97 protein-coding genes, 1 tRNA gene and 4 pseudogenes (2 of these 102 running past the window's edge) are annotated in these 114,717 nt (G+C 62.7%); 61 read left to right on the forward strand and 41 right to left on the reverse strand.

What is annotated here, in order from left to right; genetic code table 11:
* A protein-coding gene (gene wecB / locus FGL94_RS02775) for a non-hydrolyzing UDP-N-acetylglucosamine 2-epimerase (protein WP_144920718.1) crosses the window boundary here: on the forward strand, positions 1-774 show its 3' portion. 327 nt of this gene lie to the left of the window's left edge; the window shows 774 of its 1,101 coding nt (coding positions 328-1,101); its start codon lies off the left edge, out of view; it ends in the stop codon at positions 772-774.
* Positions 771-2,057: a nucleotide sugar dehydrogenase gene (locus FGL94_RS02780; RefSeq protein ID WP_144920720.1), complete on the forward strand. Its 1,287-nt coding sequence runs from the start codon at positions 771-773 to the stop codon at positions 2,055-2,057. Before wecB ends, FGL94_RS02780 begins: the two co-directional genes overlap by 4 nt.
* A 27-nt stretch (positions 2,058-2,084) precedes the next feature.
* On the opposite strand, the gene FGL94_RS02785 is transcribed toward FGL94_RS02780, so the two are convergent.
* Both FGL94_RS02785 and FGL94_RS02790 read right to left on the reverse strand, forming a co-directional pair.
* Positions 2,085-2,330, reverse strand: coding sequence for a HalOD1 output domain-containing protein (locus FGL94_RS02785; RefSeq protein WP_144920722.1), 246 nt, complete (start codon positions 2,328-2,330; stop codon positions 2,085-2,087).
* 185 nt (positions 2,331-2,515) lie between these two features.
* Complete coding sequence (locus tag FGL94_RS02790) at positions 2,516-5,020, reverse strand: bacterio-opsin activator domain-containing protein (protein ID WP_144920724.1); 2,505 nt, start codon at positions 5,018-5,020, stop codon at positions 2,516-2,518.
* A gap of 276 nt (positions 5,021-5,296) precedes the next feature.
* Between FGL94_RS02790 and FGL94_RS02795 the strand changes: the two genes are divergently transcribed.
* The 3 genes from FGL94_RS02795 to FGL94_RS02805 all read left to right on the forward strand — a co-directional run bounded on the left by FGL94_RS02795 (position 5,297) and on the right by FGL94_RS02805 (position 8,176).
* Positions 5,297-6,325: a hypothetical protein gene (locus tag FGL94_RS02795; RefSeq protein ID WP_241659116.1), complete on the forward strand. Its 1,029-nt coding sequence runs from the start codon at positions 5,297-5,299 to the stop codon at positions 6,323-6,325.
* A gap of 563 nt (positions 6,326-6,888) precedes the next feature.
* Positions 6,889-7,149 (forward strand): HalOD1 output domain-containing protein, encoded by a 261-nt coding sequence (locus tag FGL94_RS02800; protein WP_144920726.1) that lies wholly within the window; start codon positions 6,889-6,891, stop codon positions 7,147-7,149.
* A gap of 223 nt (positions 7,150-7,372) precedes the next feature.
* Positions 7,373-8,176, forward strand: a complete 804-nt coding sequence (locus tag FGL94_RS02805; RefSeq protein WP_144920728.1) for a YihY/virulence factor BrkB family protein — start codon at positions 7,373-7,375, stop codon at positions 8,174-8,176.
* Between the two features lie 81 nt (positions 8,177-8,257).
* Here the strand turns inward: FGL94_RS02805 and FGL94_RS02810 are convergent, their stop codons facing one another.
* A complete protein-coding gene (locus FGL94_RS02810; RefSeq protein WP_241659117.1) occupies positions 8,258-8,434 on the reverse strand; it encodes a DUF7511 domain-containing protein in 177 nt (58 codons plus the stop codon).
* Between the two features lie 270 nt (positions 8,435-8,704).
* Between FGL94_RS02810 and glmU the strand changes: the two genes are divergently transcribed.
* The 4 genes from glmU (at position 8,705) to FGL94_RS02830 (ending at position 13,829) form a co-directional block, all read left to right on the forward strand.
* The gene (gene glmU, locus FGL94_RS02815; RefSeq protein ID WP_144920730.1) at positions 8,705-9,919 is read left to right on the forward strand and encodes a bifunctional sugar-1-phosphate nucleotidylyltransferase/acetyltransferase; all 1,215 of its coding nucleotides are present in this window, start codon (positions 8,705-8,707) and stop codon (positions 9,917-9,919) included.
* 44 nt (positions 9,920-9,963) lie between these two features.
* Positions 9,964-11,139, forward strand: a complete 1,176-nt coding sequence (locus FGL94_RS02820) for a sugar phosphate nucleotidyltransferase (protein WP_144920732.1) — start codon at positions 9,964-9,966, stop codon at positions 11,137-11,139.
* A 2-nt stretch (positions 11,140-11,141) separates the two neighbouring features.
* Complete coding sequence (gene glmS, locus FGL94_RS02825; protein WP_144920734.1) at positions 11,142-13,016, forward strand: glutamine--fructose-6-phosphate transaminase (isomerizing); 1,875 nt, start codon at positions 11,142-11,144, stop codon at positions 13,014-13,016.
* 183 nt (positions 13,017-13,199) lie between these two features.
* Entirely contained in the window at positions 13,200-13,829 is a 630-nt protein-coding gene (locus FGL94_RS02830; protein WP_144920736.1) for a class I SAM-dependent methyltransferase, read from the forward strand.
* A gap of 148 nt (positions 13,830-13,977) precedes the next feature.
* On the opposite strand, the gene FGL94_RS02835 is transcribed toward FGL94_RS02830, so the two are convergent.
* From FGL94_RS02835 to FGL94_RS18765, 4 genes and pseudogenes are all read right to left on the reverse strand, one after another.
* Entirely contained in the window at positions 13,978-14,799 is an 822-nt protein-coding gene (locus FGL94_RS02835) for an SWIM zinc finger family protein (protein ID WP_144920738.1), read from the reverse strand.
* 460 nt (positions 14,800-15,259) lie between these two features.
* Positions 15,260-16,456: an orc1/cdc6 family replication initiation protein gene (locus tag FGL94_RS02840; RefSeq protein WP_144920740.1), complete on the reverse strand. Its 1,197-nt coding sequence runs from the start codon at positions 16,454-16,456 to the stop codon at positions 15,260-15,262.
* A gap of 308 nt (positions 16,457-16,764) precedes the next feature.
* Positions 16,765-17,057 (reverse strand): annotated as a pseudogene (locus tag FGL94_RS02845) (UTP--glucose-1-phosphate uridylyltransferase); the annotation flags it as partial.
* Between the two features lie 53 nt (positions 17,058-17,110).
* Complete coding sequence (locus tag FGL94_RS18765) at positions 17,111-17,236, reverse strand: hypothetical protein (protein ID WP_277752602.1); 126 nt, start codon at positions 17,234-17,236, stop codon at positions 17,111-17,113.
* 85 nt (positions 17,237-17,321) lie between these two features.
* Here FGL94_RS18765 and FGL94_RS02850 point away from each other — a divergent pair, with 85 nt between their 5' ends.
* The 4 genes from FGL94_RS02850 (at position 17,322) to FGL94_RS02865 (ending at position 21,395) form a co-directional block, all read left to right on the forward strand.
* The gene (locus FGL94_RS02850) at positions 17,322-18,167 is read left to right on the forward strand and encodes a TrmB family transcriptional regulator (protein ID WP_144920742.1); all 846 of its coding nucleotides are present in this window, start codon (positions 17,322-17,324) and stop codon (positions 18,165-18,167) included.
* A gap of 81 nt (positions 18,168-18,248) precedes the next feature.
* Positions 18,249-19,397, forward strand: a complete 1,149-nt coding sequence (locus FGL94_RS02855) for an NAD-dependent epimerase/dehydratase family protein (protein ID WP_144920744.1) — start codon at positions 18,249-18,251, stop codon at positions 19,395-19,397.
* Positions 19,390-20,367 carry an NAD-dependent epimerase/dehydratase family protein gene (locus tag FGL94_RS02860; protein ID WP_144920746.1) on the forward strand — a complete coding sequence of 326 codons (978 nt, stop codon included), beginning with the start codon at positions 19,390-19,392 and terminating at the stop codon, positions 20,365-20,367. Before FGL94_RS02855 ends, FGL94_RS02860 begins: the two co-directional genes overlap by 8 nt.
* Positions 20,364-21,395 carry an NAD-dependent epimerase/dehydratase family protein gene (locus FGL94_RS02865; RefSeq protein WP_144920747.1) on the forward strand — a complete coding sequence of 344 codons (1,032 nt, stop codon included), beginning with the start codon at positions 20,364-20,366 and terminating at the stop codon, positions 21,393-21,395. Before FGL94_RS02860 ends, FGL94_RS02865 begins: the two co-directional genes overlap by 4 nt.
* 5 nt (positions 21,396-21,400) lie before the next feature.
* Here FGL94_RS02865 and FGL94_RS02870 read toward each other — a convergent pair.
* The 3 genes and pseudogenes from FGL94_RS02870 to FGL94_RS02880 all read right to left on the reverse strand — a co-directional run.
* A pseudogene (locus FGL94_RS02870) lies at positions 21,401-21,547 on the reverse strand (IS6 family transposase); the annotation flags it as partial.
* 58 nt (positions 21,548-21,605) lie between these two features.
* The gene (locus FGL94_RS02875; protein ID WP_186313320.1) at positions 21,606-23,471 is read right to left on the reverse strand and encodes a Rieske 2Fe-2S domain-containing protein; all 1,866 of its coding nucleotides are present in this window, start codon (positions 23,469-23,471) and stop codon (positions 21,606-21,608) included.
* A gap of 490 nt (positions 23,472-23,961) precedes the next feature.
* A complete protein-coding gene (locus tag FGL94_RS02880; RefSeq protein ID WP_144920751.1) occupies positions 23,962-25,311 on the reverse strand; it encodes a sulfatase-like hydrolase/transferase in 1,350 nt (449 codons plus the stop codon).
* 156 nt (positions 25,312-25,467) lie between these two features.
* On the opposite strand from FGL94_RS02880, the gene FGL94_RS02885 reads away from it, so the two are divergent.
* Entirely contained in the window at positions 25,468-26,898 is a 1,431-nt protein-coding gene (locus FGL94_RS02885) for an oligosaccharide flippase family protein (protein ID WP_144921420.1), read from the forward strand.
* Positions 26,899-26,924: 26 nt separating this feature from the next.
* Here the strand turns inward: FGL94_RS02885 and FGL94_RS02890 are convergent, their stop codons facing one another.
* From FGL94_RS02890 to FGL94_RS18140, 3 genes are read right to left on the reverse strand one after another with little or no spacing between them, the layout of a single operon-like run.
* Positions 26,925-27,674 (reverse strand): hypothetical protein, encoded by a 750-nt coding sequence (locus tag FGL94_RS02890; protein WP_144920753.1) that lies wholly within the window; start codon positions 27,672-27,674, stop codon positions 26,925-26,927.
* Positions 27,604-28,242: an IS6 family transposase gene (locus tag FGL94_RS02895; protein WP_144920755.1), complete on the reverse strand. Its 639-nt coding sequence runs from the start codon at positions 28,240-28,242 to the stop codon at positions 27,604-27,606. Before FGL94_RS02895 ends, FGL94_RS02890 begins: the two co-directional genes overlap by 71 nt.
* Positions 28,243-28,271: 29 nt before the next feature.
* Entirely contained in the window at positions 28,272-28,448 is a 177-nt protein-coding gene (locus FGL94_RS18140; RefSeq protein WP_186313321.1) for a hypothetical protein, read from the reverse strand.
* Between the two features lie 339 nt (positions 28,449-28,787).
* On the opposite strand from FGL94_RS18140, the pseudogene FGL94_RS02900 reads away from it, so the two are divergent.
* Positions 28,788-29,038, forward strand: a pseudogene (locus tag FGL94_RS02900) (ISH3 family transposase); the annotation flags it as partial.
* A 130-nt stretch (positions 29,039-29,168) separates the two neighbouring features.
* Here FGL94_RS02900 and FGL94_RS02905 read toward each other — a convergent pair.
* Entirely contained in the window at positions 29,169-30,170 is a 1,002-nt protein-coding gene (locus tag FGL94_RS02905) for a glycosyltransferase (RefSeq protein WP_144920757.1), read from the reverse strand.
* 264 nt (positions 30,171-30,434) lie between these two features.
* Between FGL94_RS02905 and FGL94_RS02910 the strand changes: the two genes are divergently transcribed.
* Positions 30,435-31,154 carry an alkaline phosphatase family protein gene (locus FGL94_RS02910; RefSeq protein ID WP_144920759.1) on the forward strand — a complete coding sequence of 240 codons (720 nt, stop codon included), beginning with the start codon at positions 30,435-30,437 and terminating at the stop codon, positions 31,152-31,154.
* Between the two features lie 24 nt (positions 31,155-31,178).
* Here the strand turns inward: FGL94_RS02910 and FGL94_RS02915 are convergent, their stop codons facing one another.
* Genes FGL94_RS02915 through neuC form a run of 3 tightly spaced genes read right to left on the reverse strand, consistent with a single transcriptional unit; the run spans position 31,179 to position 34,064 of the window.
* On the reverse strand, positions 31,179-32,201 hold the full coding sequence (locus tag FGL94_RS02915) for an N-acetylneuraminate synthase family protein (RefSeq protein WP_144920761.1): 1,023 nt from the start codon (positions 32,199-32,201) through the stop codon (positions 31,179-31,181).
* The gene (locus tag FGL94_RS02920; RefSeq protein ID WP_144920763.1) at positions 32,198-32,893 is read right to left on the reverse strand and encodes an acylneuraminate cytidylyltransferase family protein; all 696 of its coding nucleotides are present in this window, start codon (positions 32,891-32,893) and stop codon (positions 32,198-32,200) included. The genes FGL94_RS02915 and FGL94_RS02920 overlap by 4 nt, the downstream gene beginning before the upstream one ends.
* 1 nt (position 32,894) lies before the next feature.
* On the reverse strand, positions 32,895-34,064 hold the full coding sequence (gene neuC, locus FGL94_RS02925) for a UDP-N-acetylglucosamine 2-epimerase (protein WP_144920765.1): 1,170 nt from the start codon (positions 34,062-34,064) through the stop codon (positions 32,895-32,897).
* 85 nt (positions 34,065-34,149) lie between these two features.
* Between neuC and FGL94_RS02930 the strand changes: the two genes are divergently transcribed.
* Positions 34,150-35,967, forward strand: a complete 1,818-nt coding sequence (locus tag FGL94_RS02930) for a CDP-glycerol glycerophosphotransferase family protein (protein WP_144920767.1) — start codon at positions 34,150-34,152, stop codon at positions 35,965-35,967.
* 136 nt (positions 35,968-36,103) lie between these two features.
* Here the strand turns inward: FGL94_RS02930 and aglG are convergent, their stop codons facing one another.
* Positions 36,104-37,027, reverse strand: a complete 924-nt coding sequence (aglG, locus tag FGL94_RS02935; RefSeq protein ID WP_144920769.1) for a glucosyl-dolichyl phosphate glucuronosyltransferase — start codon at positions 37,025-37,027, stop codon at positions 36,104-36,106.
* A gap of 97 nt (positions 37,028-37,124) precedes the next feature.
* Here aglG and FGL94_RS02940 point away from each other — a divergent pair, with 97 nt between their 5' ends.
* From FGL94_RS02940 to FGL94_RS02955, 4 genes are all read left to right on the forward strand, one after another.
* Positions 37,125-40,259: an oligosaccharyl transferase, archaeosortase A system-associated gene (locus FGL94_RS02940; protein ID WP_144920771.1), complete on the forward strand. Its 3,135-nt coding sequence runs from the start codon at positions 37,125-37,127 to the stop codon at positions 40,257-40,259.
* 6 nt (positions 40,260-40,265) lie between these two features.
* Positions 40,266-41,210, forward strand: coding sequence for a DUF368 domain-containing protein (locus FGL94_RS02945; protein ID WP_144920773.1), 945 nt, complete (start codon positions 40,266-40,268; stop codon positions 41,208-41,210).
* Between the two features lie 91 nt (positions 41,211-41,301).
* Entirely contained in the window at positions 41,302-42,486 is a 1,185-nt protein-coding gene (locus tag FGL94_RS02950; protein ID WP_144920775.1) for a CapA family protein, read from the forward strand.
* A 59-nt stretch (positions 42,487-42,545) separates the two neighbouring features.
* The gene (locus FGL94_RS02955; protein ID WP_144920777.1) at positions 42,546-43,565 is read left to right on the forward strand and encodes an NADP-dependent oxidoreductase; all 1,020 of its coding nucleotides are present in this window, start codon (positions 42,546-42,548) and stop codon (positions 43,563-43,565) included.
* Between the two features lie 31 nt (positions 43,566-43,596).
* On the opposite strand, the gene FGL94_RS02960 is transcribed toward FGL94_RS02955, so the two are convergent.
* The 4 genes from FGL94_RS02960 to FGL94_RS02975 form a co-directional block, all read right to left on the reverse strand.
* Positions 43,597-44,193, reverse strand: coding sequence for an NADPH-dependent FMN reductase (locus FGL94_RS02960; protein WP_144920779.1), 597 nt, complete (start codon positions 44,191-44,193; stop codon positions 43,597-43,599).
* A complete protein-coding gene (sfnG, locus tag FGL94_RS02965) occupies positions 44,194-45,342 on the reverse strand; it encodes a dimethylsulfone monooxygenase SfnG (RefSeq protein WP_144920781.1) in 1,149 nt (382 codons plus the stop codon).
* Between the two features lie 315 nt (positions 45,343-45,657).
* Positions 45,658-45,742 (reverse strand) — tRNA-Leu (locus tag FGL94_RS02970).
* A gap of 466 nt (positions 45,743-46,208) precedes the next feature.
* Positions 46,209-46,907 carry an endonuclease III domain-containing protein gene (locus tag FGL94_RS02975; protein ID WP_144920783.1) on the reverse strand — a complete coding sequence of 233 codons (699 nt, stop codon included), beginning with the start codon at positions 46,905-46,907 and terminating at the stop codon, positions 46,209-46,211.
* Positions 46,908-47,017: 110 nt separating this feature from the next.
* Between FGL94_RS02975 and FGL94_RS02980 the strand changes: the two genes are divergently transcribed.
* Complete coding sequence (locus tag FGL94_RS02980; protein WP_095636185.1) at positions 47,018-47,326, forward strand: cyclin; 309 nt, start codon at positions 47,018-47,020, stop codon at positions 47,324-47,326.
* 45 nt (positions 47,327-47,371) lie between these two features.
* On the opposite strand, the gene FGL94_RS02985 is transcribed toward FGL94_RS02980, so the two are convergent.
* The 6 genes from FGL94_RS02985 to lonB all read right to left on the reverse strand — a co-directional run bounded on the left by FGL94_RS02985 (position 47,372) and on the right by lonB (position 53,339).
* Positions 47,372-48,016 (reverse strand): fibrillarin-like rRNA/tRNA 2'-O-methyltransferase, encoded by a 645-nt coding sequence (locus FGL94_RS02985; protein ID WP_144920785.1) that lies wholly within the window; start codon positions 48,014-48,016, stop codon positions 47,372-47,374.
* Positions 48,013-48,951, reverse strand: coding sequence for an NOP5/NOP56 family protein (locus FGL94_RS02990; RefSeq protein ID WP_144920787.1), 939 nt, complete (start codon positions 48,949-48,951; stop codon positions 48,013-48,015). Before FGL94_RS02990 ends, FGL94_RS02985 begins: the two co-directional genes overlap by 4 nt.
* Positions 48,952-49,035: 84 nt before the next feature.
* The gene (locus FGL94_RS02995; protein ID WP_144920789.1) at positions 49,036-49,290 is read right to left on the reverse strand and encodes a glycine zipper domain-containing protein; all 255 of its coding nucleotides are present in this window, start codon (positions 49,288-49,290) and stop codon (positions 49,036-49,038) included.
* A gap of 68 nt (positions 49,291-49,358) precedes the next feature.
* Entirely contained in the window at positions 49,359-50,141 is a 783-nt protein-coding gene (locus FGL94_RS03000) for a CBS pair associated ParBc domain-containing protein (RefSeq protein WP_144920791.1), read from the reverse strand.
* A 46-nt stretch (positions 50,142-50,187) separates the two neighbouring features.
* Positions 50,188-51,030 carry a CPBP family intramembrane glutamic endopeptidase gene (locus tag FGL94_RS03005; RefSeq protein WP_144920793.1) on the reverse strand — a complete coding sequence of 281 codons (843 nt, stop codon included), beginning with the start codon at positions 51,028-51,030 and terminating at the stop codon, positions 50,188-50,190.
* A 23-nt stretch (positions 51,031-51,053) separates the two neighbouring features.
* Positions 51,054-53,339 (reverse strand): ATP-dependent protease LonB, encoded by a 2,286-nt coding sequence (lonB, locus tag FGL94_RS03010; protein ID WP_144920795.1) that lies wholly within the window; start codon positions 53,337-53,339, stop codon positions 51,054-51,056.
* Between the two features lie 169 nt (positions 53,340-53,508).
* Here lonB and FGL94_RS03015 point away from each other — a divergent pair, with 169 nt between their 5' ends.
* Positions 53,509-54,039, forward strand: coding sequence for a nicotinamide-nucleotide adenylyltransferase (locus FGL94_RS03015; protein ID WP_144920797.1), 531 nt, complete (start codon positions 53,509-53,511; stop codon positions 54,037-54,039).
* Between the two features lie 85 nt (positions 54,040-54,124).
* Positions 54,125-55,006, forward strand: a complete 882-nt coding sequence (locus FGL94_RS03020) for an SAM hydrolase/SAM-dependent halogenase family protein (protein WP_144920799.1) — start codon at positions 54,125-54,127, stop codon at positions 55,004-55,006.
* 46 nt (positions 55,007-55,052) lie between these two features.
* Here FGL94_RS03020 and FGL94_RS03025 read toward each other — a convergent pair whose 3' ends face one another.
* Entirely contained in the window at positions 55,053-56,186 is a 1,134-nt protein-coding gene (locus tag FGL94_RS03025) for an FG-GAP repeat domain-containing protein (protein WP_144920801.1), read from the reverse strand.
* 216 nt (positions 56,187-56,402) lie between these two features.
* Here FGL94_RS03025 and FGL94_RS03030 point away from each other — a divergent pair, with 216 nt between their 5' ends.
* The 6 genes from FGL94_RS03030 to FGL94_RS03055 all read left to right on the forward strand — a co-directional run bounded on the left by FGL94_RS03030 (position 56,403) and on the right by FGL94_RS03055 (position 65,002).
* Positions 56,403-57,491: a glycosyltransferase gene (locus tag FGL94_RS03030; RefSeq protein ID WP_144920803.1), complete on the forward strand. Its 1,089-nt coding sequence runs from the start codon at positions 56,403-56,405 to the stop codon at positions 57,489-57,491.
* A 498-nt stretch (positions 57,492-57,989) separates the two neighbouring features.
* Positions 57,990-58,937, forward strand: coding sequence for a DUF1616 domain-containing protein (locus tag FGL94_RS03035; protein ID WP_144920805.1), 948 nt, complete (start codon positions 57,990-57,992; stop codon positions 58,935-58,937).
* 322 nt (positions 58,938-59,259) lie between these two features.
* Positions 59,260-60,363 carry a DUF354 domain-containing protein gene (locus FGL94_RS03040; protein WP_144920807.1) on the forward strand — a complete coding sequence of 368 codons (1,104 nt, stop codon included), beginning with the start codon at positions 59,260-59,262 and terminating at the stop codon, positions 60,361-60,363.
* A gap of 283 nt (positions 60,364-60,646) precedes the next feature.
* Complete coding sequence (locus FGL94_RS03045) at positions 60,647-61,882, forward strand: hypothetical protein (RefSeq protein ID WP_144920809.1); 1,236 nt, start codon at positions 60,647-60,649, stop codon at positions 61,880-61,882.
* Between the two features lie 88 nt (positions 61,883-61,970).
* Positions 61,971-63,860: a hypothetical protein gene (locus tag FGL94_RS03050; protein ID WP_144920811.1), complete on the forward strand. Its 1,890-nt coding sequence runs from the start codon at positions 61,971-61,973 to the stop codon at positions 63,858-63,860.
* On the forward strand, positions 63,857-65,002 hold the full coding sequence (locus FGL94_RS03055; protein ID WP_144920813.1) for a glycosyl hydrolase: 1,146 nt from the start codon (positions 63,857-63,859) through the stop codon (positions 65,000-65,002). Before FGL94_RS03050 ends, FGL94_RS03055 begins: the two co-directional genes overlap by 4 nt.
* A 40-nt stretch (positions 65,003-65,042) precedes the next feature.
* Here the strand turns inward: FGL94_RS03055 and FGL94_RS03060 are convergent, their stop codons facing one another.
* Positions 65,043-66,641 carry a hypothetical protein gene (locus FGL94_RS03060; RefSeq protein WP_144920815.1) on the reverse strand — a complete coding sequence of 533 codons (1,599 nt, stop codon included), beginning with the start codon at positions 66,639-66,641 and terminating at the stop codon, positions 65,043-65,045.
* Positions 66,642-66,739: 98 nt separating this feature from the next.
* Between FGL94_RS03060 and FGL94_RS03065 the strand changes: the two genes are divergently transcribed.
* Both FGL94_RS03065 and FGL94_RS03070 read left to right on the forward strand, forming a co-directional pair.
* Positions 66,740-67,720 (forward strand): glycosyltransferase family 2 protein, encoded by a 981-nt coding sequence (locus tag FGL94_RS03065; protein WP_144920817.1) that lies wholly within the window; start codon positions 66,740-66,742, stop codon positions 67,718-67,720.
* Positions 67,721-67,791: 71 nt separating this feature from the next.
* Positions 67,792-69,657, forward strand: a complete 1,866-nt coding sequence (locus tag FGL94_RS03070; protein WP_144920819.1) for an asparagine synthase-related protein — start codon at positions 67,792-67,794, stop codon at positions 69,655-69,657.
* A 30-nt stretch (positions 69,658-69,687) separates the two neighbouring features.
* On the opposite strand, the gene FGL94_RS03075 is transcribed toward FGL94_RS03070, so the two are convergent.
* On the reverse strand, positions 69,688-72,435 hold the full coding sequence (locus FGL94_RS03075) for a hypothetical protein (protein WP_144920821.1): 2,748 nt from the start codon (positions 72,433-72,435) through the stop codon (positions 69,688-69,690).
* A 389-nt stretch (positions 72,436-72,824) separates the two neighbouring features.
* On the opposite strand from FGL94_RS03075, the gene FGL94_RS03080 reads away from it, so the two are divergent.
* Positions 72,825-73,991, forward strand: a complete 1,167-nt coding sequence (locus tag FGL94_RS03080) for a glycosyltransferase family 4 protein (protein WP_144920823.1) — start codon at positions 72,825-72,827, stop codon at positions 73,989-73,991.
* A gap of 49 nt (positions 73,992-74,040) precedes the next feature.
* Entirely contained in the window at positions 74,041-75,402 is a 1,362-nt protein-coding gene (locus FGL94_RS03085; RefSeq protein ID WP_144920825.1) for a sulfatase, read from the forward strand.
* Positions 75,403-75,459: 57 nt separating this feature from the next.
* Here FGL94_RS03085 and FGL94_RS03090 read toward each other — a convergent pair whose 3' ends face one another.
* Positions 75,460-76,473 carry a lysylphosphatidylglycerol synthase transmembrane domain-containing protein gene (locus tag FGL94_RS03090; protein WP_144920827.1) on the reverse strand — a complete coding sequence of 338 codons (1,014 nt, stop codon included), beginning with the start codon at positions 76,471-76,473 and terminating at the stop codon, positions 75,460-75,462.
* Between the two features lie 190 nt (positions 76,474-76,663).
* Between FGL94_RS03090 and FGL94_RS03095 the strand changes: the two genes are divergently transcribed.
* The 5 genes from FGL94_RS03095 (at position 76,664) to FGL94_RS03115 (ending at position 81,645) form a co-directional block, all read left to right on the forward strand.
* The gene (locus FGL94_RS03095; protein ID WP_144920829.1) at positions 76,664-77,533 is read left to right on the forward strand and encodes a hypothetical protein; all 870 of its coding nucleotides are present in this window, start codon (positions 76,664-76,666) and stop codon (positions 77,531-77,533) included.
* Between the two features lie 37 nt (positions 77,534-77,570).
* Complete coding sequence (locus FGL94_RS03100) at positions 77,571-78,566, forward strand: glycosyltransferase family 4 protein (RefSeq protein ID WP_144920831.1); 996 nt, start codon at positions 77,571-77,573, stop codon at positions 78,564-78,566.
* 98 nt (positions 78,567-78,664) lie between these two features.
* Complete coding sequence (gene proC / locus FGL94_RS03105) at positions 78,665-79,441, forward strand: pyrroline-5-carboxylate reductase (protein ID WP_144920833.1); 777 nt, start codon at positions 78,665-78,667, stop codon at positions 79,439-79,441.
* Complete coding sequence (gene proB / locus FGL94_RS03110) at positions 79,431-80,315, forward strand: glutamate 5-kinase (protein WP_144920835.1); 885 nt, start codon at positions 79,431-79,433, stop codon at positions 80,313-80,315. The genes proC and proB overlap by 11 nt, the downstream gene beginning before the upstream one ends.
* Positions 80,308-81,645: a glutamate-5-semialdehyde dehydrogenase gene (locus tag FGL94_RS03115; RefSeq protein WP_144920837.1), complete on the forward strand. Its 1,338-nt coding sequence runs from the start codon at positions 80,308-80,310 to the stop codon at positions 81,643-81,645. Before proB ends, FGL94_RS03115 begins: the two co-directional genes overlap by 8 nt.
* A gap of 272 nt (positions 81,646-81,917) precedes the next feature.
* On the opposite strand, the gene FGL94_RS03120 is transcribed toward FGL94_RS03115, so the two are convergent.
* Complete coding sequence (locus tag FGL94_RS03120) at positions 81,918-83,816, reverse strand: transposase (RefSeq protein WP_206664907.1); 1,899 nt, start codon at positions 83,814-83,816, stop codon at positions 81,918-81,920.
* 840 nt (positions 83,817-84,656) lie between these two features.
* On the opposite strand from FGL94_RS03120, the gene FGL94_RS03125 reads away from it, so the two are divergent.
* The 6 genes from FGL94_RS03125 (at position 84,657) to FGL94_RS03150 (ending at position 90,969) form a co-directional block, all read left to right on the forward strand.
* Positions 84,657-85,085, forward strand: a complete 429-nt coding sequence (locus FGL94_RS03125) for a hypothetical protein (RefSeq protein WP_144920839.1) — start codon at positions 84,657-84,659, stop codon at positions 85,083-85,085.
* A gap of 268 nt (positions 85,086-85,353) precedes the next feature.
* Positions 85,354-86,187: an MBL fold metallo-hydrolase gene (locus FGL94_RS03130; RefSeq protein ID WP_144920841.1), complete on the forward strand. Its 834-nt coding sequence runs from the start codon at positions 85,354-85,356 to the stop codon at positions 86,185-86,187.
* A 108-nt stretch (positions 86,188-86,295) separates the two neighbouring features.
* Positions 86,296-87,891 (forward strand): hypothetical protein, encoded by a 1,596-nt coding sequence (locus FGL94_RS03135; protein WP_144920843.1) that lies wholly within the window; start codon positions 86,296-86,298, stop codon positions 87,889-87,891.
* Between the two features lie 86 nt (positions 87,892-87,977).
* Positions 87,978-88,883 carry a hypothetical protein gene (locus FGL94_RS03140; RefSeq protein ID WP_144920845.1) on the forward strand — a complete coding sequence of 302 codons (906 nt, stop codon included), beginning with the start codon at positions 87,978-87,980 and terminating at the stop codon, positions 88,881-88,883.
* Positions 88,884-89,561: 678 nt separating this feature from the next.
* The gene (locus tag FGL94_RS03145; RefSeq protein ID WP_144920847.1) at positions 89,562-89,942 is read left to right on the forward strand and encodes a DUF5805 domain-containing protein; all 381 of its coding nucleotides are present in this window, start codon (positions 89,562-89,564) and stop codon (positions 89,940-89,942) included.
* Entirely contained in the window at positions 89,935-90,969 is a 1,035-nt protein-coding gene (locus tag FGL94_RS03150; RefSeq protein ID WP_144920849.1) for a tyrosine-type recombinase/integrase, read from the forward strand. Before FGL94_RS03145 ends, FGL94_RS03150 begins: the two co-directional genes overlap by 8 nt.
* 162 nt (positions 90,970-91,131) lie before the next feature.
* Here FGL94_RS03150 and FGL94_RS03155 read toward each other — a convergent pair whose 3' ends face one another.
* The gene (locus FGL94_RS03155) at positions 91,132-91,560 is read right to left on the reverse strand and encodes a universal stress protein (protein ID WP_144920851.1); all 429 of its coding nucleotides are present in this window, start codon (positions 91,558-91,560) and stop codon (positions 91,132-91,134) included.
* A 138-nt stretch (positions 91,561-91,698) separates the two neighbouring features.
* On the opposite strand from FGL94_RS03155, the gene FGL94_RS03160 reads away from it, so the two are divergent.
* Entirely contained in the window at positions 91,699-92,799 is a 1,101-nt protein-coding gene (locus tag FGL94_RS03160) for a radical SAM protein (protein WP_144920853.1), read from the forward strand.
* A 76-nt stretch (positions 92,800-92,875) separates the two neighbouring features.
* Here FGL94_RS03160 and FGL94_RS03165 read toward each other — a convergent pair whose 3' ends face one another.
* Positions 92,876-95,035, reverse strand: coding sequence for a PAS domain S-box protein (locus FGL94_RS03165; RefSeq protein WP_144920855.1), 2,160 nt, complete (start codon positions 95,033-95,035; stop codon positions 92,876-92,878).
* Positions 95,036-95,516: 481 nt separating this feature from the next.
* On the opposite strand from FGL94_RS03165, the gene FGL94_RS03170 reads away from it, so the two are divergent.
* Entirely contained in the window at positions 95,517-95,939 is a 423-nt protein-coding gene (locus tag FGL94_RS03170; RefSeq protein WP_144920857.1) for a type IV pilin, read from the forward strand.
* Between the two features lie 425 nt (positions 95,940-96,364).
* On the forward strand, positions 96,365-96,778 hold the full coding sequence (locus FGL94_RS03175) for a type IV pilin (RefSeq protein ID WP_144920859.1): 414 nt from the start codon (positions 96,365-96,367) through the stop codon (positions 96,776-96,778).
* Between the two features lie 16 nt (positions 96,779-96,794).
* On the opposite strand, the gene FGL94_RS19025 is transcribed toward FGL94_RS03175, so the two are convergent.
* A complete protein-coding gene (locus FGL94_RS19025) occupies positions 96,795-96,950 on the reverse strand; it encodes a DUF7386 family protein (RefSeq protein ID WP_449405025.1) in 156 nt (51 codons plus the stop codon).
* A 52-nt stretch (positions 96,951-97,002) separates the two neighbouring features.
* Here FGL94_RS19025 and FGL94_RS03180 point away from each other — a divergent pair, with 52 nt between their 5' ends.
* The 3 genes from FGL94_RS03180 (at position 97,003) to queC (ending at position 99,042) form a co-directional block, all read left to right on the forward strand.
* Entirely contained in the window at positions 97,003-97,464 is a 462-nt protein-coding gene (locus FGL94_RS03180; protein ID WP_144920861.1) for a 6-pyruvoyl trahydropterin synthase family protein, read from the forward strand.
* Positions 97,464-98,240, forward strand: a complete 777-nt coding sequence (locus tag FGL94_RS03185) for a 7-carboxy-7-deazaguanine synthase QueE (RefSeq protein WP_144920863.1) — start codon at positions 97,464-97,466, stop codon at positions 98,238-98,240. The genes FGL94_RS03180 and FGL94_RS03185 overlap by 1 nt, the downstream gene beginning before the upstream one ends.
* 112 nt (positions 98,241-98,352) lie before the next feature.
* Positions 98,353-99,042: a 7-cyano-7-deazaguanine synthase QueC gene (gene queC, locus FGL94_RS03190; RefSeq protein ID WP_144920865.1), complete on the forward strand. Its 690-nt coding sequence runs from the start codon at positions 98,353-98,355 to the stop codon at positions 99,040-99,042.
* A gap of 146 nt (positions 99,043-99,188) precedes the next feature.
* On the opposite strand, the gene FGL94_RS03195 is transcribed toward queC, so the two are convergent.
* A complete protein-coding gene (locus FGL94_RS03195; RefSeq protein WP_144920867.1) occupies positions 99,189-100,433 on the reverse strand; it encodes an RNA-guided endonuclease InsQ/TnpB family protein in 1,245 nt (414 codons plus the stop codon).
* Positions 100,434-100,593: 160 nt separating this feature from the next.
* Between FGL94_RS03195 and FGL94_RS03200 the strand changes: the two are divergent.
* Together FGL94_RS03200 and FGL94_RS03205 are read left to right on the forward strand one after the other, a co-directional pair.
* A pseudogene (locus FGL94_RS03200) lies at positions 100,594-100,680 on the forward strand (cold-shock protein); the annotation flags it as partial.
* Between the two features lie 352 nt (positions 100,681-101,032).
* Positions 101,033-101,227 carry a ribbon-helix-helix domain-containing protein gene (locus FGL94_RS03205; RefSeq protein WP_144921424.1) on the forward strand — a complete coding sequence of 65 codons (195 nt, stop codon included), beginning with the start codon at positions 101,033-101,035 and terminating at the stop codon, positions 101,225-101,227.
* Between the two features lie 168 nt (positions 101,228-101,395).
* Here FGL94_RS03205 and FGL94_RS18865 read toward each other — a convergent pair whose 3' ends face one another.
* Positions 101,396-101,803: a UPF0058 family protein gene (locus tag FGL94_RS18865; RefSeq protein ID WP_321168801.1), complete on the reverse strand. Its 408-nt coding sequence runs from the start codon at positions 101,801-101,803 to the stop codon at positions 101,396-101,398.
* Between the two features lie 160 nt (positions 101,804-101,963).
* Between FGL94_RS18865 and FGL94_RS03215 the strand changes: the two genes are divergently transcribed.
* From FGL94_RS03215 to FGL94_RS03240, 5 genes are all read left to right on the forward strand, one after another.
* Positions 101,964-102,776, forward strand: a complete 813-nt coding sequence (locus FGL94_RS03215; protein ID WP_144920871.1) for a helix-turn-helix transcriptional regulator — start codon at positions 101,964-101,966, stop codon at positions 102,774-102,776.
* 379 nt (positions 102,777-103,155) lie between these two features.
* Entirely contained in the window at positions 103,156-103,761 is a 606-nt protein-coding gene (locus FGL94_RS03220; protein WP_144920873.1) for an OsmC family protein, read from the forward strand.
* A gap of 13 nt (positions 103,762-103,774) precedes the next feature.
* Positions 103,775-104,542 carry a methyltransferase domain-containing protein gene (locus FGL94_RS03225; RefSeq protein WP_144920875.1) on the forward strand — a complete coding sequence of 256 codons (768 nt, stop codon included), beginning with the start codon at positions 103,775-103,777 and terminating at the stop codon, positions 104,540-104,542.
* Positions 104,543-104,547: 5 nt separating this feature from the next.
* A complete protein-coding gene (locus tag FGL94_RS03230) occupies positions 104,548-105,045 on the forward strand; it encodes a hypothetical protein (protein ID WP_144920876.1) in 498 nt (165 codons plus the stop codon).
* Between the two features lie 364 nt (positions 105,046-105,409).
* Entirely contained in the window at positions 105,410-106,159 is a 750-nt protein-coding gene (locus FGL94_RS03240; protein ID WP_241659118.1) for a CbiX/SirB N-terminal domain-containing protein, read from the forward strand.
* Between the two features lie 76 nt (positions 106,160-106,235).
* Here FGL94_RS03240 and FGL94_RS03245 read toward each other — a convergent pair whose 3' ends face one another.
* Genes FGL94_RS03245 through cobN form a run of 3 tightly spaced genes read right to left on the reverse strand, consistent with a single transcriptional unit; the run spans position 106,236 to position 111,644 of the window.
* The gene (locus FGL94_RS03245; protein WP_144920880.1) at positions 106,236-107,018 is read right to left on the reverse strand and encodes a cobalt-precorrin-7 (C(5))-methyltransferase; all 783 of its coding nucleotides are present in this window, start codon (positions 107,016-107,018) and stop codon (positions 106,236-106,238) included.
* Positions 107,015-107,719 carry a precorrin-8X methylmutase gene (locus FGL94_RS03250; RefSeq protein WP_144920882.1) on the reverse strand — a complete coding sequence of 235 codons (705 nt, stop codon included), beginning with the start codon at positions 107,717-107,719 and terminating at the stop codon, positions 107,015-107,017. Before FGL94_RS03250 ends, FGL94_RS03245 begins: the two co-directional genes overlap by 4 nt.
* On the reverse strand, positions 107,709-111,644 hold the full coding sequence (gene cobN / locus FGL94_RS03255) for a cobaltochelatase subunit CobN (protein ID WP_144920884.1): 3,936 nt from the start codon (positions 111,642-111,644) through the stop codon (positions 107,709-107,711). Before cobN ends, FGL94_RS03250 begins: the two co-directional genes overlap by 11 nt.
* Positions 111,645-111,677: 33 nt before the next feature.
* On the opposite strand from cobN, the gene FGL94_RS03260 reads away from it, so the two are divergent.
* The 3 genes in view from FGL94_RS03260 to FGL94_RS03270 are tightly spaced (at most 56 nt apart) and all read left to right on the forward strand, a layout consistent with a single transcriptional unit that may run on beyond the window.
* Positions 111,678-113,903 (forward strand): VWA domain-containing protein, encoded by a 2,226-nt coding sequence (locus FGL94_RS03260; protein WP_144920886.1) that lies wholly within the window; start codon positions 111,678-111,680, stop codon positions 113,901-113,903.
* Positions 113,904-113,959: 56 nt separating this feature from the next.
* On the forward strand, positions 113,960-114,148 hold the full coding sequence (locus FGL94_RS03265; RefSeq protein WP_144920888.1) for a CbtB domain-containing protein: 189 nt from the start codon (positions 113,960-113,962) through the stop codon (positions 114,146-114,148).
* On the forward strand, positions 114,148-114,717 hold the 5' portion of the coding sequence (locus FGL94_RS03270) for a CbtA family protein (protein ID WP_144920890.1). 153 nt of this gene lie beyond the right edge of the window; only the first 570 of its 723 coding nucleotides appear in the window; the start codon lies at positions 114,148-114,150; its stop codon lies beyond the right edge, outside the window. Before FGL94_RS03265 ends, FGL94_RS03270 begins: the two co-directional genes overlap by 1 nt.

Consider the following 114,717-nt stretch of genomic DNA (forward strand, 5'->3'; position numbering starts at 1 on the left):
ATGGACACCGAACTGGGCCACGTCGAGGCGGGACTCCGGAGCTTCGACCGAGAGATGCCCGAGGAGACGAACCGGGTACTCGCCGACCACGTCGCGGACTACCACTTCGCGCCGACCGACCGCAGCAAGGGGTACCTCCTCCGCGAGGGGATCTCCGCGTTCCGGATCACCGTTACGGGAAACACCGTGGTCGACGCGATCGAGCGGAACCTCGACATCGCCCGCGAGAAGAGCACGGCCGTCGCGGACCTGGGTCTCGACGGCTCGCGGTTCTTCCTGATGACGGCCCACAGAGCGGAGAACGTCGACGACGAAGAGCGGTTCAGAGGCCTCCTCGCGGGTGCCCAGCGTGCCGGCGACGCCCACGACGTCGACGTGATCTACCCGATGCATCCCCGGTCCCGGAGCCGCGTCGAGGAGTTCGGCATCGACCTCCCGCCGCGCGTCCGGGCGGTGGAGCCGCTGGAGTACCTCGACTTCCTGCGGGCGGCGTCGTCGGCCGACCTCATTCTGACCGACTCCGGCGGGGTCCAAGAGGAGGCCTGTATCCTCGGCGTCCCCTGCGTGACGATGCGGGACAACACCGAGCGCTCCGAGACCGTCGACGTGGGAGCGAACCGACTCAGCTCCTGTGACCCGGAGCGGATCGAGCGGAGCGTCGCGGAGATGCTCGGCGCGGACGACTGGGAGAACCCGTTCGGTGACGGCGACGCCGCCGAGCGGATCCTGCGGGCGCTTCCGTTGGACGCCCGATCGAAGGAGGTGCCGCAATGAGCACCGTCTGCGTCCACGGGCTGGGGTACATCGGGCTGCCGACGGCCGCGATGCTCGCCAACTCGGGCCACGACGTCCGCGGCTACGACGTCGACGAGGGTCTCGTCGCGACCCTCCGCGGCGGCGACGTCAGCCTGAACGAACCGGGCCTCTCCGAGTTCGTCTCGCGCGCGCTCGACGGCGGCGGCCTGACGGTCGTCGACGAGGTGCGGCCCGCGGAGTACCACCTCGTCTGCGTCCCGACGCCGTTCGACGAGGCCGAGCGGCGGGCCGATCTGGAGTACATCCGGGCCGCGTCGAGGGCTATCCGCCCCGTCCTCCGCGAGGGGGACACGGTCATCCTCGAGTCGACGGTCCCGCCGGGAACGACCGCCTCGCAGATGCGACCGATCTTAGAGGAGTCGGGGCTGAGCGCGGACGATGAGTTCGGGCTGGCCCACTGCCCGGAGACGGTCCTCCCCGGCAACATCATCGCGGAGCTCCGGGCGAACGACCGCATCGTCGGCGGGATGACCGACGAGGCCACGGCGGCGTCGGTGGCGCTGTACGAGTCGTTCGTCGACGGGGAGATCCGGACGACCGACGGGCCGACGACCGCCGAGTTCGTCAAGCTCATTCAGAACACGTTCCGAGACGTGAACGTCGGATTGGCGAACGAGATCGCCCGGCTCGCCCACGATTACGGGATCGACTCCCGCGAGGCGATCGAGATGGCGAACGGTCACCCGCGGGTGAACCTCCTCCGGCCCGGGCCGGGCGTCGGCGGCCACTGCCTCCCGATCGACCCGTGGTTCCTCGGAGACGGCTCCGATAACCTCGACCTGATCGCGGCCGCGCGGCGGGTGAACGACGGGATGGTCGGATTCGTCGTCGAGCTCCTCGAAGAGCTGCTGCCGGAGCTCGACGGGAAGCGCGTCGCCGTGTTCGGCGCTGCGTACAAAGGAAACGTCGACGACACCCGAATGAGCCCGGGGCTCAAACTCGCCCGCGAGCTCCAGCACGGATCGAAACAGCTGAAGCCGGCGACGGACGGGGGAGCCGGTCGCGTCGAGGTCGCGGTCCACGATCCGTACGTCGAGGACCCGACGCTGAATCTCGAAGACGCGACCACGGCCGTGACGGGCGCACACGCGCTCGTGATCACGACCGATCACGACGAGTTCGAGGAGTTGGATCCGAACCGGTTAGCGGAGCGAATGGCGGAATCGAACGTGGTCGACACGAAGGGGATACTGGACGCCGATCGGTGGCGCCAAGCGGGGTTCTCGGTCCGACGGGTCTGAGCCCGTCGCTATCGGTGTGGTCGCGATTTACTCCGGGTATGTCGCTCGTACGGTCTCGTCGCCGGTGACGGTCACGAAACAGCCGGCCATCCGAAACGAAACGGACAGGTCGATGTGATCGGACGTCCACGCCTGATCGGCGAGCCGTGCCAGAGACTCGACGTCGACGATGTCCTGAAGCCGGTGGTCTATCTCGTGTGGCTCGACGCCGCGTTCGTCGGCTACCGTCTTTACGATGCGCCAGCAGAGGTCATCGGCCGTATCGAGTTCCATGTGTGCCCGTTTGTTCGAAACGGCCACGCGGGCATCGACGTTACTTCAACGAGTGTAGCATGTCAACTGGTCCGGTACTACATACGTAGTGTCGGTCCGAGACGGACGAGAGTCCGGGGAAAGCGGATACGCAGGCGACGCGGCCGGATCGCGGAATCCGTTTCCCGCCGTCGGGCGAACTTCGATCAGGTCTCCCCGTTCGGCTGTCCCTCGAACAGGGCCGAAAAGAGCTTCCGCTCGGTCGTTCGGAGGTGCCTGTTGAACGTCGGCTGCGTGATCCCCATCGCGGACGCGACCTCCTCGCCCGTGTTCGTCCGCGGCCACTCGAAGTAGCCCGCCAGGTGTGCGGTCCGCGCCGCCTCGCGTTGCCTGTCAGTGAGCCGGTCGAGGACCGCAGACGACTCGACGGACTCCGGTTCGGTCCGCTCTGCGTCCCGGCGAGAGAGCAGTTCGACCGCGTCGTACCGGTCGCCGAGAGCCTCCACGAACGACCGGACGTCTGCGGTCCGCGGGAGCGTGACCGCGACGTCGATACCGGACGGTGTCGCGAGGAGACGCTCGACGGTCGCTCCGTGAGTCGCCAGTCGATCGACGACGGTCTGTTCGCTGACCGAGAGCTCCGCTTGCGAACCCGACTCACCGTCGGGTCGTCGGACCGAATCGACGCCGGGGACCGTCGAGAGATCCGACTCGGGGTCGACGTCGGAGTCGACGTACACCAGGGACCGATCGCCCCCCTGTGGCACCGTTCCGTCGACTCGCATCGGCTCCGAGAGCGCGGACGCGATCCGGACGAGAAGCGCGTCCGGAGCGTCGACGTGTACCTCGAGTTCGACGGCCGACTCGCTCCGAAGCGACCGTCTCGTTTCGATGCTGTTGATGGCGTCGGCGACGGTGTTCCCGAGTTCCACGAGCAGCTCGCCGAACTCGGCGTCGAACGCTCCGCTCCGATCGGCGTACACCGAGAGGACCCCGTACTCGAGGTCGTTGTACGCCAGCGGAACGGCGATGACGGAGCGGTATCCGTACACGAGCGCACGCTCTCGCCAGGGAGACTCGTGCAGCCGCTTCGAGACGTCGGGAACGGCGACCACCTCCGCGGTGTCGAGCGCGCGGCGGGTCGGCTCGTTCCGGAACTCGGACGAGTCGTCTCGACCGTTAGCGGCGGTAAAGCGGAGGTCGTCGAGGTATCCCTCGTCTCTCCCGCCTCGAGCGATCGGTTCGAGGTCACCGCCCGTGAGATACGTCTCTCCGAACCAGGCGAACTGGACCGGGTCGGCGTCGACGAGCAGTTCACAGACGGCATCGCCGACCTCCTGAAGCGTGTCGGCGTCGACGAGCGCCGCGTTGACGCGTCGGATCAGGTCGTTGAGGTCGTGGAGCCGCCGGAGCGTCTGGTTCCGTTCCGTGAGGGCGTCGCTCTGATGCGAGAGCTCCGCCTCGCGCTCCACGCGCCCGAGCGCCGCGACCGCGTTGGCCGCCAACAGCTCCACCGATTCCTTGGCGTTACTCACCTCCGGATCGCCCGAGACCTCGACGTAGAGGAGTCCGTACTCATCGAGGGTCGCGTATAACGTCCGAGCGGGAGACGTCGAGTCCCCCTCGACTCGTTCGACGACGCGACCGCTCGGGCGCATCGTATCGTCGTCGTCCGGTTCCGCGAAGTCGTCCCTGTCGTCCGGGATTTTCACTCCGTCTTCTCCCGTCAGGAACTCCTCCCAAACGGTGCTTCCCGGGCCGCGCGGCTCGGGGAGGTCACCCGACGCGACGACCGGTTCGAGCACGGATTCGACTTCGTCGAACGAATACACGACGAGCGTCGCATCCGGCCAGACCGCCGCGGCGACGTCGATGATCGTCTCGTAGACCGCCCGGTCCGTGTCCGCTCGGAGGAGTCGACGGGCCGACCGATTCAGCTCGCGGAGCGTCCGCTCGCTCCGGAGACGGTCGGTTAAGTCCCTGATAATACCGACGCGCTGTTGGCGACCGCTCGCGAACTCGACGGTCGAGAACTGCGTCTCGATCGGGAGGTCCTCGCCGTCGGCCGTCCGGATCGTCGACTCGATGACGCCGATATCCGAGCCCTCTCCGCGGAGTCGCTCGATGATCGTGTCGGCCATCGAGATAGTTTCGGAGTTGGCCAGCATCGACGCGTGAGAGCCGACGAGCTCTTCGCGGCTGTAGCCCGTCATCGCCGTCACCGCGTCGTTGACCATGGTGATGACGAACGCTTCGTCGAGGACGAACACGCCGTCGTCGAGGGTCTCGAGGATCCGACTCGAGCGCTGGAGCTCCCGCCGCATCGAGACGCGCTCGCTGACGTCTCGGACGGCCAGCGCGACCGCGTCCTCGACGGGGATCACCGTTATCTCGAACGACCCGCCCCGGTCGAGGGCGACTTCGAAATCCGCGATATCGCCGGTGCGGAACGCCTCCTCGACGGCGGTAGCGATCTCCGCTCCCGTCGGTGGGGCGATCCGGCTCACGTCGTACTCCGAGGGGTCCCCGTCGATACCGAGCAGATCGGTGACCGCCTCGTTCCAAGCGATCACGGTCGAAGCGCTGTCGACGACGAGCAACCCCGCGTGCGTCCGGTCGAGAAACTCCGCGATCTGCCGAAACGACTCGGTTCCCACGGGTCCGAAATCAGTCAGATCTGTTTCCCCCTCATCAGATCCGTCGTTAGACACACCCGATAACGTGCGGCAGTGCTGATAAACACCCCAATATGCTCTCGAATTTATATATTGAGTTGACAGAACCCGGTTTCGGCGCCGATAATATCATATTTAATTTTTACTTATCGAGTAGAAACCACACAGTAGGGCTGAAACCGCCGATATAGAGGTTTTAAAAATACCATTTAAAATATGAGAGTATCCATGATATTCACAGAATATCTCTTTAATTAACTCATCGGTATCTTGAACCAAACAGTTAAGGCGGTTATTCATATATTAACGGCTATGGCACACAAGCCTCTGGGGGAGACCGCCGTGCAGATGCCGGCCGAGACGCCGAGTCGGAACGACTACGAGCGGACGATCGCCGACGTCGACCTTCCGCCGACGGTACAGACGTTCGCGGAGCGGTACGATCGGGTCCTCGGCGAACGCGACGTGTTCCTCTGGAAATGGATCCATAACCTCTTCGACGAGTTCACGCTGTCGTCGGTCCCCGCCGGCGCGAAAGAGGAGGTGTTCGAATCGAAGACGCTCCTGACGATCCTCGTTACGGTCCTCGACGATCTCGCCGAGCGGAACGGCGAGAGAGCGACGTTCGACGTCGCGCGTCGGATCCCGTTTCGGACGGCTTCGACCGCTGACTCGGCGCAGTCGGACAGCGAGCCGACTCGGGACGACGTCGACGCGGCCGTGATCGATTTCCTCGCCGATCTCTGGACCGAGATCGAGACCTCGATCGCGGCCGCACCGCGGTACGACGAGTTCGTTGACGTCTTCGAGTACGACTTCCGCCAGACGTGTAACGCCATGGAGTACTCCCGGCTCTTGAACCACAACATGTCGATGGCGAACCGGACGGAGGCGGAACGGTACGACGCGTATAACATGACCGTGTTCCCTTACGCGTGTATCGATCTCATGCACTCCCCGTCGTTCGACCGCGGGGAGCTCGGTGCGCTCCGGAGCCTCCTCTGTGAGCTCCAACAGATGGCCCGAATCGGCAACTGGATCACGACGTGGGAACGAGAGCTGGCGGAAGGAGACGTCAGTTCCGGCGTGGTCGTCTGCGCGCTTCGTCGAGGAGTTATCACTCCCGAAGAGGTGACCGGCACCGACGAGACTGACGTCGAGCGCCTCGTCGAGCGGATCAGAACGAACGGGATCGAGTCCGAGTTCGTCCGGGAGTGGGAGATCCGCAATCAGACCGTTCGGAAACGGACCGCGGAGATCCGCAGCGTCGACTGCGAAGCCGTCGTCGACGGGATCCGTACGGTCATGAACCACCACCTCGCGAGTGAAGGGAGCAAGTGAAGGGAGCGGGTGACCAGGTCGGACGGGCGGACGCCGCGGGTCGAGACCGCGATTTTGCGTCACTGATCTCGCGTTACTGACCGCAATTTCGAGTTACCGATACGGCTCACACACGCGCAGGACCCCGGTTTCGAAGTCGACCGTCGGCTCCATCCGGTCGCGGCGACGAGGGCGTCGGCCACGTGGTCGGCGAACTGCGCGATCACGTTGGCGTACTCGCCTCGTGCGCCTCGGCGCCTCCGTATCCCCGATTCCGCGCTCCGGGAACACGTACGCTTCCCCGTTCTTGGCTCCTGTGACCATCCCGATCTGTTCCCTCCTCGGAGCTGACGACCCGTTTTCCCTCGCCGTCGTCGAATACCTTCGTTCGCTCCATCGCGCGTTCTCGGTCAGGACTCTGGAGTCCGGTGTGAAGGGCCGATTCACCGAATATCATTTTTATTGAATGTCTTTTCCATCGGATTCCAACAGAGCTATTTTTATTCATGGCCAATCGCGAACACTGTGGGACGGTACACGAGTCGAATCAAGGGCCCCTCCGACTGGATCGAACGGTCGCCAACATGACCGATGATCACCTCGTCAGCAGACGATACGACTGGGACGACGTTCCCCCGATAGTCGGCGTCGTCGAGGCACTGAGCGACGCCGACGACACCGAGCCGAACGGGATTCCGACGCTGGCCGAGACGGTCGACCCCGAACCGCTCAACGTCCTCTGCGCGAGCGCGTCTACCCAGCCCCCGGTGACGGTCTCGTTCGTCCACGCGGGTTACGACGTGACCGTTCGCAGCGACGGGTTCGTCGCCGTCGACACCGTGTGACGGTCCCGCCCGAACGCGCGATCGCGGCGGCGTAGAGGGGAGCGCCCGTCGGCCCGCGAATCCGGACGGCCGACAGCGGGAGCCGACGTGAGACGACGGGATCCACCGTCCACCCCCGCTGCCGGTTTCGTTATCGACCGACTACTCGATCGGCCGGCAGTGATCACCGCGTCCGTTCGACTACGTCCCGACTAACGATACTCCTCGCACGTCTCGAGCGACCGTGCGACGCGACGCAACGTCCGTCATCGAGGCCGTCCGTTCGATCGTCGTGCTCGGCCGGTCGATCGTCGCGGTCGGTCGCGAGAGCGAGCTGTCGTTTCTGGCCGGCGGTATCGCGTTCTTCGCGTTCTTCTCCGTCGTGCCGGCCCTCGTTCTCGCTGTCGCGATCGGCTCCGCGGTCGGGGGCGAACGGTTCGCCGCGGGCGTGCTCGCGCTGTTCGAGTCGTACCTCTCACCGGAGGGGGCAACGGTGGTCAGCGCGGCGCTGACCGACCAGTCGGGTATCGCGGGCGCTACGGTGGTCGGGACCCTCGCGCTCGCCTGGAGCGCCCTCAAGGTGTTCCGGGCGATCGACCTCGCGTTCGACCGGATATACGGCTCGGAGGAAGTGACGCCGCTCGGGAGACAGCTCCTCAACGCGACGACGGTGATGACGACGATCGCGGTCGGAATCGCCCTGCTCGTTGGCGCGCAGTTGGTCCTCGGGCTCCCGGCCGTCGAACGGTTCGTTCCGTCGAGAGCGGTCGGCGTCGCAGTGCTCTTCCTCGGGCTACTGGTCGCGTTGCTGCCGGTCTACTACGTCTTACCGCCCCGACGCGTGTCGCTGCGAGAGGTCCTGCCCGGAACCGTTACCGCCGTCGTTGGGCTGGTCGTCTTGGAGACCCTGTTCCACCTGTACTCGACGGTCGCCGGCCAGTACCGGGCGTACGGCTTCCTCGGGATCGTGCTGCTGTTCCTCCTGTGGCTCTACTTCGGCGCGCTCGCGGTTCTGTTCGGTGCGGTCGTCAACGTCGTCGTCGAATAGGTCGCTCGGCGAGGCGTCCGCCGAGCAAAAGCGGGAGCCGCGATGGCCGCCGCCGTCAGCGACAGGACGCGATCGCGACCGTCAGCGACAGGACGCGATCGCGAAGTAGTACCCGGACTCGGCCGTGATCCACTCCGTCAGCTGCCTGTCCTCGTCGGGGTCCTCCGGGTGAAGCGTGCACTCGTCGGAGCGGTCGTCGTACCGAACGATCGTCGCGCGGATCGACGGTTCGTGGTGCTCGGGTTCCCCAGTCGGCATCATCTGTATCCGTGGTTGGCACTCGGGGGGGCATCGTAATGTCATTAATAACCCGGGTACTCCAGCTATCGGCGCCGTACCCGTGGCGTCGAGACTGGCTCTGTCTCGTGGACATCTCCCCTGTCGCGTCGGAACCAAGTGATCGCGATTACCCTCGTCGCCGGACGACCGACTGGATGTCCGTCTCGACGGTCCGCGCGTTCTGAAGACCCTCGATCGGGCCGGCGACGACCGCAGCCGATAAATCCCACCCCGACGTCGACCCCGGACATGTACGGAGTCGTGCTCGCGGCCGGCCGCGGGACTCGCATGCGGCCGCTGACGGACCGTCGCCCGAAACCCCTCCTGCCGGTCGGTGACCGGTCGCTGCTCGAACGGGTGTTCGACACCGCTACCGATGTCGTCGACGAGTTCGTCGTCGTCACCGGCTACCGCGGCGAGGCGATTCGCGAGAGTATCGGCGAGTCGTACCGAGGCCACCCGATCCGCTACGTCGAACAAACGGAGGCGTTGGGGACGGCCCACGCCGTGGCGCAGGCCGAACCCGTCGTCGACGACGACTTCCTCGTGCTCAACGGCGACGTGGTCGTGGACGCGTCGCTCCCACGGGCGCTCGCCGAGGCCGACGGGACGGCGGTCGCCGCGACCGAGGTCACGGACCCCCGGGCGTACGGCGTGCTCTCGACGGCCGCCGACGGCTCGCTCGCGGGGATCGTCGAGAAGCCCGACGACCCGCCGACGAGCCTCGCGAACGTCGGCTGCTACGCGTTCGATCCCGATGTCTTCGAGTACATCGACGGGACCCCCGAGAGCGAGCGCGGCGAGTACGAGATCACGACGACGATCGAGCTCCTACTCGACGACGGCCACCGGATCGACGTGGCGCCCTACGAGGGCACGTGGCTCGACGTCGGCCGGCCGTGGGAGCTGCTGGAAGCCAACGAGCTGGCGCTCGCGGAGCTGGACGACTCGGACGACGCCGTCGCCGGCACGGTCGAAGAGGGCGTTCACCTGCACGGTCCGGTCGTCGTCGAGGAGGGGGCGCAGGTACGATCTGGTGCCTACGTCGAGGGGCCTGCGCTGATCCGCGAGGGCGCGGAGGTGGGCCCGAACGCGTACGTCCGGGGATCGACCGTGGTAGGGCCCGGCGTCCACGTCGGCCACTCGGTCGAGGTGAAGAACTCGGTGCTCATGGCCGACGCGTCGGTCGGACACCTCTCGTACGTCGGCGACTCCGTTTTGGGACGCGGCGCGAACTTCGGCGCCGGCACGAACGTCGCCAACCTCCGCCACGACGACGCGAACGTTCGGCTGACTGTCAAGGGCGACCGCGTCGACACCGGCCGGCGGAAGCTCGGCGCGATCGTCGGCGACGGCGCGAAGACGGGGATTAATACGTCGCTAAACGCCGGCGTCAAACTGGGTGCGGGCGAGACGACCAATCCCGGCGAGGTGCTGACGCGCGATCGGCTCTCGGATCGCTGACCTACCGCGAGCGATTTAAACCGCGGGCGGGCGACGGTTGCGACATGAGCGACGACCCCGTGACCGCGGTGATCCTCGCTGCGGGCGAGGGACGGCGGTTAGAACCGCTGACGAACCGACGGCCGAAGCCGATGGTCCCCGTGGCGAACCGACCGCTGTTGGAACACGTCGTCGAGGCCGTCACCGCGGCCGGAATCGACCGGGTCGCACTCGTCGTCGGGTACAGACAGGAGCGCATCCGGAACCACTTCGGCGACGGCGACGACTGGGACGTGACGATCGAGTACGTCGAACAGTCGACGCAACTGGGGACCGGCCACGCCGTGTTGCAGGCCGAGCCCGTCGTCGACGGCCCGTTCGTGGTCCTCAACGGCGATCGGATCGTCGACGCCGCGGTCGTCTCGCGGGTCCGCGACCTCGCGCGCGACGGCGACCACCCGGCGATGGTGGTCACGACCGCGGAACACCCGCGCGAATATGGCGTGGTGAGTCTCGACGACGATCGCGTGACGGGGATCGACGAGAAGCCCGAAGGGCCGGTCGAGACGAATCGGATCAACGCCGGCGTCTACGCCTTCTCGCCGGCCGTGTTCGACGCGATCCGCGAGACGCACGCGACGGGGGAACTGGCGATCACGGCGACGCTCAACGAGCTCGCGGCGGACGGCGACCTGACCGCGGTCGGGTACGACGGCCGCTGGCTCGACGTGTCGAACCTCTGGGACCTGTTGGAAGTCAACGCCGGGCTGATCGGCGAGTCCCCGGAGTCGGCATCTGCGCCCCCGACCCTCCGCGAGTCGGTGACCGTCGCCGACGACGTGGCGCTCGCGGGCAACGTCCGAATCGGACCGAACGTCACGGTCGGGGGGAGCACCGCGATCGGGAGCAACGCGACGGTCGAGGCGGGGGCAGTCGTCGAGAATTCGGTGATCCTCCCCGACGCCGTGATCGGTGCCGGGGCCGTCGTCCGCGACGCGATCGTCGCCGGCAACGCGCGAATCGGGCCGAACGCCACGATCGCTGGCGGTCCCGCGACCGTCGTCGTGGGCGACGCGGTCCATCGCGACGTGGAACTCGGCGGCGTCGTGGGCGACAACGCGTCGATCGGCGGCGGCGCGACGCTCGCCGACGGCGCCGTGGTCGGCGACGGCGTACGGGCCGACGCGGGAGTCGTGATCGACGGGCGCGTTGAGTCCGGCGCGGTCGTCCGGAGGGGGTAACTATGTGTGGGATCATCGGCTACATCGGCGAGATACACGCGACTGACGGTGGCGTAACCGGTGAGGCGGCGGACGACGACACGCCCGGAAGCGTCGGCGAGATCGTCCACCGCGGCCTGAAAAACCTGGAGTACCGCGGGTACGACTCCGCGGGCGTCGCGCTCGTGGGCGCGGCCAGCGGGCTCACCGTCGCGAAGCGGTCGGGCGAGGTCGGCGCGCTGTCGGTGCCGGACGTGCCCGACGCGACGCTCGGCGTCGGCCACACGCGCTGGAGCACGCACGGGCCGCCGACCGACGCCAACGCGCACCCGCACACGGACTGCGTCGGGGACGTGGCGGTCGTCCACAACGGGATCGTCGAAAACTACGAGGCGCTCAAACGGGAGCTGTCCGACCACGAGTTCACGAGCGAGACGGACACCGAGGTCATCCCGCACCTGATCGAAGAGGAGCTGACAGGTGTCGACGGCGACGGGGACGCCGACCTGCTGGCCGCGGTCCGGCGCGTCGAGGACCGGCTGGAGGGGAGCTACGCGATCTGCGCGGTCCGCGAGGGCGACGACCGGATCGTCGTCGCGCGCCGCGGGAGCCCGCTCGTGTTGGGCCGCGGCGAGGACGCGGCGTTCGTCGCCAGCGACGTGACCGCCTTCTTGGAGCACACCCGCGACGTGACCTACCTCGAAGACGGTGACGTGGCGGCGCTCTCGCCCGACGGCGTCGAGATTTTTGCTAGCGGGGAGCCGGTCGAACGCGAGACCGAGACCGTGACGTGGGAGGCCGACGCCGCCGAGAAGGGCGGGTACGAACACTACATGCGCAAGGAGATCCACGAACAGCCCGAGTCGCTCCGGCAGACCCTCGCCGGGAGGCTCGACGTGGACGGCGGCGACGTGGATCTGGACGTGTCGTTCCCGCCGGGCTTTCTCGCGGATCTCGAGGAGATCCGGATCGTCGCCTGCGGGACCTCCTACTACGCGGGTCGGTACGCCGCGCAGCTGTTCGAGGAACTCGCGGGAGTGCGCGCGACCGTCGAGATCGCCAGCGAGTACGAGTTCGGCGCGGGCCGCACCCCGGACCGGACGCTGGTCGTCGCCGTGACCCAGAGCGGTGAGACGGCCGACACGCTCGGGGCGGTCCGACGCGCGAACGCCGCGGGCGCGCGGACGTTCGCGGTGACGAACACCCTCGGAAGCACGGTGACGCGGGAGGTCGACGGCACCGCGTTCATCCGGGCCGGCCCGGAGATCGGCGTGGCCGCGACGAAGACGTTCGCCTCGCAGGTTGCGACGCTCGCGATGCTCGCGGTCGCCGTGGGCCGCGACCGGGGGGCCTTGGCGGCCGCCGACGCGCGCTCCGTGTTGGAGGACCTGCAGGGGCTGCCGGGCGCGGTCCAACAGGTGCTCGACGAGGAGAAACAGGTACGGGAGGCCGCTCGGGAGTACCGGGACAGCGAGGCGTTCTTCTTCGTCGGGCGCGCGCTGGGGGTGCCCGTGGCGCTGGAAGGCGCGTTGAAGCTCAAGGAAATTTCGTACGACCACGCCGAGGGGTTCGCCGCGGGGGAGCTGAAGCACGGGCCCCTTGCGCTGGTGACGCCCGACACGCCCGTACTGGCCGTGTTGACAGATGGTGCTCGGGCCGACGAGACGATGAACAACGTCACCGAGGCTCAGACGCGCGGAGCGCCGGCGCTCGGATGTGTGTCCGCCGGTGAGGAATTCGGGACGCTGGACGTGTCGTTCGAGGTGCCCGACGTGGGCGTCGTCGAGCCCTTGGTGGCGAACGTCTACCTGCAGCTGTTCGCGTACCACGTCGCTAACGAGAAGGGGCGGTCGATCGACAAGCCGCGGAATCTGGCGAAGAGCGTGACGGTGGAGTAGCGCTACGTAGCGAGCGCGACGGGTCGGATCTGGGGCTGGATCCAACCCGCCGCTAGTCGGTCGCGAGGCTGTACTCACGGGGAGACAAGGCGGAAGTCAACGACTGCAGTCGTGGGTCACTGACCCTTCGAGAGCGGCGAACGCGTTCGACGGCGTTTTACATCTTTGCCCGAGTCGTGAGACGTGGATCCTGATACCGTCCGAAACACGTGGACAAATCGGGCGGGCGAATACTCGCCAGCGTACTACGCGCATTACGGTCCGAACGAGACGAGTACGGTGATCCGCGAGACCCTCAGTGAACACCTTCACCGTGACGCGACGGTTCTCGAACTCGGGTGCGGGTCCGGCCGGCATCTCGCGCACCTCGCCGACCACGGCTTCGAGAATCTCTCGGGCGTCGACATCAACCCCGAGGCGTTCGACACGATGCGAGAGACCTATCCCGCACTCGCCGCCGACGGGACGTTTCACTGCGGCTCGATAGAGGACGTCGTCGAGGAGTTCGACGACGGACAGTTCGACGCGGTGTACTCGGTCGAAACGCTACAGCACCTCCATCCCGACGTCGAGTGGGTCTTCGCGGAAGTGGCTCGGATCACCGACACCCTCCTCGTCACGGCCGAGATCGAGAGGCCGATACGCGACTCCGCGCCGTCCGACCCGGACGTGAACTACGTCGACAGCGACACTCCCCTGTACTACCGAGACTGGAGCCGCATCTTCACCTCGCTGGGTCTCGTCGAGGTCGATGTCGTTCGTGGCGACAGAGACACCACGCGGACCTTTCGCGTCCCCGAAGGGGCTTTTTAAGAGGGACGTGCTGGACGCGTACGAAAGCGAGGATCGGCCATCTCCGTTTGCGGGATGGCCGATGAGGAGTTGGACGTCATGCATGCGGCGTTCCCGCGCGACGAGTCACGGAATCCGAAGCCGATCGCGTTGACCGTGTCGAACTCGTTCAGCTGTCTGATCCATCTGCCAGCTCTCCCCGTAGTTCGGTCGCCGCACGCTCGAACTGGTCCGCGAGATACTGCGTTCCCGACTCCACCCGCTCCTCGAGGAAGGCGACGGCGTCTGTGGCTCCGTCGGCCTTGCGCCCTGCGGCCGCGGCGCAGTCGACGTATCCGTCGAGCGCTCGCGCGAACGCCTGTGAGAAGTGGTCGTACGCGCCGTCGACGCGCTCCATGTTGTCGTCGAGCGACTCGACGAGCGCCCGATACACCGCGGCCGCCGACGCCTCCCGGCCCTGCTCGCGGTACTCGGTCGCGAGATCGAACCACTCCGAGAAGTCGATCGGCTCGAAGACGACGTAGTACTCGGGGTTCGTCTCCTCGAACCGCCGATCGATAGCGGCGCGCAGCTCGTCGACAGAGCGCGTCGAGGGTTCGCCGAACCGGGCGAAGAACCGCTCGCGGAGGTCAGCGTCGGTCGCCAACGTCTCACGGAGGAACGCTCGTAGATCGCCGGGGTCCGCGGCGTCGAGCGCGGCGTCGAGCCGGTCGCCCTCGTCCGGCGGGACATCGTCGAGACAGCGGAGCAACACGGCGACGACGTGCTTGCACGCTCCCGGTCCGTCGTACGGACACTCGCACCACGGGTCGAACCCGTCGGCGGCGAGGTCGACGCGAACGTCGTACTGGCGACTGCCGCTCACGACGGCGGTTACGGCGGCGTCGACGCGGTGTATCTCACGGATACGGCCCTCGGCGAGATAGTTCTCTCCGCGCTCGAAAACCGCGTCCGTGCAGGTCTCTCGAACTGTGCCCTCGGTCACATCCATGATCGGGAGTCGTGTTCCGTCGCCACTCGGAAAAATTTGCGTTTGGATCGGTAGCAGCCATCAGGATCAGCGTCGTTGCGGATCTTCGGGACGCGGGCAGTGACTCGATGACCGACACGACGTGTACAGCGGTGCGACCGCTTGCGCACAGCACGTTCCGGTCCTGACGACGAACGTCGATCACTTCGAGCGTCTCGAGAACGTGTGGGTGATCTCCGGATCGAGATCGGGTGGTACTCGTAGTACCGACGGCCACCTTTGTCGTGATGTAAGCCTGCTTGCCAGCGACTCTGCGGCTCTCGGACACCCCTCGTTTCGTCTGTTCTCGTTTCTGGAGTCCGTAGGCTCCTTTTCGTCAGATACACCCCTCGTTTCGTCTGTTCTTCTTCAGCTAGAGGCGGCTACCGTTTCTCGGCCTTCGACACCCCTCGTTTCGTCTGTTCCTCCGTTTAAACGCTGGCTACGGTTGGTTCTCGATCGACTCACGCGTCTCTAAGATTATTTCGGGGTCCAACGCGAGCTCGTACCGATAGTGGACACCGCCCGCACGCCCCTCATTCTGTTCAGTGCGGTCGAGAAATCCGAGCATCGTGAGATCCGCGAGATGGTTCTGGATGCTCTTTAGCGTGGTCAGTGGATCGTGACCCCAGTTTCGTGCGACGCGTTCGTACACCGCCTGGATCTCTTTTGACCGTGCGGGAATGTCCCCGTCGACCTCGATTCGTGCGAGCGACTCTAAGATGAGTTGTCCGTGCATGGTCTGGTCGCGCAACTTGTCTTGGACACGACCTCGCTGGACACGCGTCGCAGCCACTTCGATATGGTCGTCGGTGATCGCCGTCGCTCCCTGTTCTTCGGCGACATCGCCGCCCTCGCGGAGGAGGTCGATCGCCTGTCGTGCGCTCCCGGTGTCTTTCGCGGCCTTTGCCGCTGCGAGTCTAATCGCGGAGTCCTCACATGCACCGTCAAGGAGGGCCTTCTCGGCTCTGGCAGTGAGGATCGACTGGAGTTCGTCTGCGTCGTACGGCGAAAAGGCGAGTTCCTTCTCCATCAGCGTGTCCTTGACTTTCGGGCTCAGCGACGAGCGAAACGTGTAGTTGTTACTGATCCCGATCACGCCGACGCGTGCTGCATCGAGATGGCCGTTCGCTCGCGCACGAGGGAGTTCGTACAGTAGTGAATCTGGGTCAGAAAGGTGATCGATCTCGTCGAGAATGAACAGAAATGTGCCGCCACGTGTCTCCATTTCATCGTACAGCGTTTCGAGAGCGTGTGACGTTGAAAGGCCGGTTTCCGGAAACGTCTCTCCGTCATCTCCGCGGATACTATTTATAAGCGATCGAACCGTTCTGTACACGCTGTCGTCGTTACAGTTTCGGAAGTGAACGTGGAGTTCCTCGGCTTCATCCCGCCGCTTCACTTCAGTCTGGAGGGCACTCATCATGTACTCCGTGACGGCCGTCTTTCCGACACCGGTTTTTCCATAAATGAACACGTTTGCGGGATTTCGGCCGAAAAGCACGTCTTTGAGTGCCGATCGATATGCGTCAATTTCGTCGTCTCGTTCGACAATAACGTCCGGCCGATACTCCTCCGAGAGAATGGATTTGTCCTCAAAGAGGGTCTCAGTCATCTCGGTAAAGAGATCTTCAGACATCGTTGGTATTCCGTGTAACACTACTTGCTGACTTAAAATTGGCGTTCGTCTGTTTACTTTGTTTCGTTTGTTTCTTCGTTATAGCCGGCGGGTGGATCAGCACCCGAACTCCGTGACACAGAACAGACGAAATGAGGGGTGTGATCGATACTACTCGTGGAGTGCCTATCGTTCGCTACTCGTAGAGTGCCCATCGTTCTACCAGAAGAACAGACGAAACGAGGGGTGTCTGCCCAACAGACTCCCATCCTCGCTACTAGCGTGAACAGACGAAACGAGGGGTGTGTATCGCTGCGGCGGCCGACCGATCAGGCGTCGACCGCGGCTTCGTCTACTTCCGCTTCCGCGTCGTCGTCCTCCTCGGGCAGCTCGTCGAGGCGCTCTTCGGCGCGGTCGCGGTCTTCGGGATAGCCCACGTCGATGCGCCAGCCGTCGAGCCGGATCGCGTCGATGGTGCGGCCAGACTGGATGAGCAGATCGATCGCGTCGGGGAGTTCGTACTCGCCGCGGTCAGAGGGTTGGACGAGGTGACACGCGTGGAAGATCGCGGCGTGAACGTGTCGAAGCCGGTCATCACGAGGTTGCTCGGTGGGTCGGCGAAAAGCTCGATGAGCTCGGTAGTGATTCCGGACGCCGCCGACGCTCGTATCGTGGCTAGTCTCCAGAGGGCTCTTCGTCGCGTCCGTCCGAGAGGTGTTCCCAGATTTCTGTACAGCCCGCTCCGTCGGGAATGTCCGCGAGGTGAGCGTCGTCTTCGTCGGAGGACGTTTGGTTACTCATCTTCTGAGTAACTCTCTAGAGCGATACAATATAACTGTTCCGACGCACCAGTACGTACTTACGGAGGCGGCGACGACGGGCGGGCATGTCCGATTCCGGCGACGGTTTCCTTTCGTTGCTCGATCTCACGGAGTACGAGGCCGCGGCACTGGAGGAACTACTGCTTTTGGGCCGGACGACGGCACCCGATCTCGCCGAGGCGACCGGCATCCCGAAAGCCAGGATCTACGGCGTGCTCGATTCGTTGTCAGAGGCGGGGTACGTGAAAGTCATTCCGGGCCGACCGAAACGATATCAGCCGCACGACCCGTCAGAGATCGCTGAGCGGGCCGTCGCGAATAGACGGCACGCGTACGAGCGGTTCCGCGAGGACGTCGAGGCGGTCGAAGAGTCGTTCGTGGACGCGTACGCGCCGGTTCGAGACAGGGGTGTCGACGACCTCAGCCCGACCGAAGACCTGTTCCACGTCGTCGACGTCGGCGAACCGAGCGAGCGCGAGACGCGCCGTCTTTTTGATGAGGCCGAGAAGTCCGTACACGTCCTCACGAAGAGCTTCGGGTATATCGACGCCGTGAAGCCGGCCATGCGCGACGCTATCGAGCGCGGCGTCGACATCGACGCACTGCTGCTCGCGCCCGAACACCTCTCGGCGGAGAACGAGCGGCGACAAGGTGAGATCCGGAATCTTCTTGCAGCGGAGTTCCCCTCCGTATCCGTCCGTATCAGCGATCGAGTGCTTCCGTGGCGCGGAACATTCGTCGATCCGAGTCTCGAGTACGACGGCGGCCAAGGCCTACTGATGGTCGAACAGGAGGAAATTCCGAACCACCACCGCCAGGCAGCGGTCACCGAGAACCCCTCGTTCGTGGCCGGGCTCTGGCAGTACTTCGATCTCCTCTGGCGACACGAGAGCCGTTCCGAAACGCAATAAACAAGCGCGCTCCGGCTCATGAGATATCCCGCGCGCTAATCAGAAAGCCTTTAGTCTAAGTTACTCGATGTCCGAGTAACGATGACTGTCCTACTTACCGGTGCAGACGGGTACCTCGGGTGGCCGACCGCGCTTCGACTGGCGGACCGCCTCGACGAACGGATCGTCTGTGTCGACAACTTCGCGCGGCGCGATTGGGTCGCCGAATCCGGCAGCGTGTCGGCGACGCGAATCGACGATCCGGAGGGACGGTTCGACGCGATCGAGAACCTCAGCCTCGTCGAGGGCGACCTCGCCGACCGCGACTTCGTGCTCCAGCTGTTGGAGACGCACGAGCCGGACACCGTGCTGCACGCGGCCGCACAGCCGAGCGCGCCCTACTCGTCGATCAACGGCGAGCGCGCGCTGTACACTCAGCGGAACAACGTCTCGATGAATCTCAACCTACTCCACGGGCTCCACGAAGCGGGCCTCCACGACACGCACTTCATCGAGACGACGACGACGGGGATCTACGGCGCGCCGCACTTCCCGATCCCGGAAGGCGGGCTGGAGGTCGAACGGAAGGGCGGTAACGACGAGGTCCCGTTCCCGGCGATGGGCGGGAGCTGGTACCACCAGACGAAGTCGTTCGACGCGGCGAACATGCGGCTCGCGGAGTCGCAGTTCGAGTTCCCGATGAGCGAGGTTCGGACCGCGATCGTCTACGGGACCGAGACCGATGAGACCCAAGCTCACGACAGCCCGACGCGGTTCGACTTCGACTACTACTTCGGCACGGTCGTCAATCGCTTCTGTGCGCAGGCCGTGGCGGGCTACCCGATCACCGTCTACGGCAAGGGCGAACAGCGCAAGCCGATGGTGAGTTTAGAAGACACCGTCGAGAGCCTCGTGCGGCTCGTCGAAGAGGGCCACTCCGGCGACGACGGGATCGACATTTATAATCAGGTCACCCGACCGGTCGCCATCGTCGAGCTGGCAGAGACGATCGCCGAGGTCGGCGACGAGTTCGACCTCGACGCCGAGGTGAAACACTACGAGAACCCGCGCAACGAGGACGAGGAACACAAAATGGAAATGGAGAACGATCGGTTCCTCGATCTGGTCGGCGGCCAGCGACAGGAGCTGGAAGCCGGGATCCGCGACGTGCTCGGGACGCTCGTCGAGGAGCAGGATCGGATCGCGGCCCACGAGGACCGATTCCTACCCGGCGTGCTGACCGATGAGTGAGCGGTCGGAAGGCGAGACGAGCGTCCTCGTCACCGGCGGCTGCGGCTACATCGGGAGCGCGCTGATTCCGCAACTGCTGGCCGACGAACGCGTCGGCGACGTAGTCGTTCTCGACTCCCTGTCGTCGGGGTCGCCAGCGAACCTCGCGGGAAGCATCCGCGACGATCTCCGGTTCCGCCGCGGCGACGTGCGAGAGTACGGCGTCGTCGAGAACGCCACCCGCGGCGTCGACGCCGTGATCCACCTCGCGGCGATCACCGGAGCGGCGTCGACGCACGACCGGAAGGCCGAGACGTTCGCGGTGAACCGCGACGGGACCGAGAACGTGCTCACGGCCGCGGGGAAGTTCGACGTCGAGAACGTCGTCGTCGCCTCGTCGTGTAACAACTACGGGCGCGCCGCGAGTACGGACATCGACGAGGCGACGACGCAGAACCCGCTGAACCCCTACGCCGAGTCGAAGGTCGCCTCTGAGGAACTGCTGGCGGAGGCCGTCGAGAAATACGATCTCGACGGGACTGCGCTGCGGATGAGCACGAACTACGGCTGGTCGCCCGGGGTCCGGTTCAACCTCGTGGTGAACCACTTCGTGTTCCGCGGGCTCACCGATCGGCCCCTGACGGTCTACGGCGACGGGTCGAACTGGCGACCGTTCATCCACGTGCGCGACGCCGCACGGGCGTACGCGGCGGCGGCGCTGGAGCCCGACTCGTGGCCCGAGCGCGTGTACAACGTCGGGTCGAACGACGGGAACTACCGGATCAGCGAGATCGCGGAGATCGTCCGCGAGGAGCTGGACCGCGAGCTGGACGTGACCTACCTCGAGGACGAACAGCCCGGCCCCTCCTACCACGTGAATTTCGATCGGCTGGCCGCAACCGGCTTCGAGACGGAGTGGACGCTCCGAGAGGGGATCCGAGACATCGCCGACGAGCTTCGCGGAGACGCGCGCGAAGAGGTGACCGCATGACGGACCACAAACCCGATAGCGAGACCGACACCGAGGCGACGACGGAACCTCACGACGAGGAGTCGACCCCGACGATCGCGGTCACCGGCGCGGCCGGATACATCGGCAGTCGGGTCGTCGTCGAGCTGCGCGAGGCGCATCCCGACTGGGAGCTGATCGCGCTCGACAACGGGTACCGCGCGCAGGTCGACGCGATCGGCGACGTCGAGATCGAGCACGTCGACATCCGGAATCGCAACCGGCTGGAGGACGCGCTCGACGGCGCCGACGTGGTCTGTCACCTCGCAGCGATAAGCGGGGTCGACGACTGCGAGGAGAACGCCGACCTCGCCTACGAGGTGAACGTCACGGGGACGAACAACGTGGCGTGGTTCTGTCGGAAGACGGGCGCCGCGTTAGCCTTCCCGTTCAGCATGGCGGTGTTGGGAGACCCGCAGTCGTTCCCCATCACGGCCGATCAGGCGCGCGACCCGTTGAACTGGTACGGGCGGACGAAGTTGTTGGGTGAGCGCGCGGTCGAGACGTTCGCGGACGGCGCGTTCCCGGCACACTGCTTCCTGAAGTCGAACCTCTACGGCGAGCACGTCGTCGACGGGACGGAGGTGAGCAAGCCGACCGTGATCAACTTCTTCGTCGATCGAGCGCTGTCGGGGGAGACGCTGACCGTCTACGAACCCGGGACGCAGGCGCGCAACTTCGTCCACGTGAAGGACGTGGCGCGGGTGTACGTCCGAAGCGCGGAGCGGCTGTTGGAGCAGTTAGACCGGGGAGAGACTGGGACCGGGACGTACGAAATTGCTAGTGACGAAGATATGAGCGTGATGGAAGTCGCGGAGATCGTTCGGGAGGCGGCGCTAGAGGAGCGCGGGATCGACGTGGACGTGGAGTTAGTCGAGAATCCGCGGAGTGGAGAGACGATGGTTGAGGAGTTCGGGGTGGATATTTCCGCGGTGTCAGACGGGTTAAACTGGGCTCCACAGGAGAGCATAAATGAGTCAGTTCAGCAATTACTGACCCTCGACACCTAGCCACTCATTACTGAAACAGAATCCGAAAGTGATCGTCCAGCCAAATGATGTCGGATTCCGAACTTCATCGCCGGCTCAAGTCTCGCCTCTCGCACCAGGAAATCTAACTCGATCCAACCACTATCGCCGCTAAGACGGTCGAAACGGAGCATAAAACACTCGATCTTTTAACCGACTCATCCTTCGACCCTATCTCAAAACCGCCTCCATTTAGCGCGAGGAGTCAATAGCCTGTTCAACATTGGCGACGAGTGATTCTACTTGCTGCTGGCTCAATCCGTGGATTCGAGCCGCTTCGAGAATATCCTCGCCAATCGCGTTCGGACAGCCAGAACAGAACAGACCATACTCATCGAGAATGTCCTGAACGTCCTGGCGTTCGATGAGATCGGCCACCGATTCACCGGATAGGCCGGTCTCGATATCGTATCCTTCGGTAACGTTGTACACGTCGGCGCGGGCTTCCCACGGAGCATGAAGGAGTCTCCAGAACGCCAGGTTGTATTCGTCAGGTGACCGGCTAAACGTCGCCCAGTAGCCGATGCGGATTTCATCCCACGAGAGATCGTTTCGGATGACGTATTGGACTAGTCGACCAGGACACTCCATGATGACATGGGTCTGTGAATCGACCTCTGAATGCGATACCAAAGAGTCGGTCGGCTTGTACGATATTTGACCGTCGGAAAATGAGATTAATGCTGTGAGCTGCCTTCCGTCGCCACTAAGCCCTATTGACAACGCATGGTTGCCGATCTTTGAAGCGAGTGTCGAGCCTTGGAGTGACTCAAAATACGCTGCGAGTTCCTCATGTGTTATTACGAATTCCTCGTCGATGAATCGACTACGAGACTCGTAGGCCGCCTCGACGATACGCTCAGTCGTCTTGGTGGTGAAGAACGACTCCCGTTCCGGACGTCGAGAGATTTCCTCTGTGCGCCCTGTCCATTTCTCCCCAGGAATCAGGTCCAGTACGTTGACGGAGTAGTCTCCAAGTCGTGTTATGACATCGCGTGGCCGATTTCGCTGGATTTGTGCTCGATAATCTGCGTGTGACGGCGGCACCAGTTCGAAGAATTTTGCGAATGGGAGAAAGTAGTTCGGATCGAACATTTCGACGAGTTGTTCGCACTTGTCAAGTTGACCCTCGTTTCGGTTGTGGATCATCTGTTCTGTCTCTGCCTCGGAGAGGTGATCCCACATGATGGGATAATCAGATGCACCGAACGAAAACCCGGAGGCAATGAGGTCAACCGAGTTGACCTCGTTATACACGTTCCAGTTTACGCCTGCGTCGTTGACGTTCAATATGCGGAATCCACCACAGTTGAGCAGTAGGATACTGTCGTTCCATGTGCTCTCGGATTCGAAACAGACTGCCTCGAGGTTATCGGCGAGTTCGTACGCGGAGCCAGTTGGCAGGCTGTGAACGTTCGTCAATCCAACGTCCTCTAGTCGGGAGGCCAGGCGTTGATAATTCAATTCAGGTACATAGACGGGTATGTCGGCGTCGAATTTTTCAAGCGTAGGTGGATGGAGGTGGTCAGAGTGTTCATGTGTTATCCAGAGTGCGTCGATGTCATTCGCCAGCGTCTCAACGTCATGGGTTGGCGGCGGGTACTGCGTCCATCCGCCAAGGAAGGCGTGGCCGTCGATCCAGGGATCCATAAGCAGCGAGAAGTCGCCGTATTCGACGAGTAGCGCTGCGTGGGAGACAAGTGTGATGTTCGGCAGTTCGTCCGTTATGTCAACCGAAAACCCACCGAATGACGGGGTTCTGTCTGGGAGGTCCGCGTAAAGATTGCCATCTGATTCGTAGACGGGATAGGATGTAACAGACTCCCCGGGAATATTCAAGCTATCACCTGTCTCGGGATCGAATTTCCACCCGTGCTGATGGCAGGTGAGACACTCCTCACTCCCAGGCTCAATCGTTCCGCCCTGATGTGGACACACCGCATCAAGCAGTTGAGGGTCACCATTGGGAGTTTTGGTGAGAATGTATGGGTCTCCATCGAACTCAACAGGAGAAGGAGTAGATTCGAGCCGAGACGCCGGACCAATGCGAAAGCGCATAAACTTCATGATCATGTATTTACACATATATGTTATGTTTCTCTGTATCATGTCTATTTGATTGATCCTCGCAGATACAGTCGAAAGCTGAATGAATCTCGATACAAACAGACGCCAACCTGTTCTATATTCAAGAGAATTAGCTTTAATGGTTTCTCAGTGGGCAATAAGAGACGATCAATCACCTGTATCTGCTCTATCTGAATGGCGGCGTTATTGAGACTGTGAGTGAGTTGACTACTATCTGTGCTGCTCTGTTGAATCCGATGACCGCGCGGGGACCACGATCTCTGAATGCGCGTTTATCTCGCTCTTTATTGTCAATGAATTGTAACGAAATACCCAGTGATCTGTATCCTCTCGCTCTCTGCCAAGATTCCATCTCTGAATTCTCTCGGCAGCGGTCCTGAACCGAGTAGAGAGTAACCCGATTCCGACGCGTTCTGCGGATTCAACAGAACAATTACGTGAATAATAGATGCGGATCAAGTTACGCGTAGCCGAGGTCGCGGAGGTGTTGCTCAACGTTTTTTGAAACGTCTTCGGAGACATCGGTTGACTTCACGTCAACGAGCGACTTTTTAAGTGAAGCGAGCACCGATTCACCATCTTCATCCGGCGCACCCGCAATCCGGAACCCATCGGAATCTGGCGTCTGAAATTGATATCCGTTTCGGGTGACGACACCAGAAAGGCATTGGTCAAGCGAATCGATCAGGTTTGTTGGAACTCCCTCACGCTCCATTCGTTCCCTTGACCGAGAGACAAGGCCGTGATATTGCGTTAGCCTTGGATCATTAAGAGTGTCGTCAAAGAGGGAAACACCGCGCGTTCCCGATGGCCTATCGACACTCGCAAAATCGAGAACGGTCTGGAACACATCGATGAGCGACACTGGGTTCTCGGTCTCTTTTACCCGGGTAGCGGCGTCACCAGACACAACGATCGGAACATGGCAGAGCTCCGTCTGAAGGCCTACAAGGTGCTGGTACACGCCCTGTTCGCCGAATGCCTCACCGTGGTCGCTGAGAGTAACTATCATATCCATCGTCTCGGTAAGCTCGTCGAAGATTTGCTCGTAGATGTGAGAGAGATAGCGCACCTCGTCTTCGTAGGCTTGCCTGACATCATCGAGTGGTCGATCGTAGCCATCAAGCGCTGTTCTGACGCCATCCGTATCGACTGGGTCGGTCGTTGCCCACCCCCCGGGCGCTTCGTAAGGGCCATGCGCCTCCATGAGATTGAGAAACACGAACTCTCCTGACGTGTCGAAGGAAGAGGAACGAATCCATTCTATTGCTTCGCCGCCGCCCATGTCTCCATAACGGCCAATTCCGGCATCCTCCAGCTTGAGATTGAGTCCAGCCTTGAGCGACGGAAGTGTCTTGCAGTCACGCGCGAAGCACGCAGAAATCGCCTTCAGGTATCGCAACGGCCCGTCACCGTCGACGGTCTCAATGAATTGCTTCCAGTCAAGGATGTCTGTTTCAAAGCCCGGGATGTGGGAGGGGCCACTGAGTTCGTCGAACCCCCGGTTCCAATTAAACGCAGGCGTGATGTTCGTGTTGCAAGAAAAACCTCGGACGTGATAGCCTGATTCCGAGAGTAGCTCCGGGAGCGTCGGCGTGTCACAATCGAACATTCGACTCGCGAACGTCATGTTCACCTCACTGGAGTAGTAGCCAGTAAAAAGTGAGGCGTGTGCGGGGATAGTACCATGCGATGTCGACCATGCATTTCCGTACCTTTGTCCGTTGAGCCAGTCGAAATTATCGTCGAACGAGTCCTTTCGAAGCGTGTCGAGAACCACAACTGCAATATTAGGCTTGTCACAACTCATAGTACCATACACTAGATGGATAAACGACGTGCTTAGTTGTGTAGATTTCGCTCCTTTCCAGCGGTGCTCCTCCAGGGACACCGATCGTAGTGAGTGGAGTTATATGTCGACAGTTTCCAGCTAATCATGCAACACCTACTACGAGCCATCTCAACAATGAGAATCGGACAGACCTCTATCATCGTTTTCGTATCGAAATTGCTGAGTTCAGCACTCGGGTTCATCGCGACATTATATTTCGCCCGTGAGCTTGGTGCAGAGATTCTCGGATACTTCGCAACTACAATTGCTCTTGTTTCCTGGCTAAAACTCACTGGCGATCTCGGAGTCTCTAACGCGGTCAGAAAGCGGATCAGCGAGGGCGACGACATCTCGGAATACGCCACCGCGGGAACGATTACAATAATCACATTTGCTGTGGTGATTTCCGTAGCGGTGCTTCTCCTCAATGGACTCATAGAGTCGTACGTTGGCCGTCCAGTTGCGGTCTTCGTCGTTCTTCTCTTATGTGCTCAGCTGCTAAAGTCAATGATCGTTTCTCTACTGGAAGGTGATCAGATGGTTCATATCTCCGGTATTCTTGAGCCACTTCAAACCGGATCGCGGGCTGCTATTCAGATTGGGCTAGTAATTGTCGGCCTCGGACTATCAGGCATGTTTATCGGCCAAGCAGCCGGTTGGATACTGGCCAGTGTCGTAGGGATTTTGTATGTTTCTACATCACCCACTCTGCCAAGCCGCTACCATTTCAAACGCCTCTATGACTACGCAAAATACTCTTGGCTTGGGGCACTAGAATCTCGATCCTTCCGTAACATGGATATATTGCTCTTGGGAGTATTCACCTCACCGGCACTAGTTGGAGTTTATTCAGTCTCTTGGAGTCTAGCAACATTTCTTACAATCTTCGGTGGTGCTGTTCGATCAGCCCTATTCCCCGAGATTAGCCGATCAGATGCTAAAGGAGATAGGCAGCAAGTTGCAGCATACCTTACTGACGGGCTCTCGTTTGGTGGACTACTCATCATCCCGGGTTTCGTCGGTGCCATAGTTCTCGGTGACAGAATCCTACAAATTTACGGGCAAGAATTTACGCAGGGTGTCTCAGTCTTCGGATTCTTAGTTCTTGCCTGTCTCCTCCACGGCTATCAACGCCAACTGCTTAATGGTCTGAGTGCCATCGATCGCCCCGATCTTTCGTTCCGAGTCAATCTCGTATTTATTGTCGCTAATACAATAGGTAATACCATCCTCATCGTCTGGATTGGGTGGGTCGGAGCAGCAATTGCCAGTGTCATATCAACTGCACTCGGGGTGGTATTTGGATATCGAACGCTCCAAAGTCAACTCAGCTTCATCACTCCCTGGAAAGCAATCGGAGAACAAATTTTCGCAGCTGGAGTTATGGGAATTTGTGTGTATTTGCTCCGACTCCTAATCGAGTCCTCGACTATCGGCGTACAAAATATTGCGGTAGTTCTGTTCATTATATCAGTTGGTGCCGGGATCTACTTTCTCACTCTGTTCATAATATCGATGAATTTCCGACGGGTTATACAGTCGAATCTCCCGTCTCAGCTATCGTAAATTTCCCCGTGGTAGACGACTCTTCGTCATTCGTCCCGATATCCCAACACAGCGAGCTTTTCCTTCATCTTTTCTGTCGCCTCATGGTACGCTTCAGTACTACCATCGTCTGTGACATCCCGCCGGGAACCATTCTTAATCACTCCCCATGGCATTTTGGTCAGTGATTCTGTCCGAAGTCCTCGCGGATGCCCATATAATTTGATAGGAATTGGCCAAATCCGATCTCCAAGCATATTCCCGTGGTCGGATGTAATCACTGTCCAGCCGGAGAGGTCATTCGCTAGTGCTCTAGCTGCTTCAAATCCCCACTCAAGATTGTTCTGGTAGCCGTTCCACGCCTTGTCTCGGGTCACTTCTCCTGCCTCAAGAGCTTCCCATACGGTGTCTGGACTAGAGTCGTTGTCATGAATTGTGGTTCCTTCCTTGAGCACGTTTTCAGGGTTCCAATCTTGGAACACAAGTTCGGGTGTTCGTGGGAACGGAATATGTGGCTGAATGAAATGGATGATCAGACGTTTATCTGGATATTCGTCATGAATCTCCCGCGCTGCGTCTGCGACTTCGGCTGGTGGGACAGTTTGTTGTTCTTTATCGAAGCGATCGCGCCAAAGTTCTTCGAGGTGGTGGAACTGATTTGGAACAACTTTCGAGGTAACCGGGTTCGCGGTGATATAAACCGTATCACCGAACTCCTCGGTCGCGTTAAGTTTGGCGTGAATTGTGGTAGACTGCGAGGGCTTCGAGCCAATTTTGAGCTGTCTCGAACGCGACATTGCTGAAACTATTCGCAAACGATGATGTTCGTCGTTCTATTTCCCAAAAGACACGTTCGATAGCATTCCGATTTCCATGTCGAATGACTTGAAATCGATAGCCGTCTTCAGCGAGGACTGAGCCGAGATAGTCTGCGTCATCGACGAGAAATTCGACGTTGTTGAGCTGATAGCGCCGGTGTAGCTCGGTGAGAAACCATCGCGTCGTCTGTTTGTTTGCGGTCGGATAGAGACTTACGTGAAGGATCTCGTTCGTCTGTGGATCAACCGCGCCGTACAGCCAGAACTTCTGGCCGTGGAGGCGGATCATCTTTTCATCAACCGCGAGTTGATCCTCGGAGACGGTCGAGATCGGCTGTAGATCGGCTTTATGAACCCAGTGATGGATAGCGACGTGACTGCGATCGATCCCAAACCTTTCGAGATGCTTACTTACCTCGCGTAGTGACATACCGGCCAAATGACAGCGGATCCCTACTTCAATCACCCAGCGCGGCGTTCGATCTCGCTCCACAAACGACAAGTCGATCCAGGCGATACGTTCGCTGAGGCGGTCGAATTCTGTCATAGACACTCAGAACTCGTCCGCCTCATCCTCTAACTTAACGCGACCAACTCCTCATCGATGAAATTGTTGTAGGTCCATTCGTCGGTCTTACTGCCTCGGCTCCAAACATGCCGATATTCGTCAAATTGGCCGGTATCAATTGTCTCTTCGAAGAGATCGAGACGACATGCGTCAAGAATGATGAGATTATCCCACTCCTCATCCATGACACGATTCCGATCAGAGTCTGAGGTAAGTTTCTGATGTACAGGTGCAATGATCCGCGCGGTAATACGATTTCTCCACCACATACTCCGATGATAATTCTCTGCAATCTCAGAAGCAGCGTAGGATATTTTATCTAGCATCGTCTACTGAAATGTTCTCTCTACCACTCTTATTAGTTCTGCGGGTTCAAATCACGTGTTTCTGTGTTAATGGTATTTGAATAAAGATGTGGGATGAGGAAGAGCAATCATCAACTGGTTTATATCAGAAATCGTCGGACTCAACAGTAGTAGCGACCGCTTTGAGTTAGGTTTGTAGAGCGAGAGTCGGTACCCGCACAAGCGATAGTGACGAAAACGATGCTGGATGGGACAGATCGTTTTCTGCGTGTCGTGGTGAGTCTGCTGTTACAGAACGTCTAGCGTTACCTGTACTACGAATACGTGGTGAGGCCCCGCTGAGGCAGGCGTGGCCTCTGGTGGTGATCTTACAAGGAGTTTATCAATATGATTCGCCGGGCAGCGTGGACGGTCCTCGCGGTTCGGGTCGTCCCTGTGACCGGCCTCTTCACAACCAGTTCCACCGGTAATTATTAACCGAGAAACCGGTATAGAGAGTGATCGCATCGTCGCGTCAACGACCGATCGCCGCCGACAGCTACTCGCCAGTCCCTCGGTTGAATTATAGCGGTCACCGCGATCAACGAGAGAAGTATGGCTTCAGACCTGCTCAGTGTGGACGTATTGTGAGTCTGTGGATATATTCCGATACCGCACCCAACTGTTCTTGATAACTCTCCCAACATACAGCGCCAAATTTTGTACTCTTCGAGGCATATATGTTAGCACGATTAGCAACAGAATCATTACGGTAAATCCTAGTTCAATTGCGTTCTTTCCCTCTGTTTGAGCAGCATCGTTATCATCATATCTAATATGTTCTAATAATAGACTCATATGTATCTCACGCTTTTGTTGTTCAGTCAACTGTTGATACAACTGATCCAGATCTCCATCACGGAATGCAGATCGTTGTTCCTCAGTAACTTCCCCAGTAGCTCGTAACCGGGCAAATTGGCCGTAAAGTAGCACCTCTCGGAGAGCCGAACCATAGATGCTAGAATCCCGCATCCTGAGTCTGTAGAGTGGCTCGTTGACATTTCCAATAGAATAATTCTCAGCAATCCGTAGCCAAAGGTCATAGTCCTCAGTATATCGAAAGTCCTCATCGTAACCACCAACACATTCTACAACACGTTTACGTATCAGTACAGAACCGTGAATGAACCGGTTGCCAGCCAGTAACTGGTCGCGAGTCACGGACTCCAATACGTGACGTTGAGAACGCCGTCCGTCAGCATACTCTAAGATTGCGCCCGTCCCGAGAAGAGCCAGAGACTCGTTCTCTTGTAAAACTTCGATTTGTCGTTCAAATCGCTTCGGGTGAGATCGATCGTCTGCGTCTTGGCGGGCGATATACACCCCGTTTGCCTCACGAATCCCACGATTCAACGCAGATGGGAGTCCAGATTTGTTTCTTTCAATTAGTGTAATATCGAGTCGATCTTCTGAGGTAATAATATCTACTGTACCATCAGTAGATCCATCATCTACGACCACCACTTCGAAATCACGAAACGTTTGTTCCGCAAGTCCATCCAACGCATCCTGTATGGCATTCGCTTCATTATAGGTGGGAAGAACGACACTAATCTCTGGCATTTTGCAGGGCGTTATACGTCGTATCAACCATGGGGTTATAACTATGAATGTTCTATGAGAGTTCGGCCAAGAATGTCCTTATCTGATTTCGTCGATAAATCGCAGGATTGGTACGCTCGAGCTGGACTCAGAGCAGTTCCACAAATTGGGTTGGATCTTGCTCATAGCGCGATCTCACGAGTCACCTCTCCGTTTATTTCTGGTGAGTCTGTGTACCAACGAGAGTGGGATATTCTCGTTGTCTTAGACGCTTGTCGAGTCGACATGTACGAAGATGTAGTGGGTGAGTGTGATTCCGTCTGGTCTGTTGGTGGGGCATCCCCTGAATGGCTCACAAATACGTTTGAGTCGAGAGACAATTCAGATACGGCATATATCACGGGGAACCCATTCTCTCGAGAATACCATGCTTCCCAGTTTGGCATGCTTGATGAAGTTTGGCAGTATGGGTGGGATGATCAGTTAGGAACAGTCCCTCCAGAACCCATTACGGACCGTGGGATTAGCGTGGCTCGAGAGCAGGCGTATGAACGAGTTATCCTTCACTATATGCAGCCACACTATCCGTTTATCGCCGAAGAGGACACTATCGGGTATATCGACCGGTCAGCGTTTGGCGGTGTGGGTGAAGACACAAACGAGGATATCTGGACAAGTATTAAGCTAGGTGAAACAACAGATATTGAGAAAATTCGGAGTGCATATTGGGACAATCTACGGTATGTATTTGACTATGTCGAGTTACTAATGGAAAATGTCGATGGAACAGTTGTGGTCACTGCAGATCACGGAAACGCCTTAGGAGAGTTTGGCATTTGGGGTCATCCAGTTGGTACCCCAGTCCCGGAAGTTCGTCGAGTTCCGTGGGACGTTTATTATTGTAATGATTCGAGAGAGTACTCGCCTAAAGAATGGGACACACGACAATCAACAACTGATGTGAAACAGCGGCTTGCGGACTTAGGCTATGTTAACGAACGGTAAAGTGCTAAGGTCAGTACGACGGGTCTATTCGAGATCGGTTCGGTCAATAATGCTATCTGCTTCAATCTGTGTTGTTGTTGTTTTACCAAGGATCTCGAAAAATTCGGATGCGGGGATTCCGGTACCGGGCCGTTTCGTTGTAATATTGGATTCAGTCAATTCAGCACCCTGAGGAATGACTGTTTTTGAAACAATACTGTGCCTCGCCCACTCCGCGATTCCAGCTTCCGTTTCAGTCGGTGGTACACGGTTTCCACGTGTCTCAACGACAACATTGGCATACTCAACAAGCTCACCGAGTTCGTCCGGTTCGATCGATACCTCCTGATCACCGCCGGGCAAGCGGCGATCAATCGTGAAGTGTTTCTCAATGATATCGGCTCCTTGAGCAAGGGCAACAACTGACGCTTCAATTCCTTGAGTATGGTCTGAAAAGCCAATTGGCGCGTTCAGAGCATCCTTCATTTCCTGTATCGCTCCCAAATTGACGTTCTCAATAGGGGTAGGATATTCGGACACACAATAGAAGAACGCAACGCGGTCGGTGTATTGACTGATGAACTCAGCTGCATCCTCAATTGCAGACATAGAGTGCATGCCAGTCGAGACAAGGAGTGGCTTTCCGGTTTTCGCCGCAATTTTGAGTATATGGTAGTTTGTTACTTCTCCAGATCCAATTTTGTACGCGGGAGTGTCAATCTCATCAAGAAGTTTCACAGCCTCCGGCGAGAATGGAGTTGATAAGAAATCAATTCCTTTACTTTGGCAATACTGCTGTAGTGTTCGGTGTTCTTCGATACTCAATGCCTGTTCAGACATCCGCTCATAGAGATCCTCCATATCGAGACTCTCCATTCCTGGAGCAGACATCTCCGCTTCGGGAATATGGGTTTGGAACTTGATCGCATCTGCACCTGCTGCTGCTGCCTCTTCAATAAATACCTTCGCGAGGTCTATCCGCCCAAGATAGTTCACTCCCGCCTCTGCGATGATGTACGGGCCAGTTGAGTCAGCAAAGATACCCTCGATTGAGTTGGTGTCGCTCATTTCGTCTTTTCCTGCTCGTTGAGACGAGGAATAAGTTTCCGTACTAGCCAAAGATCGAAATGAGTGTCAACGTCAACAGACCGCTTCTCCGGCATAGTATAGAGCACTGTTTTTCCCGCTTGAAGACTCTCCGTAGCTAGAAATGCTGGGCTTGCCGTGATATAGATGGCCCCATTTTCCACATACTCTGGGGATTTATCCTGTCGGCGCTTCCGGTCATCGTTATAATTTTTTCGAACGGCTCCATCTGGGTGCTTCTCCCAGCGGTAACTATGATCCTCATAAACGGAGACCAACGAAGTCCCGTTAGACTCTTCGAATGTCATAATCGCGTTCTCGATATCATCCGCTGTTCGAAGTGGTGAGGTTGGCTGAAGAAGAACAACGTGAGTCCACTTATCGGCAGATTCGTGTTCTAAGGCATGTCTAATGACTGGTTCTGTTGGCGCCTCATCAGTCGCGAGCTCATCTGGGCGGAGATATGGAACCGTAGCCCCACACTCTACTGCTGTATCAGCGATCTCTTGGCTGTCCGTACTGACGACAACATCGTCAATACTTTCTGATTGCTGCGCAGCCTCGATTGAATGTGCTATGAGTGGTCTTCCAGCAACATCCACGATGTTTTTATTTTCGATACCCTTTGACCCACCTCTCGCAGGGATAAGGGCTACATACGATCTGTCGCACATACTATAGATTTAACTGCTCTGGCTTCATTGGCTGTTTCATTGTCAGGTCGGTCTGGCTGATAATTTCCTTCATTTTTTCACCTGTATTTCCATTTCCATAGAGGGTTGACCTCTCATATGGACCAACAGAGAGTTGCTGCTCAATACCTTTTTTAATATCCTCTGTATTACAGTCCACATCGAGGACGTTTGGCCCCCGCTCACGCATCTGTTGGCGGCCGCCAATATTCACTGTCGGCTTCCCTAGATACGAACATTCTCTGATCCCAACACTTGAGTTCCCAACCATACATGCTGAATTGCTCACAAGCGTCAGATAATCATCAGGATGCATATTAATGTAGAACCGGACATCGTCTGGAGATCGCTGATCTCGGTATTCACGGATCGCCTTCGAAACCTGATTCGTGCCAGCGTCCATGTTTGGCCAAAACCAGAACGCTTGTACATCAAGATCATCCACTGCGTTGATTAGCTCCCATGTCCGGTCATATTCGCTCATATACTCTGTTGCGACTGGATGATACTGAACGACGAGATAATCCTCATCTATATCAATCTGGGCTCCGACACCTGCGTAGTCTTCCTGTGGATCGTATCGATTGTCATCATTTTGTTCAATATCCTCAACAAGATCGATCGAGGGACAGCCAGTAAGAAACACCCGATCAGTTTCCTCACCTAACCCCTCAACAACATCTACACTTTTTTCTGTGGATACAAAGTGGTAATCCGCCATCTTCGTCGTCGCGTGGCGCACCTTTTCATCAATGGATCCAGTAATTTCTCCACCTTGTGTGTGAATGACCGGGATATTCAGATACGACGCAGCCAGAGTAACAGACATCGTTTCGTACCTATCTGCGATAGTGATCACTCCGTCTGGATCAAGTTCATCAAGTACGGAGGTAAATTCGATCATTCCAAGACCAGTTGTTTTCGCAGAGGCGACAGGTGTTCCCCCCTCCAATACGTTGTATAGCTCGCGCTCTATCTCGAGCCCGTCTTCACGCAACAACTCAGACAAAGTACCATATTTTCGGATCATAGATGCACCGGCAACGATGATGTCTAACTGAGTATCTGGGTCACTATCTAGCGCATGGAGAAGCGTGCCTGTGCGGGCGTAATTTCCTCTGCTAGTCAAGCAGATCGCAACGTGTGTCGACATACCGCTGGACAGCACCGTCATACCTAAATACGCTTCGAACCGTCTAAGCCAACAACACCATTACAATAGACACATTCTTTTTAAAATGAAAATAATTCTAACAGATCATTCTGATATTCCATCCAGACAGTTGGTAGGTGCGTCCCGTATTGTCACGTTCAACAATGAAGCGTACAACCAGATCGATACGGGAACAGTGGTGATGGGCTCGGACTATCAGCCTAATAATATCGCGACAGACGAAGAGTTTGATAAGCTCCGTGAATGGCTTGCCGATCAATTCATTTATGATGGAATTGACATTGGGCCGCTTATCCAAAATACGTTTATTGATCTGTTTGGGTACGAGCTTATCAGGCAAACTAAAACAATTAAAAATATTCTCCAAACGGAGCAACCAACAGAGGTAGTAGTTTACTCTAACCCGGTTCCTGTTTATGAATGGATCCCCCTCGGATCCGGGGAAATAATACCCGGTGTCCCTGAAGCCGTAGCTACTGCTGAAAATATTGAGGTTCAGGAGTACACGAAATCAATAACAGCAAGTCGTATTAAAGATCGAACTTTTAGATCAATTGGTCCGAGTGTTCTTCGACCACTTGATTGGGGGTCTGAGTTCATCTCACGAATGCGGGGTAACAGGCCATCACACGATTCGGATCTTGTTTTATTCGTGTTTACAAAAAACAATATCAATGTCGTTGAACCAGTCGTCGACGCGCTTGATGACCGTGTGAACACCACGGTAGTTACACATGCACATGGTTTTACGAATACTGGACAAGATATCTCAACCTCTTTGTCCAACTTGAATGTGCCAGTTGTCCCGTTAGCGAAGTATAGTTCACTCACATCGTACAAGGAGGAAATTAAAATAGTGAGACAATTGGCGAGGAACCCAGACTCTGCTCAACCATTTTCTGACCAGAAGCCACACAGTATCAGCGGAGTCAACCTCACACCCGCACTACAATCCCGCGGATGGCTGTATGCTGCCCTTCAATATCCCAGAGTCGCCCGGTATGTTCATATGATGCAGAATATGCTCAGAGCTGAACAACCACAGTCAGTTCTTCTGAAAAATGACGGACCCCTCCCGACACGAACAGTGGCAACGGCTGCAGAAAATAAAGGCGTTCCGACACTATTGGTCCAACACGGTGTAGATCTCCCGTCTCGGAGATATGTCCCTGTTTCAGATCAGATCGCTGTCTGGGGTGAACGGTGGCAAGAAGTGATGGAGAGGAAGGGCGTTGAGCGTGAGCGAATCAAGATTACTGGTGCACCACAATTTGACCATTTAGCTCGCTATTCTGCGAAAGATCAATCTCAAATCCGTGAGCAACTCTCTGTCTCTATTGACTGTGGAACATTTACTGTGCTTCTCGCTTCCCAACCCTTTGATGATACGATACGTTCCAATTTAGTCCAAACGGCTATCGGGGCAGTTCGTGACCTACCGAACGTGGAATTACTTCTTCGTCCGCACCCGAGAGAGGATACAGAACTTCACAAAAAAGCAGCTTCGGATATTCCAAATGTCCAAGTCGTTGAGAGTGATGATATTCATGATTTATTGTTTGCATCCGATGTTGTTTTAGCGCTCCGGTCGACAGTAGTGCTTGAAGCAAGCTTATTGAATCGACCAGTTGTGATTCTTGATGTTTCAGCTGAAAAGCCACCAATCGAAGAGTTTTCGGAGCAAAATGGATTTACCGAGGTTACGAATCGAGCCGAAGCGCGAGAATGTATTGAAGAAATGAAAGATAGCCCCAAAAGTGTAGCACGTTATACTAACCAACAGCCTAGATTTGGGAGAGAATACGCTCTCAACGAAGATGGAGGTGCAGCCGGTCGAGTTGCTAGAATCATACAAAATCTGATTGTATCCAAATCAAACTAGCTATTACTGCAGACCCTTGTTTGCCAGCAGATTGTATTATCTCTACTCTTGTTATATTTATATTAAGATATATGAGATCTATCAAAAACAATCAATCGAGAACCAACAACGGGGTGTCTGACACCTCCAATCACAATTATGTCGAATAGCGAACGATCCCAAAGATATACCCCAATCCCACAGACGCGGTTAATAAACAGAGTACAAAAAATTGTAATAAGCTCACCATTGGGAATGATCCCACGATGTTGCGGAGTCGCCTCGGAGCAGACTCCGTCAAAAGCATCTGAATGAATTCATCTTCTTCACCACTCTCGTCGTCGACGAACGACTCCATCGCCCGCTTCGAGTACCCCTGCCAGAACGCGCGGTCGACCAGCCACCGGAACTCCGTCCGGTACTCGAACACCTTGTGGGCTACCTCGGCCTCCGGGTCGTACCACACTCCCCGCCCATACTCCTCTCGCATCCGTGCGCACAGCTCCGTCTCCCCGCCCTGCAGATTCGCGTCGCCTTTCCGCCCCCCAATATCGGTATCGAACCCGCCTAACTCCGCGAACACGTCCGCCCGGAACGAGATGTTCGATCCGAACGTGTTCCGCACCTCGCCCGGCCCGTCGGCGAATCCGCGATGCGTCACGCCGATCAGCCAGTAGAACTCTTCGGGGAGGAACGACGGCTTCCCTGCGACCCACTCGGGCGTCATCTTCCCGCCGGCCGCGATCGCGTCCTCCTCTTCGTACGCCCGGACCAGCCGTTCGACCCACCCCTCGTCGGCGATCGCGTCGTCGTCGATGAACGCGACGACATCGCCAGACGCGATCTCGGCCCCGCGATTCCGACTCTCCAAGAGCCCGACGTTCTCGTCGTTGCACTCGATCACGATATCGTCGCGGTCGCCGTACTCATCCACGACGCGCTCGTACACCTCGGGCGTCCCGTCGACGATCACGACGAGCTCGACATCGTCGTGCGTCTGCGCGAGGACACTGTCGGCGGCCTCGCGGAAGTGATCGTACATGTCGAGCGTGTACGTACAGAGGACGACGGAGACCTTCACGGAGGCATACTCCCCGACCGGAGCGCTTAGACCTTCCGCCTCCGGTTGCTGGCTTTATCACAAGCCTTATGCGCGTTTTGCCAGTCGTTTTCACGTAATGAGTGACTCGAACGATCCACCGGCGGCGTCGGATCGGTCCCCCGCTGACCTCCTCGCACGGTGGTACCACGTCCCGGTTCTTCTCGGTGCACTGGCCTTCATGCTGTGGACCCGCCTCCAGTCGTACGGGAACTTCGTCCAGAACGGCCAGGTGTACTTCCGCGGCAACGACCCGTGGTACCATCTCCGCGAAACGATGTACATCATGGAGAACTACCCGAACCGGATGCCGTTCGACGTGTGGACCGGGTTCCCGATCGGGAATCAGGCCGGCCAGTTCGGCACCCTCTGGGACCACATCATGGCGGTCGGTATCTGGATCGCCCGCCCGATCATGGGCGGCGCCGAAGAGGTCATGCTCGTTATGGCGCCCATCGCTGGCGCCCTCGTCGCGATCCCGACCTACTTCATCGCGCGTCGGTTCGTCGACCGTTTCGCGGCTCTCGGCGCGGTCATCGTGCTCGCGCTCCTCCCGGGGACCTTCTTCAGTTACAGTCTCGTCGGGTTCCCGGACCACAGCGCGGCCGAGGTCCTCTTCCAGAGTTTCGCCGTCCTCGCGTTCCTCGTCGCCTTCGCGGTCGCCGAGCGTGAGGCACCGGTCTGGGAGCTCGTCGTCGACCGCGACTGGACCGCCCTCAGGCGTCCCGCTGCGTACGCGGCGGCCGCGGGCGTCGCGCTCGGCCTTTATATATGGACGTGGCAGCCCGGCATTCTGATGGTCGGGTTTACCGGAATCTTCCTCGCGGTCAAGATCCCCAGCGATGTGTTCCACGGGAAGAGCCCGGAACCCACCGCCTTCGCGGGCGCGGTATCGATGATCGTCGCCGGCCTGATGCAGGTCATCCCGCTCGACACGTTCTCGTTCGCGGTGAGCGAGTACTCGTTCCTCCAGATCGTCCTCCCGCTCGTCGTCGCGCTCGGCGCGGTCTTCCTCGCGTGGCTCGCCCGTCAGTGGGAGTCGCGCGACCTCGACGCCACGACGTACCCGCCGGCCGTCGGCGGTCTCATCCTCGCCTCTGCCGGCATCGTCTGGCTCGCGGTCCCCTCTCTGTGGTCAACGCTCACGGGGAGTCTCCTCAACACCGTCGGCTTCTCGGCCAGCGCCGGCGCTCGCACCATCGGCGAGGCCCAACCCCCCCTCCAAGACGCCTCCTTCGCCGACTTCGTCCTCTCGCAGTACGGTCTCGCCTTCTTCCTCGCCCTCATAGCCGTCCTCTACATCGTCGCGCGTCCCCTCTATCGCTCCGACGACACGAACCACACGCTGTACATCCCGGCCGCACTTGCCGTGGTCGGCTCCGTCTACGCGGTCCCCCAACTGTACGACGCCGTCGGCGGCGTCGTCGGCGTGAGCTGGCAGGTGATCGGGCTCGCCATCGCCGCGGCCTTGCTCGTCGGCGCGACGTTCCTCGTCGAGTACGACTCGGAGGAGCTCTACTTCGTCGTGTGGGCGGCGTTCATCGGGAGCGCCGCGTTCACGCAGGTTCGCTTCAACTACTACCTCGCGGTGATCGTCGCGGTCGGCGCGGCGTACTTCGTCCAGGTGGCGGTCAACTTCCTCCGGCTTCACACGCTCGACGACGCCCGCGACATCGAGGGATGGCAGGTGATGGGGACGCTCGTCCTCGTCGTCGTCCTGATCGTCCCGCTGGTCGCGATGGCGACGCCGGTGTGGGCCGCGGGCGCGAACACCGGCCCCGGCAGCGTCACGCAGTGGGACGGAAGCCTCCAGTGGATGAACGACGAGACGCCCACGCCGGGCGAACTCGAAGGCGCCGACAACCCCATGGAGCTGTACGGCACCTACGAGCGCCCCGCCGACGGCGACTTCGAGTACCCGGAGGGCGCCTACGGCGTGCAATCGTGGTGGGACTACGGTCACTGGATTACCACGCGCGCCGAGCGCATCCCGAACGCGAACCCGTTCCAGCAGAACGCGGGCGCCGCCGCTGACTACCTGCTCGCACCCAGCGAGGAGGCGTCTCGCGAGGTACTCGCCAGCCAGAGCACCGAAGGCGAGAACACTCGCTACGTGATGGTCGACTGGCAGATGGCCTCGCCGAACTCCAAGTTCGGCGCGCCCGTCACGTTCTACTCGGGCAACGAGACCCGATCGGACTTCAACCGCGTCCTCTACCAGCAGACGGAGCAGGGCGGGTTCCAGACGGTGATGCAGGTGAACACCCAACGGTATCACGAGAGCCAGATGATCCGCCTGTACGAGCACTACGGCAGCGCGGTCGACCCCGAGCCGGTCGTCGTCGACTGGGAGACGCAGAGCGCCCAGACCGCGAGCGGCGAGCAGGTGGAGGTCGACACGCTCCCGAGCGATCCGAGGGCGACGATCCGACAGTTCGACAACGTCTCGGCCGCCCGCGCGTACGTGGAGGAAGACGGGAGCGCCCAGCTCGGCGGGATCGGCAACCTCCCGTCGGAGCGCGTCGAAGCCTTAGAGCACCACCGGCTGGTCCACGCGTCGCAGTCGCAGGGACAGTCGCCCTCGGCGCGACAGGTGCAGATCCTCCAGCAGCTCGGCGTCGACGTCCAGAACGTTCTCGGCGAGTCGGTCCTGCAGGCGTTCCAAGACGACTTCGTGAAGACGTTCGAACGCGTGCCGGGCGCGACGATCGAGGGCTCGGGCGCCGAGCCCGGACAGGAGGTCGAAGCGACCGTCGAACTCGAAAAGCCCACCGGCCAGACGTTCGAGTACACCCAGTACGCCGAGGCGGACGAGAACGGGAACTTCGAGCTGACGGTCCCGTACTCGACGACGGGCTACGACGAGTTCGGCCCCGACAACGGCTACACGAACACGAGCGTCCGCGCGGCCGGTCCGTACAACGTCACCACTGAGGCGACCACCGGCGACGACCGCTACACGACCCAGCGCGTCGGGCAGGTCGCGGTGACCGAGGGGCAAGTCGTCGGCGCGGACGACGCGGCGGCGACGGTCGAACTCGAAGAGGAGGTCATCGACTGCCCAAGCGGCGACCCCGAGTGTCCGATCGACCAGAACGACGGCGGGAGCGGTGACGGAAGCAGTGACGACGGCGGCTCCGGTAACGAGACCGCCTCGCTGGCCGGGGACTCGGCCACCGCCGAGTTGACCGCCCTCGACGGGGCGAGCGCGTAACTCGCCATGGTCGGCCTCCGGGACTGGGCGACGCTGTACCTGAAGGGCGTCGCGATGGGTAGCGCGGACGCGGTCCCCGGCGTCTCCGGCGGCACCATCGCGCTTATCGTCGGCATCTACGAGCGGCTGATCGCGGCGGTCACCGCGATCGATCCCGCGCGGCTCCGACGGCTACTCGCGGGCGTGCGTCCCGCGAACATCCCGGACGCGCGCGCCGCGTTCCACGAGATCGACGGCGCCTTCCTGTTCGTACTCGGCGCGGGGATCGGAACGGCCGTGATCGTCGTGTTGAGCGGCGTCAACTACCTCTTAGCGACCCGTCCGGTCGCGACCTACGGGTTCTTCTTCGGGCTGATCGCGGCGAGCGCGGCTGTGTTGCTCGGCGGGGTCGCGCTCGATACGCCGCGTCGGAAGGCGGCGGCCGTCGCCGGCTTCCTCCTCGCGTTTCTCGCGTCGGGATTCGCTTCGACCGGCCTCGGCAGTTCGCTGCCGGTCGTCTTCGTCGCCGGGGCGGTCGCGGTCAGCGCGATGGTGCTGCCGGGGATCTCCGGGTCGCTGCTGCTCGTCGTGCTCGGCCAGTACGAGTACATGTCGGGGACCGTGAGCCGGGCGGTCGACGGGCTCGTCGCGGTCGCGCGCGGGAACGGGAGCGACGCGCTCGTCGCAACGCTTCCGCCGGTCGCGACGTTCCTCGTCGGCGGCGTCGTCGGCCTGTTCACGATCGCCCACACGGTTCGATACGCGCTCGCCCGCGCCCGGGCCGCGACGCTGGCGTTTCTCGTGAGTCTCGTCGTGGGCGCGCTTCGGGCGCCCCTCGCCGAGGTCTCCATCCGGTTGGCGGAGAGCGGCGAGTCGTGGCGGGCCGCCGCGCCGCGGTTCGCGCTGGCGGCGGTCGCCGGCGCGGCGTTCGTGCTCGTGTTGGACCGGTACTCCGCGGCGATCGAGTACTGATCGCGGTCGCCGGTCATCGGGTTCCGTTTTGAGGGTGACTGAGTCGTCGCGTACCGCAGGTTAAAGTCGGCGCTCGCCAAATCCGGGACCGATGCGAACGCGCCGGACCCTGCTGGCATCTGGTGTCGCCGGACTCGTCGGACTCGCCGGGTGCGCCGCCACGCCACCGACTGCAGACGGCGGAACTCGAGAAGCGACCGGCGACGGCTCGGCCGAGGGCGACGGCGGCTCGGACGCGGGCGAGGCGGATGACGACGCAGACGGCTCCGGCGGGAGCGACGCGACCCGGATCGGATTCGTCGGCGACCTGATGCTCGGCCGGAGCGTCAACGAGCGGTGGGCCGACGACGACTCCGAGAACGTCTGGGGCTCGACGCTGCCACGGCTGCAGGAACTCGACGGGCTGGTCGGGAACCTGGAGTGTTGCGTCTCCGATCGCGGGACGCGTTGGCCGGACAAGGGGTTCTACTTCCGGGCGGCCCCCTCGTTCGCCGTGCCGGCCCTGGAGGCCGCGGGCGCCTCGTTCGTCTCGCTCGCGAACAACCACGTCCTCGACTACGGCGAGCCCGCGCTCCGGGACACCGAGTCGCACTTGACCGAGGCGGGGATCGCACACGCCGGCGCCGGCACCGACGTCGAGTCGGCGCTCGAACCCGCGACCTTCGAAGCGGACGACCTGACCGTCGCGGCGTTCGGCCTCACCGACCAAGCCGAGGAGTTCTCGGCGGGGGCGTCGAAGCCGGGGACCGCGTTCGCGACGCTCGATCCCGCCGTGCCCGCGACCCGCTCGCTCGTCGAGGGACTCCTCGACAGCGCGGCGGAACACGACCCCGACCTCGTCGTCGCCTCGCTCCACTGGGGGCCGAACTGGGAGACCGAACCCCGGGCGGTCCACGAGCGGTTCGGCCGGTGGCTCGTCGAGCAGGGCGTCGACGTGGTCCACGGCCACAGCGCGCACGTCCTCCAAGGCGTCGAGGTGTACCAGGGGCGCCCGATCATCTACGACGCGGCGGACTTCGTCGACGACTACATCAGCTATCAGGACCGCGAGGGCGTCCGAAACAAGCGGACCGCCCTCTTCGAACTGGTCGTGCGCGACGGCGACCTCGACGAGCTGGCCGTCGAGCCGATCGCGATCGCCGACGAGGCGGCGACGCTCGCGGACGACGATATCGCCGAGTGGGTACGCGATACCCTCGCAGAGCGTTCTGAACCGTTTGGGACCGCAGTCGAGCAGAGGGACGACCGGTTGGCGTTCCCGCTGGGAGAGGACTAAACCCTCCCGACGGCTGCTGGCGTCCAAACGCTATTGCGTCGCAGCCGTCAACGACGACCGTGACGAACACCAACCGCGAGTGGCTGTTCGCCGAGCGGCCCGACGGCGAACCCGACATGGACTGCTTCGAACTGCGCGAGACGGACGTACCCTCCCCCGCCACCGGCGAACTCCTCGTTCGGACGCGATTCCTCTCGGTCGACCCGTACATGCGCGGGCGGATGCGCGACGCCGAGTCGTACGCCGAGCCGTGGGACGTGGGCGACGCGCTCAAAGGCGGCATCGTCGGCGAAGTGGTCGAGAGCGCGAGCGACGCGTACGCCGAGGGCGATCTCGTGACGGGCGAGGGGCGGTGGGCCGACTACGCGACCCTCGACGCCGACGACGTCGCGCCGGTCGATCCGACGGTCGCGGACCCGGAGGCGTACCTCGGCGTCCTCGGCATGCCCGGCCGGACCGCCTACTTCGGCCTGCTGGAGGTCGGGGAGCCGAAACCCGGCGACACCGTCGTCGTCTCCGGCGCCGCGGGCGCGGTCGGGTCGGTCGTCGGCCAGATCGCCAAGCGGAACGGCTGTCGCGTGGTCGGATTCGCCGGCAGCGACGAGAAGACGGCGTGGCTCACCGACGAGCTCGGTTTCGACGCCGCGATCAACTACAAGGCGACCGACGACTATCGCGCCGCGCTCGACGAGGCCGCGCCCGACGGCGTGGACGTGTACTTCGACAACGTCGGCGGCCCCATCACGGACGCCGTGTTCACGGAACTGAACCTCGACGCGCGAGTCGCGGTCTGCGGGCAGATCGCGCACTACAACGACGAGGAGGTCCCGACCGGGCCGCGGAAGCTCCCGCAGCTCATCGCGGTGCGAGCGCGGGTCGAGGGGCTGCTCGTCGCCGACTTCGCGACCCGATTCGGCGAGGCGAGCGAGCGACTCGCGCGCTGGGTCGCGAGCGGTGAGCTCCAACACCGCGAGACGGTCGTAGAGGGGTTAGAGAACGCCCCCGACGCCTTCCTCGGGCTCTTTGCGGGCGACAACATCGGCAAGCAGGTGGTGCGGGTGTCGACGGCGGCGGAGTGACGCTCGCGGCGTGAGCGCGGGGCGAAGGGCCTCAGATGGCGGGTCCGATCTCTCCGAGCGCGTCGGCGTCGTCGATCGCCACCGACAGTTCGACCGTGGCCTCGCCCAGCAGTTCGAGGCGGTCGCGGAGGTCGGCGTCGTCGATCGTCCCCTCCTCGAACTGGTCGGCGTCCGCGTAGGTGGCACCGCCCACTGCGTGTGCACCGAAGAACGCGAACGCCGGGCGGAGCTCCTGATCGACCGCGAGGAAGTGGTGGTCCGTCGCGCCGGTCGCGACGAGCCCGACCGCCGCGTTCTCGAAGGGGGCGGCGTCGCCCTGCCACTGGCCTCGCGGAACCATGTCGAGGAGGTTCTTGAGGGCACCCGAGTACGAGCCGCGGTACACCGGCGTTCCGACGACGTAGGCGTCGGCCTCGACGATCCGGTCGAGCGCCTCGGCGGTGTCGCCCTCGTAGTTGTCGATGCCGCGACCGTCGGCGGTTTCGAGGTCGTAGTCGGCGAGGTGGAGTACGTCGGTCTCGACGGCGTGTCGCTCTGCCGCCGCGTCCAACGCGACCTCGACCGCGGTTCGCGTTCGAGAGTCGGCGGAGACGCTGCCGACGATCCCGAGGAGAGTCCGGTCCGCCATCTATCGGGCCACCTTCGCACCGCCGACTTCCTCGATCTCGTCGACCGCGTCGACCTCGTCGGGATCGAGCGGGTCGGCCTCGTCGATCGCCGGGATGATCGTCTCGCCGAAGCGTTCGAGTTCCTTCTCGAAGTCGAGGAACCCCGCGAGGACGATGTCGATCCCGATCGCGTCGAGTTTCCGGACCCGGTCGACGATCTGGTCGTCGGTCCCGATGAGTCCGGTCTTGAAGCCGTCGTTGTACTGCACGAGGTCCTCGAAGTCGGAGTCGGCCCACATCCCTTCGCCCTCATCCGACGACTGGCCGGCCTCCTTCACCTGGTCTTTGAACGCGTCGACCGCCTCGTCGGTGGCGTTCTCGATGATCCCCTCCAGGACCTCCTTCGCCTCCTCTTCGGTGTCGCGCTGGATGACGAACGCGTTCGCGGCGAACCGCGGCGGCTCCGTGCCGAACTCCTCGGCGTACTCCTCGACGTCGTCGATGACGGCGCGGATCTCCTGGAGGCTCCCGCCGTTGATGAAGAGCACGTCGGCGTGTTTCGCGGCCATCTCCCGTGCGGCCTGCGAGTTCCCGCCCTGGAACACCTGCGGGTACGGGTCCTGGATCGGTTTGGGCTCTAGCGGCGCGCCCTCGAACCCGTCGATCCCCTTCCCGATCGTGTAGAACCGACCGTCGTAGGTCGCGCGCTCCTCGGTCCACAGCGCTTTCAGCACCTCTATGAACTCCGACGAGCGGGCGTACCGCTCGTCGTGTTCGAGCCACGGCTGGCCGAAGCCGGTGAACTCCCCCTTGAACCAGCCGGAGACGACGTTGATCGAGAACCGCCCGTCGCTGATGCGATCGGCGGTCGAGATGAAGTTCGCCAGCGGGCCGGGCTCCCACAGGCCGGGGTGGACCGCCCCGATCACGTGTAGCTCGTCGGTCTGCGCCGCGAGCGCGTTGGCGATCGACAGCGCCTCCAGCTGTTTGTCCGCGCCGTAGCTGCCGAAGAACCGAGCCTGTGCGAGCGCGTAGTCGAATCCGACCGACTCCGCCGTGCGGGCGAGATCGAGGTTGTAGTCGTACGTCCAGTCCGTCTCCGTCTCCCAGTCCGAGACGACCAGCCCGCCGCTGACGTTCGGCACCCAGTACGCGAATTCGGTGTCCATACCCGCTCATCTCCCCGTGTCGTCTTAACCCGGTCCTCGTCGGCCAGCTCTGTCGGGGGTCTCCGATAGCGGCCGCGTTTGTGCGGGAACCTCGTCACCGGCAAGAGTTGTCGCGGCTCCGGTGGCTGGGATCGACGGCCCGACATCTCCCGAAATCACTTATAAAAATGGTCGAGGCTCACCCGTTCGCGTCAATGTGTGCGGGACCGGATTCGAACCGGAGGAAGACGTGCTCACTCGCTCCGCTCGTTGCGCGCGACTTCCAGGGTTCGAACCCTGCACCCATTTGCGGCTCACGGGTTGCTCGCCGCAAAATGCGCGGGACCGGATTCGAACCGGCGGACCCCTACGGGATAGCGTCCTAAGCGCTACGCCTTTGGCCTGGCTCGGCAACCCGCGCGCGACCGAGCGTAGGCGAAACCGACTCAAGAACCTGACGAACCGTCGACGGCGACACGCGTACATATCTGCGGTGGCGCGTGCCTGCGAGCACCCGAAGGGTGTGAGGAGCACGCGCGAGGGAGTCGCTGGCGGCGGTAGCCGCCAGCGACAGGGCGAGAGCGGAGCTCTCGCTTGCAACCGGACGCAGTCCGGTGACGAGGCTGGGGAGGCGTGAGGTGCGGTGCCGTGCGGGTGGGTGGGACTCAAAGGGGCAGCCGCGAGGGCGGCGCAGGCGACGTAAGCACTGCAGGGAGGAACGAAGTGAGCGACCGAAGCGCGCAGCGAGCGTGCGTCGCCCTCGCGGCTGGGGCTTTGGAGGTGTTCGCCGTCGATCTGCGCTCAACCGTTTCTAAGCGATCGACTGAGACGCGATCGACACCCTGATCGACGTATAAACAGCCGCTAACAACCCCCGTCACCGCGTATCAACAGTACTCGCAGTCGCAGTACGCCTCACACACCGGGTTGTCGCAGTCGGCGCCGCGAGCCGAGCAGTGCTCTCGGCCGTGCCGGATCAGCAGGACGTGAAGCGGGTAGATCAACTCGTCGGGAACCAGCTCGTCGAGCGCGTCGTGAGCCGCCTGATTCGACACCGACTCCGGTACCAACCCGAACCGCTTAGAGACGCGCTCGACGTGGGTGTCGACCGCCATCGTCGGCTTTCCGAAGTGGAAGTTCAACACGACGCTTGCCGTCTTCGGTCCCACGCCTTTGATCTCCGTGAGCCAGTCTTTCGCGTCGTCGGTCGCCATCGCGTCGAGGAACGCCAGCGAGTACGCGCCGCCGGTCTCCTCGCGGATCGCGGCCAGCGCGCGCTGGATCCGGGCGGCCTTCTGGTCGGCGAGCCCCGCCACGCGGATCGTCTCCTTCAGCGCCTCGTGGTCGGCCGCCTCGATCGCCGCGAAGTCGTCGTACCGGTCGAACAGCGCCTCCGTGGCCCGGCTCGTGTTCTCGTCAGCGACGTTCTGCGAGAGAATCGTCGTCACGAGCTGCCGGACCCCCTCGCCGGGCTCGGCGGTCGGGTCGGCGCCGTGTTCGGCGACGCGGTCAACCGGCTCGTACAGCGACACCAAGTCGTCGTGGAGGTCGCGAACCTCCGTTTCGGTCCACGCGTGCGTCGACATACCCGCTCTACGGGCGGCGCGGACTTGAGAGCGACGACCGAGGGGAGTCGCTCCCGAGCACTCCAGATCTCCCGCGCGACCTTTTTAAGCCGGTGCGCCCAACTGCGGGCATGTACCGAGCGAGCGATCGCGTCGACAACGCGGCGTGGATCGACCGGCTCGACGACGCGTGCGCGACGCTCGACCTCGACGAGGAGACGCTGTCGACGGCGACGGACCTGTTCCTGTCGCGCGCCCCCGATGACGAGCGGGGGAAGCGCGTCGCCGCGGCCGCCAGCCTCTACGCCGCCGCGCTGATCCGCGGCCAGGAGCGGTCGCAGTCCGCCGTCGCCGACGCGATGGACGTCTCCCGACTTTCCGTTCAGAAGCGCTGGAAGCCGATCTTGGAGGACGCCGGCTTCTCGCCGCCGACGTGGTAAATCGGACGGTTCCGGCGTCGACCGTCCTCACGGCCTGTCGCTCCCTTAATCTCGCTTCGGCGTCGCCACGACGCCGAGGTGGTCCTCGTGGAACCGGTCGAGCCGCCCCGTCTCCAGGATCTCGTAAGCCTCCCGAAGCCGGTCGAGCGCGCTCTCGAACACCGTCTCCGGGGCCGCCGTCACGTCTTCGCTGCGCGCCTTGATCGCCAGTAGCAACCGCCCGTCGTCGGCGAGGAACCGCGCGTTGCGAACGGCGACCTCGGCCTGCCCGCGCGTCGCCACGTCCTGCACGATCGCGTCCACGTCGCTCTCGACGACGTGCGCGTAGCGGGTCGGCGTCCGCGCGTCCTTTAAAAGCGGGAACAGCCGCTCCCGGGGCTCGGCCGCCTCGACGAGGTCCCGCGCCGGCCGCGGCGCGAACTCCACCGCGTACGTCGGCCCCGCGAAGTCCGCGACGTGGCTGACGGTCGTCCCGCTGGCCGCGCCGAGGTAGAGCACCGCCTCGCCGCCGGACAGCCCCGTCTCGAACCCGAGCTCGAACATCCCTCCGAGCTTCGAGCGGCCGGGGTCCCACGCGCGCCACCCGTCCGCCGTCGGCTCGCCGTACACCGGCGGGCCGCTGGTCGCCAGCCGAGTCTCCCCGTCGATCTCGCGGCGCTCGACACCCGCCGGCAGGTCGGGGTCGGTCATGCGTCGCCCTCCGTGTCGGCGTCGGTGTCGCCGCCGCCGTCGCTCCCACCGTCTCCGCTACCGTCCCCCTCCTCCGCACGCGCTCGGATCGTCGCCATCCGCTCGCGGAGCTCCTCGTGGAGCGTCTCGCGGCGCTCGCCCGAGTAGTGGTCCACTCGGGCCGCGAGCGTCAGCTTGCCCGCGAGCGCCCGCGAAGCCGATCCCCGGTCCTCGGGTCGCGTGTTCCGCACGTACTCGTGCGTGTAGATGATCCCGTGTTTCGGCGAGGGAGCGCGCCCGGAGAGGTGCGCGAACAGGGCGTCCTCCGCGCCGAGCACCTGCACGGTCCCCGAGGGCTTCTTCGCGAGCGGCTCCAGTCCGCCCGCGAGCGCGATCAGCCGCGCCGCGAGCTCCGGACCGGCCATCTCGGCGAGGTTCGGCGCCACCGCCGGAGCGATCCGGTCGATCGTCTCGGCGAGCGCGTCGCGCTCCGCGGCGAGGTCGACGACGCGCGCCGCGAGCGAGACGGCGCGCCGCTCCAGCTCGCCGTCGGGCTCGCGCTCCGCCACGGCGCGAGCGCCCTCGATCCCCGGTTCGGCGTCGTCGAACAGGCTCCCGGCCCACTCCGCGGCGCGCTCGGCCAGCTCGTTGGCGGTGCGCTCGCAGTCGTCCATCGCCCGCACGGCGTGGATCAGCTGCTGGTCGTCGGCGCGCTCGCGCTCGCGGACCGCCTCGCGGGTCGCGGCCACGGTCGCCTCGTGGAGGCGGTCGTAGTAGTAGTCGCTCGAGCCCGCGAACCCGGAGTCCACCGCGAGTCCGGGCCAGTCGCGCGGCTGGTCGGCCTCGCCGTCGAGGATCCGGGCGCGGAGCGCCGACTCGTCGTCCGTCGCCTCGGAGCCGGCCGGCGAGCCGCCCGCGAACCAGCCGGCGTCCGCGCTGTCGTCGGTGTCGGTCATTGCCCGTGGCTACTTCGTCCGGTCGTATAGGCGTTCCCGAAACGACGGCGGGGCTACTCGGCGTGAAAAACGGAACCGCTGCTGCTACTCGTCGGCCAGTTCGATCGTCGCGGCCGCGTCGTCGGCGTCGTTCGCGTCGTCACCGTCGGACCGGAACTCCGCGAAGACGCCGTCGGGGTTGCTCCGCACGTCGGCGAGCGTCGCACCCGCGAGCCCGCCGAGCGCGCCGCCGGTGCTCGCCGCGTTTCGGCTGACCAGTCCGCCGACGGCGGCGCCGACCGCCGCCCCAACCGCCGCGTACTTCGCTCGGGACAGCGCGCCCTTGATTCGGGATCTCATACGCCACACTTCGTTGCGGGATCTCAAAAACCTGTCGTCGGTGTAAGGACGGAAAAATCGCGGCGAGCTCACTGCAACCGCTTCGTCGTCTCCACGAGGGGATGGCGCGCGTAGTCGACGACTTCGATGTCGGTGATATCGTCGAGTCCCTCCTTCTCGGCGGTTTTGGCCATCCCGAGATCGACGGGGTGATCGGGAACGATCACGTACGCGTCCATCTCGTCGATCCCCGCCTCGTGGGCCGCCATCACGCGGTGGTGGCCGTCGGCGAGGTGGAGCGTCCCGCCGTTGTCGATGACGACGAGCGGCTCCGCCAGCCCGCGCTCCAGCTCGTACTTCCGCCCCTCCAGCTCGTCGGCGTACACGCGGGCCTGCGTCGGCGTGAGGTCGGTGAGTTCCACCTCGCGGCGCTCCTCGGAGAGCCCGACGCCGTGGATCTGTTCGAGCGTGCGCATCAGTTTGCCCACCTTGCTCGGCGTGGCGCGCTCGATCTGCGAGCGGACCACGTCCGTGTTCGAGATGATCCCGACGAGGTTGTCCGCGTCGTCGACGACCGGGAGCCGCTGGATCCCGGACCGGAGGATGACGCGCGCGGCGTCGGTCACCTTCATGTCCGGGTGCGCCACGATGAGGTCGTCGGACATCACGGTGAAGACGGGGGCCTCGTCGTCGGCGAGCAGGAGGTCAGCGGCCGAGACGAACCCCTCGACCGTCCGGCCCTGCGTGACGGGGAACCCGTTGTGGCCGTCGCTTTCCGCCATGCGTCGTGCGACCGACTCCACCGTCTCGTCGGGGCTCACGGTTTCGACGTCGCGGGTCATGTACTCGCCGACGGTCGGTTTCCCGCTCATCGTCAGGCGTTGGCTCCGGCGGATTAAAAAGGGGATGGAGGCGTCCTCACTTCGCGCCGTCCCGCTCAGGTCCCCACGGAACGGGTTCCGAGGCCTCGTGGGCGAGGAACTCCACCACGTTGACGACGTAGTGCGCGACGACGACCGCGAGGAGGCTGCCGGTGGCGACGAACAGCCCCGCGAGCGCGAGGCCGAGCCCGACGGCAACGGCGATCCCGAGCCACCCCTGCGCGCCGTGACCGAGTCCGAACGCGACCGACGAGGCGGCGACGAGGAGCCACGGGTCAGTCGCGAAGCCGACCGCGAGCGCACCCACCAGCGCGCCGCGGAACAGCGCCTCCTCGAAGACCGCAACGACCGGGAGCGAGACGGCTAAGAGCAGGACCCACTCGTCGGACCCGGTGGGTGCCATCGCCTCGCGGAGCCGCGTCGAGGGCGCGACGCCGGCCCGGGCGCCCAGCCGCGCGGCCGCCTCGTTGCCGGCGGCCAAGACGAGCCCCGCGCCGACGCCGAGGGCGACGAGCCCGGGGCTCCCGAGAGAGGCGACCGCCGGCGCGCCGAGCGTCGGGTGCGCCCCGCCGATCCCGAACGCCGACGCCGGCACTGCGGCCCACCACGCGATCGCGACGAGGACGGCCAGTGCGAGCGCCTGCGAGGCGGCCGCGTTGGCTAGCAACAGGCGCGTCGTGAGGATCGGTCGGTCTCGCTGGTCCCGCCGGTCGGCGTTCGAGGGCGAGCCGGCGTCATCGTCGCGGTCGACACCGGCGACGTCGCTCCGCGAATCGACGAGCCGGGCGCTCTCGAGGAGGCGTCGAGAGCGGCGGGCGAAGAACAGGAGCAGCAGCGTCAGGGCGACGACGCAGGCCGCGAACGTCGCCCAGTCGGACATCGGAGCGGTTGGGGGACGCTACCCTACTGCGGGCTCGGGCTGGAGGGACCGGAGACGCTCCCCTCCTTCAGCGTCGACCCCGTGATCGACTTCAGCCGGGAGACGAGCGAGTCCTTCTCGGTCTCGCCCTCCAGGGCGATGTCGAGGACCTCGCTGATGTGCGAGACCGGGATGACCTCGATCATGTCCTCGTACTCGTCTTCGATCATCACGTCCTGCTCGTTCGCCTGCGGGATGATGACCCGGGTACAGCCGGCCTTCGCGGCCGCCTCGATCTTGTGGGTGACGCCGCCGACGGGGAGCACGTCGCCCCGCACCGACAGCGAGCCCGTCATCGCGAGGCTCTGGTCGACGCCGACGTTCTCCAGCGCGGAGATGACCGCGGTCGCGACCGTGATGGACGCGGAGTCGCCGTCGACGCCCTGCTGGCCCGCCTGCACGAACTGGATGTGGATGTCCATCTCCGAGATGTTCTCGTCGGAGAACTTCTTGATGATCGCGGAGACGTTCGACACCGACTCCTGTGCCATCTCCTTCAGCTGACCCGTGGCGATCACTTCGCCGGGCCCCTGCGAGGGCGCGACCTCGGCCATCACCGGGAGCATGATCCCGGAGTCCTCGCCCATCACGGCGAGCCCGTTGACGCGGCCGACGACGTAGCCGTCGGAGACCTGCAGCTCGTAGTCCTTCCGGCGCTCGATGAAGTCGTCCGCGAGCTGCTGTTCGATGGAGCGCGAGCGCCCCTTCGCCTGCAGCACGTGATCGCGGGTGGTCAGCTCGGCGTCCTCGCCGCGGGCGATGTCGCCGGCGACGCGGACGAGCCCGCCGAGGTTCCGGAACAGGAGGGTGAGGTGGCCCTTCCGGCCGGAGCGGCGCTTGGCCTCGAGGATGACCTCCTCGATGGCATCGGCCGAGAACTCCGGCAGGCGACCGTCCTTCGCGACCTCTTGGGCGATGAACCGGACGTACTTCCGACGCATCTCGGGGGTGTCCTCGATGGTGTCCTCCATGTACACCTCGTAGCCGTACCCCTTGATACGGCTGCGGAGCGCCGGGTGCATGTTCTCCATCGCGTCGAGGTTCCCGGCCGCGATCATGACGAAGTCGGTCGGGACGGGCTCGGTCTGGACCATCGCGCCCGAGGAGCGCTCGGACTGGCCCGTGATCGAGAACTCGCCCTCCTGGATCGCCGTCATGAGGTGCTGCTGGCTGCGGATGTCGAGCGTGTTGATCTCGTCGACGAACAGCACGCCCTTGTTCGCCTTGTGGATGGCGCCCGCCTCGACGCGGTCGTGGCTGGGCGTCTCCATCCCGCCGGACTGGAACGGGTCGTGCCGGACGTCGCCGAGCAGCGCGCCGGCGTGCGCGCCGGTCGCGTCGCGGAACGGCGCGGTCTTCGTGTCGCCGTTGTTCACCAGCAGGTTCGGGATCATCGCGTCCGACCCGCGGTTCAGGTAGCGGAAGACGAGGTAGACGACCCCGGCGGCGATGATGCCGACGAGGATCTGGCCGACGATGATGAGCGCGTAGCCCAGCACGACGGCGATGATTATCCACATCAACAGCGACCGCATCTGGTTGCGCTTGCGCGCCTCCTCGCGGTGCGCGTCGACGATCTGGTCGCCCTTACCGGCGGGGACCGTCCGGACCTTCGGCTTGTTGCCGTCGTCCGGGTTGTGGTAGACCAGCACGTCCTGCAGCTCCTCTTTCGGGAGCAGCTCGGACATCGCCTTCGCGAGCATCGACTTCCCGGTCCCGGGTGAGCCGATCATCATCACGTGGCGGCGCTGCTTGGCCGCCTTGATGATCACGTCGCGGGCGTGCTCCTGCCCGATGACCTGGTCGACGAGGCGGTCGGGTATTTCGAGTTCGGCGGTCGTGTCGATCTTGAGGCCGCCGAGGAGGTCGTCCTCGTCGGGGTCCTCCTCGATCTCGGCGCCCTCGACCTCGACGGAGCTGCCGAGCTCGTCGATGCCGCCGCCCTCGTTCGCTTCGGTGACACCCTCGGGGGTGGCGCCGTTCGCTTCCTCGGGGCCCGTCCCGGCGCCGTCCGATTCGGGTTCGTCGACGACGACCCCGTCGTCCCAGACCTCGTCGGGCTCGGCCGGTTCATCGGCGACCGACTCCTCCTCGGAGGTCGGATCGCCGGCACCGTCGGGCGCGTCGACGCCGTCGTCCGCCGGTGCGCGGGCGCCGTCGTCGCGGGCGTCCTCGCCGTTCCCCGTCGAGTCCGGGGTCCCGACGCCGGACTCGTCCGGCTCCTCGGGGTCCTCGGTCGGCGGGTCGTTCGCGTCCTTTTCGTTGCTCATAGAATCGGTTTCGCTACGAAAAACGAAGGGTCGGCAACTGATATACTTTCTCCCCGCGGACGATCGGTGTACAATTCCAAGAACAAGCGCTATACGGTCCATATCACGCGATATCACCTGTTGCCGGCTCCCACGAGGTTTATAAACGAGGCTCCCGCTACGTGGATCCATGCGCGGGTTCTACATCGGGCGGTATCAACCGTTTCACGACGGCCACCGACACATGGTCGAGGAGATCGCGGCCGAGGTCGACGAGCTCGTGTTGGGGATCGGTTCGGCCGGGGACTCCCACACCACCCGGAACCCGTTCACGGCCGGCGAACGCGTGATGATGGTGACGAAGGCCGTCCAAGAACTCGACGTCACCACCTACGTCGTTCCCATCGAGGACCTCGACCGCAACTCCGTGTGGGTGAGCCACGTCCAGAGCATGACCCCGCGGTTCGACGTGGCGTACTCGAACAACCCGCTCGTCGTTCGGCTGTTCGAGGAGGCAGGCGTCGAGGTGCGCCAGTCGCCGATGTTCCGCCGCGACGTGCTGGAGGGGACCGAGCTTCGCGAGCGGATGATCCACGGCCGCGACTGGACCGATCTCGTCCCCGACGCCGTCGTCGAGGTGATCCGCGAGGTCGACGGCGTCGAGCGCATTCGCCGGATCGCCGAGACCGATTCGATAGGGAACGAGCCGTCCGACGCGTAGCCGGCGGCCGCTCGCCGCCACTCCCGCTGTGAATTCCCGTCCGCTCCACCGTCCTTTTAAGAGCGAGCCGAACCGCCGATCGTCTATGATCACGCTCGCCTCCGACTTCGGTTCGCCGTACCCGGCCGCGATGAAGGGAGTGATTCGACGCCACACCGACGCCGAACTGATCGACGTCGCTCACGACCTGCCGCGCGGCGATCCGCGGGCGGCCGCCTTCTGGCTCCGGTTCGTGCTCCCCGAGTTCCCGCCGGCCGTCCACTGCGCGGTGATCGATCCGGGCGTCGGCACCGACCGCGACGCGCTGGTCGTGCGCGCCGGCTCGCACGTCCTCGTCGCTCCCGACAACGGGCTCGCGATGCCGCCGGCTCGGGCGCTCGCGGGGGAGAAGAAAGGGAAAGAAGAAGCGATGGAAGGGGTAGGGGAAGCGATGGGAGGGGAGGAGACAGCGATCGAGGCGTTCGTCGTCGACGTCGACGAGCCGGCGAGCGAGACGTTCCACGGTCGCGACGTGTTCGCGCCGACCGCGGCCCGAATCCGGGTGGCGCTCGACGGCGCCCCGGCGGAGGCCACGCCCGGGGAGGTCTCCGAGGTGCTCACGTCGATGGACGACCTCTCGCCGGCGACCGACCCGGTCGACCTCGTCCTCCCGGAGCCGAGCGTCGAGCGCGACGACGCGGGCGACCCGGTCGCCGTCGAGGGCGAGGTGCTCGCGATCGACCGGTTCGGCAACGTCGTCACCAACGTCCCGGGCGAGCTGATCCGCGGCCGCGACTGGGTCCGGATCAACGAGGACCTCACCCCGGTCGCCGAGACGTTCGGCGCGGTCGACCCGGGCGAGCGGCTCGTCACCGTCGGGAGCCACGGCTACGTCGAGTGCGACGTGAACGACGGGCGCGGCGACGGCGCGTTCGACCTCCGGCCCGGGGACTCGGTGCGGATCGTCGCCGACAACGTGAGCCTGTAGCGGGGGCGACCCCCGTCAAGCGGACTCACCTCTCCCGGGGAGCCGATCAATCCCGTCGGTACCAGACGTCGACGTGGCAGTCGGGACCCCACGATTTCCCGACGATATCGAGCGAGCCGCCGCCGGTGACGTCGACGGCCTTCGCTTCGTGGGTCGCGATACCGCGCTCGATCTCGACGCGGTCGAATCCCTCGTCGGTGTTCCGGTAGACGAACATCCGCGGATCCGCTTCCCCGCCCAGACCCATCTCGGCGACGAGCAGGTCGGGCCGGCCGTCGTCGTCGAAGTCTTCGATCTGGATCGTGTGTGGATTATACAGGTCGTCATCGAGCGTCGTCACGGACCAGTCCGGCGGATCGAACACGCCGAGTCGCCCCCGCCGGTCCCCTTGGTACGGGAGGTCACCTTCGGTCACAACGATCTCCGCGTCGCCGTCGCCGTCGAGGTCCGCGACACCAACCCGCGTCCACTGCCAGTCGTCACCGAGGCGCTCGCGGTCCCACTCGTCCGCGGACCCGTTCCGCCGAAACACGTTCGGTCCGGCGATGAGTTCGGTCGTCCCGTCGTCGTCGAGGTCGGTTACGGCGACGCCTTCGACGTTCAGGCCCTCGGCGATCACGTGTCGGTGATCGTCGGGCCAGGGAGAGACGGAGGGGTCTTCGGGGACGTCGTAGTAGCAGACCGTCTCGCTCTGCTGTGAGAGGACGACGACTTCCGGCTCGCCGTCGTCGTCTATGTCGGCGATCGCCGTGTCGTGGTACTTCCGGAACTCGTCGGTGATCAAGTGGCGGGTCCAGGTCCGTCGCGGATTCGACGGGATCTCGAACCAGTAGAGGTCGCTCCCGCCGTTCTGCCCGACCACGAGTTCGGGCGTCCCGTCGCCGTCGAGGTCACCGATCGATCCGCCGACCGAGAGGTCGGGGGCCCGTGCGACCTCGTGGCGCTCCCAACCGGGGTTCTCGTACCAGAACACGTTGGATTCAAGACGTTTGATCGCGGCTCCGACAACCGGCAGGTACCGGAGTATGACCCGTTTGCCGAGTATGTTCACCGGCTTCTTCTCGCCCATTCCCCCGACGAGTACGTCGGGCCGTCCGTTGCCAGTGAGGTCGGGCGTGAGGCAGAATCCGAGTCGACCGCAGGGAGGGTCGTCATCGATGCGTTCGTGTTGGAATTCCATACGGAATCTTCGAATCGTCCGACCAAGAGTAAACGCATCTTAAACGTGCCAGAACCGTTCGATCCGCCCGTCCATCGCCCGGTCGGCCGTCGATTTCGGAGCCATCGGGACGAACACGGCGAAACGGTGACTTCTGATCGTTCAAAAGCCCATAACAATATTCGTACTCCGTCTCGTCGCTCGTATGGCACCCGAAAACGCGACCGAACGGTGGCGATGACCGACTCCGACGACGATCGGATCACGGTGCTGATGTGCCCGGATTACAGGGAGTCGAACCCGTATCAGTCCGAGCTGATCGACGCGTTAGAGGCCCGTGGCGTCGACGTCTCGACGACAAACGGCGGCTGGGCGTTTCCGCTTCTCGCGGGCGTCCGTCGTCACGGGGTGCCGGACGTCCTCCACCTCCACTGGCTCCACCGCTTCGTCATCACCAAACGCCGGTTTCCCGCCGTATTCGCCGTGCTGCTCGGCGTGAGGCTGTGTTTCGAGCTTATTCTGTTGCGGACGCTCGGGGTCCGGCTCGTCTGGACCGTCCACAACCTCTTGGATCACGAACGGAGTGCCCCGCGCAGCGAACTCGTGATCAGACACGCGGTCGCGTGGCTCGCCGACAGGCTCGTCGTCCACTGCGAAGCGGCGGGCGCGTTGGTCGCGGAGACGTACCGGCTTCCCGAACGAGTCTCGGACCGCATCCGCGTCGTGGCCCACGGCAACTTCGCGGATGTCTACGAGAACGACGTGTCGCAGTCGACGGCCCGCGAGCGTCTCGACCTCCCTTCAGACGTCCCGGTCGTCGCCTTCTTCGGGCTGATACGGCCCTACAAGAACGTCCCGGAGCTGATCGAGACGTTCGAACACGTTCCCGGAGATGCGAGGCTCCTCGTCGTCGGAAATCCGTGGAACGAAGACGTGTCGGATCGCGTGCGCGAGGCCAGCGCCGACGACGATCGGGTACACACGGTCCTCGAATACGTTCCCGAAGACGAGATACAGGTGTATATGCGGGCTACGGACGCGGTGGTCCTCCCCTTCGACTCGGTACTCACCTCCGGGAGCGCGGTCCTGGCGATGACGTTCGGCCGCGCCGTCGTGGCGCCGGTGATGGGGTGTCTCCCCGGACTGATCGGACCCGATGGCGGATATCTCTATGACCCCGGCGATCCCGACGGGCTCCGAGTCGCGCTCCGGAAGGCGGTCGACGATCGCGATCGGCTACGAGAGATGGGGCGACGGAACCGGAAGGCGGCTCAGAGTCTCGACTGGGATCGAATTGCCAAACGGACGCGAGACGTGTACGCGTGAGAAGCAGCGCGAGCGTGTCGTTGCTGATACTGTCGGTCGTCAGATCTTCCGAATAGCGACGACCAACGACGTGAAGCGGGCCGGTAACCGCGACGGAGCGGAGCCGGCAAACGCTACGATCGGCAACGCGATCACGTGCCGGAATCATCTCCGGAGAGTATCTGTGTCTCGGTCAGAGGAGTCAGGTTCAGATAACTAGTTATGAGAAGTATTGAAACCAACGACCGGGCGTTGAATATCCGGCTGGAGCGTCGTCGGTGGATTAGCGGTCAGAGTGTCGGATTCATCCCGCGCCTAAAGGCGCGGGTATTCTCCCTGCTCTTTATAAACCGCCTAACGAAGTCCATATCGGTCTGAACAACGGTCACAGATAGTGCCGTCGTCGACCTCGCGCACGAGACCGGATCCAGCACCGACGTCGGTCTGTCAACCCTCTCGTCCGACGAGGAATCGTCGAGACGGGCGGGTTGAGAGAGACGAGACCAATAGAACGAATAGATGATTAATAGTTCATCCAATCGAATACTCTCGTGGGACGTTATCGCGGTCCTCGGCTACACCGCGGCGGTCCTCCCATTCCAGTGGGTCGGACTCCAGTCACCGATCCGGGTTGTCCTCCTCGCGCCGGTACTGCTGTTCCTACCGGGGTTCACACTCAGTACGGTGCTGTTCCCGGGACGACCGGCCGAAGACGGGTCGACGGAGAACGATGAGAGCTCGCGGGTCGGCCTCGTTGAGCGTGCCGCGATCTCAGTGGGGACGAGTGTCGGGCTGCTCCCGCTGTTCGCGTTCGCGTTCGACCTCGTTCTCGGACAGGTCGTCGGTCCGACAGTCGCCGTCGCGGCCGTCTTTTCGGCGGGTATGGCTCTCGTCGGCGGACACCGACGGTCACGGCTATCCGAACGCGACCGCTTCGAAGTCCCGATCGGGAGGTGGATCGGAGAGATCACGACGGCGGTAACGGACGATTCGACTGGGGCCGCCGTGGTCAACGTCGTGCTCGTGGTCAGCGTACTGCTGGCCATCGGAGCCGTCGGGATAGCCTTCGCCGTCCCGCAGGAAGGCGCAACGTTCACCGACTTTTCCGTCGGAAGCGATCGGGACGGCGAGTTCGTTACCGACGACTACCCGAACGACCTCGCGGTCGGCGAGAGTACCGAGCTGGCCGTTCTCATCGAGAACAACGAGGGCGAACCCACTGAGTACTCCGTTGTGGCGCGCTTCGAGCGAGTTCAAGGTGGAACGGTAACTGCCATCGAGGACGCCGGTGCGTTCACGGTGACCGTCGACCCGGGGAATTCCGTTACCGAGAGTCACAGTGTGAGTCGATCGATAACGGGTGATAGCGTCCGACTCCGATTCTTCCTGTACCGGGGTGACCCGCCGACCGACCCGGGGCCTGAAACCGCGTACCGATCGGTTCACGTCTGGGTAGACGTCGAATAGGGGGACGATATCGATCCGGACGTCCGGACTCAGACTCCCGTCGGAGAGTGCGGTCCGCGGTGTCGAACTCAGCCGCGAACCCACTTTCGACAGCGTCTGGAGCGGTCACTCGCAGCGATGAAGTCGTCCATAACAAAGTGCGTGTCGCTGTTTCAACCGGTACGTTGCAGGGATGGGACACAGCCCGCGGTAGTCCCTGATCGAGACGAACAATGTATCCGATCGACCCACGAGACACAAGGCGTCTTTGCGAATCGGTGACCACCGACAGCGTCCGCTCTGTCGGTGCGAACGAACGGATCCCCCGTGGATGGGGTCCGAAATGACCCGAACAAACGTCTGGCTCGATCTGATAAGTCCGTCACATCCGTTCCTTTTTCAGGGACTACTGGACGGTCTGTCGGACATCACGTTCCGGACGACCGTTCGGAAGAAGACTGAGACCGTCGACCTCGCCCGCGAGGCGGGGTTCGATTTTGAGACGCTGGGCCGTGATTTCGAGAGCGTCACCCTGCGGACGGCGGCCGTTCCGCTTCGCACACTCCAGGTCGCCGTGCAGGCGCCGACCGCGGACGTGTCGCTGTCGGCCCGAAACGCGATGTGTGTGTTGGCGTCGCGAGCACGAGGGATTCCGTCGATCCACTTCACCGACAACGATATCACGGCGTACGTCGACGCGCCGCTCGTCGAGCGGTCGTTCTGTCGGTTCAGGGCGACCGCAACCCATCACGTCGTCCCGTCGGCGTTCCAAACTTCGGAGCTGACGCGATGGGGAACAGATCCGAGCCAGATCCACACGTACGACGGCTACAAGGAGGACATCTACGTTGCGAACTTCGAGCCCGACGAGTCGTTCACCGAGAGGCTCCCCTTCGAGACCTACGTTGTACTCCGCCCCGAGGCGCTGGGTGCGGCCTACGTCGACGAGGAAGAGTCGCTCGTTCCCCAGCTACTGGAAGCGCTCACGGCGGCGGAGGCCAACGTCGTTTACCTTCCGCGCAGGTCCGGAGACCGACCGCATGCAGAGCCGTATCCGGACGACCGTGTACACGTCCCAGACGGTGCGCTTGACGGCCTCCAGCTCGCCTGGCATTCCGACGGCGTCCTGACCGGGTCGGGAACGATGGCACGGGAAGCGGCCTGTATGGGGAAGCCGGCCGTCTCTTTCTTCCCCGGACCGCTGCTGTCGGTTGACCGGTCGATGGTCGAGGACGGGCTGATCGTTCACTCTCGCGACCCCGACGAAATCGCCTCGTATCTGGCCTCCGTCGGAACCACGGAGCGGATGCCGGACCGGGAGCGATGCTTCCAAGTCCGCGAAGAGGCGTCCTCGCTCGTTCGAGCGTTGATCGAGAACCCCGAGAACCCGGCGCTCGGCTCACGTTCGGGGGCGGCCGAACGCCCCGATCTGCACCGAGCGGAATAGTTTCGTTCGGCCCATGACGATCCAGCCGGATACGATCGGGGTCGAGACGAGACGGGCCGGGGAAACCGCTCCATAACTTACTGACGCCGATCCAAGAGACGGACGAATGGGGCAGGACGCACATCGCACGGACGGTCCCGCCGATCGACCGCGGGCGGAGTCCGCGATCGGGACGAACGCGAATGAGGTGGTGACTGGGCCGGAATGGGAGGGTCCGATGGCAGCGGACAGGAGTCGAGAAGGCTCCGATATCTCTACGGGCGACGTAGATGGCGTGTTTGATATGTCTGAACGCGGTGGTTTCGGCTCTCAATCTGGTCCGGTAGTCGCGGGGTACGACACGGCGGCCGTCTGCCGAAACGCCCTCGCGTGGGCCCGGGAGCGCGACTATTCCGGGTACGACCCGTACGATGGACTGAACAGTCCGATTCTCTCCGCGCTCTCTCGACACTGGCTGCTCCGGCTGTTGTCGATCCACGGCGTCCAGAAGTTCCCGCTGAACCTCAGGCCGTACCTCGGCATCCCCGAGCAACGGAATCCGAAGGGGGTGGGCCTGTTCGCCAGCGCGTACCTGAACGAGTACGAACGGACGGGCGAGAACGCCGCCCTCAGAGAGGCTGAACGGTTGCTGGAGTGGCTCTCGGACAACCGGTCGCCGGCGTTCGATCGCTCGTCGTGGGGCTACAACTTCGACTGGCAGAACTCGACGAAGTTCTTCCTCCCGGCGACTCACCCGTGCGGGGTCGTCACCGTGTTCTGTACCCGTCCGTTCCTCCGCCATTACGACTTGACGGGCTTCGATCGGTCGCTTGCGGTGGCTCACGACGCGGCCACATTCCTCCTCGAAGACATCGGGACGGAGTCCGTCAACGGGTATGAGGTCCTCACGTACACGCCGTACGACTCGTACGTGGCGGTCAACGCGAACGCTCTCGCGGCTGACCTCCTCTGGCGAGTGGGTCAGCGAGTCGACGACGAAACATTCCTCAACCGCGCACAGGAGCTGTTCGCGTTCGTCGTCGACGCGCAGACCGAGGTGGGCGGCTGGCACTACTCCGTCCCGGCGTCGGATTCACACTTGGGGTACGACAACTTCCATACGGGATTTGTTCTCGAGAGCCTCAGGCGGTACGCCCACAGTCGAGACCGAGATGACCCGGTCAGGGAGGCGTACGAACGGGGGATGCGATTCCACCGCGAAAATCACTTCGAGGACGACGGGGCGCCGAAGTTCGAGGACGACCAGTCACGTCCCTACGATATCCATGCCGCCGCGCAGGCACTCGTCACGTTCACGGATCGCGACAACGCGGAGGACGCTGCACTCGCCAGAGACGTCCTCGAGTGGACACTGGATCGACTGTACGACCCGGAGGGGTACTTTTACCGGCGGATCGGCCGATTCGTGACCGATAAGACCCCGTACATTCGGTGGAACCAAGCGTGGATGTGTCTGGCCCTGTCGGAGTACCTGAACGAACGAGACGAGGCTCGGCAAAATATGGGCGACGGGCGGTGAGCGTCGTTTCGGCTCGAATCCGTCTTCCGAGCCGCATTGGGGGATTAAGACGCAGTTAACAATTTCTCCCGAACTCCGAGGTGTCCCAATGAGCGTACGCACGGGGCCCGATCGCGGCGGCTCGAACCGGGTGTGGCGGAAGCTGCTCCTCGCCGTCGGGTTCATCGCTGTCGCTATCGGCACGATCGTCGCGTGGCAGTCGCCGGCGACGGGCTACGAGGTGTCGGTGTACGCGGGGACGCCGCTGATCTTCTGGGTCGGCGTCTCGATCGGCTTTCTCTCCGCGGCGACAGTCACGCTGGCGTCGTGTCGCGATCGGATCGCCGGGGTGTCGGTGGGGCTCGGAGCCCTGACCGCGATCGCGATCGGTTCACTCCCGGTCATTCGCAGCTACCGGTTCTACGGCCGCGCCGATTCGATGACCCACCTCGGCTGGGCCGCCGATCTGATGTCGGGACGGATGCGGTTCGGCGACCTCTTTTATCCCGGCGGACATAGCACGACCACGCTGTTGGCCGATTCGATGGGACTTCCCATCGAACGAGCAATGATCCTCTTTGCGGCGCTGTACTTCGCGCTCCATGTGGCTTTCATCCCGCTCGTCGCGAAGGCGCTCTTTGAGGACGGCCGCCTGACCGTCATTGCAGCGTTTTCCGGATTCATGATGTTACCGATAAATCAGATCAGCAGCGGACTGTACTTCCACACTTATTCGATGGCAACGTTGTTTTTCCCGGTGTTCTTGTACGCCTTGGTGAAACATCTCACGAGCAAACCAAAGGACGGACCGCTGATTGGGCGTATCGGCGCGTGGAATATCGTGATCGCGGTTCTCGGTGCCGTTTTAGTGATCACTCACCCACAGCTCGCGCTGAACGTCGTCATCCTTCTCGGAACCCTCGTGGTGTTACACCTGGTCTTCCGGAACCGTCGCAACCTGTTCGTTTCGAATCTCCGCCCCGTCTACGGCGTGTTCGTGTTCATCGGCGTCTGCTGGGTGGTGTGGGTCGTTCAGTTCGGCAGAGTGTTCGATGTCGGTGAACGAGTCATGTTAGCGACGTATGACACCCTCTTCGGAGCTGCACAGGCCGGCGGGGGGAACGTCGGGAGCCAAGTCGACTCGGCGCGGTCAGTCGAGGCGACCCTCTTCGAACTGTTCGTGAAGCTCTTTTTAGTGCCGGCGGTGTACTCGCTGCTCGGAACCCTCGCGGTCGTGGTGTCGCTTCGGACCCCCCTCGTCGGCACCGATCGAAGCGAACGGGCTACCGAGGTCGAACACAGGGGCCGGTCCGTCGTCACCTACTTCGGGTCCGCGGGCCTCGTTCTCGGTCCGTTCTTCCTGGCGCACTTCATGGGCCCGGTTTCTCACCTCTTTTTCAGGCACTACGGGTTCGCGATGGTGTTCGTCGCCGTTCTCGGCGCCGCCATGATCCACCGTCTCGGGACGCTGATTCCGACGGGGCGGTGGTTGGCCGTGGCAAAGCCGCTCGCGCTCGGACTCCTGGCCGTCGCGCTGGTGTTGTCGCTGTTAACGCTGTTCGCGTCGCCGTACATGTATAACGCCTCACACCACGTGACTGACCAGCACATGAGCGGCTACGAGGCGGCGATCGAGTACCGCGGCGAAGACGTCCAGTGGAGCGGTATCCGACGAGGTCCGGGACGGGAATTCGACGCCCTAGTGCCGGGCGTCGGACTGTACACTCGCCCCGCGGTTAGTACGGGCGTGTCCACCAGAGGCGACGACGACCTCCGGTTGCTGCTCGAGGGAGCGGCGGACGAGGCCAGATACCTACCCGTATCACGGAGCGACATCGACCGAGAGGTGACCGCGTATCGTGAGCTCCGCTACTCGGAGTCGATGCTCGAGTCGATCGGCAGTCGGTCCGGCGTCCACCACGTCCACGACAACGGCGAGTTCGATCTCTACTACGTTACGCCGCGAAACAACGAGACGGCGACCGGTGGGGCCGGATGACCGGACTGAAGCTCGGCGGCGTCGCGGACGGGGTCGTCCACGCGACGCGCGGACTGTCGACCGGTACCTGGAGTCGGCCTCGCGGGTTCGAGCGGGTCGGGTCGCTCCCGGCGTCGGACGCCGTCGCCCGGCTCTCCGACGCGCCCGTCGTCGGGCCGGTACTCGACCGCGTCACCGGCTCGGTCACGACGACGAACCTCTGGCCGATCGGGGACGAGCGGCTCCTGGCGACCGCCGGAAACGAAGTGTTCCGATCGACCGACTGCGGACGGTCGTGGCGGCTGGTCCATCGGCTTCCCGAGTCGTCCGGTCCGATGGGGGTACTCCCGACGGCCGTCTGTCGTCACGGCGATCGCATCTTCCTCGCCGAGTACCCGCTCGGCGACGAGGCAGCGAAGGTGCTGGTCAGCGAGGACGGGCGGCGCTGGTCGACGTTCGTGCGTCGGTCCGACGTGCGGCACTTCCACGGCGTGTTCCGCGATCCCTACACCGGTTCGCTCTGGGGGACCACGGGCGACACCGACGACGAAAGCGCGATCGGACGGTTCGTAGACGGCGAGTTCCGGGCCGTCGGTACGGGAAGCCAGACCTGGCGGGCTGTCGGACTGGCGTTCACGCCGGACGCGGTGCTTTGGGGAATGGACTGCTCGTACGCTCCGCGGATCGAGATTCTTCGCCTCCCACGGGACGAGATTCCGTCCGCGGACGAGACGCCCATAGGCCAGCCCGTTCCGGAGGTCGTCGGGGCTGTCGACGCACCGGTATTCTACGCGGAGACGATTCGGGCGGACGGAACGATCTGGGTCGTGCTCTCGACCGCGTCGACGACGGGAATGGACACCACCGGTCCGGGGACCGACGGAAACCAATCACGGCCGGTTAGGGTGATTGCCGCCTCACAACGGTCCGGATACGAACAGTGGTATCAGTTGGCAGAGTTTGAACGGTCAACAACGCTCGGCACGGTATTGCCGTCGGTGCCGACGGCGAACGCGTACGCGTTCTTAGCGACGACCCCGGACGGGACACTACTGATTAATCCGTTCAACACGAGGCGGAACCACGGGGTGATACTCGAACGTCGACCGGAGTCGTTCACCGAGGCGCCCCGGTTATCGGCGGATTCGGGTAACCTCGAGTAATGCGCTGGTGGAGTCGCGTGATCTCGCTCGCTCGGGATTCTCACCGACGAGTCGGTCGCTGGCGTTCACCCCGGAACTGGGGGCCAGCCACGTCGTTACTCGCGCTTTTGTCGTCACAAGAACTGTTCTTGGTTATGTTTCTGACATCTCCGCTCGTGTTGAACATGGAGACCGGCTGTCCGCTGACAAAAATATTCGATTCCGCGACGATCACGTTGTCACAGTCGTTCACGTGGACACCGTCGAAGTTCCCGTTTTGAGCGAGAATACAGCAGTTCGAGATTCGTGACCCGTCACGCCCACCGCCTATCAGGCATACCGCTCCCTCGGATTGCGTCTCCGAAGTGACCGTTATGTCGAGATTCTCCAGGGTCACACCATACGGTTCCCCGGCACCGTTATTCACCGACTGAAGCCAAATCGTCTGTGCATTTGTATCGTTTTTTATTCGACAATTACGCATCGTAAATCCTCCCGGATTCGACTTCCCCGTGTTTGTGAGACGTACAACACCCCACGGTCTGTAGTGACTATTTGCAAGATTAATATTACGATATTCGATCTCACAGTCCTCAAATACAACACCCGACTCCCCAATATAGGAGTCAACTACGATCCCGGCTCCGTGGTAGGGCTGAGTCCCAGCCGTCGGGTACCGGATATCATCGTGGTCCATGACCACCTTGGTACCGGTTACCGTCGAAACCTTTTCAGGGTGTTTTCCCCCCTGAAGACGGATACTTGAGACGTCGTTGTTCCTGAAGAGACCGCCTTTTATCGTGATTACACCCTCGTTGTTCGTAGACCGAAGTGCGTTACCGCCACACTGTTCGAAGTGAACGTCCTCGTAGACCACCTCTCCGATGTGGCCTGGGTAGTGACGAGCGTACGTCGTTCCCGGTGAGGTCCCGGTTCGGTGTTCATGACCACCGAACCACGTTCCACCCCGACCGATCGTCACACGCCGAATCGTGTTGACTCCCTTGCGGTCCGCACCGGCACTTGCGAGAACGTTACATCGCAGGAGTTGCCCATAGCTTCTGGTCTGTGGAGGAACGAATCCGGTCCACTCGACGTCCTCGATGAGACCGCCGTCGTTGGGATCGAACCGTATACTCACAGAGGTCTTCAGGTCATCAGTCATATCGATCGAGAAGTTAGCCAGAAGGACGTCCTCCCCTCCCACTTGGTACACGAACCAGAATCCCTTCTCGTTATCGGCGTTCGGGAAGTGGAACCGAACATCCCTGTGTGACTCTCCCAAGCCGACCATGCCGAACCGTGACGGGTTCCGAGGCGGGTCGGTCGCCGCCTCCTCGGTGACGGTGTAGTCGCCCGGCGGAAACTCGATCCGTGTCCCCGTTTCAAAAGCATCCGACAGAGCGTCGTCGATGGGCGTCTTGCCGGACGGATCCATGCCGAGGTCGTCGACTGCGTTGACGACACGATCGAACTCGACGTCATACTTGTCAGCGTTGAATTCACTGACATCTTTGCCTCCGGCCGTCGAGCCTCCCGGCCCGTCATCGTCGGTCCCCGAACCATCAGACCGATCACCACCAAACATGTTACACCCGCTTAATGCAACGAGGCCGGCCGTGAGGGACTCGAGGGCTCGTCTGCGACGCTGGTCCACCATCTGAGTTGGCGGTACGGGACCTGAGCTATTTATTAGGTGGTCGATATTCCAGAAGTACAATATTAACTAAACGACCCGTCATTCAAGTCGGAGTCGTGATGTCGGATGGCGATCAGTCGTCCGCGGACCGCCCTCTGGTCAGCGTCATTCTGCCGACGTATAATCGACCAAAAAAGCTGAGGGAGGCAGTCCATAGCGTAACGGAGCAGTCGTATCCAGCCATCGAACTCATCGTGGTAGATGACCATTCATCCGAACCTGCAACGGTAGCTCTGAAAGAGACGAACACGGAGTCGCTCTCCAGTATGCGTGTCGTTCGCCACGAAGAAAACCGAGGTGCAAACGCGGCCCGAAATACGGGAATTCGGCGAGCGAGCGGTGATCTCATCTCGTTTCTGGACGATGACGATCGTTGGCTAACACGAAAGACGGATAGACAGGTCAGCCGTTTTGAGAACGGTCCGGATGACCTTGGGGTTGTGACGGTCAGCAGCCGGACTGTAGACGAAGCGGGTAATCAGATCGGTGTGGTCCGCTCGTCCGTAGAGGGAGACGCAGTCGGGAAGCTGCTACGTGGCGGCATTGTCGGATCGTTCTCGCGGGTTATGGCTAAGGCTGACGTCATTTCGGAGGCGGGATTACTTGACGAGTCGTTTCCGAGCTGGCAGGACCGAGAGTGGTATCTCCGTCTCGCTCAGCACTGTCGGTTCGGATCCGAAGACGAAGTACTCGTTGAGCGTCGGATCGATGCAAATCACCGGATCAGTGATGACTTCGAACAGAAGCGGGACGTGTCTTACCCCCGGTTTCTTGAGAAACACCGAGATCTCGCGGCCGAACGGGGACTACTTGCGGAACGAAGATTCGTTGCGGGACTCTCGAGAACACTTGCGTTCTCCGGACTGGTAAACGGATACTATCGGGAGTCGATCAAATATCTCCTGATCTCGCTAGCGTACTATCCGTTCGATCCCAAGACGTATTTATACCTCTGCTTGGCGGCCGGCGGACCATTTACATTCAAATCTGCACAGAGAATAAAAAGACGATACAGTCGAACACTGTCGACACTCGAATAGTAGGGTCGATACCGTCAACGGGAGCGTATAGGACTGTTGTAACAAAGCATCAATCACAGCCAATACATATTATGCCCGGAATCACGGTTTGGCTCTCACAGGACGATACGAGCTTATCCGAACAGGAAAGCTGTTCATCCGTCTCACCGGATGAGGTCACCTCACATTTTCATGATACCATTAGTAGGTCACAGCACACCGCTGACTACACGACGAATCTCTTATTTGACCAAGAACACATCAAGATAGGCGAAACGAGCTATCCGAGCTATCCGATCCGAACCATCGAGGAGGATAACTTGTTGGTCTGTCTTGAGGGAGCGATTTACGGAACGACGATCACAGCAGACGATCTCTCTACCGTCGGTGAGATGGCCTTACGTGGCCGGGAAGAGTGGCTGCAAGACTGGGTTGGCAGCTGTGATGGTGAGTTCGTCGTGTACGCGCTCGATACCGATTCGGGAGACTTCGCGGTGGTAAACGATGTTTTCGGTCGCTTACCGCTCTATGTCTACGAACGGAACGGTGAGGTCGTCATTACTCGTGAGAACAAGTTTCTCCGTGAGTTCCTCGGAGACATCTCGATTGACGAGTTGGGCGTCGCGCAGTGCCTATTGTTCGGTTTTACGCTCGGCCACCGCACGCTCTGGAAGCACGTCGATAAACTCGAGGGAGGATCTCTCATCCGCTATCCGTCGGATTCGCGGGGACAGCGCGAACGGGTCCACCAGTTCAATTTCGGGGGTGTTCGGAACCACGACCGATCGATAGAACGGAACGCCGATGCAGCGGCCGAGTCGTTCAAACGGGCGTGTGAGCGTCGAGGGTCTGCTGCAACCTCGACTGTCGTCTCATTGAGCGGCGGACTTGACTCTCGGTCCGTCGCAGCGGGGTACCGAGCCAGTGGGACGTCGTTTGAAGCGGTGACCTTCGCCAGCAGATCGGATAACGAGCCGATCGATTCGACGAGCGATGTGACAGTCGCTCGAAGAGCGGCGGACCTGTTAGACGTCGACTGGCACAGGATCGACCTTTCACCGCCCGATACGGACGACTTCCGTCAGCTGTTGTCGTTGAAGGGAGGGATGAACCCGTTCACCAACGCGCAGACGCTGCGCTTCTTTCGTCGACTTCGAGAGGAGTACGGTCAAGACATCACCTACGTGACTGGCGATGGAGGCGACAAGGCCGTTCCCGACCTATCACCTTCTCACTCCATCGGCGACGTCGACGAACTCGTGTCGCATCTGATAGAGGTCGAAAGCATCGTCTTTTCACTGGAGCGGGTGATCAGAATGACTGGTGTCTCGGAGGCTGAGATACGCGATTCGGTCTCCTCGCTGATTAATTCGTATCCGGAGTCAGATCCTGACCACATGTATGTCGGGTACAAGATCCGTGAACGGGGATTCAACTGGCTTAATGAGGGTGAGGACCGCAACCGCGCCTTCTTTTGGTCAACAACACCGTTCTATTCGCTTCCGTTTTTCACCGAAGTGATGTCAGTTCCGACCGAACAGAAAAGACACAACCAGTTCTATCGGGAGTTCCTGAGTCGACTCTGTCCGGAGGCGACGCAACTCAAAGACGCCAACTTCCACGTCCCTATGGATTCTACGCTCTATCCGTTCATCCAGAGGGGGCTTTCGTTTCTCGCATCACATCCGAGCGTCAAGGGGACCGTTCAGCCAATATATCGTCGGGAGGTGTTCTCCAACTACGACGAGAACCTTGCCAAGCTCCTGCTCGCACAGCTACGTAACTGCGATGGGGTCAGAGACACGCTAATTGAAGCCGAGATCGCTCGAATCGGAGCCGATCGAGGGTCGTGTAACAGACAGCAGATCTATAATCTGATTACGATGACCTCGGCAATCGCCGATGTCGAATCCGGGGAGACGACGCTCGATGCGTACACCCGGATGGAGTTTCGCTAACCCGACGTGTTACGATCGGGCCACGGTCAGTTACGTCTCGTTGAATTCGAGGTCAGCGGTCCCTTGGATGCGCATCATCGTCAACTCGCCGCTAAATCGGTATCCGTCGACTTCGTCGGTCACGGATCCGATGACCATCCCGTCACTGATCACGTCGTCGGCCTCAACGGGACCGAGATCCGGTGACTTGTGGAGGCTCCCCGAAACAGAAAACTGGTATGAGGTCTCACTGTCAACGCCGTCAACCGTAAACCAGTTATCGAGGACGGGATCGGCGTCGGTCCCGAGGAGTTCGGGGTCGACCTGCTTGCCATCGAGATAGACGCCGGCCTCGCCCTCAAGTGAGAACTCAGCGACCGTCCCGTTGAACAGGAACTTGACGGCTCCCGAAGACACCTCTCCACCGGCCCTACTTCCGGAGATTGTGTCTATACACGCCTCATTACAAGCCGGAGCGGTGGCGATATCTCCGTCGGTAACAAGTTCGTACGTAGACGTGGATCCGGTGCCGACGACCCGCAGAGAGCGTTCGAACTTCCGATCGACGATTGCTTCGCGGGTGATCGTCTCACCGTCGCGTTCAAACTCCATGTCCGTGCCGGCGGTGTAGCTCACGACGCTCCCGTCGTAGTCGAAGGCGTCAACGCCCGAGTATATCGAACCCGCGACTCGAACTGTCCCATCATCGAGTGACTCAACCGTGCTAACCGTTCCGTACTCGCTTAGGTCCGTGTTCTCGCGTGCATCCCCGTCGACGATGAACTCGTATTCACTCCGCGTGCTCGAATCGACGCCGCGGATCACGAACGAGTGCCACCCTTCGGTGTCGGTGGAGTCACTATCGGTTTCTTCTGTGGTCCGCTCGCCATCGACGACTGCTTCGCGGGTGATCGTCTCACCGTCGCGTTCAAACTCCATGTCCGTGCCGGCGGTGTAGCTCACGACGCTCCCGTCGTAGTCGAAGGCGTCAACGCCCGAGTATATCGAACCCGCGACTCGAACTGTCCCATCATCGAGCGACTCAACCGTGCTAACCGTTCCGTACTCGCTTAGGTCCGTGTTCTCGCGTGCATCCCCGTCGACGATGAACTCGTATTCACTCCGCGTGCTCGAATCGACGCCGCGGATCACGAACGAGTGCCACCCTTCGGTGGATCCGTCGTCTTCGGCTCCGCTATCACTGGTCTCATCGTCTGTGCCGTCTTCGTTATCTAAATCACCAGATGTCGACAGCGAACACGAACCGTCTCGAGTGAGATTCCGAACGTTCCCGTCGCTGTCCATCAGATCGACGGCTTTTCCACTGACGTTAACGTTCGAGTCCTCAACGACGACATCGGAAGACCCCTTGAAAACGACTCCATCGATGGATCCGTTAGGCGCGTGGATACAGCAGTTCGAGATGCGTGATCCGTCTCTGTCATCCCCGATAGTACAGACTGAGCCTTCGGTTTGGTAGTCATTATCGACGGTTACGTCGACGGACTCCAACGTGACTCCGGAGGGATCGTCAGCCCCAGACTTTCGAGACTGTATCCAGAGGGTTTGATTACGAGTCGCATTGTATATCTGGCAGTTACGCATCGTGAAGCCGCCCGGGTTCGAACCACCCGTATTGGTCAGACGGATCAGGCCCCAGGGTTTGTACCCCGAGTTAAGATCTACCTCGTTGCATTCGAACTCACAGCCTTCGAAAACCACTCCGGAATCACCCTCTGTAGAGTCGATGAGAACTCCGTTCCCGTGATAAAAGTTGGTTCCGTGGGTCGGTCTCGGAGCATCGCCGTGGTCCACGACGATGCGAGCGCCCGTGACTGTCGAAACCTTAGTGGGGTGATTTCCCCCTTGGAGACGGATGTTTGAGAGGTCATTGTTTTTGAACAGCCCTCCTTTGACGGTTACGACGCCACCTTCTGTAGTCATGGTCGATCGCAGTGCATTCCCGCCCGATTGTTCGAGGTGTGCGTCCTCCACGACAATCTCACCGATGTGGTTGGGATACACCCGGATATACGTCGTACCAGGGTTATCTCCGGTATCAGCATAATGACCACCGAGATATGCACCTCCTCGGCCGATCGTCACCCGACGGAGCGTGTTAACGCCGTCAGCCGATCCGCCCGCATCACTAGGAATATGACAGGTCAGTAACTGTCCGTACGAGTGTCGTTTTGACGGGACGAAGCCAAGCCACTCGACGTCCTGAATGAGCCCGCCGTCCGCACAGTCGAATCGAACGTTGATCGACGTGACATCGTCATCCGTCATCTGGATGGAGAAATTAGCGAGGACGCAGTCTTCCCCGCCCTTCTGGTGAATGAACCAGAAACCCGACCCTGAGGTGTCCGCGTTCGGGAAGTGGAACTGTACGTCTTTGTGCGAATCTCCCAGTCCAACCATTCCGAATCGGCTTTTACTACTGCGGGGACCGATCACGAGCTCGTCGTTGACCCTGTAATCGCCCTCCGGGAACTCGATGAGCGTCCCGGTCTCGTGCGCATCGCTTAACGCGCTATCGATCGGATCGTTACCGTTCGGATCCATACCGAGATCGTCGACCGCATTCACGACGCGGTCGAACCGGATCCCGTGCCGCGTGACTGCGGCCGATCCCAATCCGGATGACGCGAGCACCGTCCCCGCCGTCGCCGCGCTCAGTTTCACGTAATCGCGTCTGTTTAGCAACCGGCCGCCGGTTTCTGTCTGCTCCGCGTCCGATTCTTCGGCTTGGCTGTACCTGTCGCTATCGACGTCCTCGCTTACCAGCTTGCGTGCCATGCGGGTGGTAATCTCCACCTAACCCGGATAAACGTATCGTTAATTACATGTTCATCGTTCCGTGAATGTCTCCGGAGATAATGATACTGAGTGGTACTGTTATCTCGGAGTATGATTCGTGAGTGGACTTGACGCGACGCGTCTGATCCGGTCGATCCGAGAGTTAAGATCGTATTAACGAGGGTATAACAGCCGATTCATACTTTGGTATGCGACGAAAGGGGGTCGAATTGACCCGCAGTGGCGGTTCGCCCCTTGACAGCCACGCCGCCGTGAACGGCGATCGCTCCCGCACCACCGGACGTGATCAGCGCGGCGATGTGTGTACGGAGGAAGAGCCGGAAGTAGCAACATCCTAACGATGGCCGACCGCTCGCAACCCCGAGACGATGGCGACGACTGACGGAGTCTACCGATCTGATAAGTGGCAGAACGATCCCATACCAGCCTCGGACTCCGAATCGACCGGTTCAGAGGTCGAACACGACATCGATCGGGTGCTGGCCGTGTACGGGCCGACGAACATCGAGAAGATAGAGCGGCATATTACCCCTTTGGCCGACGTCGTCGACACGACCACGCTCGTCTGCACCCGTCCAAATCCGGAGGTATCCGGGTTCAGGCAGCTCGCACCACCCTCGACGGGCGTTCGTCTCCTAGACCTCTTCTTGGTATCCCTGCTTACCGTAGTCGAGTCGATCAGGGGAGATTACGACGCCGTCGTCTCCGTGTCCCTCTTCCCACACGGGTGCCTCGGACTTCTCGCCGCTCGATTGAACGGGATTCCGGCTCACCTCGGAATTATCGGCTGCGACATCGACGTGCACGCCCGCGCGTGGTACGGTCGCCCGGTCAGGTGGCTCATCCGTCGATTCGACGCGGTGACGGTTCCCGGACCTACACACAGACGTCGGCTCCACCGGTTGGTTGGCGTCCCGCGGAACCGAACCGCGATCCTGGCGAACCCGGTCGAAGCCGATCGATTCCCCCGAAGAGACGACGTCGAGCGTCCCTACGACCTGCTCTGGGTCGGCCGATTGACGGCTGAAAAGCGACCGGTGCTGTTCGTCGACGTGGTCGCGGCAGTCGCCGAACGGTATCCCTCGGTACGGGCGGTCATCATTGGAGACGGGCCGCTCTCGGTCGCCGTCACAAAGCGGATCGCACACCACGAACTCGAGGACGTGATCGACACGCCGGGCTGGATCGACGATCCGGCCCCGTGGTACGCCGACGCGTCGATATTCGCGCTGACATCGGAACGCGATGCGCTTCCGTTGACGCTGATCGAGGCGATGGCCAGCGGAACCGTCCCCGTAGCGCCCGCCGTCGGAAACGTCGCCGACCTGATCGTCGACGACTGGAACGGTCAGATCGTTGACCCGACGACCGTCGAGGGATTCGCAACGGCCATCGATGGACTGCTGAGAAGTCCGGAGCGACGGGCTCGGCTTGGCGCGAACGCCCACGGCGTTCGAAGCCGCTTCACGGCCGCCGACGCAGCCGAGGACTGGCGACACGTGACGCGCGTTCTCGCCCGATCTGGGACGAGGTAACGCCGTCAATCAGTCCATAACGAAGCCGATACCGGGATTCCACGCCCGTATGAAGAACCCCGACGTCTTGTTCGTCATTCTCGACTCGGTTCGTCGGGACCGCGTCTCCGCATACGGACACGGTCGTACGACGACCCCGAACCTCGACCAGCTCGCATCGGAGGCAACGCTGTTCGAACATGCGTACACGGCGGCACCCTGGACGTTACCCTCGCACTGTTCGATGTTCACCGGCCTGTTTCCGAGCGAGCACGGCGTCACGAACGGCTTCTCCGACCGGTCGTTGCGGCTCCCCGAGTCGATCGAGACGCTCACGGAACGGCTTTCGGCCGACGGATACCGGACCGCCGGATTCTCGAACAACCCGTGGGTCGGCTCGCTGTCCGGGATCGACAGAGGGTTCGACGAGTACGTCGAGTGGGACCTCGAGATCGGGGTCGACGGGGACACCGACATCTCGACGACGCGGGACCGACTGTACTCGGCGGCACACGGGCTGCTCGCACAGGCCGCCCGCCAGCCCGTGTTCCTGCTAAAACGACGGTTGTTCACGTCGAATCTCGTTAACCGTGCGACCAGGTGGCTGCGAGCGACCGCCGGCGACGAACCGCCGGCGTTCACCTTCTTGAACCTCATGGAGGCACACAGTCCCTACTTCCCCCCGAAAGACGCCTTCGAGGCGCTTGACCTCTCGCCGCCCGGGCCGATCGAGCCGCGGCTGTTGAACACGAAACTCCTCGCGTACGTCCTCGGCCGGAACGACCTACCGCCGGAACGACGCGAACGTGTCCTCGAGTTCTACGACGCGAGCCTGCGGTACCAGGACCGAAAGCTCGGCCAGTTGCTGTCGATACTGAAAGAGACCGGGAGGTACGACGACACGCTCGTGGTGATCGCCTCCGATCACGGGAAGAACCTCGGGGACCTCGACCGCGACGGGACGCCCCCACACTCCACACGGGGGGTCAACACGGATGTCCCGCTCATCGTCAAACAGCCCGGTCAGGACGCTCCGGAACGGGTTTCGGACCCCGCGAAGCTGACGGGGATATCCGATCTCGTCACCGATCCCGAACTGCCGCCGACGGCGGCGTTGTGTAGCGAGGAGGTCGCCCTCGTCGAGGACTACGTCCCACACACCGGACGGGCCAGTGAGCCGACCACGCGATGGCGAGTCCTCGTCGACGGCACACACCGATACGTCAGATCCGAGGACGGCAGGGAGTACCTGTTCGGCCCGGACGGGGGACAGCTCTCGGGAGATCAGGAGCCGCTACGGAACCGGTTCTCGGAGGCGATGGAGCGCCATGTGGAGGCGCTGTCGGAGCGAGGAACGGAAGACGAGTCGGACCCGGAGGACCTCTCCCGGGGTATCGAGTCGCAGTTGGAGGACCTCGGTTACCTGGAGTGAACGCCCGCAAACGCGGAATCAACAAACGCTCCGCGTCCGGCCAGCGCGGTCGCGAACTCATCGGACCGTCCGGACGCCGAGCACCGACGCCGACACGCCGCCGATCGCCATCGGCATCCAGTAGACGCCGCCGCGGAAGACGAGCACGGCGGCGGTGACCGCGGACGCCGGGACGCCGGTCGTCGGGACGAGCAGCGCGACGAACGCCGCTTCGATCCCGCCGAGCCCGCCGGGCAGCGGGGTCGCGCCCGCGACGTACGCCAGCGGGACGGCGAAAATCGGGACCACCGGCGACACCTGATGGCCGACGGCGGCGAACGCGACCGTGAGCGCGGCCGCCTGGAACAGCCAGCCGGAGAGCGAGAGCCCGACCGCGGCGGCGAGTCGCCCGGGGCTCGTCCCGACGCGCTCGATGTCCTCGAAGAAGTTCCGCAGCCGGTTGGCGATCCCGGCCTCGACGGCGTCGTCGTCGAAGCGGTCCAGGCGCCCCGCGACCCCGCCGACCGCGCTCGGGAGGCGGTCGACGACGACCCGCCGGTACCGCCAGCCGACGCCGATCCCAGTGACGATCGCCGCGATCAGCGCGACGGCGACGCCGACGGCGACTTCGAGGCGCTCGCCGACCGCGGCGGTCGTGGCGTAGTAGCCGACGCCGAGGAGCACGAGCGAGATGGAGGGGACGACGTTGAGCACGTCGACGCTGGCGATTCCCACGAGGCCCGACTCGTAGCGCGAGCCGGAGGCCCGAGAGATGAGCGCCGCGGCCACCGGTTCGCCGCCCGCCTGCCCGAACGGGGTGACGTTGTTGGCGAAGACGGCTCCGGAGTACACGAGGAAGGACGTGGCGACGGAGAGGGGGACGTCGAGCGAGCCGAGCACGGTCCGGAGCATGAGGCTCCACGCGATCAGCCAGCAGAGCGCGAACCCGAACGTCGCCGAGACCAGGGCCGGGTCCGCCGAAAGCAGCGTCTCGATCACGCGGTCCGCCCCGACAACGACGAAGAGGACGGCGAGGACCGCGATCGCAGCGATCCCGCCGATGACAAGTCCCCTCCGCTGGCTCCCGTCCATAGGAGAGATGACACGCTGGCGGACTTGAAACGTCTGATCGGTTCTCACTCGCCGAGCAGGCCCGAACGTGACCGGTCGGGGAGCGTGGGAACGTCGTTTAACCGCTGCTAAGCGGGGTTTCACGCCGGATACCCCTCCCGAGACGGCACCAACAAGAATACAACCGTCGGCGGGATACGGTGGCGTACTTATGGACGATCAGCGGTTCCTCGAATCGGAGTGGGACTACTGTCTGGTGTTGGACGCGTGCCGCTACGACGTGTTCGAGGACGTGTACGACGAGTACCTCGACGGCGACTTAGAGAAGCGCCGGACCATCGGATCGTCGACGCCGGAGTGGGCCTACCGAACGTTCACCGGCGACCACGACATCGCGTACTTCTCGGGGAACCCCTTCATCAACGACCTGGGAATTCCGCTGAACGAGCTGAAGTGGGGCGCGAGCTGCGACTACGAGTGGACCGCCTCCGACCACATCAGCGATATCCACGACGTCTGGAAGACCGGCTGGGACGACGACCTGGGCACCGTCCCGCCGGAGGGGCTCGCGGAGGCGTACCGGAACAACCTCGGCGCCGTCGAGCGCGCCGACCGAACCGTGCTCCACTACATGCAGCCGCACGCGCCGTACCTCTCGCGCGGGAAGGGCCAGAAGCTCAAGCAGATTCAGAAGGGGATCAAACGGCAGGAAGAGGAGGAGGCCGAGGGGGGCGACGCGGCCGACGGCGGCGGCCTCCTCTCGTCGCTCAGCGACTCGGTCCGGCCGAAGATCGAGAGCCGGCTCGACGACAGCGAGTTCGCCCAGAAGGCGGGGCTGTGGCTGGAGCTCGATCCGAAGGACCTCGTGAAAGACGGCACCCGTGTGACCGCGCTCAAGCTCTACGAGGAGAACCTCCGGATCGCGTTGGAGTCCGTCGCCGAACTCGTCGAGGAGCTCGACGGCACGGTGGTCGTCACCGCCGACCACGGCGAGGCGTTCGGCGAGGAGGGCGTGTGGGAACACCACATCGAGACGTACATCCCGCCGCTGATGGAGGTCCCGTGGCTGGAAGTGGAGTAGCCGTCCCCGCCGCCCGAACGCGCTCGGCCCCCCACCGATGAAGGTAAGCCACTACTTCGAGTTCGAGGACCGCGTCACCGGGGGTATCCACGAGTCCGTCGTCCACCAGCGGAAGATGCTCGACCGCGAGGGGATCGCGTACACGACCCAACCCACGCTCGACGCCGACGTGCTCCACTGCAACCTGATGGGGCCGCGCTCGGTGTGGCACGCGAAGCGCGCGAGCGACCGCGGGATCCCCGTGGTCGCGCACACGCACGTCACCGCGGAGGACTTCGGCGACAGCTTCCGATTCACCAACGCGCTCGCGAAACCCCTCAAGCCGTATCTCAGTCGGGCGTACGGGCTCGCCGACGCGCTGGTCTGTCCCTCCGAGTACAACCGGGGCGTGATCGAGGGGTACGCCGACGCGCCGACGACCGTCATCTCGAACGGCGTCGACCGCGAGAAGCTCGCCGGCTTCGAGTCGCTGGAGGACGAATACCGCGAGCGCTACGACCTCGACCCGCCGACCGTCTTCCTCGTCGGCCACGTGATCAAGCGGAAGGGGTTGGAGACGTTCGTCGATCTGGCCAACGAACTGCCCGAGGTCGACTTCGCGTGGTTCGGGCCGCTCGACCTCTCCTTAAAAGGCCGCGAGACCACACGCCTCATCGAGGAGTCGCCGGACAACTGCACCTTTACGGGCTTCGTCGACGACATCCGGGGGGCGTTCGCCGCCGGCGACGTGTTCCTCTTCCCGACCCACGAGGAGAACGAGGGGATCGCGCTGCTGGAGGCGATGACCGCCGGGAAGGCCGTGGTCGTCCGCGACATCGAGACGTTCTCGTGGCTCGACGACGGCGAGGACTGTTTGAAAATCGATCCCGCCGCCGGGGACGACGAGACCGCGGCGTTCGCCGACGCGATCCGCCGACTCTCCGATCCCGCGCTCCGGGAACGACTCGGAGCGAACGCGGCGGCGCGCAGCGGGTCGTTCTCGCTCGACGCGATCGCCGAGCGGTACCGGTCGCTGTACGAACGGCTGGTCTGATTCTCCGATCCCCCGCCCGTAAACCCCTTCGACCCCCCGGCGGCAATCTTGTTCAAACCGCAGTTGGTATGTTCGTGAGTGTACTCCCTTCAGGTAATATGACACGCGTGAGCGTCATCGGCTGCGGGAACATGGGGAGTGCCCTGTTGCGTGGCCTCGCGAGAACCGACTCGTATCACCTGACGGCGATCGACCTCGATCCCGACGCGCTCGCCGCCGTCGAGGACGTCGTCGACGTGACGACGGACGACGTCGCCGCGGCGAAAGAGGCCGACGTCGCCGTCCTCGCCGTGAAGCCGGACGTCGCCGAGCACGTCCTCGCGGACCTCGAACTGGGCGCCGACCAGCAGCTCGTGACGCTGGCCGCGGGGCTTCCCCGCGAGTTCGTCGCGGAGCGAACCGCGGCGAGCGTGGTCCGGATCATGCCCAACCTCGCGGCCGAGACCGGTGACATGGCGGCGGCGGCGACGAACGAGGGCCTCACCGACGAGGTCCGGGCCATGCTGGACGACGCCGGCGAGTTCGTCGAGGTCGACGAGTCGCTGATGGACATCTCGACCGCGGTCAACGGGAGCGGCCCCGCGTTCGCCTTCTACCTCATCGACGCGGTGAAGGACGCCGGGATCGACGGCGGACTCGACCCCGAGCAGGCCGAGACGCTAGCCGCCCAGACGTTCAAGGGCGCGGCCGAGACCGTGCTCCGGGACGACCGGAGCGTCGACGAGCTCATCGACGCGGTCTGTTCGCCGAACGGGACGACGATAGAGGGGATGGAGGTCCTCTGGGACAGCGACGCCGACGAGGCGGTGGTCGACGCCGTCGCGGCGGCCGAGAGGCGCTCGCGGGAGCTGGCCGAGGCGTTCGATGACGAGTGACGGCGTCGCGGTCGGAGAGTTGGACTCGGACGCCGTCGACCGCGCGCGGGCCGCGGCCGCGGAGGCCGACCGCGTGGTGGTGAAGGCGGGGACCAACTCCCTGACCGACGAGGAGTCGCGACTCGACCGGGTGAAGCTCGACAAGCTCGTCGCCGACGTGATGGACCTGCGCCGGCGCGGCAAGGAGGTCGTCCTCGTCTCCTCGGGCGCCGTCGGCGCCGGTATCGGCCGGCTCGGCAACGGCGAGGGGATCGTCGACGTCGACATCGACCGTGGGAGCGACATCATCGACGAGCGCCAGGCGCTCTCGACTGTCGGCCAGAGCCTCCTGATGCGCCACTACACGCAGAGCTTCGACCGATACGAACAGCCGGTCGCACAGATCCTCGTGACCGGCGCCGACCTCGACGCGCCAGAGCGGTTCGACAACTTCACGAAGACCGTCGAGACCCTGCTGGAGTGGGGCGTCGTGCCCGTTATCAACGAGAACGACGCAGTGGCGACCGACGAGCTCCGGATCGGCGACAACGACATGCTGTCGGCGTCCGCGGCGATCGCGCTCGACGTCGACCTGCTGGTCACGCTCACCGACGTCGACGCCGTGTACACGGGGAACCCCAAGCGCGACCCGGAGGCGACCGCCATCGAGGCCGTCGGGACGAACTACGACGCGGTCCGGGAGCTGATCGGTGACAGCACGGCCACCGACTTCGGCGGGATCCGAACGAAGGTGGAGGGCGCCCGAGACGTGGCCGAGAACGGCACCCCTGCCGTGATCGCCGGCTCCGCCACTCCGGACGTGCTAGATCGGATCGCAGCCGGTAAACCGACGGGCACGCTATTCGTGCCGACAGCGGGTGAGACGAATGAGTGAGACGACCGATATCGAACGCGACACCGACGAACTGGCCGAGGAGTCACAGCGCGCCGCCCTGCGGCTCGCCAACGCCGACGAGTCGACGCGGAACGACGCGCTCCGGTCGATCGCCGACGCGCTCCGCGCGAACGAGTCGGCGATCCTCGACGCGAACGCGCGGGACGTCGAGACGGCCGAGGAGATGCTGGAGCGCGGCGAGTACACGCAGGCGCTCGTCGACCGCCTGAAGCTCGACGCCGCGAAGCTCGACGACATCGCCGGGATGGTTGAGTCGGTCGCCGAACAGGAGGACCCGCTCGGCCGGACGCTCGCCGCTCGGGAGCTCGACGAGGGGCTGGAGCTGTTCCGCGTGTCGGTGCCGATCGGCGTGGTCGCGACCGTGTTCGAGTCGCGGCCGGACGCGCTCGTCCAGATCGCGGCGCTCGCGCTGAAGTCCGGCAACGCCGTCATCCTCAAGGGAGGTAGCGAGGCGAGCGAGTCGAACCGCGAGCTCCACCGAGTGATCCGCGAGGCGACCGCGGACCTTCCCGACGGCTGGGCGGGGCTCGTCGAGGCCCACGAGGAGGTCGATCGGCTCCTCGAACTCGACGACCAGGTCGATCTGGTGATGCCGCGGGGCTCCTCCGATTTCGTCTCGTACATCCAAGACAACACCCAGATCCCCGTACTCGGTCACACGGAGGGGATCTGTCACGTCTACGTCGACGACGACGCCGACTTGGAGATGGCCGCCGACGTCGCCTTCGACGCGAAGGTCCAGTACCCGGCGGTGTGTAACGCGGTCGAGACGCTCCTCGTGAACGACTCGGTCGCGTCCGAACTCCTCCCGGACCTCGTCGATCGCTACGAGGCGGCGGGCGTCGAGCTCCGCGGGGACGAAGCCACTCGCGAAGTCGTCGACGTCGGCGCGGCGACGGACGACGACTGGGACACGGAGTACGGCGACCTCGAACTGTCGATCAAGCTCGTCGACGACGTGTACGAGGCGGTCGAGCACGTCAACGCGCACGGCTCGAAACACACCGAGTCCATCGTCACGGAGGACCGGGCGGCCGCCGACGCGTTCATGACCGGTATCGACGCCGCGAGCGTCTTCCACAACGCGTCGACGCGCTTCGCCGACGGTTACCGCTACGGGCTCGGCGCCGAGGTCGGCATCTCGACCGGCAAGATCCACGCGCGTGGTCCGGTCGGACTGGAGGGGCTCACCACCTACAAGTACTACCTGGAGGGCGACGGCCACCTCGTCGCGAGCTACAGCGGCGAGGACGCGCTCCCCTTCGCCCACCGCGAACTCGACGCCGAGTGGGAGTTCGGCGGGAAGTAGACGTTCTCCTTCGGTTTTCGCGACTCGCCGTTCCGGCGTTTCTGTATCACATTCGGACTCGCGCTCGATCGTAGAAGGCAGGCATTTAAGTAAATCATCGGTAGAATCGGCCCAATTTTTTGCGGCACTGATTGGCAGAAGTAACTCTCCACACGGGCGGGACGACGGTTGACGCCGATCACCGCTCACGGATCCGCTATTAACGTCAAAAATCGGGGTATAAAATGAAGCCTGTGGCTATTCAGCGAGGGAGAACACGAGGGAAAAGGGTGTCAGTCTGGCGGTTCGAGGCCGTAGAACTGCTTCGCGAGCGTGAGGAACTGGTTGGCGTCGACGCGTGGTGCGTAGTCGGGGTCATCCTCCAGAGCAATCTTCACCAGGAGGTCAACGAGCCGCCAGACATTGTAGAGGACGCACGCGAATGCGAAGTTGAAGAAGCGGTACTGCGGGTCCTTCGATGTCGTGCGGACGCGGAACTTCTTCAACTTCTTGTAGCCGTTCTCGATGCCCCACCGCGCTGAGTAACGACTGACGACACTCCGAACCTGCTGGAGCTGCGTCTGTTTGTCGGCGTCGGAGAGTCCGTCGAGGTCAGGGTGGTTCGTCTCGAACAACGCGTATGCCCGAGTGTCGTCTTCGTTCCCACGCAGTTCGCCTTCCTCCTCATGGAGATCGTCCAGTAGGTCGCTGAACATCTCGCCCCGTTCCTCGGAATCGCCACCGATGTCCGCGAACTCGCTGACGAGTTCTTGCCGTGTGTCCGGCTCGTCGTCGGGATCGGGCGTCTCGTCGGTCGCGAATAACTCGCGGTTCCTCGCGGGGAGGTACATCCGCTTTCGGTTTGACCCTGTGAGCGATCCCTGTTCTTCGACCTTCACCTTCCTCCCCGCATCGCGGAGTTGCGTGCAGGTGGCCTTCTCGGAGGCGTGTTTCCGAGCTGGATTGAGGTAGTAGATGCTGTGGTTGCTGCAAACGTCTTTCACATCGTCGTTGTCGAACTCTCGGTCCATCATGGCCAGCGAGATGTTGGTGAGCATGTCGGTCGCATTCCCGAGGAGGTCGTCCACGATTTCGGCTCTCGTGTCGCCGCGTTCGACCGGAATAGCGTCGAGGACCAAGGGAACGTCCATGCCGACGACCTGAATCGTCGCCCATTGGTAGTGGTACTCCGCGTTCTTGTAGCCGAGGATCACGTCTTCGTGGCCGTCGCGGTCGCCCGTGAACGGGTTTCCCTTCGTGATGTCGATGGCGACTGAGATTCTCCGGTCAAGTTCTCCGTTGTGCCGCGCCCGAGTGATCAGCGCGCGGGTCGTGTTCCGGAGCATCTCTCGCGTCTCCTCAACGGAGAGCTTCTTGACTTGGTGGCGGTGGTTCGACGCGGAGGGTGTCCGGTCGCGCCCAGAGTCAATTGCAAAAGAGTGCTGGCCGGACTGCGCAAACATGTCTTCGCGCATGCCCATGAACGTGTGTTGCTCCCAGAATGCGTTCTCGTGAACCTGCCAGTTCTCCGCCCGCTTCAGGTAGAAAGAGTCTGTGACGAACGGCTTCGCCTGCTGCCAGACCTCCTTCGTCTTCTCGCGAACGAGCCGCTGCTCGCCGCATTCGCTCTCGATCTCGCGGTCCTCCCGCTCGAACGTGGGGTTCGGCAGTGGCAGCGCATGTTCGTATGCTTTGAGGAACAACTTCTTGGCGAGTCGCTTCGACGCTTCGCGGACGACCGGCGTGAACTCCTCGTTCCACACTTCCCACAGCCGGGACTGCGACGGTGGGTCGGCTTGGAAGCGATTGAGGCCCTCGCCGTCGTCAGCGAACCCGAACTCGCGGGCAAGGTGCTGGTTCTCGTCGAACCATCTGGCCAGTTTCGTCTCTTGCCAGTCGCGTGCGATCCGGTAGGCGTGCGCCCGGATCCATATGTTCATCGAGACGGTGTTGTGGTGCCAATCCGCGCGTTCATCGAACGTCGGCTGCGAATCGTCGTCTTCGAAGTCGTAGATACTGATGGATGTCTCGGCGGCCAGTTTGGCAACGCGAGGACGGTCATCTTGCTTGTACGAAAGAACGAACTCGAACGTGACCCTACTGAACGCCTCGTCGTACTCGTCCGGATCCGGCTTCCAGTTCTTGTAGAAGCCGATTTTGCTTCCCGGTGGGGCGCTCGTGGGTGCTGACACTTTGACAGAAACCAGTATCTCTGGAGTATAAAAATGGCAGGTACAATTCACCGATGAAACCAAGTGATAGCGCCGTCTTCAACAGATTAGCAGCAGCTATCTCGATTCATCTCGCGAGGAATCCAGTAAGTTACAGATGCGATCTCGAATAGAGATGCGTAGTTCGTTCAGTACAGGAAACTCGCAGATCGCTTAGACCATCCCAGTTTGACCCACAAGGCATACGTAATGTAAGACAAGACAAATTTATATGCTCTTGAACAAGCGAACAAGTGAGATTATAGTGGCTATAGCCGCGTTTCTCTTTGTTCTTGGGACGTTGACTGGGTTGCGAGTCTGGGACTTGGAACCCTCGACTTCAGTACAATCGGCTATTGTCTACGGTGGTGCGCTCTTTATTACTATTATCGTTGTCTTGCGAGCGTTTCAGGGTGCAGATCTCGTTGGGAATTGGATACTCACATTCGGTCCATGTTTTGGTTTCACACTCAATCTGTTCATCCCAATCATGGCAAACCCGACCGCTTTCATATTTCCACTTGTCACCGGAGCAATCGTATCTGGCGTGATTACAGTAGTTGGGTACTTGATCGGACGAGGTTTCAGCGAGGTTTGAGATGAACAGGACGCGTAACCGGATTCAATAAGCAGCTCTCATCAACCGGCTGTTTTAGGCGAGAATGGCTATGTTGAAATCCTCAACAGGTGACATATTCTGACCCGGTTGCGGTCAATACAGGGAACTCACGAATCGCTCAGTACAGATGAACATAGAAAGTTTAGTATAGATTATAGGTTTATCAGAAAGCCTTTGTGTTCCTGTAGATCAGTGAAAAATAAATGTGCGATCCGTCACGCCGGCAATTTCTCAGATCTGGCGGTCTAATCGGCCTCATAGGGCTTGCTGGCTGTACATCAGTACCGTTCGTCGGGACACTTGGATTCCGGCTCCGTAATTATACAGACGAAGCCTACGAAGCTCGAATCGAGATCCGGGTTACCGGGCGGTCGGATTTCGAGAAGACGTATGACCTGCCGAGTGCAAGCGGAGCAGACCCGTACGTACACACTGAATCAACTGCCATCTCAAACGTGCCGAAGGGAATGTCATATACCGTTTCCCTGTTTCTCGATGGAACCGAGGTAGAGACCCTTACAGCGACTATGGACTGTGTAGGCCGCGATAAACAGCAGATAGAGGAAGAAATTGACATTAATATTGGATTCGGTGGAAACGATACGGTGAAAATGGCTGATTCCCAGTGCTGAATTAGCACTCTTCAGCGACCGGCTGTTTCAGGCAAGAATATATCTGAAGAAGAGGATTTCAACAGAGTCGCTATTATCGATTGACGGGGGTTAAAACCATTATAATCCAAGCGATTATCCTGTACGTGCCCGTCTTCAGTCGATCGAATTTTGTATAGCGGCATGCGATTTATGTGATGCCTCCCGGACAGACTACTGTCGTCCTCTGCAGGTCACTATTCCGGCAAACTCCGGAATCATTACCCTTCGCGCCCTCGCAGCGAGACACATGACCGACTCCGACTGGGGGGATTGGCTGCCGCGCGCGGTGACGGACGCCGATCCCGACACGGTGGCGCTGTGGTACCTGGGCTGTAACGGCTTCGCGATCAAGGGGAGCGAGGGAACGGTCCTCTGGATCGACCCCTACGTCGGGACCGGCGACCCGCCGCGCACGGTCCGGATGATCCCGGTCCCGTTCGCCCCCGACGACATCGACGAGGCGGACGCCGTGCTGGCGACCCACGAGCACACGGACCACGTCCACGGCCCCTCGCAGGCGCCGATCCTCGCGAACACCGACGCCGACTTCGTCGCGCCCGACGACTCGCTCGCGGTCGCCCGCGAGGAGGAGCGCTGGACAGAAAACTGGGACGTCGACGAGGAGGCGTTCCTCGAAGTGACCGAGGGCGACGAACTGAAGGTCGGCGAGTTCACCGTTCACGTCGTCGAAACGCAGGACGCCGACGCGACGCACCCGGTCGGCTACGTGATCGAACACGAGTCGGGGACCCTGTTCCACGCCGGCGACAGCAAGCCCTCGGAGTCGTTCTCGACGCTCGCCGACGAGTTCGATATCGATCTCGGAATCCTCGCGTTCGGATCCGTCGGTAGGGTTCCGGACAAGGAGACGGGCGAGGAGGTCGAGACGAAGTGGTACAGCGACGAAAACGAGATCGCGGCCGCCGCCGAGGACCTCTCGCTCGACCGTCTCGTCCCGACCCACTGGGACATGTGGAAGGGGCTGACCGCGGACCCGACCGCGCTCCACGAGCACACCCGCAGTCGCTCGCATCCGAATCGGCTGGAAATTGTCGAGATCGGTGACCGGATCGATCTGTAGTTTTTCGACTTCGATAGGGCCGACATCGCGTTTTTTCACCGATCGGTGGTTATCAACGACGAAACCCGGCCCGTGGAATTTAAGCCCCTGCTCCGGGAGGGTCTCCGTATGAGCGAACGGACGGCAGAAGCGATGACGACCGTCGACGAGGACGGTATACGCGTCGAGAAGTCCTTCACGGACGACGCGTTCCCCGTGCCCGCGGTGATGTACGAACTCTCCTCGACCCGCGAGGACCCCGTGCGCGTGCGCATCGTCGACCGGATCCCCGAATCGTTCCCGATGGACCGGATCGGGTTCCACCCGGAGTACGAGAGCGAGAACTGGACCGCCTACAAGGACCACCGCGTGGAGTTCGAGCGCGTGATCGATCCCGACGAGGAGATCGAGACGGTGTTCGGCATCCGCGACGACGACCCCGAGCTCGACGGCTTCCTCGGAACGCCGGTGATCGAACACGTCCCGGTCGGCGAGGAGATCGAAGACGTCCTCGGCGCCGGCGACACCGACGCCGTCAGGGAGGTGCTCTCGGGCGACAGAGCGACGCTCCCCGGGATGGAGGAGCCGCTCGCGGCCGAGGGCTCGGAGTCCTCCGAGTCAGACGAGCCCGAAGCCGTCGCCGACGAACCGGCCGGGGAAGCGTCTGAGGCCGCCGAAAGCGGCGAGGAACCCCGCGACACAGAGGCCCCCGAACCGAGGGAGGTCGTCGCGGGAACCGCCGCGGTCACCTCGCACGACGAGGAGTCCGCGGCGGACGAGCCCGAGGCGGCCGAGTCCGATGCAGACGAGTCGGTGATCGACGAGGCGGAGGACGCGTCAGGGACCGGCGACGAAGACGAGCCGGCGGAGTCCGAGCCGGAAGCCCGCGAATCCGTCCCGAAGGAGGGCCTCGCCGCGGCGCTCGCCTCGGAGATCCGCGCCGGCGACGTGAACGACGACGACCTCGAAACCCTCCGCTCCGAACTCGACGTTGGCGTTCCCCACAGCGTCGACGTGCGGATCGCCCGCCTCCAGTCGAGCGTCGCCGACATCGAGGCGTACGCCGACGCGCTCGCGGAGTTCATCGACGGCGAGGGGACCGCCCGCGAGATTCTCGACGACCTCGACGAGAAGGTCGACGCGGTCGAGTCCGAGATGGCCGCGATCGACGACCGGCTCGCGTCCGCCGACGCTGACCGGAACGACTTGCGCGAGGCGGTCTCGCAGGTCGACGAGTCGGTGGCGTCGGTGACCGACGAAGTCGAGGGCGTCTCCGAGCGCGTCGAGGGCGTCGACGATCGGGTCGAGGGCGTGGAATCGGACGTTTCCGGCGTCGAGGAGTCGGTCGCGAACGTCGAGGAGACCGTCGACGGCGTCACCGACGACGTGTCGCGGCTCGACGACGAGACGACCGGCCTCGACGAGACGGTCGACGACCTGGGCGACGACGTGGAGACGCTGTACGAGGAGGTCGACGACGCCGCCGCGGGGCTGGAGGCGACCGAGGACCGGGTTGACGACGTAGAGGCCCGCATGGGGCGGTTCGACGAGGAGTTCGACGACCTCTGGGACGACCTCGCGGAGGTCGACACCCGGCTGACCGACATCGAGGACCGGCTCGGCGAGGACCTCGACGACGTGGAGGCGGAACTCGACGCGATCAACGACCACCTCGAAGAGCTCGAAGCGTTCAGAGAGCGGCTCAACGAGGCCTTCGGTCCGTAATTCGGGGCCGACACGGACTCACGACGGCGCGCTCGTCCCGAACGAAAAGCGCAACCCGTTTTACCCGCGGCGGTCCACGTCCGGTAATGAGCGAACCGGTACCGGTCGCCGTGCCGCGGAAAGGCCGACCGCTCGAAGCGGTCCTCGAACGGATCGCGGCCGTCGGCCCCGACGACCGGCTCGACGGGCTCGCGGACCGCGTGAGCAACACCCTTCGGTACGAAAAGGCCGTCACGAAGGGGCGCGTCGACGCCGAAGACGGCCCGTACGAGCGGCTGACTGAGTACTCCGATCCCGACGACCCGTACCAGCCCGAGTTCACGCTCCTGCGGGACGACCGGAACGGTAAACCCCGACGAATCGTTTTCGACGCGGCCACCGTCGACCTCGGCGAGGTGACGCTGAAACTCGTCGGTCGCGAGGAGCCGTTCCGAGCCCTTCGGACCCACGAGTTCGCGCTCGGATTCGATTCCGCCGACCTCGTCTTGGAGGAGGTCGTCGGGATCCGACCGGAGGGTCTCGGCCAGATCGCCGACATCAACGAGCGGATCGACCCCGTCGACACCGACGTCCGCGTGGTGAACGGGCTCGGAGACACCGTCTATCACACGCTGATGGGTCGGCCGGAGGGGATCGAACCGGGAGTCGACCTCGATCGGGAGTTCGTCTCGGAGTACGAGGGCCCGCTGTGTATCTCGCCGCGATACGAACGGCTCGTCACCGCCGTGTTGGGAACGGACGCGCTGGAGGGCGCCGAGTTCGTCTATCCGAACCCGAACGAGGAGGAGGAGGCCGCCATCGCCCGGACCGGGCTCGGCGTCTACCTCACGGTCACCGGGTCGACGGCCCGCGAACACGGGCTCGTCGTCGGGGAACACCTCTTCCCCAGCGAGACCGTGCTGATGCAGAACGCGGCCGAACACGATCCCATCGTCAAGCGCGCGCTCGACGCCCTCGCGGTCGAAGAGTCGTCCTCGGAGATCCGGATCTGACTCCTGCACTGTCTATAGCGGTATGTGATATACTCGTTGGCGATCGATCGCACCCACGCACCCCAAACCGGTGCGGGAGAGAGCGACCGAGTGACCGGATGCTCGCGTCGTGACAGGCCGTTGCGGCGTCGTGACGCGCTCACCCATGTTGAAGACGCGACTCCCGTCAGTGGCAGCTGAGCGGTATCGACGCTCCGAAGAAACGCGGGACCGGGCACGTCGATCCGGACTGGCTGCAGCTGACTGCCGTGAGTCGAACGCGACGCCGCGGCCCACCCGATGGAGCCACCACGGTCGGGCTGCAGGGGCAGTGCGTATCGGACACTGCACGCGTAACGGGTAGCTGCCGATCGGACTCGACGACGGTGGCGCCGCACGAGACGAACATCGCTCGCCGGCGATCGGAGGCGACCAAGCTGATCCCCTCGTTGCCACCGCCCGATTGATCTGCCGCCACTCGTACATTATCCGCCGACGAACGAGGAGCCAGATCGGTTCAATCGGTCGGTGATATTTATATCTATGTTTCTAGTACTATATATTGATCTGTCTAGTACTAGAAAATGAGGTACATTGTATTTTCGGTGGCTTTCACAGCACTACAGTACTGTATAAGGTCACTTATCCCGAATTGTGGGATAGATTGAAGGTGGCGGCCCGAGAAGCCCGGATCGAGAGATGAGCGACGACCGCCGCTCCGTGAAGACGTACGTTCCCGAAGACCAGAAGGCGATCTGGCAGGACCACGCCGACGAGTTGGGAATGTCTCAAAGCGAGTTCGTCAGAACCATGGTACAGGCCGGGAGACGTGGGTTCTCGATCGACGGGGGCGGAAATCCCGTCGAACCCGATCCGTCGGGGTCTGACCCCAGGGGTAGCGACCTCGAAAGGCGGGTCGAAGCGGCGCTCGCCGACGGGGTGCTCTCGTGGGAGGAGCTCGTCGACGACGTGTTCGACGACTTCGAGGGTCGCTTGGAGGACGCGCTCGATTCGCTCCAGGATCGCAACCGCGTCCGGTACAACGGTCGGGAAGGGGGATACACGCTGATCGATGAGTAGCACGCGAGCCCCCGCCGAGGTCGACGACCCGATCGGGTACTTCATCGAGGACCTCACCTATCACGGGAAGACCGAGCGGACCCGCGACTCCTATGAACGTGTGCTCCGTCAGTTCGAATCGTTTCTCGACCAAGAGACGACACCGGACTCGGCTACTCACCGCGACTGCATGGCGTTCGTCCACTCGCTGCGCGGCGACGTGGCCGACAGCACGGTGGCGACGTACGCGGCGTATCTGCATCGGTTTTACGGGTACATGACCGAGGTCGGCGTCTTCGAGGGGAACCCGATGACGCTGGTGATGGAGGAGATGGACGAGACGGTCGATAAGGACCCCGCGCGGCGAGACGTGTCGATCCCGGCGATGCGCGAGTTCGTCGCCGGGATTCGGCATCCTCTCCACCGCGCGCTCGTCGTCACGCTGTTGAAGACCGGAATGCGGGTCGGAGAGCTCTGTAACCTCGATCTCCGCGATCTCGCGATCGACGACGAGGAGGTCAGAGAGGCGTTCGAGCTCGGGTCGCGACCGGCCCTCGCGGACCGGCCGAATTCGCTGTACGTCACCCCGGACGCGGCGGTGGGCGAGGAGCTGAACGGAGCGGTCCGCACCGCGTCGAACAAGCGCAAGCGTGCCACCGTGATTCCGGTCGACGACGAGCTGGAGCGGACGCTGAAGCGGTGGCTCGCCGTGCGTCCGGACGGCGCCTCGGACGCGGAACCGCTGTTCGTCGGCACCGCGGAGGGGTGGGGCGAGCGGCTCGATCCGCAGGCGGTCAGACACGTCGTCGAGCGCTACGCCCGCGACGCGGGGTGGTACCGCACGGGCGGCGGCGCCGCCGAGAACGTCACACCGCACTACTTCCGGCATTTCTTCACGACGCACCTCCGGGATCGGACCGGCGACCGCGGCGTCGTCAAGTACCTCCGGGGCGACGTCGCCGACGACGTGATCGACACGTACACCCACAACTGGGGCGATCAGGTCCGCGAGACGTACGAAGCAAACGTGTACCAGTTGTTGGGATAGCGATCGGACCGCGAATCGTCGTCACCGTATTTCGTCGTCGAGAACACGACGGATCTCGTGTTCGAGGGACGCCAGATATATTGTATATCGCTATATCGATTTATTGTCCGGTGGGAGGATCGCGCGTGCCGGTTCCGTCCCTCAGGAGCGGACCCGGTTCGCTCACTTCACCAGCGTCGTCGGCACAGCGGTCTCCCGTGTGACGGCCTCGGCGACGCTTCCGATCAGGGCCCGCGAGAGCCCCGAGCGACCGTGGGTGCCGAGCACGACGTGATCGAACTCCCCCTCGTCTGCGTACTCGGCGATTCGGCGCTCCGGCTCGCCCGTGAGGAAGGTGACCGCCACGTCGCGGCCGTCGGCGACCTCGCGGACCGTCTCGAACACCGACGCCGCGGTCTCGTCGCCCACGTCGTCGAGCTCGTCGAGCGAGGCGCCGAAGGCTTCCTCCGTGTCTTCGGGGAGCATGTCGAAGTCGGGAAAGGCGACGTGGACGACGGTGACCCGTGCGTCCGGGAACGTTTCGAGGGCGACCGCGAGCGCCTCGCGGCCCAGCGGCGAGTCGTCCATCGCGACGAGGACGGAGTCGGTCATACGTCGCTTTCGGCGGGTGACGGTATCAAACCGGTGCTCCTCGGGGAGCTGCTCGGGACGGCCTATCAGGACCGGTTCAAGGGTGAACACGTTCGGGACAGTACCCAAACGGATGGGAACGAAAGCACGAGTAAGCCGATGTTCGACGATCTCGACACGGACCGGCGGCCGCTGGTTCTCATCTGGGAGGTGACGCAGGCGTGCGGGCTCGCCTGTCGTCACTGTCGCGCCGACGCGAAGCCGGCCCGTCACCCCGACGAGCTGACGACCGAGGAGGGGAAGCGGCTCCTCGACGACGCGGCGTCGTTCGGCGACGGCCAGCTCGTCGTGCTCTCCGGCGGCGACCCGCTCGCCAGAGACGACCTACTGGAGCTGGTCTCGTACGGCGACGACCAGGGGCTCCGCATGACGATCACCCCCAGCGGGACGCGGTCGCTAACGCCCGACCGGGTCGAGAGCCTCTCCGACGCCGGAATCCGGCGGATGGCACTGAGCCTCGACGGCGCGACGCGCGAGAGCCACGACCGGTTCCGCGGCGAGGAGAGCTTCGAGAGCACGCTTGGGGCGGCGGAGGCGGCGTCCGACGCGGGACTGCCGCTGCAGGTCAACACGACCGTCTGCGCGGAGACCGTCGACGAACTTCCCGCGATCCGCGACCGCGTGCGGGACCTCGGCGCGGTCCTCTGGAGCGTGTTCTTCCTCGTCCCCGTCGGTCGGGGCCGGATCCTCGATCCCATCCCGCCGGAGCGGGCCGAGGACGTGATGGAGTGGCTCCACGGCGTCGCCGAGGCGGAGCCGTTCGGCGTCAAGACGACCGAGGCGCCCTTCTATCGCCGGGTCGGACTCCAGTCCGACGGAGACGAGGGTGCGGTCCGGCGGCGCGGCGGCATCACCGCGGGCCGCGGATTCGCGTTCGTGAGCCACACCGGCGAGACGTACCCGTCCGGGTTCCTGCCGGAGTCCGCCGGCAACGTCCGGGACCGGTCGGTCGTCGACATCTATCGCAACTCGAAGCTGTTCGAGTCCCTCCGCGAGCCGGACCGGCTGAAGGGGAAGTGCGGCGCCTGCGAGTTCCGGCAGGTGTGCGGCGGGAGCCGTTCGCGGGCGTTCGCGACGACGGGGGACCCGCTGGAGAGCGACCCGCTCTGCCCGTACGTTCCCGAGGGGTACGACGGCGAGTTGCCGCCGACGCTCGGCGGGGGTTCGGGATCGACGGGCGTGCCGGACGCCGCCGACTGACCCGGGAACGCGGTCGCTCGGCGGGGCCCGACGAGGCCGTCCGCGACACCGCATTTATAAGGGCAGACGGGCGCGGTCACGTGGTGTCGATCTCGAAGCGGGCGCCGCCGTCGGGGCCGTTCGTCGCGGTGATCGTCCAGTCGTGTCGGTCGACGATCTCTTTGACGATTCCGAGTCCGAATCCCGTCCCGTCCTCGGCGGTCGTGTATCCCGCTTCGAACACGTCCGCGCGTTCCGATTCGGGGAGTCCGACCCCGTCGTCGGCGATATAAAAGCCGTCGTCGGTGTCGCCGACCGTCACCGTCACGTCCGGACCGCCGTGGTCGACGGCGTTCTGGAGGAGGTTCGACACGAGCTGCTGGAGCTGGTCGCGGTCCGCCTCGACGGTGCGCCGCGTCTCGACCGCGAGCGTCGCGTCCTCCGTCGGCAGCGATCCCCAGCACGTCCGAGCGAGGTCCGACAACGGGACCGTTCCGATATCCATCGCCTCCTCGCCAGCCTGCGCGAGCGTCAGTAGGTCCTCGATCAGGGCGTCCATGCGCCCCAACGCGTCGCCGATCTTGTCGACGCGGTCGCCGTCGCAGTCGTCTCGCAGCAGTTCGAGGTTCCCCTCCGCGACCCGCAGCGGGTTTCGCAGGTCGTGGCTCACGACGCTCGTGAACCGATCTAACCGCTCGTTCTGCTGGACGAGGGCGCGCTCGCGCCGCTTCTGTTCGCTCACGTCTCGGTCCATCGCCACGAAGCGGTCCTCGCCGTCGAGGTTGAGCCGAATGAGGTGGACCTCGATCGGGAACGTGGACCCGTCCTTCCGCTCGAGTTCGGCCTCGAACCGGTGAGGTGAATTCGGCGGGAGCGTCTCCCAGAACGACGACGCACGGTCCGGGTCGGCCAGGGGGTCGATGTCCCAGACCTTCCGCCCGAGGAGTTCCGGCTCGCTGTACCCGAGTTCGTCGCAGAGCCGCTGGTTGACGTCCCGGATTGTGCCGTCGATGTCGTGGACCGCGAACATGTCCGGCGAGTGCTCGAAGAGCGCTTCGAGACGCGCGGAGGTTGACTCCAACTGCCGTTCGTACCGTTTGCGCTCCGTGATATCGTCCTGAAACCCGACGAACAGATCGAGGTCGCCGTCGGCGTCGAAGATCGGAGCGATGCGGACGCGGTTCCAGAACTCCGTGCCGTCCTTCCGGTAGTTCCGCAGTTCGACCGTCACCGGCTCCCGATTGTCGATCGCCTCTCGGAGGGTTGCGACCCGCTCGTCGTCGGTCGCGTCGCCCTGGAGGAACCGGCAGTTCCGCCCGACGGCCTCGTCTCTCTCGTAGCCGGTGAGCGCCGTGAACTCGTCGTTCACGTAGATGATCGGATTGTCCTCCCGATCGGGGTCGGTGAGTGCGATCCCGATCGGCGCCTCGTCCATCGCCCGCACTTTCGCCGAGACGTTCGACGCGTTTGCGTCGGCCGCTTCCGACCGAGTGAGCGTACAGATCAGCGAGTCGTCGTCGGTGTACGAGAGCGTGTGCTCGACGTCGATCGTCTCGCCGTCCGCCCGGACGAACGATGTGGTACCGTCCCACTGCCCGCCACGCGCCTCCGGGAGAACCACATCGTAGACGTGATCGACGTCCTCGTCGTCACCGTAGAGCGACTCCCAGTGACGGCCGACGAGCTCCTCGCGGTCATATCCGAGAATCTCCGCGTAGGCGGTGTTCACGTACTCGATTCGACCGTCACTGTCAAGGATGCTGATCCCGTCCCGGGCGGTCTCGATGGCTTCGAGGCCGCGATTCATGTACCGCTCAGCCCAGTACCCCTCGACGGCGTTCTGGACGCGATTGGCAAGGACGCCGTACTGCTCGGTCCCGCCTTCCTTCTGGAGGTAGTCCGTGACGCCCGCCGTGATGGCCTCGCTCGCGATCTCCTCGCTTCCCTTCCCGGTGAAGAGGATGAACGGGAGGTCCGGACGGGAATCGCGGACGCGCTCTAAGACCTCCAAGCCGTCCAACGCCGGCATGTCGTAGTCGCTCACGATGCAGTCAATAGCCGACCCGTCCTCGTCGAGCGCGTCGAGCGCGTCTCGGGGGTCCGTTTCGGTGCGGACGCTAAAGGCGTCGCGTTCGCGTTCGAGGAAGGTAGAGACGAGGTCGGCGAAGTCGGCGTCGTCGTCGATATGAAGGATCTCGATTGATTTCGAGTCCGGAAGCACCGTCGAGTCCATCCGGACGTCGCCCTCGCCGTTCATACCGGCTAGTTGCGGGGACGCGTTAATTGTCTTATTACTGTCCCGTCGAGACCCTCGGCAGGCGACACGCCCGTTCCGTCACGGCCGACCGCTCGCAACTGATCGCCGGTTCCGAACAGGATGACTGATACTGCGGCTCGTAGGGTGACCCGGGCTCTCCGCGGAGCGCTCTGAACGCGGCCGACCCGGTAGCTGCGTCGCTTTCCCCGGTCAGATCGGGTCTTCAAACTTCGGTGCGTAGTGCCTGAACGTGTCTTTCGCGGCCTAGACTCGGAAGCCCTCGGAGAGGATAGGTCCGGGAGAGGGACTGGTGGGCTCTATGAGTCCCGAACACACGTCAACGAAGTTGACTCTACCCTCTCAAATTTCACCTCTGATATTCATGCCATTAACTACATAAGCGAACTCCCCTTCCCTGCACCTAGCCAGCAACCGATCGGAACGGACAGTCCGTTTCTCGGTGAACCGCTGGATTCAAACGATGAAACCAACCAATCAATCCAACGCGGAAGACCGTGCAGTGAGTCCCGTTATCGGCGTCATCCTCATGGTCGCAATCACTGTGATTCTGGCGGCCGTCATCGGGACGTTCGTACTCGGACTCGGCGACCAGTTGGGAGACACTGCGCCGCAGGCGAGCTTCACAGTTGAAACCGTTAACAACAGTAGTATAACGATCGCGAAGACAGCCGGACAGGATATTGACAAATCCGATCTTACTCTCTCGGTCAACGGCGACCGACAGGATGCTGAAACATTTAGTGGTAATTCTACTTGGAAGTCAGGGGCTTCAAAATCGATACCGCACGGAGTCTCTAATGGAACTGATGGAGCTACCGTTCGGCTTATCCATGACCCCAGTGGTAGTGCAATCTATCAAGATACCGTTGATATCCCGGCCTAGCTGCTGCTGCTAGCGCGGTAACACGCATCCGTTTTGAAATACATCTCATCTCCATCGACTTTCTATCTGTGCCCTGTACCGGGTGTTGAACCGCTGGATCGTCGCCGGATTTAATTCGCCGAGAACTAGATATGTGTTCGATTTGAACCGTGTGAGGTGCACGATTGCGGCGTAATCAAGGTGCAGAAATCGAGGACATCTCCCATGGGTCCGGGCACGCCCGATCGCTGTAAATCCGGGAGAGGCTTGGGCCATGGGTCCGATAGATCTGGAGTACATATCAACTGTTTTGACTCTACCACCCCAATTTTCACCCCTGATATTCATGCCATTAAATACATAAGCGGCCTTTCCGTCTTTATAATTAGCCAGCAACCGATCGGAATGGGTTACTCCGTTCCCCGGTGAACCGCTGGGTTCAAACAATGAAACCAACCAATCAATCCAACGCGGAAGACCGTGCAGTGAGCCCCGTCATCGGCGTCATTCTCATGGTCGCAATTACCGTGATTCTGGCCGCCGTTATCGGGACGTTCGTTCTCGGACTCGGCGACCAATTAGGAGACACTGCGCCACAGGCGAGCTTCACAATTGACGGGAATAATACGTCACACGTCAACATAACCAAAACTGGCGGACAATCGATTGAAGCATCGGATCTCACGATTTCGATTGACGGTGAGAGAGGGACCGATGGCTTTGGTGACGGACCTTGGGAAAGTGGTCAACAGAAGAGCGTAAATGTCACCAGTATCAGTCCCGCCGGAGAGTCTGTAGTCCGGATAATCCACGATCCGAGTGGAAGCGCGATCTACCAGGAGACGTACGACTTCAGCTAATCCCGTAGTCCCTTTATTATCTCCAGCGGCTTTCGATTGTTGTCCGATACCGCAACCCGAGCATAGCGGCGTTGAATCGCTGGGTTGCCGCCGGATCGAATTCGTCACGAGCGTCGCGGACGTTCTCTTTCGACTGTGGATTCCGGTGGGCGACAAGATTTTGCTGTTTCATCGATTGAGTAACGAAACTCAATATTTATACATTCTCCAGATATTCTCCGAGTATGGCTCAAAGTATATCGAGAGACGAATCCGAAGCAGATGTGCTTCGGAAAGCAGGCCAACGAACGCTGCTGATCGGGGAGAATAACCCGGTTCGAATCAGCTCGGGCCATCGAATCCTGCATCACGACGGGAAGTGCTCGCGGCCGCACGGCCACAACTACGAGATCACCGTCGAAGTGACCGGCCAACTCACCGATGAGGGCTGGGTCGTCGACAAAGGCGACGTCACGGACGTCATCGACGCGTGGGACCACCGGTTCCTCGTTGAGGAGGGCGACCCGCTCGTCGACGCGTTCGAGGCGTCCGGCGACGGCGACGCCCTCGTCGTGTTGGACCACCCACCGACGGCCGAGGTGATGAGCGTCCTCCTCGAACAACGCATGCTCGACGAGTTCCCGGACACCGTCTCGGACGTGTCGGTGTCGGTGAGCGAAACCGGCGAGCTCTGTGCGGCCTACTGATGCCGGTCGCTAGCGATATCGAGGAGCCCGTAACGGACGCTGATGCGGCTGGTGAGGGCCTCCCGATCAACGAGGTGTTCTACTCGCTGCAGGGCGAGGGAACGCTTGCAGGTGTTCCGTCCGTGTTTGTGCGAACGTCAGGGTGTAATCTGCGGTGTTGGTTCTGCGATTCGTACCATACCTCGTGGGAGCCGACTGGGGCGTGGCGCGACGTCGACTCGATCATCGAGGAAGTCCACTCCCACGAGCAGGCCGACCACGTCGTGCTCACGGGCGGGGAGCCACTCATTCACGAGGAGTCAGTCGAGCTCCTCGAACGGCTGGCCGCTGAAGGGTACCACACGACGGTGGAGACGAACGGAACGATCTACCGGGATGCTCCCATCGATCTGGCGAGTATCAGCCCGAAGTTGGCAAGCAGCACGCCGACGCCGGATCGTGACCCGAAAGGCGACGGCGAATTCGAAGAGCAACACGAACAGAACCGGATCGATATGGACGCGCTCTCCCGGATGGTCGACGACTACGAGACGCAGCTCAAGTTCGTCGTGACGGACGAGACGGACCTCCCAGAGATCACGGACTTGGTTGATCGAGTGCGGGCGGCGACGTCGACGACCGTGGCGGACGACGACGTGTTGTTGATGCCGGAGGGCATGACGCGCGAGCAACTCGACGGGACGCGAAGCGAGGTCGCCGAGCTGGCGACGGAGTACGGCTACCGGTACACGCCGCGACTGCACGTGGACCTATGGAACGACGCACCGGGAACATGAGCGTTGTACTGGACCAGTCCGGTCGGGGTAGCGTGGTGCCCCCAACGCGATGGGAGCGTCACAGTCGGCGTGGTGCACAGAGCGACAACAAATCCGACGCAACTGAGCAGACATGAGCAACAAAAGCGCGGTGATTCTGGTGTCCGGCGGGATGGATAGTGCGACGGCCGTCTACGAGGCGATAAAGCAGGGGTACGAGCCGTACTTCCTCCACACGTCGTACGGACAGCGCACCGAAGACAAGGAGTACGAGTGTGCGAAAGCGCTTGCTGAGGAGGTTGACGCGGCTGACTTCCTGCACATCGAAACGGGGCATCTCTCCCAGATCGGCGCGTCGAGCCTGACGGACGAGGAGATGGACGTGGCCGACGCGGATATGGAGAGTGACGAGATTCCGACGTCGTACGTTCCGTTCCGGAACGCGAATCTGTTGTCGATGGCGACGTCGTACGCGGAGGCGACCGACTCATCGGCCGTGTTTATCGGCGCGCATTCGGAGGACTTCTCCGGGTATCCCGACTGTCGCCCGGCCTTTTTCGACGCCTTTCAGAACGTGATCGACGTCGGGACGAAACCGGAGACGGAGATCGAGTTGAAAGCGCCGTTCGTCGAGTGGTCGAAAACGGAGATCGCGGAGCGCGGGTTGGAACTTGGGGTGCCGTACGACATGACGTGGTCGTGTTACCGGGACGAGGAGCCGGCGTGCGGGACGTGTGACGCGTGTGCGTTCCGGCTCGAAGCGTTCCGGAACGCCGGGTCACGCGATCCGATTGCGTACGCAGAGCGGCCGGAGTTCTCGTGACCCATCGATCGATACGCGTTTGCTTCGACCAGCTTTGTTGAACCGCGGTTCTTCGGGAGAGTCTCGTGTAAACTACCCCACCCTACTTCGCTCGGCCTTGCGGCCTCGCTCGTTGAGGGTGGGGCTTTGATGTGGACTCCCGGCAATCAGTCGCCAGCAATAGGCTGGTAACTCTCGCCGTTCACCGTCCCACCATTCACACGCACGTCTACTGGTGCGTCTCCGCTCCCCGACTTGGGCGAGGAACGGAGGCTGTGTCTCTGTTTCCGGGCGTATCGCACCCCGATATTCTTCGCTGCATTGTAGTCCGCGTTGACCTCATAGCCGCACTTCTGGCACTCAAAGTGTTCGCCGTGGCGGTTGTCTTCATGCGTGAACCCACAGTCCGTCCGAGAACAGCGTTGGGACGTGTGGTTCGGCTCAACTTGCTCCACGGAGACGCCTTGTTCTGGCGCTTTGTACTCGACGTACTCGGCGAGGCGTCGGAACGCCCAGACGTGGTGCCACTTCGCGTATGGAAGTCGCTCACGGATGTCCGTTAAGTCCTCGAACACGATCACGTCGCAGTCGTGTTCGACGGCTTCCTCGACGATTTCGTTGGCGACGGTGTGGATGTACTGTTTTCGCCATGCTTCTTCGCGCTTTCCGAGGCGAAGCAGGGCATTGTGTGCGGCCTGCGTGCCACGCTGTTGCATCTCACTACGCCGCTTCTCGAACTCACGGCACCAATGGTCGTAATCGTCACCTTGCCAGAACGCGCCGGTCGAAGAGACGGCGAGGCTGTTGACGCCGAGGTCGATACCGAGGACTGTTTGGTGCCCGGTATCTTCCGAAACCTCGTCATCGTCATCATCGTCCTTCCGAGTCGTGATGTGGAAGTAGAACTCGTCGGTCGCCTTGTCGTATTGGAGTGTACTCGCCCGGAACTCGTACTCGTCCGAAAGAACGTACTGTTCGTAGGGCGTCGGGCTGTCCGCCGGGAGTTCAAACTCGCACTCAACGCGCCCGTTGACGGTTGAGAGTGAAACTTTGTTCCGGTAGAACGTCGCACTCCGCTTGTCGTAGACCATACTCCACGACGTGAACTCTGGTTGGCTCACACGCTTCCCTTGTTTCCACCGTTCAACGACACCTTTCGTCGCTTGGACGGCGCGGCGAATCGCTTCTTGGACGAGGTTCGCAGTGAGGTCAGTTTCCTCCCGCAGCTCCGCGTAGAGCGCGTCACGCGCAGTTGAGTTCGCCGTAACGCAGTTTGTGTAGGAGCGACCGTCCCAACAGAAGTCGGCGGCGCGGTTCGCACAGTAAAGGAACTGGCGGGCTGACTGGTGGAGGTCGTCGCGTCGCTTATCGGGAACGATGAGTTTGACCGGCGCGGTTCGACGCACCTCCATATTTCAGATTACTACTTGACGGTACTTATACTCTCGGGAGTCGGGTGGCTACTGTCGTGCGGTTGCGTCGTCCTCAGTCGGTTTCCTCTCCGACCTACTCGCTCGCTACACTCGCTCCTTGAGGTCGGAGGCTCCACCTTGAATTATGCTGAACAGCCAGCCGGACCTCGAAGAGGGTCAGGAGATCGAGTTCGATATCGAATCGTCACCCAAGGGACCCCGCGCGACGAACCTCGTCCGCAACTAACGACTACTTCTGCCCTCGTTTGTAGCGATGGCCGGAAATCTGTTTTTTCAGCCACTCACGCGCCCAGCCAATGCTCTCTGTCTGTGTTGCAGCCAATGCTCTCTGTCTGTGTTGCAGCCAATGCTCTCTGTCTGTGTTGCACGCAGCGCATCCGTTCAATAAGCCCGAACAACAGGTCTCTCTGGTAACTTCACAGTCTGTACTGACTGTTCCCGGATCAAACGGTGTTCGTTGCTGTGGATTTCCGCAGACCCACCCCACGCCAAGGCTCTGTCGTGTAGTAGAGAGATCCGCGAACGAGTCCGGTGTGCTGTGCGACACGCTGAAGATATTCCTCTGTGAATACGAGCGTATGCCGAAGGTCAGCGTCGAGATCCCACAGGAATTGCTTGACGACCTCGACGAGCACGTCGGTGACGAGGGAAAGTTCGTCAACCGAAGCGACGCGGTCCGGGCATCGATCCGCAAAACGCTCGACATGCTCGATGAGATCGATGAACGACACGGACGGGTTGAGACAGACGGAACTGAATCCCACCCGTCGTAACCAACGGAACCGAAGGAACACGACGTCCGTCGAACAGCGAGTGAGACGGCCAGCGCCGGCCGGTCGAGACTGTCTTTTCGGCCGATTCGGGCCTGCTGTCCTCCCTCGCGTGTGATACAACCAGAACGGCCCTCTCGAACTCCTCAAAAAGAATGTCCCAGTTCGGAGTCAATTCACTGGATGGTCTAGGGTATTAGAGTGCGTCTGTTCGGTCCACCGTTCGATTGTGTCGCCGAGAACCGTGATCGCGTCGTAATGGTCCTGTTTCGACTTGTGGATACTTGACGGACGCACATCAAGTGCGTAATACGCGGAAACCCTCTCGGCTGGCATGTCGTCATTCTCGATCAAATAGTGTGTGACTTCCAGAAGCAGAGCGTGAATCTGAACGAGTTCTTTCTTGCGCATGGTCTCATTCCCTCGAATGTGATGGTTGAATGACCATCTCGGACACTCAAAGTGCGCCCTGCCAGCGTCAGCGGTTCGTAATCGGTGTCTGCGTGCGGAACAGTTAGCGTGGGGTCGGTAATTGCGAGCGCGACGATATTGTGAACAACGTGTGCCCACAGCATCCATATGTGTGAATTGTTATTAAACCCCATATTATCTCAAATGATCACTACGTAACCTTCAGTAAACGGCGATCTCGGTCGAAAACATATCTGCCGAAGAGGAGTTCAACGGAGTCCGTGTAGGTGAGATAAATCGTTTTCAGGCTCGTATGCGTAGTTGTCTTATGGGTCACGATAGCATACCACATTATGATGCGGAGTCACCAATCGGTGACATCGCGTATCTCGCGCGGTCCGAACACCGCGTCCCGACGCTCGTCGCGCTGACAGAGCGTCCTCGGAGTCGCTCTGAACTCTGTGAGCTGGCCGGCGTTTCGTCCTCCACGATACGGCGGACGTTGGAGGAGTTCGAAAATCGGGTCTGGATCCGCAAAGACGGGTACCAGTACACGGCGACCCGGCTCGGAGAGGTGATCGCCTCAGGAATGGAGGACCTGATCGAACAGGTCGAAACAGAGCGGAAACTGCGTGACATCTGGCACTGGCTTCCTGACGAGGTCAGCGAGTTTCCCGTCGAGACGTGGGACGCGATGACCATCACAGTTGCCGAACCCGATTCGCCGTACCGCCCGATCGACCGATTCGAGTCGCTTCTCAAGGAGACGACCGACCTTCGATTAATCCGTCCCGAGATTGCCTTGATGGAGCCGTGTTTCGAGGTTCTCGTTCAACTGATCGATGAGGGGGTTGACGTGGTCTTGGTGGCTCGACCGGAGAGCCATACGTACTTTCTTTCGACGTACCCGGAGCGCAGCGTAGAAATGATGCAACAGGACAATTTCACCGTTCTGGAGCACGATGCCCTTCCCCCGTACGGAACCAGCCTTCTTGATGAGCGTGCCGCCATCACTTGTTACGAACGAGACAGCGGCACGGTCCACATATTGATCGACACCGACGTAGCGGCTATCCGTGAGTGGGCACAGTCGATGTGCGAAACGTACGCGTCAGAGGCTCATCCCGTCGAACCTCTGTAAACGACGCCGAGGATAGGAGTACCGGCGGTTTGGCACCGCCAGCCAGCTACCGACTACGACGACTGGGTTAGACGGGTTCCCGCAAAGTGGCGGAGTCATGGTTGCGAACCTGAAACTCCCACCGCTCGGGATTCCTCCGCGTGAACGCGGAGGAGGATGTCAATGCTGGATCTGATCGACGCGTAGGCCGCTGAAATATCGGCCTCTTCCGAGGAATCCGTCCCGGTGTCGGGTGAGGAGACGTTCGGTCCCGACCGTCCTCGGGTCGCAGGGGGTGATGGTTTTTCAGTGACTGCCAGACCGGCAGTTCCCGGCGAACCGTCACAAATTAACTACAGTATCTTCGCCGCCGTATCGTCGCTGGCAGGGGGGAACCGATATGACCGACGACCGGCAAACCGCGCACGGTATCGACCTCGAAACACTCGAAGGATTCGCCGCACACGCAGCCGAGAACCCCGAAGCGGTCCAACTCGGGCTCGAGGCGTCCGCGACCTACGAGGGGACGGCCGCTCACAGCCTGGCAACGATCGATAGCTACGATCTCGGAGACGAGACGATCGCTCGCGACACGCGCGAGTACACGATTCCCTACGGCGGCTGGAAGGAAGTGCTGGACGCTGGTGGGTGGATCGGCGCGACCGACCGGATGGAGCCGATCGAAGCGGCGCTATCGGCGCTAGCCGCCTGTATCAACGTCGGCATCACCATCAACGCCGCCGCCAACGACGTGGACATCGACCACCTCCAGACGCGCGTCCGGGCCGATTTCGATCCAGCGGTTCTCTTCAGCCTCACAGAACTCAAAGAGGCCGACTCGGTGTTCGAGGACCTAACCGCCGACGTGGAGATAGACGGCGAAGACCTCGATCAGGACCAGATCGACGAGTGGGCACGGCGGGCACCCGTCTACACGCTCGTCTCACTCGCTCAGGACGTCGAGATGACCGTCGCCACTCCCGCCGAGATGGCCGGAGACGACTAACCGGTGACCACCGATGAGCGAAGCACTCGGCACGGACAAACTCGAACGCGAGGCCAAGTCGACGTACCGGGACGTCGCGGAGTCCGCCGACGCCGAGTTTCACTTCGAAACGGGCCGCGATCTCGCCGTCCGCCTCGGGCACGACGCCGACGAGCTCGACTACGTTCCGGACGCGGCGATCGACTCGTTCGCGGGTGTCGGCTACGACTTCGACTTGGCAGAGCTCGAACCGGGTGAGGACGTGCTCGATCTCGGTAGCGGCTCGCGGATGGACGCCTTTGTCGCCGGGCTGCACGTAACTGAGACGGGTGCAGTGACAGGCATCGACATGACCACAGAGCAGGTCGAGAAGACCAACGACCTCGCAGCGGACAACGGCTTCCACAACCTCACCTTCCGCGAAGGCTATATCGAGGTCCTCCCGTTCGAGGACGCCTCGTTCGACGCTGTGATCTCGAACGGCGTGATTAACCTCTCCGCCGAGAAGCTGACAGTCTTCGAGGAGGCTAACCGGGTGCTCAAACCGGGCGGACGGTCGGCTCTGTCCGACATCATCAGTGAACAACGGCTGCCGGAGAGTATCAAGTCCGACGCGGGTCTGTGGGCCGCCTGTATCGGCGGTGCCGAACAGATCGATAGCTACACGACGTTCATCGAAGCTGCTGGCTTCTCAGTGACGGAGGTCCGAGAGACCGAACGGTACGAACTCATCTCGGAGCGGGCGGCCAACGCGTGTGACAAGTACGGTGTCAAAAGCGTCTCACTCGGGGCAACCAAGTGAATACTATGGCGACAGATAAATCAGTCGTGGACGAACGAGGGGAACAGGTCCAGTACGAGTCACGGCTCCGGAACGGAGCACTGTTGATGGCCTTCGCCGGGATCGGGTTCGTCGGCTACGGTGTCGTGTTTCTCGTGCTGAATTTCGCGGGGAGCGGCTTCGAACTCGGCGTTAGTACGCTGGCCGGGATGACGCGGGGCGAGCTCGATCCGACGGTGGCGTACTACATCAGTCACCTCCACGTCGCCACCGCTGCGTTCATCATCTCGACGGGTATCGCCGTCACGAGCCTCTCGTGGTACGGCGTGCGCCAGCGGCTCACGTGGGCGTGGGCGACGGCGATCGTCAGCGCCGTCGTCGGCCTGGCGCTCGCGTTACCGATGCATTGGACGGGAGATGCGTTCACTCACGATTGGGTGACACATCTCGGACCGATCTACTTGGCGACGATCGTCTTCATCGTCGGGGCCGTGTTGTCGTACCGAGGCGTTCAGACGACGTAGCCGAGTTCACCGAACCCTACCTTCATTTATGAGTTTAATATCGAGCGTCGTACTGCATACTGGCCATGGGCTGACCCTTGGGGAGTACCTGTTTCGGGTGATCGTTCACCTACTCGCCGTCGTCGGCATCGGTGTGACCGTCCACTGGCTCGTCCGAGCGATCGAAACCAACCGTTCGGAGATCGACGGGCGGGGAAGAGTCAATGACAACGAGCCGTAAGTCCCGATAGATCTCGGATACGTTCGCAAGGACCCGTGTCATCAGAACCTCGCCCCACGGAGAAACACGTGGATAACTTATTTACCTGAAGCCCGCTACCCCTGTAACAAGTCCATTTGTAGTAGGACAACGAAAATTGTACATATGCCACGAGAAACACTAGTCCTCGTCGGGCGGAACGAGGTGCAATCGGTCGCGGAGCAGCACGCCGATCGGTTACGGAACGGTGGTATCGTCGACACGGTCACTACTGCGACGTACGAGGTGGAACCCGAATCGGAACTCAGAGAGTCGCTATCGGACGTTCGTGGAGACCGAGTCTACGCGGTTCCGATGTGTTTTGCACACACCCACGAGACGCTGAAAGACGTTCCCAGAGCGTTGAGCCGGCTTTCCGGTGAGGTGCGATACTGCGACCCGATCGGGAAGCGCCAAGCCGTGACCGAAGCGATCCGGAACCGAGCCGAAGCGTCGAGCGACGCCGACGCACTCGTGCTCGTCGCCCTCGGGAACAGCCGTGACGACCATGCGCGAACGGCTGCCGCGTTCCATGCGGCCCGTTTACGGGCCGAGTTCGACGAAGTCCGAACCGCGTATCTCCTCCAGAGTCCGGCCGTCGAATGCGCGCGGTACACGCTCGAGGCCGACCACGCGGTGGCGTGTCCGCTGTTCGTCGGCGACTGTGAAGCGACTCGAGACCGAATCCCCGAACAGCTCGAGCTACATCGCGGCGGGATCGACTACGCCGACCCGTTCGGGGCGGACGACGTCATCACCGATGCGATCGCCGTCGCGGTCGAGCGCGCCCGCGCGAACTCGAAGCTCTCGACGCCGAGTCCCGATCTCGTTGCCGACGCGGAACCCGTGGCTACGGACGGCAGCGGACGAAACTAACTCGCTTCACCCCCCTTCTCTCTTCAAACCGTCTAGGGCCGATCGCGGGCCGGCCCGGTTCCGTTGGTTCGTTTCGCTACCGCCGAACGACCAGCACGGACAGATCGGAGAACGGCGAGTCACCCGGCTCGTCACCACCTGCGTGTCCGGCGAGAGCGCGAAGCGTCGTTCGGGTGATGTGTTCGTCGTCGCGGGTGAGTCGCTCGCAGACGAGCGCGTCTGCTTCCGGATCGCCGCCGTGCTCAAGCAGGTCAGCGGCGATGTCGCCGGGCATCCAGTCGAAGGGACGAGGCAACGCGAGCAGGTGACGCTTCCCAACGTTGCGGCGAAGCCGGTCTATGCCGTCGGTGAGGTCGCCGCTCTTGTGGAGCGTGACGAAGGCCGTATCTTCCATGGGCGTGCGCGCTCGACTGGCCGCGACCTGTAACGAAGATATCCCCGGGACGACACGTACGTCGACCGACCCACCGGTCGCGTCGTCGACCGCTCGTTCGACCTTCCCGACGAACTGGTAGCCGGAGTGGTTCGGATCGCCCATCAGGACCGCAGTGCCCCGCTCTCCGTGGGCCACGCGATCGGCGAAAGTGGCGAGTGCGTCCGCCTCGTCGCGATACCCGCATGTCAGGCACTCTGCGTCGGTGCGATCGCGGACGAACTCGACGACCGTCTCGAACCCGACGACGACGTCCGCCTCCCGGATCGCACGCTCGCTTCTCGGCACGAGGTACTCAGGGTTTCCGGGTCCGATGCCGACGGCGTGGACGGTCGTCACCGACTCGGCCCCCCGGTCGGGCTCCGGACGGTCCGCGGCGTACGCCGCCGGGTCCGGGCCCTCGTCGAGGTCGTACTCGTCCGTCACGGGCTCTCACCGCGGAGCGCGTCGAGCGTCGTCTCGCCGTTTCGGACGTCGCTGGCGGCGTGGACGAGTTCGTTGGTGAGGCCGGCCGCCACCCCGGACCCGCCGCGTCGACCGACGTTCGTGACCGCGGCGACCTCGTGTGCCTCGGCGACCTCGCGTACACGCTTCCGACTCTCCGCGGCCTTCACGAACCCGACCGGCGTCGCGACGACGACCGCCGGCCGCGTTCCCTGTTCGATGCAGTCGGCGAGCGCGAGCGCGGCGGTCGGCGCGTTGCCGACGACGGCTATCGCGTCGTCGTAGACGCCGCGCTCGTCGAGTTCGAGCACGCTCGCCGCGGTCCGGGTCATCCCGGTCTCCGCGGCGAGTTCCGCGCCGTTACCGATCGCTTTCCTGACCTCGCAGTCGTGCCCGCGTCCCGTGATCCCCGACTCGACCATCGTGATGTCGGTCACGATCGGTCGCTCGTCGAGCACGGCCTCCGCCCCGGCCGCAACCGGGTCGTTCGCGAACCGCATCAGATGTGCGAACTCTGGGTCGCCGGTGGCGTGGACGGCCTTCGCACGCAGTCGGTCGGTCGGCGTCTCCTGCGCGACGAGCTCGTGGACGCGGTCCATGCTCGTCTCGGCGATGGCCATCGCGTCCTCGGTCGTCGCGCCGAGGTCGGCATACTCCGCGGAATCACTTCCGTCAGTCGTCATCGCCGGTCACCTCCATCGAGCCGCGCGACGCGCGTTCCTCGATGTCGCCGTCGACGGTGAGGTTGCGGTCCCGCAGCGCTCTGACGGCCTCCTCGTCGGCGTCCCAGAGCCCGCGGTCGATCGCCTCCAGGAGCGTGTCCGTGATCGACTCTAACGCCCACGGGTTGACGTCGCGCATCCAGTCGGCCCGGTCGTCGTCGAGGGCGTACTTCTCGGCGACGTCCCGCCAGAGGCGGTCGGAGACGACGCCGGTCGTCGCGTCCCATCCGAGCGCCACGTCGACCGTCTTCGAGAGGTCGCCCGCGCCCTTGTAGCCGTGTTCCTCCATCGAGTCGAGCCAGTCGGGGTTGAGAACTCGCGCGCGCATGGCCTTCCGAACCTTCTCCTCGTTCGTGTAGACGTCGACGTTGTCGGGGTCGGATGAGTCGCCCACGTACGACGCCGGTTCCTCGCCGGCCACCTCGGTGACGGCGGTGATGAACCCGCCGTGGAACGCGTACCAGTCGGAGGAGTCGAACTCGTCCTGTTCCATCGTGTCCTCGATCTTCACCGTCGCCTCGACGTTGCCGAGCCGACGCTCGAACGCGTCGTGCGCCGCGGAGGCGGTGCCCCGGGAACCGAGCGCGTAGCCGCCCCACTGGACGTACACGTCCGCCAGGTCCGCGGCGTCGTCCCAGTTCCCCTCGTCGACGGCCTTGTTGGTTCCCGCGCCGTAGCCGCCGGGGCGCGTCGTGAACACGCGGTGTCTCGCGGCCGCCTCGGGGTCGTCGTGGCCGTCGGCGGCCAGCGCCTCGGCCTCCTCCTCGACGTGTTTCTTCACGTAGTTCATCTCGTGCGGCTCGTCGAGGTCGACCACCGCGTCGACCGCGTCGTGGATGACGCTCGCGGCCTGCGGGAACGCGTCCCTGAACAGGCCGGAGACGCGGGTCGTGGCGTCGACGCGGGGGCGATCCAGCTCGTCGAGCGGAATCGGCTCTACGTCGTCGACCCGCCCCGCGTCGGTCCAGACGGGCTCGACGCCCATCGTGGCGAGCACCTGCGCGATCGTCTCGCCGCGAGTCCGAACGGTCGGCGTCCCCCACGCGACGACGCCGATCTCTTCGGGGTATTCGCCTTCCTCGTCGCGATGGCGGGCGAGCGTGTCGGCGGCGATCTCGCGGCCGACGTCCCACGCGGCCTTGGCGGGCACCTTCCGCGGGTCGAGGGTGTAGAAGTTCCGCCCGGTTGGAAGCAGGTCGACGCCCCCGCGAGTGGGCGCCCCGGAGCCGCCCGGCGGGACGTACTCGCCGGCCAGCGCGTCGGCCGTGCGCGGGATCTCCGCTTCGGCACCGCGAACGCGAGGCGCGGCTTCCTCGGCGATGAACCGCAGCGCGTCCCGGAGGTCGTCGTGGGCGCCGCCGCGGACGCGGGCGTCGCCGAGCGGGTCGATACCGACGATCAGCAGGTTGATCGTCGTCTCGTCGTCCGCGTCGGCGTCCGATTCCGACTCGGGCACGTCGAAGCCGTGGGCGGCCAGCGTCCGGACGAGCTCCTTGCTCGTCTCGTACACCTCGTCCGCGGCCTCACCGTAGGTCATGCCCAGCGTCTCGTCGTACTCACCCGGGGCGTCGAGCATCCGCTCGTAATCGACGCCGAGCACGCCGGCGACCGACTCGCGGAGGCTCGGACCGCCGGGGTTCTCCAGCCGGGTGAGCGCGACGAGGTACTCCACGAGGCGGTCGTCGACCGGTGGCTCGCCCATCGTGTGAAGGCCCAACCGGATCTGGGTGTTCTTCACGTCGGTCAGGTACGCGTGGATCCGCTCGACGAGCTCGTCGGTGGCGAGTTCGTCGCCCGCGACCTCGCCCTCCGCGAGCGTCGAGCCGGCCGCGTCCGGCCCGCGAACGTCCGCCCGCTCGTCCATGTCGCCCGCGATCCCCAGCTCGACGGCGAGGTCGAGGTCGTCGACCGTCTCCCGGATGAGTTCCCCCAGTCGGGCGCCCTCGTCGGTGCGGACCTCGGTGCCGCCCGCCTCGCGGTATCGGCGGGCGAGGTCCTCCAGTTCGGCCAGCTCGTCGTAGCTGCCAGCGCGACGCATCACCGGGGTCAGGTAGTCAACGACGGCGGCGTACGAGCGGCGCTTCGCTTGGGTCCCCTCGCCGGGGTTGTTCACGATGTACGGGTAGACGTTCGGGAGGTCGTCGATCAGGCCGTCCGGCGCCGAGCCGGAGCCGAGCCCGACCGTCTTGCCCGGCAACCACTCCAACGAGCCGTGCGTGCCGAGGTGAACCACTGCGTCCGCGGCGAATTCGTTACGGAGCCACCCGTAGAAGGCGACGTAGTCGTGCGGCGGCCACAGATCGGAGTCGTGGTACACCTTCTCCGGGTCCATCCCGAACCCGCGCGGCGGCTGGACGGTGACGAGGACGTTTCCGAACTCGACGCCCGGGACCGCGAACGGCCGGTCGGGAGGGTCGCCCCACTCCTCGAGAACGCCGTCGCTGAATCGGTCGCTCGCCGCGTCGAACCACTCGGCGTACCGCGCTGGCGACACCGTGTCGACGCTGCGGTCGCGCACGTCGGCCGGCGCGACCCACCGGTCGTCGAGCGTGAGCTGGCCGGTGAGGACGTCGATGAGCTCCTCCCCGTCGGCGATCGGACCGGCACCCGTCTCGTCGGCGGCGGCTGTCGCGTCGCGGGCGGTTTGCGTACCGAGATCGTACCCCCGACCGTTGAGCTCCTCCAGCAAGTTGACGGTCGATTCGGGTGAGTCGAGGCCGAACGCGGTCCCGATCCCGTCGTCGCTCGGCGGGTAGTTGTGCAGCACGACCGCGACCTTCTTCTCCTCATTCGGCGTGTGCCGGAGCTTCGCCCAGTTGACCGCGAGCCGCGCGGCGTGGTCGACGCGGTCCTCGATCGGGAAGTGCTGTTTGGGCGCTGAGCCGATGCCCGCGGCGTCGTCCGTGCGCTCTTTCCCCGAGATCGGATGCGTGATGACGTTCCCGTCGAACTCGGGGAGCGCGACCGAGAGCGCGAGTTCGAAGCCCATCACGCCGGTATCGCTCGATTCGTACCGGGAACGCGAGCGCATCGTCGTCACGGTCTGGATCACCGGGACACCGAGATCGTCGAGGAACACGCTCTCCGCGTCGGCGCCCTCGTCCGCGGCGTCGCGCCCGCGATCGCTCATCGACAGCGAGAACATGAACGACGAGAGGACGGCGTCGACGATCGGGTCGCCTCGACCGTCGGTGAAGTAGTGCTCGGCCGTCCACTTCGCGTCCTCTTGGTTCGCCTCGTCGCTGACGGGATTACAGAACACGGGCAGCACGTTCGCGCCGAGCGCTTCCACTCGGCGGACCTGCGCGTCGACGTACCGGACGTTCTCGTGTGTCCAGTGGGACTCGTAGAACCAGACGCCGACCGTCGGCGCGTCCGCGTCGAACGTCGCGATCAGTTCCTCGTAGTCCGCGCCGGGGTAATCGGGGTGGTAGACGCCCTCCGTCGGGAGTTCGATCGGGTCGTCGATCCCACTCGCGACCTCGCCGTCGCCGTACTCCCGAGCGAGGAACCGCATCCCGTTCGAGATGTTGACCGTCCCGCCGTAGTCGAGGTACTCGGAGACCGTCTCCCGATCGGCCGGTGCGACGGTGGTGTCCTCCAGTGCGAAGGCGTCGCCCGTCGCTTTCACGACGAGCGGCACGCCGGCGTCACGGAGCTCATCGACCGCGAACTCGTACGCCGGCATGCTGTCTTGCCCGCCGTGGAGCCAGAGGACGACCGCGGCCGCGTCTCTGAGCTCGTCCACGAACGACGCCACGTCGCGCTGCTCGTCGAGGTCGCTGTCGGACCGAACGACGAGATCGATTCCCGTGAGCTGCTCTGCGGCCGTCTGGACCGCTCCCAGCTCGTTCTCCGTCGCCGTGTAGAGGCCGATTTCCGTCACAAGTTATTAAACCTCCTCTGTAATAACACAAGTATGGTTGATTTGGGGACAAACAAAAAAGTTTCCACCCCCCTGCCGGCGGTCGTCGGTCAAGCGGATCTCAAACGAGTGCTTCTCGCGTTAGCGGTCGAACCGAGTCTCGGCGGCGCCCTCCTCAGGGGCGAAAAGGGGACTGCCAAATCGACGTCTGTCAGGGCGCTCGCGGACCTGTTACCCGAACAGACGGTCGTCGCCGATTGCCCGTACGGGTGTCCGCCAACGAACGCAACCGGGACCACGGGCGACCATTCCGCGAGCGGCCAGTGTGCGTCGTGCCGCGATCGCGAGGATCCGCCAGTGGAAACGAGACCGGCTCCGCTCGTGACGCTCCCGCTCGGTGCGACCCGCGACCGAGTGGTCGGGACGCTCTCCGTCTCCGACGCGCTCGACGGCGACGCCGAGTTCGACCCGGGACTGCTCGCCCGCGCCAACCGCGGTGTCCTCTACGTCGACGAGGTCAACCTGCTTCCGGACCACCTGATCGACGTGCTGCTTGACGCGGCCGCGATGGGGACGAACCGGGTGGAGCGCGACGGCGTCAGCGTCACCCACCCCGCCGACTTCACGCTGATCGGGACGATGAATCCGGAGGAGGGGGAGCTTCGACCCCAGCTGCGCGACCGCTTCGACCTCTGCGTCGACGTCACGGGGAGCGACGAGATCGACGAGCGCGTCGAGATTCTGGACCGAGTGGTCGACGACGGCGGCGGCCGGGACCTCCGCGCGGAGTTCGCGGCGGAGACGGCGGCCCTCCGGGAGCGCGTTCACGAGGCCCGCGACCGCTGCCCCGCGATTCCCGAGGGGTTCAAGCGCGACATCGCCGAGCTCTGCCGCGACGCGGACGTCGACGGCCACCGCGCCGATTTCGCCGTCGCTCGGGCCGCCCGGGCGTTCGCCGCGCTCGACGGACGCCCGAAGGTCATCGAGTCGGACGTGGCGGACGCCGCCGAGTACGCGCTGAGCCATCGATTACAGAGCCGTCCGTTCGAGGAGGCGGTCGACCCGGATGAGGTGGTGGACGATCACTTCGGCGACGACGCTGCCGAGGGCGACCGCGATCCAGAGGACGACACCGATCCGCAGGGGGACGGTGACGGGACGGATCCCGGGCCGGACGAGAGCGAGCCGGACGAGAGCGAGCCGGACGAGAGCGAGCCGGACGAGAGCGAGCCGGACGAGAGCGAGCCGGATCGAGGGTCCGGGGGCGACGGAGGGTCAGTCGAGGAGGAGAGTCGCTCTGACGCGGACGGCGAGGGCGGATCTGCCGAGCGCGATCCCGACGGATCCGACCCCGATCGGTCCGGCGCTCACGGTGGGTCCGGCTCGCGAGATACCGACGACTCCGAACGATCGCCGAGCAACGCGGCGGCTGCGGACCACGGCGACAGGGCGGACGGGGAGGCGCCCGAGTCCGACGGCGACGACGAGGCCGCACCGATCCCTCCCGGAGGCGCTCGCGCGGGGGTCGCCGACGCGGCGGCACCGGAGGTCCCCTCGCCCGCGAGTCGCAGTGCCGCGACGGGAGCGGGCGGCGGCCGACACGCGGCGGCGCCGTCTCCCGAGGGTCGCGGGCCGACAGTGCGAACGGAACGCGCAGACGGGACAGAGTCCGTGGACCCGGTAGCAACCGTCCGGGCGGCGGCGCGGAACGGCCGATCACGACCGGCCGATACCGACCTCCGACAGGCGGTTCGAGCGGGCGACGCCGACACGCTCACGGTGTTCGTCACGGACGCCAGCGCGTCGATGGCGCCCGCGATGCGCTCCGCGAAGGGCGTGGCGTTGGAACTGCTGCGCGACGCGTACACCGAGCGGGACGAGGTGGCGCTGGTTTCGTTCGGCGGCGACGGGGCCGAGATGCTCCTCCCGCCGACGACGAGCGTATCGCTGGCCGCGCGCCAGTTGAAGGAGCTCCCGACTGCGGATCGGACGCCGCTTCCGGACGGACTCCGCAAAGCCGCGGCGCTTATCGAGCGGAAAGAGCCGGCCGCGGCGACGGTCGTGCTCGTCTCCGACGGTCGCGCGAACGTCGCGAGGGGCAGTCCGACGACTGCGACCCGGCAAGCGGCCGAACGGATCGCGGAAACGGACGCGTCCGTGCTCGTCGTCGACGCGGGAGAGTCGAGGGCCGGCGTTCTCGACATCGTGTGCGAGACGACGGACGCGAGGCGGACCCCGCTCGCCGCGCTCTCACCGGAATCCGTGCTCGGAGACCACTAGATTTTCCGAGGAGCGTAAGTTTTACAACACAAGTTTACTTTCTCCAAGTTGGATTTATGTCGACGAACACAGACACCGTCGCCGACCGGTTCGCTACGGCCGGCGCACAGTTCGATCCGCTGACCGCGCTCACCGCGGTCGCGCTCGTCGCGGCACTGGGCTTTACCCTCTTGTTCATGCAGGACCCGCTCGTCCACGAGGCGTTACACGACTTCAGACACGGGGCCGGAATCATCTGTCACTGATGATCGAGCGACTTCGGTCCGGCGTTGCCGCGGGGGCCCTCGCCGGGCTCGTGTACGGGCTGTTCATGTGGCTCGTCATCTCTCCCGTTATCGGGTATCTGGAACACGTCGCGGTTCACGGCGATGGCCACGGACACGAGGCGGCACATCCCGCGGGCGAGACCATGACGGCGGTCGTGAGCGCCGGCGGTGGCGTCCTGTGGGGTGTCCTGTTGGGGGCCGCCTTCGGTGTCGCGTATTACCTGTTCGAGCCGGCGCTTCCAGGCGAGGAGTCGAAGCCGTACGTCCTCGGCGCGGCCGGCTTCCTCGCGGTGTCCGTCGCCCCGTGGACCGTATTTCCCCCGGCCACGCCCGCGATGGCGCCGCTGTACGGGTCGTCGGTTCGCGTTCCGATCTATATCGGTCTGATCGGTGTCGGTATCATCGTCGCGGCGGCGAGCGTGCTCGGATACGCCTGCACGAGCCGTACACGGGGGCGGGGCGTCGGCGTGTTCGTCGCGGTCCTTCCGCTGGCGGCGCTCGCCCTCCTGTCGGTCGTCGCCCCGCCCACGCTGACCGGCGGCGAAGGG

The sequence above is a fragment of the Halorubrum salsamenti genome (assembly GCF_007671685.1).
Classification (GTDB): Archaea; Halobacteriota; Halobacteria; order Halobacteriales; family Haloferacaceae; genus Halorubrum; species Halorubrum salsamenti.

What these genes read in the sequence shown, in the direction of transcription:
- FGL94_RS02855 (WP_144920744.1), top strand. Translation starts at nt 18,249, where the DNA reads ATGACTGTCCTACTTACCGGTGCAGACGGGTACCTCGGGTGGCCGACC.
- queC (WP_144920865.1), top strand. Translation starts at nt 98,353, where the DNA reads ATGAGCAACAAAAGCGCGGTGATTCTGGTGTCCGGCGGGATGGATAGT.
- FGL94_RS03080 (WP_144920823.1), top strand. Translation starts at nt 72,825, where the DNA reads ATGGCGACGACTGACGGAGTCTACCGATCTGATAAGTGGCAGAACGAT.
- proB (WP_144920835.1), top strand. Translation starts at nt 79,431, where the DNA reads ATGACGAGTGACGGCGTCGCGGTCGGAGAGTTGGACTCGGACGCCGTC.
- FGL94_RS02880 (WP_144920751.1), bottom strand. Translation starts at nt 25,311, where the DNA reads ATGAGTTGTGACAAGCCTAATATTGCAGTTGTGGTTCTCGACACGCTT.
- FGL94_RS03150 (WP_144920849.1), top strand. Translation starts at nt 89,935, where the DNA reads ATGAGTAGCACGCGAGCCCCCGCCGAGGTCGACGACCCGATCGGGTAC.
- FGL94_RS03135 (WP_144920843.1), top strand. Translation starts at nt 86,296, where the DNA reads ATGAGCGAACGGACGGCAGAAGCGATGACGACCGTCGACGAGGACGGT.
- FGL94_RS03225 (WP_144920875.1), top strand. Translation starts at nt 103,775, where the DNA reads ATGAGCGAAGCACTCGGCACGGACAAACTCGAACGCGAGGCCAAGTCG.
- FGL94_RS03145 (WP_144920847.1), top strand. Translation starts at nt 89,562, where the DNA reads ATGAGCGACGACCGCCGCTCCGTGAAGACGTACGTTCCCGAAGACCAG.
- sfnG (WP_144920781.1), bottom strand. Translation starts at nt 45,342, where the DNA reads ATGGACACCGAATTCGCGTACTGGGTGCCGAACGTCAGCGGCGGGCTG.
- FGL94_RS02980 (WP_095636185.1), top strand. Translation starts at nt 47,018, where the DNA reads ATGTACCGAGCGAGCGATCGCGTCGACAACGCGGCGTGGATCGACCGG.
- FGL94_RS03130 (WP_144920841.1), top strand. Translation starts at nt 85,354, where the DNA reads ATGACCGACTCCGACTGGGGGGATTGGCTGCCGCGCGCGGTGACGGAC.
- FGL94_RS02875 (WP_186313320.1), bottom strand. Translation starts at nt 23,471, where the DNA reads ATGCGCTTTCGCATTGGTCCGGCGTCTCGGCTCGAATCTACTCCTTCT.
- FGL94_RS03040 (WP_144920807.1), top strand. Translation starts at nt 59,260, where the DNA reads ATGACCCGAACAAACGTCTGGCTCGATCTGATAAGTCCGTCACATCCG.
- FGL94_RS03165 (WP_144920855.1), bottom strand. Translation starts at nt 95,035, where the DNA reads ATGAACGGCGAGGGCGACGTCCGGATGGACTCGACGGTGCTTCCGGAC.
- FGL94_RS03205 (WP_144921424.1), top strand. Translation starts at nt 101,033, where the DNA reads ATGCCGAAGGTCAGCGTCGAGATCCCACAGGAATTGCTTGACGACCTC.
- FGL94_RS03260 (WP_144920886.1), top strand. Translation starts at nt 111,678, where the DNA reads ATGGTTGATTTGGGGACAAACAAAAAAGTTTCCACCCCCCTGCCGGCG.
- FGL94_RS03015 (WP_144920797.1), top strand. Translation starts at nt 53,509, where the DNA reads ATGCGCGGGTTCTACATCGGGCGGTATCAACCGTTTCACGACGGCCAC.
- FGL94_RS03050 (WP_144920811.1), top strand. Translation starts at nt 61,971, where the DNA reads ATGAGCGTACGCACGGGGCCCGATCGCGGCGGCTCGAACCGGGTGTGG.
- FGL94_RS03065 (WP_144920817.1), top strand. Translation starts at nt 66,740, where the DNA reads ATGTCGGATGGCGATCAGTCGTCCGCGGACCGCCCTCTGGTCAGCGTC.
- FGL94_RS03250 (WP_144920882.1), bottom strand. Translation starts at nt 107,719, where the DNA reads ATGACGACTGACGGAAGTGATTCCGCGGAGTATGCCGACCTCGGCGCG.
- FGL94_RS02945 (WP_144920773.1), top strand. Translation starts at nt 40,266, where the DNA reads ATGGTCGGCCTCCGGGACTGGGCGACGCTGTACCTGAAGGGCGTCGCG.
- FGL94_RS02950 (WP_144920775.1), top strand. Translation starts at nt 41,302, where the DNA reads ATGCGAACGCGCCGGACCCTGCTGGCATCTGGTGTCGCCGGACTCGTC.
- FGL94_RS03160 (WP_144920853.1), top strand. Translation starts at nt 91,699, where the DNA reads ATGTTCGACGATCTCGACACGGACCGGCGGCCGCTGGTTCTCATCTGG.
- FGL94_RS03175 (WP_144920859.1), top strand. Translation starts at nt 96,365, where the DNA reads ATGAAACCAACCAATCAATCCAACGCGGAAGACCGTGCAGTGAGCCCC.
- FGL94_RS19025 (WP_449405025.1), bottom strand. Translation starts at nt 96,950, where the DNA reads ATGAAACAGCAAAATCTTGTCGCCCACCGGAATCCACAGTCGAAAGAG.
- FGL94_RS02940 (WP_144920771.1), top strand. Translation starts at nt 37,125, where the DNA reads ATGAGTGACTCGAACGATCCACCGGCGGCGTCGGATCGGTCCCCCGCT.
- proC (WP_144920833.1), top strand. Translation starts at nt 78,665, where the DNA reads ATGACACGCGTGAGCGTCATCGGCTGCGGGAACATGGGGAGTGCCCTG.
- FGL94_RS02895 (WP_144920755.1), bottom strand. Translation starts at nt 28,242, where the DNA reads ATGACAGAATTCGACCGCCTCAGCGAACGTATCGCCTGGATCGACTTG.
- FGL94_RS02915 (WP_144920761.1), bottom strand. Translation starts at nt 32,201, where the DNA reads ATGAGCGACACCAACTCAATCGAGGGTATCTTTGCTGACTCAACTGGC.
- FGL94_RS02850 (WP_144920742.1), top strand. Translation starts at nt 17,322, where the DNA reads ATGTCCGATTCCGGCGACGGTTTCCTTTCGTTGCTCGATCTCACGGAG.
- FGL94_RS03090 (WP_144920827.1), bottom strand. Translation starts at nt 76,473, where the DNA reads ATGGACGGGAGCCAGCGGAGGGGACTTGTCATCGGCGGGATCGCTGCG.
- FGL94_RS02865 (WP_144920747.1), top strand. Translation starts at nt 20,364, where the DNA reads ATGACGGACCACAAACCCGATAGCGAGACCGACACCGAGGCGACGACG.
- FGL94_RS02795 (WP_241659116.1), top strand. Translation starts at nt 5,297, where the DNA reads ATGGCACACAAGCCTCTGGGGGAGACCGCCGTGCAGATGCCGGCCGAG.
- FGL94_RS02995 (WP_144920789.1), bottom strand. Translation starts at nt 49,290, where the DNA reads ATGAGATCCCGAATCAAGGGCGCGCTGTCCCGAGCGAAGTACGCGGCG.
- FGL94_RS03230 (WP_144920876.1), top strand. Translation starts at nt 104,548, where the DNA reads ATGGCGACAGATAAATCAGTCGTGGACGAACGAGGGGAACAGGTCCAG.
- FGL94_RS02905 (WP_144920757.1), bottom strand. Translation starts at nt 30,170, where the DNA reads ATGCCAGAGATTAGTGTCGTTCTTCCCACCTATAATGAAGCGAATGCC.
- FGL94_RS03070 (WP_144920819.1), top strand. Translation starts at nt 67,792, where the DNA reads ATGCCCGGAATCACGGTTTGGCTCTCACAGGACGATACGAGCTTATCC.
- FGL94_RS03170 (WP_144920857.1), top strand. Translation starts at nt 95,517, where the DNA reads ATGAAACCAACCAATCAATCCAACGCGGAAGACCGTGCAGTGAGTCCC.
- FGL94_RS02810 (WP_241659117.1), bottom strand. Translation starts at nt 8,434, where the DNA reads ATGCCGACTGGGGAACCCGAGCACCACGAACCGTCGATCCGCGCGACG.
- FGL94_RS02990 (WP_144920787.1), bottom strand. Translation starts at nt 48,951, where the DNA reads ATGACCGACACCGACGACAGCGCGGACGCCGGCTGGTTCGCGGGCGGC.
- FGL94_RS03085 (WP_144920825.1), top strand. Translation starts at nt 74,041, where the DNA reads ATGAAGAACCCCGACGTCTTGTTCGTCATTCTCGACTCGGTTCGTCGG.
- FGL94_RS02780 (WP_144920720.1), top strand. Translation starts at nt 771, where the DNA reads ATGAGCACCGTCTGCGTCCACGGGCTGGGGTACATCGGGCTGCCGACG.
- FGL94_RS03095 (WP_144920829.1), top strand. Translation starts at nt 76,664, where the DNA reads ATGGACGATCAGCGGTTCCTCGAATCGGAGTGGGACTACTGTCTGGTG.
- FGL94_RS03045 (WP_144920809.1), top strand. Translation starts at nt 60,647, where the DNA reads ATGTCTGAACGCGGTGGTTTCGGCTCTCAATCTGGTCCGGTAGTCGCG.
- FGL94_RS03060 (WP_144920815.1), bottom strand. Translation starts at nt 66,641, where the DNA reads ATGGTGGACCAGCGTCGCAGACGAGCCCTCGAGTCCCTCACGGCCGGC.
- FGL94_RS18865 (WP_321168801.1), bottom strand. Translation starts at nt 101,803, where the DNA reads ATGGATGCTGTGGGCACACGTTGTTCACAATATCGTCGCGCTCGCAAT.
- FGL94_RS03265 (WP_144920888.1), top strand. Translation starts at nt 113,960, where the DNA reads ATGTCGACGAACACAGACACCGTCGCCGACCGGTTCGCTACGGCCGGC.
- FGL94_RS02975 (WP_144920783.1), bottom strand. Translation starts at nt 46,907, where the DNA reads ATGTCGACGCACGCGTGGACCGAAACGGAGGTTCGCGACCTCCACGAC.
- FGL94_RS03115 (WP_144920837.1), top strand. Translation starts at nt 80,308, where the DNA reads ATGAGTGAGACGACCGATATCGAACGCGACACCGACGAACTGGCCGAG.
- FGL94_RS03125 (WP_144920839.1), top strand. Translation starts at nt 84,657, where the DNA reads ATGTGCGATCCGTCACGCCGGCAATTTCTCAGATCTGGCGGTCTAATC.
- FGL94_RS03195 (WP_144920867.1), bottom strand. Translation starts at nt 100,433, where the DNA reads ATGGAGGTGCGTCGAACCGCGCCGGTCAAACTCATCGTTCCCGATAAG.
- FGL94_RS02960 (WP_144920779.1), bottom strand. Translation starts at nt 44,193, where the DNA reads ATGGCGGACCGGACTCTCCTCGGGATCGTCGGCAGCGTCTCCGCCGAC.
- FGL94_RS03005 (WP_144920793.1), bottom strand. Translation starts at nt 51,030, where the DNA reads ATGTCCGACTGGGCGACGTTCGCGGCCTGCGTCGTCGCCCTGACGCTG.
- FGL94_RS03155 (WP_144920851.1), bottom strand. Translation starts at nt 91,560, where the DNA reads ATGACCGACTCCGTCCTCGTCGCGATGGACGACTCGCCGCTGGGCCGC.
- FGL94_RS03100 (WP_144920831.1), top strand. Translation starts at nt 77,571, where the DNA reads ATGAAGGTAAGCCACTACTTCGAGTTCGAGGACCGCGTCACCGGGGGT.
- FGL94_RS03025 (WP_144920801.1), bottom strand. Translation starts at nt 56,186, where the DNA reads ATGGAATTCCAACACGAACGCATCGATGACGACCCTCCCTGCGGTCGA.
- FGL94_RS03000 (WP_144920791.1), bottom strand. Translation starts at nt 50,141, where the DNA reads ATGAGCGGGAAACCGACCGTCGGCGAGTACATGACCCGCGACGTCGAA.
- FGL94_RS18140 (WP_186313321.1), bottom strand. Translation starts at nt 28,448, where the DNA reads ATGGATGAGGAGTGGGATAATCTCATCATTCTTGACGCATGTCGTCTC.
- FGL94_RS03030 (WP_144920803.1), top strand. Translation starts at nt 56,403, where the DNA reads ATGACCGACTCCGACGACGATCGGATCACGGTGCTGATGTGCCCGGAT.
- FGL94_RS03240 (WP_241659118.1), top strand. Translation starts at nt 105,410, where the DNA reads ATGCCACGAGAAACACTAGTCCTCGTCGGGCGGAACGAGGTGCAATCG.
- glmS (WP_144920734.1), top strand. Translation starts at nt 11,142, where the DNA reads ATGTGTGGGATCATCGGCTACATCGGCGAGATACACGCGACTGACGGT.
- FGL94_RS02890 (WP_144920753.1), bottom strand. Translation starts at nt 27,674, where the DNA reads ATGTCGCGTTCGAGACAGCTCAAAATTGGCTCGAAGCCCTCGCAGTCT.
- FGL94_RS02930 (WP_144920767.1), top strand. Translation starts at nt 34,150, where the DNA reads ATGAAAATAATTCTAACAGATCATTCTGATATTCCATCCAGACAGTTG.
- FGL94_RS02920 (WP_144920763.1), bottom strand. Translation starts at nt 32,893, where the DNA reads ATGTGCGACAGATCGTATGTAGCCCTTATCCCTGCGAGAGGTGGGTCA.
- FGL94_RS18765 (WP_277752602.1), bottom strand. Translation starts at nt 17,236, where the DNA reads ATGAGTAACCAAACGTCCTCCGACGAAGACGACGCTCACCTCGCGGAC.
- neuC (WP_144920765.1), bottom strand. Translation starts at nt 34,064, where the DNA reads ATGTCGACACACGTTGCGATCTGCTTGACTAGCAGAGGAAATTACGCC.
- FGL94_RS03075 (WP_144920821.1), bottom strand. Translation starts at nt 72,435, where the DNA reads ATGGCACGCAAGCTGGTAAGCGAGGACGTCGATAGCGACAGGTACAGC.
- FGL94_RS02840 (WP_144920740.1), bottom strand. Translation starts at nt 16,456, where the DNA reads ATGTCTGAAGATCTCTTTACCGAGATGACTGAGACCCTCTTTGAGGAC.
- FGL94_RS02985 (WP_144920785.1), bottom strand. Translation starts at nt 48,016, where the DNA reads ATGACCGACCCCGACCTGCCGGCGGGTGTCGAGCGCCGCGAGATCGAC.
- FGL94_RS03140 (WP_144920845.1), top strand. Translation starts at nt 87,978, where the DNA reads ATGAGCGAACCGGTACCGGTCGCCGTGCCGCGGAAAGGCCGACCGCTC.
- FGL94_RS03180 (WP_144920861.1), top strand. Translation starts at nt 97,003, where the DNA reads ATGGCTCAAAGTATATCGAGAGACGAATCCGAAGCAGATGTGCTTCGG.
- FGL94_RS03215 (WP_144920871.1), top strand. Translation starts at nt 101,964, where the DNA reads ATGGGTCACGATAGCATACCACATTATGATGCGGAGTCACCAATCGGT.
- FGL94_RS02800 (WP_144920726.1), top strand. Translation starts at nt 6,889, where the DNA reads ATGACCGATGATCACCTCGTCAGCAGACGATACGACTGGGACGACGTT.
- FGL94_RS02860 (WP_144920746.1), top strand. Translation starts at nt 19,390, where the DNA reads ATGAGTGAGCGGTCGGAAGGCGAGACGAGCGTCCTCGTCACCGGCGGC.
- FGL94_RS02910 (WP_144920759.1), top strand. Translation starts at nt 30,435, where the DNA reads ATGTACGAAGATGTAGTGGGTGAGTGTGATTCCGTCTGGTCTGTTGGT.
- FGL94_RS02785 (WP_144920722.1), bottom strand. Translation starts at nt 2,330, where the DNA reads ATGGAACTCGATACGGCCGATGACCTCTGCTGGCGCATCGTAAAGACG.
- FGL94_RS03220 (WP_144920873.1), top strand. Translation starts at nt 103,156, where the DNA reads ATGACCGACGACCGGCAAACCGCGCACGGTATCGACCTCGAAACACTC.
- FGL94_RS03035 (WP_144920805.1), top strand. Translation starts at nt 57,990, where the DNA reads ATGATTAATAGTTCATCCAATCGAATACTCTCGTGGGACGTTATCGCG.
- glmU (WP_144920730.1), top strand. Translation starts at nt 8,705, where the DNA reads ATGTACGGAGTCGTGCTCGCGGCCGGCCGCGGGACTCGCATGCGGCCG.
- FGL94_RS02885 (WP_144921420.1), top strand. Translation starts at nt 25,468, where the DNA reads ATGAGAATCGGACAGACCTCTATCATCGTTTTCGTATCGAAATTGCTG.
- FGL94_RS02820 (WP_144920732.1), top strand. Translation starts at nt 9,964, where the DNA reads ATGAGCGACGACCCCGTGACCGCGGTGATCCTCGCTGCGGGCGAGGGA.
- FGL94_RS03185 (WP_144920863.1), top strand. Translation starts at nt 97,464, where the DNA reads ATGCCGGTCGCTAGCGATATCGAGGAGCCCGTAACGGACGCTGATGCG.
- FGL94_RS02835 (WP_144920738.1), bottom strand. Translation starts at nt 14,799, where the DNA reads ATGGATGTGACCGAGGGCACAGTTCGAGAGACCTGCACGGACGCGGTT.
- lonB (WP_144920795.1), bottom strand. Translation starts at nt 53,339, where the DNA reads ATGAGCAACGAAAAGGACGCGAACGACCCGCCGACCGAGGACCCCGAG.
- FGL94_RS03055 (WP_144920813.1), top strand. Translation starts at nt 63,857, where the DNA reads ATGACCGGACTGAAGCTCGGCGGCGTCGCGGACGGGGTCGTCCACGCG.
- FGL94_RS03020 (WP_144920799.1), top strand. Translation starts at nt 54,125, where the DNA reads ATGATCACGCTCGCCTCCGACTTCGGTTCGCCGTACCCGGCCGCGATG.